General features: G+C 68.7%; 81 protein-coding genes (1 of these 81 running past the window's edge). 17 read left to right on the forward strand and 64 right to left on the reverse strand.

Annotated elements, in window-relative coordinates; all coding sequences use genetic code 11:
- From HUN07_RS20590 to HUN07_RS20650, 13 genes are all read right to left on the reverse strand, one after another.
- A protein-coding gene (locus HUN07_RS20590) for a non-ribosomal peptide synthetase (RefSeq protein WP_174912358.1) crosses the window boundary here: on the reverse strand, window positions 1–5,379 show its 5' portion. The gene continues 5,316 nt to the left of window position 1, outside the view; the window shows 5,379 of its 10,695 coding nt (coding positions 1–5,379); the start codon lies at window positions 5,377–5,379; its stop codon lies off the left edge, out of view.
- Between the two features lie 91 nt (window positions 5,380–5,470).
- Entirely contained in the window at window positions 5,471–26,170 is a 20,700-nt protein-coding gene (locus tag HUN07_RS20595) for a non-ribosomal peptide synthase/polyketide synthase (protein WP_254622618.1), read from the reverse strand.
- A gap of 379 nt (window positions 26,171–26,549) precedes the next feature.
- Window positions 26,550–26,966 (reverse strand): PPOX class F420-dependent oxidoreductase, encoded by a 417-nt coding sequence (locus HUN07_RS20600; protein ID WP_441346832.1) that lies wholly within the window; start codon window positions 26,964–26,966, stop codon window positions 26,550–26,552.
- Between the two features lie 61 nt (window positions 26,967–27,027).
- A complete protein-coding gene (locus HUN07_RS20605; protein WP_174912366.1) occupies window positions 27,028–27,783 on the reverse strand; it encodes a FadR/GntR family transcriptional regulator in 756 nt (251 codons plus the stop codon).
- A 69-nt stretch (window positions 27,784–27,852) separates the two neighbouring features.
- Window positions 27,853–28,614, reverse strand: a complete 762-nt coding sequence (locus HUN07_RS20610) for an ABC transporter ATP-binding protein (RefSeq protein ID WP_174912369.1) — start codon at window positions 28,612–28,614, stop codon at window positions 27,853–27,855.
- Window positions 28,611–31,334, reverse strand: a complete 2,724-nt coding sequence (locus HUN07_RS20615; protein ID WP_174912371.1) for a branched-chain amino acid ABC transporter permease/ATP-binding protein — start codon at window positions 31,332–31,334, stop codon at window positions 28,611–28,613. The genes HUN07_RS20610 and HUN07_RS20615 overlap by 4 nt, the downstream gene beginning before the upstream one ends.
- A 26-nt stretch (window positions 31,335–31,360) precedes the next feature.
- Window positions 31,361–32,584: an ABC transporter substrate-binding protein gene (locus HUN07_RS20620; protein ID WP_174912374.1), complete on the reverse strand. Its 1,224-nt coding sequence runs from the start codon at window positions 32,582–32,584 to the stop codon at window positions 31,361–31,363.
- A gap of 163 nt (window positions 32,585–32,747) precedes the next feature.
- A complete protein-coding gene (locus HUN07_RS20625) occupies window positions 32,748–34,703 on the reverse strand; it encodes an acetoacetate--CoA ligase (protein ID WP_174912377.1) in 1,956 nt (651 codons plus the stop codon).
- A gap of 4 nt (window positions 34,704–34,707) precedes the next feature.
- Window positions 34,708–35,562 (reverse strand): HpcH/HpaI aldolase/citrate lyase family protein, encoded by an 855-nt coding sequence (locus HUN07_RS20630; protein ID WP_174912380.1) that lies wholly within the window; start codon window positions 35,560–35,562, stop codon window positions 34,708–34,710.
- Window positions 35,559–36,026: a MaoC family dehydratase gene (locus tag HUN07_RS20635; protein WP_114718990.1), complete on the reverse strand. Its 468-nt coding sequence runs from the start codon at window positions 36,024–36,026 to the stop codon at window positions 35,559–35,561. Before HUN07_RS20635 ends, HUN07_RS20630 begins: the two co-directional genes overlap by 4 nt.
- Window positions 36,027–36,064: 38 nt before the next feature.
- Complete coding sequence (locus tag HUN07_RS20640; protein WP_114718831.1) at window positions 36,065–37,228, reverse strand: acyl-CoA dehydrogenase family protein; 1,164 nt, start codon at window positions 37,226–37,228, stop codon at window positions 36,065–36,067.
- Window positions 37,225–39,270 carry an acetyl/propionyl/methylcrotonyl-CoA carboxylase subunit alpha gene (locus HUN07_RS20645; RefSeq protein WP_174912383.1) on the reverse strand — a complete coding sequence of 682 codons (2,046 nt, stop codon included), beginning with the start codon at window positions 39,268–39,270 and terminating at the stop codon, window positions 37,225–37,227. Before HUN07_RS20645 ends, HUN07_RS20640 begins: the two co-directional genes overlap by 4 nt.
- A gap of 8 nt (window positions 39,271–39,278) precedes the next feature.
- Entirely contained in the window at window positions 39,279–40,850 is a 1,572-nt protein-coding gene (locus HUN07_RS20650; RefSeq protein WP_174912385.1) for a carboxyl transferase domain-containing protein, read from the reverse strand.
- A gap of 118 nt (window positions 40,851–40,968) precedes the next feature.
- Here HUN07_RS20650 and HUN07_RS20655 point away from each other — a divergent pair, with 118 nt between their 5' ends.
- Window positions 40,969–41,601 (forward strand): SACE_7040 family transcriptional regulator, encoded by a 633-nt coding sequence (locus HUN07_RS20655; RefSeq protein ID WP_174912388.1) that lies wholly within the window; start codon window positions 40,969–40,971, stop codon window positions 41,599–41,601.
- 15 nt (window positions 41,602–41,616) lie between these two features.
- Here the strand turns inward: HUN07_RS20655 and HUN07_RS20660 are convergent, their stop codons facing one another.
- From HUN07_RS20660 to exaC, 13 genes are all read right to left on the reverse strand, one after another.
- Entirely contained in the window at window positions 41,617–41,877 is a 261-nt protein-coding gene (locus HUN07_RS20660; RefSeq protein WP_114718827.1) for a GlsB/YeaQ/YmgE family stress response membrane protein, read from the reverse strand.
- 117 nt (window positions 41,878–41,994) lie between these two features.
- Complete coding sequence (locus HUN07_RS20665) at window positions 41,995–43,107, reverse strand: NDMA-dependent alcohol dehydrogenase (RefSeq protein ID WP_174912391.1); 1,113 nt, start codon at window positions 43,105–43,107, stop codon at window positions 41,995–41,997.
- 47 nt (window positions 43,108–43,154) lie between these two features.
- Complete coding sequence (locus tag HUN07_RS20670; RefSeq protein WP_174912394.1) at window positions 43,155–44,654, reverse strand: aldehyde dehydrogenase family protein; 1,500 nt, start codon at window positions 44,652–44,654, stop codon at window positions 43,155–43,157.
- Between the two features lie 106 nt (window positions 44,655–44,760).
- On the reverse strand, window positions 44,761–46,410 hold the full coding sequence (locus HUN07_RS20675) for a sigma-54-dependent Fis family transcriptional regulator (RefSeq protein WP_174914915.1): 1,650 nt from the start codon (window positions 46,408–46,410) through the stop codon (window positions 44,761–44,763).
- An 18-nt stretch (window positions 46,411–46,428) separates the two neighbouring features.
- Window positions 46,429–48,114: an AMP-binding protein gene (locus tag HUN07_RS20680; protein ID WP_174912396.1), complete on the reverse strand. Its 1,686-nt coding sequence runs from the start codon at window positions 48,112–48,114 to the stop codon at window positions 46,429–46,431.
- 169 nt (window positions 48,115–48,283) lie between these two features.
- Window positions 48,284–49,609, reverse strand: coding sequence for an MFS transporter (locus HUN07_RS20685; RefSeq protein WP_174912399.1), 1,326 nt, complete (start codon window positions 49,607–49,609; stop codon window positions 48,284–48,286).
- 116 nt (window positions 49,610–49,725) lie between these two features.
- The gene (locus tag HUN07_RS20690) at window positions 49,726–50,382 is read right to left on the reverse strand and encodes a YoaK family protein (RefSeq protein ID WP_114718822.1); all 657 of its coding nucleotides are present in this window, start codon (window positions 50,380–50,382) and stop codon (window positions 49,726–49,728) included.
- A 72-nt stretch (window positions 50,383–50,454) separates the two neighbouring features.
- Window positions 50,455–51,021 (reverse strand): hypothetical protein, encoded by a 567-nt coding sequence (locus tag HUN07_RS20695; RefSeq protein ID WP_174912402.1) that lies wholly within the window; start codon window positions 51,019–51,021, stop codon window positions 50,455–50,457.
- A gap of 38 nt (window positions 51,022–51,059) precedes the next feature.
- On the reverse strand, window positions 51,060–51,812 hold the full coding sequence (gene eutC / locus HUN07_RS20700) for an ethanolamine ammonia-lyase subunit EutC (RefSeq protein ID WP_174912405.1): 753 nt from the start codon (window positions 51,810–51,812) through the stop codon (window positions 51,060–51,062).
- Window positions 51,809–53,158, reverse strand: coding sequence for an ethanolamine ammonia-lyase subunit EutB (locus tag HUN07_RS20705; protein ID WP_441346833.1), 1,350 nt, complete (start codon window positions 53,156–53,158; stop codon window positions 51,809–51,811). The genes eutC and HUN07_RS20705 overlap by 4 nt, the downstream gene beginning before the upstream one ends.
- 59 nt (window positions 53,159–53,217) lie before the next feature.
- Window positions 53,218–53,730 carry a DUF779 domain-containing protein gene (locus tag HUN07_RS20710; protein WP_174912410.1) on the reverse strand — a complete coding sequence of 171 codons (513 nt, stop codon included), beginning with the start codon at window positions 53,728–53,730 and terminating at the stop codon, window positions 53,218–53,220.
- Entirely contained in the window at window positions 53,727–54,752 is a 1,026-nt protein-coding gene (adhP, locus tag HUN07_RS20715) for an alcohol dehydrogenase AdhP (RefSeq protein WP_114718817.1), read from the reverse strand. The genes HUN07_RS20710 and adhP overlap by 4 nt, the downstream gene beginning before the upstream one ends.
- 85 nt (window positions 54,753–54,837) lie before the next feature.
- Complete coding sequence (gene exaC / locus HUN07_RS20720) at window positions 54,838–56,361, reverse strand: acetaldehyde dehydrogenase ExaC (protein ID WP_174912413.1); 1,524 nt, start codon at window positions 56,359–56,361, stop codon at window positions 54,838–54,840.
- Between the two features lie 257 nt (window positions 56,362–56,618).
- Here exaC and HUN07_RS20725 point away from each other — a divergent pair, with 257 nt between their 5' ends.
- Entirely contained in the window at window positions 56,619–58,247 is a 1,629-nt protein-coding gene (locus tag HUN07_RS20725; RefSeq protein ID WP_174912415.1) for an AMP-binding protein, read from the forward strand.
- Here the strand turns inward: HUN07_RS20725 and HUN07_RS20730 are convergent.
- The 12 genes from HUN07_RS20730 to mftA form a co-directional block, all read right to left on the reverse strand.
- Window positions 58,244–59,563, reverse strand: coding sequence for a GAF domain-containing protein (locus tag HUN07_RS20730; protein ID WP_174912418.1), 1,320 nt, complete (start codon window positions 59,561–59,563; stop codon window positions 58,244–58,246). The genes HUN07_RS20725 and HUN07_RS20730 overlap by 4 nt on opposite strands.
- Window positions 59,564–59,603: 40 nt before the next feature.
- The gene (gene mftG / locus HUN07_RS20735; protein WP_254622619.1) at window positions 59,604–61,094 is read right to left on the reverse strand and encodes a mycofactocin dehydrogenase MftG; all 1,491 of its coding nucleotides are present in this window, start codon (window positions 61,092–61,094) and stop codon (window positions 59,604–59,606) included.
- A gap of 2 nt (window positions 61,095–61,096) precedes the next feature.
- A complete protein-coding gene (gene mftF / locus HUN07_RS20740) occupies window positions 61,097–62,494 on the reverse strand; it encodes a mycofactocin biosynthesis glycosyltransferase MftF (RefSeq protein ID WP_174912421.1) in 1,398 nt (465 codons plus the stop codon).
- A 73-nt stretch (window positions 62,495–62,567) separates the two neighbouring features.
- Window positions 62,568–63,248 carry a mycofactocin biosynthesis peptidyl-dipeptidase MftE gene (mftE, locus tag HUN07_RS20745; protein WP_114718813.1) on the reverse strand — a complete coding sequence of 227 codons (681 nt, stop codon included), beginning with the start codon at window positions 63,246–63,248 and terminating at the stop codon, window positions 62,568–62,570.
- A 290-nt stretch (window positions 63,249–63,538) separates the two neighbouring features.
- Window positions 63,539–64,030 carry a hypothetical protein gene (locus HUN07_RS20750; protein WP_174912424.1) on the reverse strand — a complete coding sequence of 164 codons (492 nt, stop codon included), beginning with the start codon at window positions 64,028–64,030 and terminating at the stop codon, window positions 63,539–63,541.
- Between the two features lie 569 nt (window positions 64,031–64,599).
- Window positions 64,600–66,546 carry a mycofactocin system FadH/OYE family oxidoreductase 2 gene (locus HUN07_RS20760; protein ID WP_174912427.1) on the reverse strand — a complete coding sequence of 649 codons (1,947 nt, stop codon included), beginning with the start codon at window positions 66,544–66,546 and terminating at the stop codon, window positions 64,600–64,602.
- A gap of 14 nt (window positions 66,547–66,560) precedes the next feature.
- Window positions 66,561–67,373 carry a mycofactocin-coupled SDR family oxidoreductase gene (locus tag HUN07_RS20765; protein ID WP_114718809.1) on the reverse strand — a complete coding sequence of 271 codons (813 nt, stop codon included), beginning with the start codon at window positions 67,371–67,373 and terminating at the stop codon, window positions 66,561–66,563.
- A 9-nt stretch (window positions 67,374–67,382) separates the two neighbouring features.
- Window positions 67,383–69,323 carry a mycofactocin system FadH/OYE family oxidoreductase 1 gene (locus HUN07_RS20770; protein ID WP_174912430.1) on the reverse strand — a complete coding sequence of 647 codons (1,941 nt, stop codon included), beginning with the start codon at window positions 69,321–69,323 and terminating at the stop codon, window positions 67,383–67,385.
- A gap of 24 nt (window positions 69,324–69,347) precedes the next feature.
- On the reverse strand, window positions 69,348–70,526 hold the full coding sequence (gene mftD, locus HUN07_RS20775; protein WP_174912432.1) for a pre-mycofactocin synthase MftD: 1,179 nt from the start codon (window positions 70,524–70,526) through the stop codon (window positions 69,348–69,350).
- Between the two features lie 35 nt (window positions 70,527–70,561).
- Window positions 70,562–71,782 carry a mycofactocin radical SAM maturase gene (gene mftC, locus HUN07_RS20780; protein ID WP_174912435.1) on the reverse strand — a complete coding sequence of 407 codons (1,221 nt, stop codon included), beginning with the start codon at window positions 71,780–71,782 and terminating at the stop codon, window positions 70,562–70,564.
- Window positions 71,783–71,843: 61 nt separating this feature from the next.
- Window positions 71,844–72,164 (reverse strand): mycofactocin biosynthesis chaperone MftB, encoded by a 321-nt coding sequence (mftB, locus tag HUN07_RS20785; protein ID WP_397484269.1) that lies wholly within the window; start codon window positions 72,162–72,164, stop codon window positions 71,844–71,846.
- Window positions 72,149–72,250 carry a mycofactocin precursor MftA gene (gene mftA, locus HUN07_RS20790; protein ID WP_103143061.1) on the reverse strand — a complete coding sequence of 34 codons (102 nt, stop codon included), beginning with the start codon at window positions 72,248–72,250 and terminating at the stop codon, window positions 72,149–72,151. The genes mftB and mftA overlap by 16 nt, the downstream gene beginning before the upstream one ends.
- 124 nt (window positions 72,251–72,374) lie before the next feature.
- Here mftA and mftR point away from each other — a divergent pair, with 124 nt between their 5' ends.
- The 5 genes from mftR (at window position 72,375) to HUN07_RS20815 (ending at window position 76,398) form a co-directional block, all read left to right on the forward strand.
- Complete coding sequence (gene mftR, locus HUN07_RS20795; RefSeq protein ID WP_174912438.1) at window positions 72,375–73,016, forward strand: mycofactocin system transcriptional regulator; 642 nt, start codon at window positions 72,375–72,377, stop codon at window positions 73,014–73,016.
- Window positions 73,006–73,809 carry a mycofactocin oligosaccharide methyltransferase MftM gene (gene mftM / locus HUN07_RS20800; RefSeq protein WP_174912441.1) on the forward strand — a complete coding sequence of 268 codons (804 nt, stop codon included), beginning with the start codon at window positions 73,006–73,008 and terminating at the stop codon, window positions 73,807–73,809. Before mftR ends, mftM begins: the two co-directional genes overlap by 11 nt.
- A 151-nt stretch (window positions 73,810–73,960) precedes the next feature.
- Complete coding sequence (locus HUN07_RS20805; RefSeq protein ID WP_174912443.1) at window positions 73,961–75,016, forward strand: ferredoxin--NADP reductase; 1,056 nt, start codon at window positions 73,961–73,963, stop codon at window positions 75,014–75,016.
- 265 nt (window positions 75,017–75,281) lie between these two features.
- Window positions 75,282–75,644, forward strand: a complete 363-nt coding sequence (locus HUN07_RS20810) for an SPW repeat protein (RefSeq protein ID WP_174912446.1) — start codon at window positions 75,282–75,284, stop codon at window positions 75,642–75,644.
- Between the two features lie 145 nt (window positions 75,645–75,789).
- On the forward strand, window positions 75,790–76,398 hold the full coding sequence (locus HUN07_RS20815; RefSeq protein WP_174912449.1) for a TetR/AcrR family transcriptional regulator: 609 nt from the start codon (window positions 75,790–75,792) through the stop codon (window positions 76,396–76,398).
- 10 nt (window positions 76,399–76,408) lie between these two features.
- Here the strand turns inward: HUN07_RS20815 and HUN07_RS20820 are convergent, their stop codons facing one another.
- The 3 genes from HUN07_RS20820 to HUN07_RS20830 form a co-directional block, all read right to left on the reverse strand.
- Window positions 76,409–77,176 (reverse strand): glutamate racemase, encoded by a 768-nt coding sequence (locus HUN07_RS20820; RefSeq protein WP_174912452.1) that lies wholly within the window; start codon window positions 77,174–77,176, stop codon window positions 76,409–76,411.
- An 18-nt stretch (window positions 77,177–77,194) separates the two neighbouring features.
- Window positions 77,195–78,397 carry an NAD(P)/FAD-dependent oxidoreductase gene (locus HUN07_RS20825; protein WP_174912455.1) on the reverse strand — a complete coding sequence of 401 codons (1,203 nt, stop codon included), beginning with the start codon at window positions 78,395–78,397 and terminating at the stop codon, window positions 77,195–77,197.
- Between the two features lie 101 nt (window positions 78,398–78,498).
- Entirely contained in the window at window positions 78,499–79,197 is a 699-nt protein-coding gene (locus HUN07_RS20830; RefSeq protein ID WP_174912458.1) for an SDR family NAD(P)-dependent oxidoreductase, read from the reverse strand.
- A 155-nt stretch (window positions 79,198–79,352) separates the two neighbouring features.
- Here HUN07_RS20830 and HUN07_RS20835 point away from each other — a divergent pair, with 155 nt between their 5' ends.
- From HUN07_RS20835 to HUN07_RS20860, 6 genes are read left to right on the forward strand one after another with little or no spacing between them, the layout of a single operon-like run.
- Window positions 79,353–79,829: an Asp23/Gls24 family envelope stress response protein gene (locus tag HUN07_RS20835; RefSeq protein ID WP_114718798.1), complete on the forward strand. Its 477-nt coding sequence runs from the start codon at window positions 79,353–79,355 to the stop codon at window positions 79,827–79,829.
- On the forward strand, window positions 79,826–80,143 hold the full coding sequence (locus HUN07_RS20840) for a hypothetical protein (protein WP_174912461.1): 318 nt from the start codon (window positions 79,826–79,828) through the stop codon (window positions 80,141–80,143). The genes HUN07_RS20835 and HUN07_RS20840 overlap by 4 nt, the downstream gene beginning before the upstream one ends.
- The gene (locus HUN07_RS20845; RefSeq protein ID WP_114718796.1) at window positions 80,140–80,319 is read left to right on the forward strand and encodes a DUF2273 domain-containing protein; all 180 of its coding nucleotides are present in this window, start codon (window positions 80,140–80,142) and stop codon (window positions 80,317–80,319) included. Before HUN07_RS20840 ends, HUN07_RS20845 begins: the two co-directional genes overlap by 4 nt.
- Entirely contained in the window at window positions 80,312–81,301 is a 990-nt protein-coding gene (locus HUN07_RS20850; RefSeq protein ID WP_174912464.1) for a DUF6286 domain-containing Asp23/Gls24 family envelope stress response protein, read from the forward strand. The genes HUN07_RS20845 and HUN07_RS20850 overlap by 8 nt, the downstream gene beginning before the upstream one ends.
- Window positions 81,298–81,924 (forward strand): hypothetical protein, encoded by a 627-nt coding sequence (locus tag HUN07_RS20855; protein WP_174912467.1) that lies wholly within the window; start codon window positions 81,298–81,300, stop codon window positions 81,922–81,924. The genes HUN07_RS20850 and HUN07_RS20855 overlap by 4 nt, the downstream gene beginning before the upstream one ends.
- A gap of 4 nt (window positions 81,925–81,928) precedes the next feature.
- Complete coding sequence (locus HUN07_RS20860; RefSeq protein ID WP_174912470.1) at window positions 81,929–82,573, forward strand: pentapeptide repeat-containing protein; 645 nt, start codon at window positions 81,929–81,931, stop codon at window positions 82,571–82,573.
- A 16-nt stretch (window positions 82,574–82,589) separates the two neighbouring features.
- Here HUN07_RS20860 and HUN07_RS20865 read toward each other — a convergent pair whose 3' ends face one another.
- On the reverse strand, window positions 82,590–82,988 hold the full coding sequence (locus HUN07_RS20865; RefSeq protein WP_174912472.1) for a YybH family protein: 399 nt from the start codon (window positions 82,986–82,988) through the stop codon (window positions 82,590–82,592).
- Between the two features lie 99 nt (window positions 82,989–83,087).
- On the opposite strand from HUN07_RS20865, the gene HUN07_RS20870 reads away from it, so the two are divergent.
- Together HUN07_RS20870 and HUN07_RS27535 are read left to right on the forward strand one after the other, a co-directional pair.
- On the forward strand, window positions 83,088–83,969 hold the full coding sequence (locus HUN07_RS20870; protein ID WP_174912475.1) for a LysR family transcriptional regulator: 882 nt from the start codon (window positions 83,088–83,090) through the stop codon (window positions 83,967–83,969).
- A gap of 78 nt (window positions 83,970–84,047) precedes the next feature.
- The gene (locus HUN07_RS27535) at window positions 84,048–84,608 is read left to right on the forward strand and encodes an ester cyclase (protein WP_368077056.1); all 561 of its coding nucleotides are present in this window, start codon (window positions 84,048–84,050) and stop codon (window positions 84,606–84,608) included.
- A 37-nt stretch (window positions 84,609–84,645) separates the two neighbouring features.
- Here HUN07_RS27535 and tuf read toward each other — a convergent pair whose 3' ends face one another.
- The 7 genes from tuf to HUN07_RS20910 form a co-directional block, all read right to left on the reverse strand.
- The gene (gene tuf, locus HUN07_RS20880; protein ID WP_114718791.1) at window positions 84,646–85,836 is read right to left on the reverse strand and encodes an elongation factor Tu; all 1,191 of its coding nucleotides are present in this window, start codon (window positions 85,834–85,836) and stop codon (window positions 84,646–84,648) included.
- A gap of 89 nt (window positions 85,837–85,925) precedes the next feature.
- Window positions 85,926–88,028 carry an elongation factor G gene (fusA, locus tag HUN07_RS20885; protein ID WP_114718790.1) on the reverse strand — a complete coding sequence of 701 codons (2,103 nt, stop codon included), beginning with the start codon at window positions 88,026–88,028 and terminating at the stop codon, window positions 85,926–85,928.
- 151 nt (window positions 88,029–88,179) lie between these two features.
- On the reverse strand, window positions 88,180–88,650 hold the full coding sequence (gene rpsG / locus HUN07_RS20890) for a 30S ribosomal protein S7 (RefSeq protein ID WP_114718789.1): 471 nt from the start codon (window positions 88,648–88,650) through the stop codon (window positions 88,180–88,182).
- Entirely contained in the window at window positions 88,650–89,024 is a 375-nt protein-coding gene (gene rpsL, locus HUN07_RS20895; RefSeq protein WP_107982750.1) for a 30S ribosomal protein S12, read from the reverse strand. The genes rpsG and rpsL overlap by 1 nt, the downstream gene beginning before the upstream one ends.
- A gap of 402 nt (window positions 89,025–89,426) precedes the next feature.
- Window positions 89,427–89,969: a DUF3558 domain-containing protein gene (locus tag HUN07_RS20900; protein WP_174914921.1), complete on the reverse strand. Its 543-nt coding sequence runs from the start codon at window positions 89,967–89,969 to the stop codon at window positions 89,427–89,429.
- 2 nt (window positions 89,970–89,971) lie between these two features.
- Entirely contained in the window at window positions 89,972–90,499 is a 528-nt protein-coding gene (locus HUN07_RS20905; RefSeq protein ID WP_114718787.1) for a DUF3558 domain-containing protein, read from the reverse strand.
- Window positions 90,500–90,517: 18 nt separating this feature from the next.
- Window positions 90,518–91,156 carry a TetR/AcrR family transcriptional regulator gene (locus HUN07_RS20910; RefSeq protein WP_114718786.1) on the reverse strand — a complete coding sequence of 213 codons (639 nt, stop codon included), beginning with the start codon at window positions 91,154–91,156 and terminating at the stop codon, window positions 90,518–90,520.
- Window positions 91,157–91,331: 175 nt separating this feature from the next.
- On the opposite strand from HUN07_RS20910, the gene HUN07_RS27305 reads away from it, so the two are divergent.
- Window positions 91,332–91,460: a hypothetical protein gene (locus HUN07_RS27305; RefSeq protein ID WP_258557615.1), complete on the forward strand. Its 129-nt coding sequence runs from the start codon at window positions 91,332–91,334 to the stop codon at window positions 91,458–91,460.
- Window positions 91,461–91,518: 58 nt separating this feature from the next.
- Here the strand turns inward: HUN07_RS27305 and HUN07_RS20915 are convergent, their stop codons facing one another.
- The 12 genes from HUN07_RS20915 to HUN07_RS20970 form a co-directional block, all read right to left on the reverse strand.
- Entirely contained in the window at window positions 91,519–92,322 is an 804-nt protein-coding gene (locus HUN07_RS20915; protein WP_174912481.1) for an enoyl-CoA hydratase family protein, read from the reverse strand.
- A gap of 10 nt (window positions 92,323–92,332) precedes the next feature.
- Window positions 92,333–93,496 (reverse strand): acyl-CoA dehydrogenase family protein, encoded by a 1,164-nt coding sequence (locus tag HUN07_RS20920; protein ID WP_174912484.1) that lies wholly within the window; start codon window positions 93,494–93,496, stop codon window positions 92,333–92,335.
- Window positions 93,493–95,487, reverse strand: a complete 1,995-nt coding sequence (locus HUN07_RS20925) for an acetyl/propionyl/methylcrotonyl-CoA carboxylase subunit alpha (protein WP_174912487.1) — start codon at window positions 95,485–95,487, stop codon at window positions 93,493–93,495. Before HUN07_RS20925 ends, HUN07_RS20920 begins: the two co-directional genes overlap by 4 nt.
- Window positions 95,488–95,507: 20 nt before the next feature.
- The gene (locus HUN07_RS20930; protein ID WP_174912489.1) at window positions 95,508–97,106 is read right to left on the reverse strand and encodes an acyl-CoA carboxylase subunit beta; all 1,599 of its coding nucleotides are present in this window, start codon (window positions 97,104–97,106) and stop codon (window positions 95,508–95,510) included.
- Entirely contained in the window at window positions 97,103–98,251 is a 1,149-nt protein-coding gene (locus tag HUN07_RS20935) for an acyl-CoA dehydrogenase family protein (RefSeq protein ID WP_174912492.1), read from the reverse strand. Before HUN07_RS20935 ends, HUN07_RS20930 begins: the two co-directional genes overlap by 4 nt.
- Window positions 98,248–99,987, reverse strand: a complete 1,740-nt coding sequence (locus HUN07_RS20940; RefSeq protein ID WP_174912495.1) for an acyclic terpene utilization AtuA family protein — start codon at window positions 99,985–99,987, stop codon at window positions 98,248–98,250. The genes HUN07_RS20935 and HUN07_RS20940 overlap by 4 nt, the downstream gene beginning before the upstream one ends.
- On the reverse strand, window positions 99,984–100,793 hold the full coding sequence (locus tag HUN07_RS20945; RefSeq protein ID WP_174912498.1) for a TIGR03084 family metal-binding protein: 810 nt from the start codon (window positions 100,791–100,793) through the stop codon (window positions 99,984–99,986). The genes HUN07_RS20940 and HUN07_RS20945 overlap by 4 nt, the downstream gene beginning before the upstream one ends.
- A gap of 110 nt (window positions 100,794–100,903) precedes the next feature.
- Window positions 100,904–101,260, reverse strand: a complete 357-nt coding sequence (locus HUN07_RS20950; protein WP_114718778.1) for a hypothetical protein — start codon at window positions 101,258–101,260, stop codon at window positions 100,904–100,906.
- A gap of 161 nt (window positions 101,261–101,421) precedes the next feature.
- A complete protein-coding gene (locus HUN07_RS20955) occupies window positions 101,422–102,933 on the reverse strand; it encodes a DHA2 family efflux MFS transporter permease subunit (protein WP_114718777.1) in 1,512 nt (503 codons plus the stop codon).
- On the reverse strand, window positions 102,930–103,400 hold the full coding sequence (locus tag HUN07_RS20960; RefSeq protein ID WP_254622620.1) for a MarR family winged helix-turn-helix transcriptional regulator: 471 nt from the start codon (window positions 103,398–103,400) through the stop codon (window positions 102,930–102,932). Before HUN07_RS20960 ends, HUN07_RS20955 begins: the two co-directional genes overlap by 4 nt.
- Window positions 103,401–103,552: 152 nt before the next feature.
- A complete protein-coding gene (locus tag HUN07_RS20965) occupies window positions 103,553–104,518 on the reverse strand; it encodes an NADPH:quinone oxidoreductase family protein (RefSeq protein WP_174912501.1) in 966 nt (321 codons plus the stop codon).
- 83 nt (window positions 104,519–104,601) lie between these two features.
- On the reverse strand, window positions 104,602–106,296 hold the full coding sequence (locus HUN07_RS20970; protein ID WP_174912503.1) for an FAD-dependent oxidoreductase: 1,695 nt from the start codon (window positions 106,294–106,296) through the stop codon (window positions 104,602–104,604).
- Between the two features lie 224 nt (window positions 106,297–106,520).
- On the opposite strand from HUN07_RS20970, the gene HUN07_RS20975 reads away from it, so the two are divergent.
- Entirely contained in the window at window positions 106,521–107,309 is a 789-nt protein-coding gene (locus tag HUN07_RS20975) for an acyl-[acyl-carrier-protein] thioesterase (protein ID WP_397484294.1), read from the forward strand.
- On the opposite strand, the gene HUN07_RS20980 is transcribed toward HUN07_RS20975, so the two are convergent.
- The 3 genes from HUN07_RS20980 to rpoB all read right to left on the reverse strand — a co-directional run bounded on the left by HUN07_RS20980 (window position 107,310) and on the right by rpoB (window position 115,218).
- Window positions 107,310–107,510, reverse strand: a complete 201-nt coding sequence (locus HUN07_RS20980; protein ID WP_174912506.1) for a hypothetical protein — start codon at window positions 107,508–107,510, stop codon at window positions 107,310–107,312.
- A gap of 120 nt (window positions 107,511–107,630) precedes the next feature.
- Window positions 107,631–111,590, reverse strand: coding sequence for a DNA-directed RNA polymerase subunit beta' (locus HUN07_RS20985; protein WP_174912509.1), 3,960 nt, complete (start codon window positions 111,588–111,590; stop codon window positions 107,631–107,633).
- A 121-nt stretch (window positions 111,591–111,711) separates the two neighbouring features.
- Window positions 111,712–115,218: a DNA-directed RNA polymerase subunit beta gene (rpoB, locus tag HUN07_RS20990; RefSeq protein ID WP_114718771.1), complete on the reverse strand. Its 3,507-nt coding sequence runs from the start codon at window positions 115,216–115,218 to the stop codon at window positions 111,712–111,714.
- Window positions 115,219–115,343: the final 125 nt, after the last annotated feature.

Consider the following 115,343-nt stretch of genomic DNA (forward strand, 5'->3'; position numbering starts at 1 on the left):
CGCTCCGGACAGTCGGATCGCGAGCGGGATGTTGTTCACCGCCGACTCCGGCTCGAAGCGGTTGAGGAACCACAACCGCTGCTGCGCCAGTGACAGTGGGATCCGGTCGGGACGCGGCCGCGCGACGAGCGCCGTCCGGGCGCCGGCGTCGGATTCCATCACGCGGGCCGCGAGTGCCTCCACGGTGGAGACCTCGAACAGCAGCCGGACCGGGACGGTCGTGTCCAGTGCGGCGCCCAAGCGGGAGGCCACCTGCGTCGCAAGCAGCGAGTTGCCGCCGAGCGCGAAGAAGTCGTCGCCCTGCCCCACCCGGTCGACGCCGAGGACGTCGGCGAACACCCCTGCCACGGTTTCCTCGACCGGCGTCGCCGGGGCCCGGAACACCGCCGTCGCGAACTCGGGCTCGGGCAGCGCCTTGCGGTCGAGCTTGCCGCTGCCGGTGAGCGGCAACCGGTCGAGCACCAGCACGGCAGCGGGCACCATGTAGGCCGTCAGTGACCGGGCCGCGTGCTCCTTCAACGCCGCGACGTCGATCGTGCGACCGTCGGCCGCGGTCACGTACGCAACGAGCTGGTCGCGGATCACGAGCACGGCGGCCTGCGCGACGGATTCGTGTGCGGCCAGTACCGATTCGATCTCGCCGAGCTCGATCCGGAAGCCGCGCAGCTTCACCTGGTCGTCGGCGCGGCCCACGTAGTCGATCACGCGGTCGGTACCGGTGCGCACAACGTCGCCGGTGCGGTACAGCCGGCTTCCCGGGCCGCCGAACGGGTTCGCGACGAACCGCTCCGCGGTCAGGCCGGGACGGCCGAGGTAGCCGCGGGCGACGCCGACGCCGTCGAGGTAGAGCTCTCCGGGAACCCCGGCGGGCACGGGCCGCAGCCGCGCGTCCAGCACGTAGGCGGTCGCGCCGCGGATGGCGCGGCCGATCGTGACCGGCTCCCCCGGCACCAGCGCGTCGGAGATGTTCGACGCCACGGTCGCCTCGGTGGGGCCGTACGCGTTGAACATCGCCCGGCCCGGCGCCCAGCGGGACACCAGGTCGGCCGGGCAGGCCTCGCCGCCGACCACGACTACACCCAGCGCGTCCAGGCCCGCCGGATCGACCGACGCGAGAGCGGCCGGCGTGACGAAGGCGTGCGTCACGCGCTGCTGCCGCAGCAGTTCGGCAAGTTCGTGCCCGCCGTAGATGGTCGTCGGCGCGATGACCATCGTCGCGCCGGCACCGAAGGCCATGAGCAGTTCCAGGACCGACGCGTCGAAGCTCGGTGACGCGAAGTGCAGCGTGCGCGAACCCGATCCGAGTCGGTAGCGCTCCACCTGCTCGTCGGCGAAGGCCGACAGCCCGGTGTGGGTGACGACGACGCCCTTCGGCACGCCGGTCGACCCCGACGTGTAGATGACGTACACGGCGTCGGCGAGGTGCAGGGGGCGCCGCCGGTCGGCATCGGAGACCGCCAGCGCGGACGCGCTCGCGATCTGCTGTTCCGTTGCTGCGTCGTCGAGCACGAGCAACGGCAGCCCGGACGGCAGCGCGTCGGCATGCTCGGCATGCGTGATACCCAGCACCGCACGAGAATCCGACACCATGTGCGTCACGCGATCGGCCGGGTAGTTCGGGTCCACCGGTACGAACGCGGCACCGGACTTGGCGACCGCCCACACGGCGGTCACCGAATCGATCGAGCGGGTCAGCGCGATCGCGACGACATCGCCGGGTCCCGCACCGCGGTCGATCAGCACGCGCGCCAACCTCGACGAGCTCTCGTCGAGTTCGCGGTAGCTGACGGTCCGCTCCCCCGCCACGAGGGCGATCGCGGACGGATCGGTGCTCGCCGCGGATTCGAGGATCCGTGGCAGCAGGAGCGGTTCGGTGACACGGCCGTCGGCCGCCGTCAGCGCGGACATCTCGGCGCCGTCGAGGATCTCGATGTCGCCGACCACCACGGACGGATCGGCCGTGACCGCCCCGAGTACCCGCAGGAACCGTTCCGCGAACGCACGCATCGTCGACGCATCGAACAGGTCCGTCGCGTAGGTGAGGTCGACATCGAATCCTGCTGCGCCCGAATCGGCCTCGGCGAGCGTCACCGCCAGGTCGAACTTCGCGACGGCGGCATCGAAGTCGACGCCCGACACGGTCAGGTCACCGAGGGCGAGTTCGGTCCGGTCCATGTTCTGGAACGAGAGCACCACCTGGAACAGCGGATGCCGCGCCTGCGAGCGGGCCGGGCTCAGAACCTCGACCAACCGCTCGAACGGGACATCGGCGTGGCCGAACGCCTCGAGATCCGACGCGCGAACCTGGGCGAGCAGTTCGGTGAACGGGCGATCTTCCCGGACGTCGGCGCGCAGCACGAGCGTGTTGACGAACATGCCGACGAGGTCGTCGAGCGCGGCCTCGCCACGACCGGCGACGGGGGTGCCGATCGCGATGTCGGTGGTGCCGCTGAGCCGGGCGAGCAGCACCGACAGCGCGGCGTGCACCACCATGAACGGGGTCGTGCCGGCCTCACGCGCGACGGCGTCGAGTCGCGCCGCGAGTGCCGCGTCGATCCCGAATCGATGCGATGCGCCGGCATTCGACGCGATCGCGGGGCGCGGGCGGTCCGCGGGCAGATCCAGCCGATCGGGCAGGTCGGCGAGAGCGGCGCGCCAGTGGTCCACCTGCCGCGCGATGAGCGACTCCGGGTCGTCCTCGCTGCCGAGAACCTCACGCTGCCACAGCGCGTAGTCGGCGTACTGCACGTCGAGCGGCGTCCAGCCCGGGGCGACACCGGCCGAGCGGGCCGCATACGCCATGACGATGTCACGGGTCAGCGGTCCCATCGAGAAGCCGTCGGCGCTGATGTGGTGGACCACCACCACGAGCACGTGCTCGGTGGCGGACACCGCGAGCAGCCGCATCCGGATCGGGACCGCGGCCGTGACATCGAATCCACGGGAGATCGTCTCGGTGACCGCACCGACGATGTCGGATTCGGTGATCGACTCGGCGTCCAGATCGACGGTGACCCGGTCCGCGGGCAGGATCACCTGGCTCGCGGCGCCGTCCCGTTCCGGGAAGACCGTGCGCAGCGACTCGTGCCGGGCGACGACATCGTTCACCGCGCCGCGCAGCGCAGCGACGTCGAGCGAGCCCGACAATCGGATCGCGACGACGATGTTGTTGACCGCGGAGTCGGTGTCGAAGCGGTTGAGGAACCACATCCGCTGCTGTGCGAGCGACAGCGGCACGGTCTCCGGGCGCGGCTGCGCGAGCAGCGGGGCGCGGGTGTCGCCGCCCGCGGCGACCTGTGCGTCCACCAGGGCCGCGAGCCGGGCGACGGTCGGCGCGTCGAAGAAGTCGCGCACGTCGATGCGGATGCCGCGTTCGGCGTTGATCCGCGCGACGACGCGGGTCGCGCTCAGCGAGTTGCCGCCGAGGGCGAAGTAGTCATCGTCGACGCCCATCCGCTCGGCGCCCAGGACCTCCGCGAACGTGGCCGCCAGCATCTCCTCGGTGGGGGTGCTCGGCGCGCGGTACTCGCTCGCCAGCGACGAGAAGTCCGGTGCGGGAAGGGCCTTGCGGTCGAGCTTGCCGCTCGCGTTCAGCGGGAACTCGGCCATCGCGACGAACAGGGACGGCACCATGTACTCGGGCAGCCGCGCGCTCACCGTGGCGGCCATCTCCTCGCGGTCCACGGGCGCGCCGCCGTCGGTGACGACATAGGCCACGAGGTGGTCGCCCAGCTCGGGGTCGGCGTGCACGACCACGACGGACTGCGACACCGCATCATGGTCCAGCAGGGCCGACTCGATCTCGCCGAGCTCGATGCGCAGACCGCGCAGCTTCACCTGGAAGTCGGTGCGGCCCACGTACTCCAGCTCACCGGAACCGCCGAGCTTGACGAGGTCACCGGTGCGGTACATGCGCTCGCCCGGGCCGCCGTACGGGTCGGCGACGAACCGGTCGGCCGTCAGGTCGGGACGCTGCAGGTAACCCCGCGCCAACTGGACGCCCGCCAGATACAGCTCGCCCTCGGTCCCGGCCGGAACGCGGCGCAGTCCGTCGTCGAGCACGTACAGGCCGGTGTCGGCCACCGCGGCGCCGATCGGCACCGTGGCGGTGTCGGCCGCGGTGACCTCGTGGAAAGTGACGTCCACGGCGGCCTCGGTGGGGCCGTACAGGTTGTGCAGCGCCGCTCCCGAGATGTCACGGAAGCGGGCTGCGGTCTGCGGCGGTAGCGCCTCACCCGACGCGAACACGTTCCGCAGTGTCGTGACTGTCGCCGCACTCGGTTCGACCACGAACACCGACAGCATCGACGGCACGAAGTGCGCGACGGTGACGCCGCGCTCGACCATCGTGCGGGCCAGGTACGCGGGGTCGCGGTGGCCGTCCGGCAGCGCGATCGTCAGACGCGCACCGGCCTGCAGCGGCCAGAAGAACTCCCACACCGACACGTCGAACGTGAACGGCGTCTTCTGCAGCACCACGTCGGCTGCCGTCATCGGGTACATGTGCTGACGCCAGCGCAGGTTCGCGACGATCGCACCGTGCCCGACTGCCACACCCTTCGGGCGGCCGGTGGACCCGGACGTGAAGATGACGTACGCGAGGTTCTCGCCCGTCAGCGGTGTGAGACGGTCCACGTCGGTGACCGGATCGGCCGACAGTGCGTGCAGATCGAGGGTGTCGATCGCGAGGACCGGGGTGTCGGTGTCGAGCGTGAGACCGTCCCGAGTCGTCGTGAGGATCGCGGCCGGACGAGCGATGTCGAGCACATAGCCGAGGCGGTCGGCCGGATGGTCCGGGTCCAGCGGGACGTACGCGCCGCCCGCCTTGACGATTGCGTACATCCCGATCAGCAGGTCGATCGATCGCCGGATGCCGAGACCCACCAGGGTGTCCGGACCGACACCGAGCGAGATCAGGTGGCGCGCGAGGCGGTTGGCGCGGGCATCGAACTCGGCATACGTCAGCGTCGCGCCGTCGAACTCGAGCGCGACGGCGTCCGGGGTGGCGGCGACCTGCTCGTCGAACAGTGAGGCGAGCGTGGTTGCGGGCTCGGCGGACGCCGCTGCGTCGTCCCCGAGCACCTCGGCGGCATCGCTGAACAGGGCACTCAGCAGCCCGGGCAGTCCCCCGGTCTCGGGCGCCTCGAGCAGACCCGGCGCCACGGTGGACAGCACGACCGGCACGAGCGCATCGATGCCGAGCACCCCGCCCATCGCGGCGTCGAGGGTCTCGATCTCCTGCTTCAGCTGTGCGTACGTGACGGTGATGTCACCAGCGGTCAGGGCGATCCGCTCGGGATCGACCTCGACCACCCCGGCGAGGAGTCGAGGCAGATCCTCGACCGTCAACGAGTCGACTCCGGGCTGCTGGGCCGCCATGTTCTTTGTCCTTCCCGACATCTGAAAACTTCGATCGCCCGATTCGGGGGGAGCCGAACTGCCGGCTCCCCCCGAGATCATCCGACTGCGATCACTCGTGTCCGCCCTCGATGATCGCCGATGCGTCGGCGATCATGCCCGCGATGGCCGACTGGTATCCGTCGGCGCCCAGGGCGGGCAGGATCCCCGGCAGCAGACCCGACAGCGCGACTGTCGTCAGGGCCTCGGGCTTCAACGCCCCGCCCATCGCGGTGGCCGTCGCGTCCAGCTTGGCGTGCAACTGGCCGAACGTGACGTCGGTGCCGGCGTGCGAGATGGCGACCGTGTCCGGTGACACCTCGGCGGCTCCGGCCACCAACTCCGGCAGGTCCTCGACCGTCTTCGCCTTCTTCGGCTCGAGCGCGTCCCGCTCGGCATCGGTCGTCACGTCGATCGCCCGCAACACGATCGCCGGATCACCGGTGACGGCATCGAGGATCCGCACGAACCGATCCGCGAACACCGCGACGGTGTCCCGGTCGAACAGCTCCGTGGCGTAGGTGAACAGCGCACGGACACCGGCGAGACCACCGTCGGTGTGGTACTGCTCGACCACAGTGAGCTGGAGGTCGAACTTGGCCTGATCGCCGCCGAGATCCAGCGCCGACACCTCGAGGCCCGGCAGGGCGAAGGTTCCCGTCTCCATGTTCTGGAACGTGAGCATCACCTGGAACAGCGGTGTGTACGCGCTCGAGCGGCGCACCCCGGCGGCGTCCACCACCTGTTCGAACGGGACGTCGGCGTTGCCGAACGCCGCAAGGTCCTTCTCGCGGGCCTGCGCCAGCAGGTCCGTGAACGGCGCACCCGGCTCGACCCGCGTGCGCAGCGCCAGGGTGTTGACGAACATGCCGATCAGGTCGTCGAGAGCGGCCTCGCCGCGACCGGCGACCGGCGTACCGACCGTGACGTCGTTCGAGCCGCCGAGCCGGGACAGCAGCACCGCCAGCGCCGCATGGAACACCATGAACGTCGTCGCACCCTGCTCGCGGGCCGTGTTCTCCACGCGCGCCACGAGATCCGCGTCGATGTCGAACTCGACGGTGGCACCGGCCATCGACGGACGGGCCGGACGTGGCCGGTCCGTCGGCAGCGCCGACAGCTCCGGAGCGCCGCGCAACTCGTCCGTCCAGTACGCGATCTGACGCGACACCACGCTGTCCGGGTCGGCCCCGGAACCGACAACCGCGCGCTGCCACAGACTGAAGTCCGCGTACTGCACGTCCAGCGGCTGCCACTGCGGCACACCACCGTCCACCCGCGCGACGTACGCGAACATCACGTCCCGGATCAGCGGACCCATCGAGAAGCCGTCGGCGCTGATGTGGTGGGCGACGAACGCGAGCACGTGCTCGGTCTCGCCCAGCGTGAACAGCGCCGCGCGGACGGGAACCTCGGCAGTGACGTCGAATCCGCGTCCGACGAACCCGACGAGGCGGTCGACGATCTCGGCCTCGGTGGCCGCCACCGGGGCGAGGTCCGGTGCCACGTCGGAGGCCGGCACCAGTACCTGCGTGGGACCTTCCGGGGTGTCCGGGTACATCGTGTGCAGCACCTCGTGCCGCGCGATCACGTCGGCCACCGCAGCCCGCAGGACAGCGATGTCCAGTGCACCGGACAGCCGCACCGCGACCGGGATGTTGTAGGCGGACGAACTCGGATCGACCTGGTTCAGAGTCCACATCCGCTGCTGCGCAAGCGACAACGGAATCCGCTCCGGGCGCGGCCCGGCGGTCAGTGCGGCCCGGGCGCCCCGACCCACGAGCGGCGTCACCCCCGCCACCACGCCGGCGACAGTGGAGTCCTCGAACACCAGGCGCACCGGCACCTGGGTGTCGAGCGCGACGCCGAGTCGGGACACCAGCTGCGTCGCGACCAGCGAGTTGCCACCCAGTTCGAAGAAGTCGTCGTCCAGGCCGGCCCGTTCCACACCGAGCACGTCCGCGAACACACCGGCCACGATCTCCTCGAGCGGCGTCGTCGGCGCCCGGAAGTCGCGGGCCTCGAACACCGGCGCCGGCAGTGCCTTGCGGTCGAGCTTGCCGTTCACATTGAGCGGCAACGCCTCCAGCACCACGAACGCCGACGGCACCATGTACGACGGCAGTGTCCGCGACAGTTCGTCGCGCACCTCGTCGACGTCCAGATCGGTCACAGCCACCAGATACGCCACGAGTCGCGTGCCCGTGTGATTGTCGGTGTGAGCGGTGACCGCAGCCTCACGCACCGCCGGCATCTCCCGCAGCGCGGCTTCGATCTCGCCGAGCTCGATCCGGAAGCCGCGAACCTTCACCTGGAAGTCGGCGCGTTCCACGTACTCGAGTTCGCCCTGCGCATTCCACCGGACGATGTCACCGGTGCGGTACATGCGCTCGCCGCTGCCCCACGGGTTCGCCACGAACCGGTCGGCCGTGAGGTCGGGGCGGCCGTGGTAGCCGCGGGCCAACTGGTCGCCGGCCAGGTACAGCTCGCCGGTGACCCCGGCGGGCACCGGGCCCAGACGCGAATCCAGCACGTACACCTGGGTGTTCCACTCGGGCACACCGATCGGCACCGTGCCGGTGTCGGCGGCGGTCACCTCGTGATGGGTCACCGACACCGCGGCCTCGGTGGGTCCGTACAGGTTGTGCAGGGTCGCGGTGTTGCGGCTCCGGAACGCCTGCGCGGTGGCCGCCGGCAGCGCCTCACCGATAGCGAAGATCCGGCGCAGCGAGTCCGGCAGCCCGCCGTCGGCGGTCGTCAGCAGCATCGACAGCATCGACGGGACGACGTGCAGCGTGGTGATCTGCTCGCCGCGCAGCACGTCCAGCAGGTAGCCCGGATCCCGGTGCCCGTCGGGCGCCGCGATCACCAGGCGGCCACCGCACGTCGCCATCGACCAGAACTCCCACACCGACAGGTCGAAGGTGGCCGCGGTCTTGAGGAGCGCTGCGTCCCTGCCGTCGAGGGCGTATTCGTGCCGCATCCACCGCAACTGGTTGACGATCGCGGTGTGCGCCACGGCCACGCCCTTGGGGCGGCCCGTCGATCCGGACGTGAAGATCACGTACGCGGTACTCTCGGGTCGCAGGGGGGCGAGCCGTTCGGTGTCGGCCACCGGCGCACCGGGGTACGCCGCGAGGTCGAGCGTGTCGATCTCGAGCACGGGCCACGAATCTGTGTCGGCGAAGCCGTCCCGCGATGTGCTCAGGACGCACACCGGCGCCGCGGCGTCCAGGACGTACCCGATGCGTTCGGCCGGCTGATCGGGGTCGACCGGCACGTACGCGCCACCGGTCTTGGCGATCGCGTACATGCCGACCAGCAGGTCCACGGACCGTCGAATCGCCAGACCCACCAACGATTCCGGACCGACACCGCGGCCGATCAGGTGTCGGGCCAGGCGGTTCACGCGGGCGTCGAACTCGGCATACGTGAGGCGCTCGTCACCGGACACCAGCGCGACCGCGTCGGGCGTCGCGGCGACCTGCGCGTCGAAGAGGTCCACCAGCGTGGCCGGCTCGGTCCGGTGTGCGGTGGCATTCCGCCCGGCCAGCAGGTGTGCCCGCTCGCCGACGTCGAGCAGGTCCACGTCGCCGACCGGCATCTCGGGCTTGACGACCAGCGCGGTGAGCAACCGGCCGAACCGATCCGCGAACGAGCGGACGGTCGGCTCGTCGAACAGGTCGGCCGCGTACGTCATGGACGCCCGCATGCCGACCGGGTCGCCGCCGCCGTCGTACCGATCCTCGATGATCAGGTGCAGGTCGAACTGCGCCACACCGGATTCGACCTCGGCTGCCTCGACCGTGAGTCCGGGCAGCTCGAGGTTGCCGCGCTCGTGGTTCTGGAACGAGAAGCCCACCTGGAACAGCGGATGACGCGCGGTGGACCGGGTCGGGTTGAGCACCTCGACCAGTCGCTCGAACGGCACGTCCGCATTCGCGAACGCCTGCAGGTCCGTCTCGCGAACCCGGCCGAGCGTGTCGGTGAAGGATCCTGTCCGGTCGACGTGCGTGCGGAACACCAGCGTGTTGACGAACATGCCGACGAGGTCGTCGAGCGCTGCCTCGCCGCGGCCGGCGATCGGGGTGCCGACGGCGATGTCATCGCTGCCGGACAGCCGCGACAGCAACACCGCGAAGGCGGAGTGCACCGCCATGAACAGCGTCGCGTTCTGCTCGCGGGCGAGGTCGCGCAGCCCGCGGTGGGTCTGTGCGTCGACCTCGAACTCGACCAGCCCGCCGCGGAACGTCTGGACCGCCGGCCGCGGGTGGTCGGTGGGCAGGTTCAGTTGATCGGGCAGGTCCGCGAGCGCCTCGCTCCAGTAGGCGAGCTGCTGCGCCGACACCGATTCCGGATCGTCCTCGTCGCCGAGGACGTCGCGCTGCCACAGCGCGTAGTCGGCGTACTGCACCGTCAGCGGCGCCCACCCGGGAGCCCGACCGGCGACGCGCGACGCGTACGCCGTCATGATGTCGCGGGTCAGCGGGGCGAGGGACACACCGTCCGCGCTGATGTGGTGGACCACCATGCCGAGCACGAACTCGCCGGCGCCCACGCGGTACAACTCCACCCGGATGGGGACGTCCGCCGTGACGTCGAAGCGCGTCCCGGCGAGTGCCCGCAGCCGATCGGCCACCTCGGCCGGATCGACGTCGATCGGAGTCATCTCGAGCACGACGCGGTCGGCCGACAGGATCACCTGCTGCGGGCCGTCGTCAGTGGACGGGAAGACCGTGCGCAGCGACTCGTGCCGCGCCGTGACGTCCGTGACGGCCCGCTCGAGGGCGACCACGTCGAGGTCGCCGGACAAACGCAGGGCCATCGGGATGTTGTAGGCGGTCGACTCGGTGTCGAAGCGGTTGAGGAACCACATCCGCTGCTGCGCGAGCGACAGTGGAATCCGGTCCGGCCGGGGACGGGCCACCAGTGCCCGGCGGTCGTCGCCCGACTGTTCCGACAGCCGCGCCGCGAGCGCCTCGACCGTGGACGCCTCGAACAGCTCCCGCACGGGAACGCGCGAGTCGAGCGCGGCGCCCAGACGCGACACCACCTGCGTCGCGAGCAGCGAGTTGCCGCCGAGGGCGAAGAAGTCGTCGTCCAGACCGGCACGCCCGAGGTCCAGGACCTCGGCGAAGACTCCGGCGACGATCTCCTGGATCGGAGTGGTCGGTGCGCGGAACTCGCGGGCCTCGAACACGGGTTCCGGCAACGCCTTCCGATCCAGCTTTCCGGAGGCGCCCAACGGCAACTCGTCGAGGACCACGAACGTCGACGGCACCATGTACGACGCCAGCGATGTCGCGAGCGCAACCTTGACGGTGCCGGAGTCGACGGTTGCACCCGGCACCGGAACGACGTAGGCCACCAGTTGGTCCGACTTCACCAGGACCACCGACTGTGCGATCGACTCCTGCGCGAGGAGTGCGGTCTCGATCTCGCCCAGCTCGATTCGCAGACCACGCAGCTTCACCTGGAAGTCGGTGCGGCCCAGGTACTCCAGCTCGCCTCCGGCGGTCCACTTCACGAGGTCGCCCGTGCGGTACATCCGTTCGCCGTGGTCGGAGAACGGGTTCGCCACGAACCGGTCCGCTGTCAGATCGCTGCGCCCGAAGTAGCCGCGCGCCAACTGTGCACCCGCCAGATACAGCTCACCCGCGACACCCGCCGGCACCGGGTTCAGTCGACCGTCGAGGACGAACGCGCGGCTGTTCCAGACCGGACCGCCCATCGGGACGCTCGCGCCGACGACACCGGCCACCGGACGCGCCGTCGCGTGCACCGCGAACTCGGTGGGCCCGTACAGGTTGTGCAGTTCGGCGCCGTTGACTCGAGCGAATGCGGCCGCCGCCGCGGTCGGGAACGCCTCGCCCGCGACCAGCACGGTGCGCAGCGAACCGCACTCCCCCGACGCCAGTTCCGCGGTGAACGCCGACAGCATCGACGGCACGAAGGACGTCGCCGTGACCGCCTGCTCCTCGATCACCTGCTTCAGGTAGCCCGGGTCCCGATGCCCGTCGGGGGCGGCGATCACCAGGCGAGCGCCGACCGCCAGGGTGCCGAACAGCTCCCACAGCGACACGTCGAACGTGAACGGGGTCTTCTGCAACACCACATCGTCGGCCGACAGTCCGTACTCCGAGACCAGCCACCGCACCTGGTTGACGATCGCGCCGTGCCCGACGGCGACGCCCTTCGGACGCCCCGTCGAACCGGACGTGAAGATCACGTACGCGGCGTTGTCGGCCCGCAACGGACGCACGCGCTCGCCGTCGCGCACGGGCGCATCCGAGAAGCCGGACACGTCCAGGGTGTCGAGGTCGACCGCCCGCGCCGACGTCGGCAGGTCCGCTGCATCGCGCGAGGTGGTCAGGACCAGAACAGGATTCGCGGTGTCGAGGATGTGCCCGTTGCGCTCGGCCGGCTGATCCGGATCCACCGGGACGTACCCGCCACCGGCGCTCAGCACGGCGTACATGCCCACCAGCAGATCCGGCGAACGCCGCATCCCGAGGCCGACGAGCGTGTCCGGGCCCACCCCCTGCGCGATCAGCGCCCGCGCCACCCGATTCACCCGAGCCGCGAACTCGCCGTAGCTCAGCGACTGCCCCTCGAACACCAGGGCCGTCGCATCGGGGGTCCGTGCGGCCTGCTCCTCGAACAGCTCGACCAGCGTGGATCCCTCGACACCGTGGCCGGTGTCGTTCCAGTTCTCCAGTACCAGTGCGCGTTCCGAGTCGTCCAGCAGATCCACGTCACCGACGCGCGTGGACGCATCGGTGGTCACCGATTCCAGGATCCGGAGGAAGCGCTCACCGAACGTGCGCATCGACGGCTCGTCGAACAGGTCGGTCGCGTACGTGAGTTCGACGGCGAGACCGTTCTCGGCGGGCTCGACCGTCACCTGCAGGTCGAACTTGGCGACCGCGACGTCGAAGTCGACGCCGGCAACGCTCAGCCCCGGGAGTTCGAGAGACGCGCGGTCCAGGTTCTGGAACGCCAGCATCACCTGGAACAGCGGGTGCCGGGCCTGCGACCGCTCCGGGTCGAGGATCTCCACCAACCGCTCGAACGGCACGTCGGCGTTCCCGAACGCGTCGAGGTCCGCCGCCCGAACTGCCGCGAGGAGTTCGGCGAACGACTGCCCGCCGTCGACCTCGGTGCGCAGCACGAGGCTGTTGACGAACATGCCGATCACGTCGTCGAGCGCCTGCTCGCCACGACCGGCGACCGGGGTGCCGATCGCGATGTCGGAGGTGCCGCTGAGCCGTGCCAGCAGCACCGACAGTGCCGCGTGCACGACCATGAACGGGGTGGCACCGTGTGCGTGGGCGACGGACTCGATCGCACCGTTCAGGTCTGCGCCGACCGAGAAGCGGTACGACGCACCATGATTGGTTGCCACCGCGGGTCGCGGACGATCCGCCGGCAGATCCAGCTGCGCCGGAAGCCCGGACAGCACGGACGTCCAGTAGTCGACCTGGCTGGAGATCACGGACTGCGGATCGTCCTCCGAGCCGAGCACCTCACGCTGCCACAGGGCGTAGTCCGCGTACTGCACCGCGAGCGGAGCCCATCCCGGGGCGACGCCGGCCGAACGGGCCGCATACGCGGTCATCACATCGCGCGCCAACGGGACCATCGAGAACCCGTCCGACGCGATGTGGTGCGCGACGAGCACCAGCACGTGTTCGGAGGGCGACAGTTCGAACAGCCGGGCGCGCACGGGAAGTTCGGTCGACAGATCGAAACCGGCGCCCGCCAGCGCGGCAATACCCGGGACCAGGCTCTCCGCGTCGACCCGCTCGACATCGAGGTCCACGACTGCCCGGTCCACGGGAACGATCGACTGGTAGCCCACTCCGCCGTTGTCCGGGAACACCGTGCGCAGCGACTCGTGTCGGGCAAGAACGTCACCGAACGCGGCCCGCAACGCCGACACGTCGAGTGTGCCGGTCAGTCGGATCGCCACGGGGACGTTGTTGACGGCCGACTCCGGTTCGAACCGATTGAGGAACCACATCCGCTGCTGTGCCAGCGACAGCGGAATCCGCTCGGGCCGTGGGCCGGCCGTCAGAGCCTTCCGGCCACCGACGCCGGCCAGATCGGCCAACCGTGCCGACAGTTCCTCGACCGTGGACACCTCGAACAGCACGCGGACCGGCACCTGGGTGTCCAGCGCCGCACCCAGCCGCGACACCACCTGCGTCGCGATCAGCGAGTTGCCGCCGAGCGCGAAGAAGTCGTCGTCGCGACCGACGCGGTCGGCGCCGAGCACGTCGGCGAACACACCCGCGACGATCTCCTCCACCGGCGTGGCCGGCGCCCGGAACTCCGCCGCCGCCACCACCGGCTCCGGCAGGGCCCGGCGATCGAGCTTGCCGGACGCGCCCAGCGGCAACGCATCCAACGTCACGAACACCGCGGGCACCATGTACGACGCCAGCGACGTCGACAACGCGGCCTTGATGTTCACGGCGTCGATGGCGGCCCCGGCCGACGGGACCACGTACGCGACGAGCTGATCCGATTTCACCAGCACCGCTGCCTGCGCGATCTCGGGCCGATCGAGCAGCACGCTCTCGATCTCGCCGAGCTCGATCCGCAGGCCACGCAGCTTGACCTGGAAGTCGCTGCGGCCCAGGTATTCGAGCTCGCCGTCGGCAGTCCAGCGCACCAGGTCGCCGGTGCGATACATCCGCGCACCGGTGTCGACGAACGGGTTCGCCACGAACCGCTCCGCCGACAGGTCGGCCCGACCGAAGTAGCCGCGCGCCACCTGTGCGCCCGACAGATACAACTCGCCCGCGACACCGACCGGCACCGGCCGGAAGCGTCCGTCGAGCACGAATGCCCGCGTGTTCCACACCGGTGCACCGATCGGCACCGACACCTCGTCCCCAGCCACGTCGTGGCTGGTCGCCTGCACCGCGACCTCGGTGGGCCCGTACAGGTTGTGCACCGACGCACCGCTGACCTGCGACAGCCGCGCCACCAACGCCGGCGTCAGGGCCTCGCCACCACAGAACACCCGCGACAACGCGTCCGCGTCGCCGAGATGATCGAGCACCGCGCCGAGCACCGACGGCACGAACTGCGCCACCGTCACCGACTCGTCGACCAGTACCCGTGCGAGGGCCTCCGGATCGCGGTGGTCGTCGCGACCCGCAACCACCACGGACGCACCGACCTGCAACGGCCAGAACAACTCCCACACCGATGCGTCGAAGGTGAACACCGTCTTCAGCAGCACCCGATCGGACCCGCCGAGACCGTAGGCACCCTGCATCCAGCAGAGCTGGTTGACGACCGAACCGTGCGAGACCGCCACACCCTTCGGCCGACCCGTCGAACCCGACGTGAAGATCACGTACGCCACGTTCTCCGAACGCAGCGGAGCGATCCGGTCCGCGTCGGTGACGGGCGCGCCCGAGAACCCGGACACATCCACGGTGTCGAGATCCAGCACGCGGCCGAGCGGGGGCAGATCGCGGGCGTCACCCGACGTGGTCAGCACCAGAACGGGATTCGCCGTCTCCAGCACATACCGATTCCGCTCGACCGGCTGATCCGGATCCACCGGCACGTACCCGCCGCCGGCAGCCGACACCGCGTACACGGCCACCAACTGCTCCACCGAACGACCCATCGCCACCGCAACCAGCGACTCGGGGCCCACGCCCTCCGACACCAGCAGCCGTGCCAGACGATTCACCCGGACCGCGAACTCGCCGTAGGACAGCGACTCGCCCGCGGACAGGACAGCCGGAGCATCCGGCGTCGCCGCCGCCTGCGCATCGAACAATCCGACGAGCGTCGAACCGTCGACCGCCCGGTCCGTGTCGTTCCAGTCCTCGACGATCAGGGTTCGCTCGGCGTCGTCGAGGATCTCGAGGTCACCGACGAGGATCGACTCGTCCGCACTCACGGACTCCAGGAGCCGCTCGAACCGCTCCCCGAACGCGCGCATCGACGAGGCGTCGAACAGATCCGTCGCGTACGTGATCTCGACCGCCATGCCGGCAGCGGAACCGTCGTGTTCGATCGACTCGGACAGCGTGACCTGCATGTCGAACTTCGAGAAGACCTCGTCGAACTCGACCGCCGATACCGACAGCCCCTGCAGTTCGAGGGTGGTCTGCCCCAGGTTCTGGAAGGCCAGCATCACCTGGAAGAGCGGGTTGCGCGACTGGGATCGAACCGGCGAGAGCACATCGACCAACCGCTCGAACGGAACGTCCGCGTGCGCGAAGGCCCCGAGGTCGCCCTCGCGGGTGCGCCCCAGCAGGTCCGCGAAGGACTCCGCGCCCTGGACATCCGATCGCAGCACGAGCGTGTTGACGAACATTCCGACGACGTCGTCGAGCGCCGCTTCGCCACGACCCGCGACCGGCGTGCCGACCGCGACGTCCGAGGTGGCGGCCAGCCGCGCCAACAGCACCGACAGCGCCGCGTGCACGACCATGAACAGCGTCGCGTTCTGCCGGTGCGCGAGTTCCGTCAGCGCCTGATGCAGCTCCGGAGTGATCTGGAACCGATGTGCCGCACCCCGATTCGACGCAACCGCGGGCCGCGGCCGGTCGGTGGGCAGCTCCAGCTGGTCGGGCAGATCCGCCAGCACGGACGTCCAGTAGCCGATCTGCTGGGCCGCGACCGATTCCGGATCGTCCTCCGATCCCAGGACGTCCTGCTGCCACAGGCTGTAGTCCGCGTACTGGACCGCCAGTCGCGGCCATCCGGGTGCGAATCCCCCGCTGCGGGCCGCGTACGCCGTCATGATGTCGCGCGTCAGCGGTCCCATCGAGAAGCCGTCCGCCGCGATGTGGTGGACCACCAGGACGAGGACGTGCTCGGTGGGCCGCACCTCGTACAACCGCGCCACGAGCGGCACCTCACGGGTGACGTCGAACGCGGTGGCCGCCAGCGCCGGCAGCTCGGCCGCCAGCTGTTCCGGCGAGACCGTGATGGGTTCGACCGCGATGTCGACGCGCTCGATCGGCAGAATCACCTGACGCCCGGTGCCGTCCACCTCGGGGTAGACCGTGCGCAGCACTTCGTGCCGGGAGACCACGTCGGTGATCGCGGCCTGCATGGCCCGACGGTCGAGCAGCCCGGACAGCCGGACCGCGACCGGAATGTTGTTCGCGGCCGATGCACCGTCGAATCGGTTGAGGAACCACATCCGCTGCTGCGCGGGCGAGAGCGGAATCCGTTCCGGCCGAGGGCCGGCCGTGAGGGCCTTGCGTCCGCCCGTGCCGGAGAGCTGCTCGATCCGCGCTGCCAGGGCAACCACGCTCGACGCCTCGAACAGCACCCGCACCGGCACCTTCGCGTCCAGGGCCTCGCCGAGACGCGCCACCGCCCGGGTGGCGATCAGCGAGTTTCCGCCCAGCTCGAAGAAGTCGTCGTCGCGTCCCACCCGTCCGACACCGAGCAGCTCGGCGAAGACGTCGGCGACGATCTCCTCGATCGGCGTCGTGGGGGCGCGGAACTCGCGGGCCTCGAACTCGGGCTCCGGCAGCGCCTGACGGTTGAGCTTGCCGCTCGCGCTCATCGGCAGTTCGTCGAGCACGACGACCGCGGCCGGAACCATGTACGACGGCAACGCGCGCCCGACGGCCTCCCTGACCTCGGCGGCATCGATCGATACGCCCGACGCCGCAACGAGATACGCGACCAGCTGGTCATCTCTGACGACCACCACGGCCTGAGCGACCGCGTCCAGCCCCCACAGGACGGCCTCGATCTCACCGAGTTCGATGCGGAAGCCGCGCAGCTTGACCTGGTCGTCGGCGCGGCCGACGTACTCGATCACCCGGTCCGCACCCGTCCGCACGACGTCACCGGTGCGGTACAGGCGAGATCCGAGCGCCCCGAACGGATTCGCGACGAATCGCTCGGCGGTCAGTCCCGCCCGCTCGTGGTAGCCACGGGCCAGACCGGGACCCTCGAGATACAGGTCGCCCACGACACCGGCCGGGACCGGACGCAGCCGCGTGTCCAGGACATAGGTGTTCGCGCCGCGGATCGCGCGTCCGATCGTGACCGGCGTACCCGGCACCAGCGCGTCCGAGATGTTGGACGCGACGGTGGCCTCGGTGGGGCCGTACGCGTTGAACATCCGGCGCCCACCGGTGGCCCAGCGCGCGACCAGGTCGGTCGAGCACGCCTCGCCACCGACCACGACGACGCGCAGTGCGGCCAGGCCCGCCGGATCGGCCGACGCCAGCGCGGCGGGCGTGACGAATGCGTGCGTGACCTTCTGTGCCGTCAGCAGTTCCGTCAGTTCGAGGCCACCGTAGACCGACGTCGGCGCGATCACCATCGTCGCGGCCGCACCGACGGCCATGAGCAGTTCGAGAATGGACGCGTCGAAACTGGGCGAGGCGAAGTGCAGCGTCCGGGAGTCCTGCGCCAGCCCGTACCGGGCCACCTGCTCCTCGGCGAAGGCGGCGAGGCCGGTGTGCGTGACGACGACGCCCTTCGGGACGCCCGTGGATCCCGACGTGTAGATCAGATACGCGGGGTGGCGCGTCTCGAGCCGGCGCACCCGATCCGAGTCCGACAGTGCGGCGGCCGATTGGCGGTCGACGGCCGCGGATACCGCCGCGTCGTCGAGCACCAACCACGGGATGCCTTCCGGCAGGCCCGCCGCGTGCTCGGCCACGGTGACGCCCAGGAGCGCACCGGAGTCCGAAACCATGTGCGCGACGCGATCACCGGGATAGGTCGGGTCGACCGGGACGAATGCCGCACCGGACTTCGCCACAGCCCACACCGCGGTCACCGACTCGATGGACCGGGTCAGCGCGACGGCGATGACATCCTCGGGTCCGGCGCCCCGCGAGACCAGCAGGCGGGCCAGGCGGGACGACCGCTCGTCGAGCTCGCGGTAGCTGATCTCCTCTGCGCCCGAGACGAGGGCGATCGCCGACGGATCCGCCGCCGCGGCCGCGGCCATCAGGTCCGCCAACGGGAGCTGCTCGGGTGCCGCGGGGCCGGCGGGGAGTGTCAGCTGCGCGATCTCGGTAGGGCTGAGCAGATCGATGTCACCGACGACCGCGTCGGGCTCCGCGACGATCTCCTGGAGCACCCGGACGAAACGAGTGGTGAACGTCCGCACCGTCGACTCGTCGAACAGGTCTGTCGCATAGGTGAATTCACCGGCCATGCCCTCGGCGACACCGTCGTTCCCGATGGATTCCCGGAAGGTGAACTGCAGGTCGAACTTCGCAACCTCGGCGTCGAGGTCCAGCTTGTCGATCGTCAGCCCGTGCAGGTCGAGGTGTGTCGCACCCAGATTCTCGAACGACAGCATCACCTGGACCAGCGGATGCCGGGCGGTCGACCGTGCCGGGTTGAGTACGTCCACGAGCCGCTCGAACGGGATGTCCGAGTGCGCGAAGGCGCCGAGTGCGACGTCGCGTGCGTGACCCAGGACGTCGACGAATCGGGCACCGGGATCGATCTCGGTCCGCAGCACCAGGGTGTTGACGAACATGCCGACGAGATCGTCGAGCGCCTGCTCGCCGCGGCCGGCGACCGGTGTCCCCATCGCGACGTCCGACGTTCCGGCGAGCCGCGACAGCAGCACCGACAGCGCGGCGTGCACGACCATGAACAGGGATGCGTTGTGGGCGTGTGCCAGGTCGACGAGCGCGCGGTGGATCTCCGGGGACACCTCGAACTGGACCCGTGCGCCGCGGAACGACTGCTGGGCAGGTCGCGGACGGTCGGCAGGCAGGTCGAGCTGATCGGCCAGCCCGTCGAGCTGCCCGATCCAGTACTTGGCCTGAGTCGAGATCACCGAACGCGGGTCGTCCTCGGAGCCGAGGATTTCCCGCTGCCACAGCGCGTAGTCCGCGTACTGCACGGGCAGCTGGGGCCAGGTGGGCTGATCCCACTGGGTCCGGGCCGCGTACGCCGCCATGATGTCGCGGGCCATGGGACCCATCGACCAGCCGTCCGCACTGATGTGGTGCGCCACGATCACGAGCACGTGCTCGGTCGGGTCGATGCGGAAGAGGCCGGCCCGAACCGGGGACTCGGTCGTCACGTCGAAGCCGCGGGCGGCCAGCGCCAGCGCCGCGCGCTGCAGCCCCTCCCGGGACACGTCCTCGGGGGTCAGGTTCGGCACGGTACGAACCGCGTCGACCACCACCTGGTGGGGTCCTTCCGGCGAGTCCGGGAAGATCGTGCGCAACGATTCGTGTCGGTCCAGGACGTCCACGACCGCAACCTGGAGGCCGCTGACGTCGAGGGCGCCGGTCAGGCGGAGTCCGAAAGCCAGGTTGTATGTGGGTGATTCGGGGTCGAGCCGGTTGAGGAACCACATACGCTGCTGCGCGAGCGAGAGCGGCACGCGGTCCGGGCGGGGGGCGGCGACGAGGGCCTTGCGGGCACCGGCACCAGCATGCTGCTCGACCCGGGCGGCCAGCGCGGCCACCGTGGAGACCTCGAACAGGACGCGGACGGGAACCCGCGTGTCCAGCAGCGCACCCAACCGCGACATCACCTGGGTCGCGATCAGCGAGTTACCGCCGAGCGCGAAGAAATCGTCGTCGAGTCCGACCCGGTCCACACCGAGGACGTCGGCGAACACGTCGGCGACGATCTCCTCGATCGGCGTCGTCGGTGCCCGGAACTCTCGCGCCTCGAACACCGGGGCGGGCAACGCGGCGCGGTCCAGTTTGCCGACCGGCGTCAGGGGCACCTCGTCGAGCACGATGATCGATGCGGGCGCCATGTACGACGGCAGCAGCGCCGCAACGTGATCCGACACCGAGTCGACATCGACACCGTCGGTTGCCGAGATGTACGAGACGAGCGCGACCTGGTCCGACGGCAGGCGGTGGCCGATCGTCGCAGCGAACGAGACGTCGGGGTGACTGGTGAGGGCAGCGTCGATCTCGCCGAGTTCGATCCGGAAACCGCGCACCTTCACCTGGAAGTCCGAGCGGCCGACGTACTCGATGGCGTACTGCGACGCATCCCCCGTCGGTTCGCTCGCGCGCGCCGTCCAGCGGACGACGTCGCCGGTGCGGTACATGCGTTCACCGGCGCCGCCGAAGGGGCTCGCGACGAACCGATCCGCGGACAGCCCCGGCCGCTCGTGGTAGCCGCGGGCGAGAGCACCACCCGTCAGATACAGCTCACCTGCCACACCCACCGGGACGGGTCGCAGTCGCGCGTCGAGGATCAGTGCGCCGACACCGGGGACGGGTCCACCGATGGTGATCGGCCGGCCCGGGAACAGCTCGGCACGGGTCGACACGATGGTGGTCTCGGTGGGGCCGTACGCGTTGAAGAACTGACGTCCGGGGGCCCAGCGGTCCACCAACTGGGTCGTGGAGGCGTCGCCGCCGACCGAGACCACCCGCAGGTCGTCGAGATCGCGCGGATTCACGGAACCGAGCACCGCGGGCGTGATGATCGCGTGCGTCACCCGCGCTTCGGAGAGCAGCGAGTGCAGTTCCGTGCCACCGATGATCGTCGGCGGCACGACCACGATCTCGGCGCCCGCGGACGCCGCGAGGGTCCACTCGAGCACCGACGGGTCGAAGCTCGGCGAACAGATGTGGAGCACCCGGTCGGCGGGGCCGACGCGGTACAACTCGCGAGTGCGGTCCACGAGACCCGACAGGCCCCGATGGGTGACCGCGACGCCCTTGGGGCGTCCGGTCGATCCGGACGTGTAGATCACGTACGCGACGTGGTCGAGGTGCAGCGGTGCCGTCCGCTCGGCGTCGCGCATCGGCGCGGCGCCGAGGTCCTGCGCCTGCGACTCGAGGACGTCGAGGGCGTGCCACGCCGTCTCCCGCGGGAGGTCCGCCAGGTCGGCGCCGGACGTGATGCCCAGCAGCGCTCCCGAGTCGGACAGCATGTGTGCGATCCGGTCGACCGGATAGGTCGGATCGACCGGGACGTAGGCCGCTCCGGTCTTGGCCACCGCCCAGACGCAGAGCACCATTTCCCACGATCGCGGGAATCCTAGAGCCACAACCGATTCCGGACCGACGCCGGCGGCGACAAGACGACGCGCGAGACGGCTCGACCGCTCGTCGATCTCCCGATAGGTCAGCACGGTCCCCTCGCAGCCGACTGCAGGCGCATCCGGGTGGGATGCCACGGCGCCGGTGAGGATCTCCGCCAGGAGGCACTCGCGTCCGACCGGACCGCCGTGCACCGCGGTCAACGTGTCGATCTCGCCGACGCCGAGGATCTCGACGTCGCCCACCGGAACCGAGGCGTCCTCCACGATCGCGTCGAGGATACGGACGAAGCGCTGGGCAAACGATGCGATCGTCGACGCGTCGAACAGGTCCGTCGCGTACTCGAAGACTCCCGCGACCGCCGCGGGGGCACCGGAGTCGTCGTAGTTCTGCGAGATCTGCAGCTGCAGATCGAACTTCGCAATGGGAACATCCAACTCGGCAGCACTGGCTCGCACGCCCGCGAAGCTGAGGTCTCGCACGCCGGTCACCTCGGCCGACAGCATCGCCTGGAACAGCGGGTGCCGCGCCGGCGAGCGGGTCGGCTCGAGCGCCTGCACCAGCCACTCGAACGGGACGTCCGCGTTGCCGTACGCCTCGAGGTCGGATTCCTTGACTGCCACCAGCAGATCCGCGAACGACAGCGCCGGATCGACCTGGGTCCGCAGCACGAGGGTGTTGACGAACATGCCGATCAGGCCGTCCAGCGCCTCGTCACCGCGACCGGCGACGGGGGTGCCGACCGCGATGTCCGACGTGCCGCTCAGCCGCGACAGCAGGACGGCGTACGCGGCGTGCACCACCATGAACAGGGTCGTGCCGTGCTCACGTGCGATGTCGAGCAAGCGCGAGTGGGTCTCGGCGGGGATGTCGAAGCGGAGTTTGGCGCCCGCATTGGAGGCCACCGCGGGACGGGGCCGGTCGGCCGGGAGATGAAGCTGGTCCGGCAGCCCGGCGAGCGCACGGGTCCAGTACGAGAGCTGCCGACCCGCAAGCGAGTTCGTGTCGGTCTCCGACCCGAGCATCTCGTGCTGCCACACCGCGTAGTCGGCGTACTGGATCGGCAGCGCGGCCCACTGCGGGGCCGAACCCTCGGCCCGCGCGGCATAGGCGATCATGAGGTCACCGGCGAGCGGGCCGAACGACGACCCGTCCGCCGCGATGTGGTGGAGCACCATCGCGACCACGAACTCGGTGTCCGACAGCTGCAGCAGCTCGATGCGGAACGGCGGCTCGGTGGTCACGTCGAAGCCACGGGAGGCCAGACGGAGCAACGTCGCTTCGAGCTCCCCCTCGGTGATCACGACGGGCTCGAGCGCCCGGACCACCTCACCGGCAGGCAGGATCACCTGACGGGCACCGCCGTCGACCTCCGGGTAGACCGTGCGCAGCGACTCGTGCCGCTCGACCACGTCCGCGAAGGCTGCCGAGAATGCCTGCGGGTCGACCGATCCGGACAGTCGCACCGCGAACGGCAGGTTGTACACCGCAGTGGTGGCGTCGAACCGGTTGAGGAACCACATCCGCTGCTGCGCGAGGGACAGCGGGATCTGCTCGGGCCGCGTCACCGCCCCCAGCACCGGTGTACCGGCGGATCGGGACACCGTCGCGCCGGCGCGAGCGGCGAGCGCCGCGACCGTCGACGCCTCGAACAGTTCCCGCACTCCGAGCTGGACGCCCAGCGCGGCACCCACCCGCGTCACGACCTGGGTCGCGACGAGCGAGTTGCCGCCGAGATCGAAGAAGTCGTCGTCGAGACCGACCTTCTCGATGCCGAGCACCTCGGAATACACCGCGGCAACGGTCTTCTCGGAATCCGTGCGCGGGGCCCGGAACTCCTTGCTACTCAGGAACATCGGTTCCGGAAGCGCCTTGCGATCGAGCTTGCCGCTGGTGTTGAGCGGGAACGCGTCGAGCACCGTCACCGACGCCGGCACCATGTAAGCGGGCAGCGAGCGGCCCGCGAACTCGGCCAGATCCGTCGGGACGATCGAGCACCCGGGAGCGGGGACGACGTAGGCGACCAGCTGGTCGCCGGTCGCCGTCGCCACCACGAGGACCACGGTCTGCGAGACGTCGTCGTGCGCCAGCAGGACCGTCTCGATCTCGCCGAGCTCGATGCGCTGGCCGCGGAACTTCACCTGGAAATCGGTGCGACCGATGTAATCCAGCGTGCCGTCCGCACGCCACCGCACCAGGTCACCGGTGCGGTACATGCGCTCGCCTGCGACGCCGATGCCGTCGACGCCGCCGAACGGATTGGCGACGAAGCGGTCCGACGTGATGTCGGGGCGGCCGACGTAGCCGCGAGCGAGCTGGTCACCGGCGAGGTAGAGCTCGCCCGGCTGACCGATCGGGGCCGGTCGCAGCCGGTGGTCGAGCACGTAGGCCCGGGTGTTCCATTCGGCCAGACCGATCGGGACACTCACCACGTCCTGCGGGCCGGACTCGTAGTAGGTGACCGACACGGCCGCCTCGGTGGGGCCGTACAGGTTGTGCAGCCCGGCGCCGCACAGTTCCCGGAACTCGGCCGCGGTCTCGGGCGGCAGCGCCTCGCCGATGACGAACACGTCGCGCAGCGAATCACACGTTCCGGCAGGGGCGTTGGCGACGAACACCGTCAGCATCGACGGCACGAAGTCCGTCACGGTGACCGAGTGCTCGGCGATCCTGTTCGCGACGTACACCGGATCGCGGTGACCGTCCGGAGTGGCGACGACCATCGACGCGCCGACCCGCAACGGCATGAAGAAGCCCCACAGCGACACGTCGAACGTGGTGGCGGTCTTCTGCAGGTAGACGTCGGTTTCGGCCATCGGATACTCGTGGAGCATCCATTCGAGCTGGTTGTCGATCGCGCCGTGCGACACCGCGACACCCTTGGGGCGTCCCGTCGAGCCGGACGTGTAGATCACGTACGCCGTGTTGTCCGGACGCAACGGAGCCAGCCGGTCCGCGTCCGTCACCGGCCGGGTGTCGAGCGTGTCGAGATCGAGCGAGTCGATCTCGACCGTGACAGTGCCCGGCGGCAGTTCCACGCGGTCCCGCGCGGTGGTCAGCACCGCCGCCGGTCGCGCCGATTCGAGGATGTAGGAGGTGCGGTCCACCGGGTGGTCGGGATCGATCGGAACCCAGGCACCACCGGCCTTCACGATCGCGTATAGACCGACGATGAGATCCAGCGAGCGCCGGATAGACAGGCCCACAAGCGATTCCGGACCCACCCCCATGTCGATCAGGATGCGGGCGAGTCCGTTGACGCGAGCGTCGAGTTCGGCGTAGGTCAGCGACCGACCCTCGTACACGAGGGCCGTCGCGCCGGGTGTTCGGGCGACCTGCTCGTCGAACGCTTCGGCGAGATCGCGTGTCCGGAAGCTGTGTTCGGTCCGGACCCAGTCGCCCAGAACGGTTCGACGTTCCAGCTCGGTGCCGAGCGGAATGCCCCACACCGGCCGGTCCGACGCCGAACCGACGTAGCGGTCGAGGAACTCGACGAACCGCTCGTGGTTGCGGCGCGATTCCTCGTCTCCGTACAGATTGGGGTTGGACTCGAAGTCCACGTGGGTCCTGGTGCCGGCGACGCTCTGGTACAGATTGACGCCGAGGTCCTCGATGAGGCCGGTCGACAGGATGTTGAGTTCGCCCACCATGTCGCCGAACCGCAGTTCCGTGTGGAACATCATGATGTTGACCCACGGACCAAAGAACGACGCCTGTCCGGCGGAACCGCTGACGTCGCGCCGGATGTCCTCGTGGCGGTAGCGCTGGTGCCGCAGGGCTCCGGAAACCTCGGTGGCGACGCGGGCCAGCAGCTCCGAGACGGTGGTGTCGGCGGACACCGTCAGACGCAGCGGAACCACGTTGGACGCCATCCCGCCGGAGCGGCGCAGGACCGCGTTGGTACGGCCCGTCACCGGCAGACTGAGGACGACGTCCTCGCGTCCGGTCATGTGCGCGAGGTACGCCGCGAAGGCCGCGATCACCACCGTCGCGATCGTGGTGTCCTCGCGGCCCAGGAACGCCTCCATGCGCGCCGCGGCGCCGTCCGACAGCGCAGCGCTGTCGATTCGGCTCAGCGGCGCGGGCGGAGCCGAGCGGCCGGCCAGGCTGGTCGACTCCCCGACACCCGACAGCCGTTCGAGCCAGTACTCGCGGTCCGAGGCGAAACGCGTCGACGCCCGGTACGTGCGGTCGGCGTCGTACACCTTCTCCAGCGGGGACGACAGGTTCGCCGACGGCTCCACGCCCTCGGCGAACGCCGTATAGAGCTCGGCGACCCGATTGACGAAGGTGGTGGCGCCGAACCCGTCCAGGACGACGTGGTGGGCGCGGTTGTACCAGAAGTAGACGTCGTCCTCGATCCGCAGGACCGCCGCGACGACGAGCCGATCTCGCAGGAGGTCGACGGGTGCGCTGTAGTCGGACCGCATCCACTCCAGCGCCGCGGCGCGCGGATCGGCCTCCGCCCGCAGATCGACGTACTCGGGGGAATCGTCGAGGGTCGGGTCGACCACCTGATACGGCTGCGCGTCGACCTCCAGGAGCCGGACGTAACCGGATCCGGTCTCCCCTGCCGCTCGGGCACTGGCCCGGTGCAGGAGGTCGATATCGAAGTCGCCGCGTAGCTCGACGTACTGGGCGATGTTCGCGGGCACGGACGGATCGACATGCTGCGCGAACCACATGCCGAGCTGTGCCTGAGACAGCGGAAAGGGCTCACCGTCGGAGCCGTTCCCGATCGAGCCGCCACCCTCTAGTCCACCGACGCCTAGCGAGTTCAAACCCAGAGCCTCTCTTCCACCATCACGCGCCCCCGTCCGCACGCCGCCGGAGCGACGAGCGAACGGACACCGAGTACACAACTGCCCAACCGAGCCCGACACAGGACCGGAACGATCTGCCGGCACGGCACGCACTCGGGTGTATATCTGCTGATCGGACCTGGTTCGTTACAGCAGGGAAGCACCGGCGGACGCCGGTCACCGAGTTGAGGGAGAGACGGCCAACCACCTGGATGGTGCTCGATCACACTCGCAGCGCCCCGGTCCATCCGAGGGGGTCACGTGCGGCGGTCGACCACCGAAATTCCTGGGTTGAGCACTCGGATGAACTTACAGGCTCACCCCTCCACAACGCATTTCCGGACGCCCGCGTGCACCGTCACCCGGTGACGTCGAGCGCGGCGATCACTCGGGTCGGGCGGACTCGCACCACGAGTTCGCCGGGCGCACCGTTGCGCCGCCCGAACTCCTCGGCGCGATCGGCGCCCATGTACCGCCGGCCCACGTCGGTCGCGACGCGCAGCAGCTCGTCGGGATCCGTCGACAGCACGGCGTCACCCTGGATCTGCACAAAGGCGTACGGCGGCTCCTCGAGGTCGACGCACAACACCACCCGGGGATCGCGGGCGAGGTACCGGCCCTTGGCCGTGTCCGCGCCCGTGTTGAACACCACCTCGTCGCCGTCCAACACGAACCAGACCGGGGCGACGAGAGGTCGGCCGTCTCCGGAGAGATAGCCCAGCTTGCCGGTCCGAGTTCCGCGTGTGAGAAATTCCCGGACCTTCGCGTCACGCAGAGTGCTCACAGACCGCACAGTACGCGAGTGGTCGCGGAGGTGCCGGGCTCGACGGAATCTGTCAGGACAGAACTTCGACGAGGGTCGTCGCCGAATCGCCCACCATGTACTTCTCGATTCCGTCCAGGTGTTTACGCCAGAAGTCCTGGGCCGCGATCGCATCGCCGCGGCGCAGATGATCCAGCAGTTTGGTGTAGGCGCGCTGCGCGGCACGTGCGGCCGGCTGCTCGTGCTCGTTCCCGTGCGCGGCGATGAACAGCGCGTTGTGGGCCTCGATGATGTGGACGAGCATGCCGGCGAGCACCGTGAGGGTCTCGTTGCCGGCCAGATCCACCAGGCTCTGGTGCAACTGCACGTCATGGTGCGCGAAGCCGGCGGCGTCGTCCACCAGTTGCGCCCCCTCCGCGATCAGCGCGGCGAGACGGTCGAGCGCCTCCGCGTGGCCGGGACCGGCGAGGACACCGACGGCCGAAACCTCGAGCGAGGCCCGGGCCCGGTAGACGTCCACCAGCGGTGTCCCCTGGTACTGCAGCAGCAGACCCGTGTAGCGCGCGGCGACCGACGCGTCCGGGGCCATGACCCGGGCCCCGCCCCGGGCGCCGCGCAGCACGGTGATGATGGACTCCGATTCGAGGATCCGGAACGCCTCGCGGAGCGTGGGCCGGGACACCCCGAACTGCTCCATGAGCACCGACTCGTTCGGCAAGGGATCGCCCGCGCCGAGCTCACCGGTGATGATCCGCCGACGCAAGTTCGCAGCGACCAACTCACCAGCCTTCGGTACCCGAACCACCGACGATTTCGCTCCGGCTGCCACGACGCCCCTTCACTCCGTTGAATCGAAGCCCGTCTGAACAGGCCCGACGAACGACCAAGGGTACAACTGTTAACCGATTTGGCCGGTACCGGCGCTGCCGGTGTCTCCCCCACCCGACAGGTAGGCCCGCTGCACCGCGTCCAGATCGGCGCCGATCTCGGCGGCCGTCCCCTCGAGCATCACCTGGCCGCGCCGCATCACATACACCCTGTCCGCGACGGTCAGCACCTGGCGGACGTGCTGTTCGACCAGCAGGACACCGACACCGCGTTCGTCGGCCGCGGACCGCACCACCGCGAGCAGGCGTTGCACGATCTGCGGCGCCAGGCCCAGTGACAGCTCGTCCGCCAGCAGCAGTTTGGGGTTCCGCGCCAACGCCCGGGCCAGTGTGAGCATCTGCTGCTCGCCACCGGACATCAGTCCGGCGGGCCGCCGGAGCAGCGCCCGTAGCTCCGGGAACACCGCACACGCGTCGTCGGCCGAGACGCCTGCCAACCGGAGGTTCTCGGCGGCGGTCAGGCCCATGATCACCGATCGCTCCTCGGTGACGTAGCTCAGCCCACGCCGTGCCAGGGCCGACAACGACGTGCGCCGCTCCGAGCCGAGCACGGACAGTGAGCCCGAGATCGGCGCCAGCTCCCCCGCCACCGTCAACATCGTCGTGGACTTGCCCGCCCCGTTGGCGCCGATGAGCGCCACGACCTCGCCGGAGCGCACGGTGATGTCGAGGTCGCGGCAGACCACGGCGCCGGCGTAGCCGGCACTCAGGCCTCGGCATTCCAGCACCGTGTCGGACGCCACGGCCTTCTCGCTCGTGGTGGTCACGGTCATCGTGCCGCCTCCGTCTCGTCGTCGGTACCCAGGTATGCATCGCGGACCGCCGCGCTGGCGGAGATCTCGTCCGGCGTGCCGGCGGCGATCACCCGGCCTGCCTCGAGCACCACGATCCGGTCGCAGGTGGACATCACCAGACCCATGTCGTGCTCGACGAGAAGCACCCCCGCCCCGCGCTGCACCGCCAGATGCCGGATGGCCACAGCGAGCTCACGGCTCTCGGCGTCGTCCAGACCGGCAGCGGGCTCGTCGAGGAGGATGACGGACGGCGCGGACGCGACGGCTCTGGCGATACCCACCAGCCGGCGCCGCCCGTACGACAGTTCACCCGGCAGTGCGCCCAGGTCGTCCTCGAGTTCGAAGTCGCGCACGACGGTCGACGCACTGGGTGAGAGTGGATGGCGACCCGGGCGGATCAGATCGGTGAACCACGTACTCCAGGTGGCCTCGTCGGCACCCGCGTGGATGTTCTCGCCGACCGTGACGTCCTCGAACAGTTCCAGCGACTGGAAGGAGCGACGGAGTCCGCCCTTGGACCGCCGTGCCGTCGACCAGCCGGTGATGTCGTGGTCCCCCAGCGTCAGCTGTCCCGCCGCGGGACTGACGAATCCGGTGATCGCGTCGATCACGGTGGTCTTGCCGGCCCCGTTCGGCCCGATCAGACCCACGACCTGTCCGGGCGCGACATCGAGGTCGACCCCGTCCACGGCGGTGACGCCGCCGAACCGCACCGTCAGCCCGCGAACCGACAGCGGTGTCGGTGCGACGGTGCTGGACGGCAGTTCGTCCGAGAGTTCGTGAACCCGCCGCGTGTCCCGCGGCCGCAATGCGCCAAGCCCGGGGAGCCTGCCGATCGCCCGGAGTTGACGGGAGACCACGTCCGCGATTCCGTTCTGGTTGGTGAGCAGGGTGACGATGAGGATCACTCCCGCGAGCAGGCTGGCGATGGCCAGACCGTCCACCAGGCGACTGACGAGTGCCCCGGGCGCCATCAGCGCGCCGATGACGCTGCCCACCACGAACCCGAGCCCGCCGATCACCGACTGGACCACCGCGTTGATCGAGGCGAACACGTTGAACTCGAGGTAGGTGACGGCGGTGTTGCGCAGGCCGAGAAGAATTCCCGCCACCGCGGCCAACCCCGCTGCGAGAGCGAAGGCATAGATCTTGACCGCGAACACGCTGATCCCGAGCGAGGCCGCGGCCCGCTCGTTGGTGCGCACCGCGATGAGCCGCCGGCCGGTACGCGAGCGACGCAGATTCGCCACCATCAGGCCGCACACGACCAGCGCGACGAGACACAGCAGTGCCCACCGTTCGGGGTAACGCGAAGCGGTCACCTCCAGCCCGAACAGGTTCAGCTCGGAGATCTTGACCGAACCCTCGAGCTTGTCGCCGGTGAGGGTCGGGTTGTTGAACACCATCTCCTGGACCGTGAACCCGAGCCCCAGGGTGACCACCGCCAGGTTCACGCCCCGGGTCCGCAGCGCGGGCAGCGCGAACAGCACGCCGAAGGCGATGACGGCGACCACGCTGACTATCGCCGCCGGGATCAGCGGCCAGCCGGCCTGGCCGACGAGTCGCGCGGCGAGCAGCGCACCCAACCCGCCGACGGTGTACTGGGCGAGCGAGAGCTGACCGGCGAAACCGGTCAGCACCACGATCGAGAGCAGGAAGACCGCGGCAGCCAGGGTCAGCGTCAGCGACCGCAGCCAATCGCCGCCGATCGCGATGACGACGCCCGCCGCGACCACTGCGAGAACGACACCCACCCAACGGATCTCCCCGGAGCCGAGTCGGGGCAGCCGCTCCGAGACGTGGCTGCGTAGCGGCAGCCCCTTCCCCCGCACCACCAGCACGATGAGGATGACCAGGAACGGCACTGCCCGGTTGATGCCGGTGAGTGTCTCCATCCCGAGTAGATCCCGCAGGTCGTCCTGGTACAGGACGACCACGCTCTCACCCACACCGAGCAACAGCCCGCCGAGCAGGGTGAGCGGGAACGAGCGGAAGTTGCCGAGCAGCGCAGCCGCCAGCGCCGAGACGGTGACGATCACGACGAACGCCGACGGGGTGAGTCCCGTCAACGGTGCCACCAGGATGCCGGCGGTGCCGGCCAGTGCACCGCCGACGGTCCACGTCAGCGCGGCCAGCCGCTGGGGCGACCAACCGAGTGCGGCGGCAGCGCGCTCGTTCTCGGCCGCCGCGGTGATGGCGAGACCGACCCGGGTGAACCGGGCCAGCCCCCAGAGCACGGCAGTCATTCCCACCGCGATCCCCAGCAGGATCAGCCGATCCTGCTGCACCACAATGCTTCCCCAGTGATAGGCGTCGTCGGGCAGGAAGGCTCGCACCCGGATCGACTTGGCCCCGTAGTACTGCTGCACCCCCGCCTGCAGGAGCACCATCAGGCCGAGAGTGGCGGCCAGCCGGACGATCGGCGCAGCGTTCATCAACCAGCGCAACACCAGCAGCTGGAACGCCAGTCCGATCAGTGCGGCAACCACGACCGCCACGACGAATGCCGGCAGCAGCGCCCAATCATGTTCGCGCTGCAAGGTTTCCAGACACACATAGGCGGCCACCATGGCTATCGCGCCCTGCGCGAAGTTCACCACCCCGGAGCCGCGGTAGACCAGCACGATGCCGTGCGCAAGGAGCGCGTAGGCGGAGCCCGCTCCCAGGCCCAGGATCGCGAACTGCAGTAACTCAGTCATTCGTCAAACTCCAGGGTGTGCTCGGGTCAGGAGGTGCGCAGGTCGTACTGCGTCGGATCAGTGACCACCACGTCGCCGTCGAACGTCATCCGGTACATCATCGTGTTCGAGACGCGCTGGAAGATCCCGAACGGCTCGACCGCACCCGGTGTCCAGGCCGGGACCAGGCCGGCCATGTCGAGATCCTTGGCGTTCTCGAATCCCATCTGGACCGTGCTCTTGTTGATGTCCGTCAACCCGTTCGCGACCTCACCGAACGCGCGCACCGCCAGCCACGGGTTCATCTCGTCGCCGGTGAGGTTCTCCAGCTCGAGCTCCTTCTTGCCGGACTTCTCCATGTCCGCCAGGAAGTCCTTCAGTCCCGGGAAGTCGTCGGTGCTCGACGAGGGCGCGGGAACCACGCCGGTGTACTTCGAGGAGGTCGCGAAGGTCCCCAGGTCCTGCAAGTCGGCCTGGGAGAACCCGACCGATCCCAGCGCGAAGCTCAGCTTCGACCCGAGCTGCTCGAACGACTGGGCGATCGGGTTGGCCTCGGTCGGGCCCAGCGCCATGATCACGCCCTGCGCTCCGTTGCGCTCGGCGGCGGCGATGAACTGGGTGTAGTCGGTCGCGCCCGCGCCCACCGCAACCTCGTTGACGATCTCGGCGCCCTTCGCCTGCACGGCCGGGCCGAGCAGCTGGATCAGCATCGCGGCGACCGGGACGTCGGGGCGCATGAGGGTGAGCTTGGTCTTGCCGTCGGCCACCAGGATGTCGATCATCCCGTACAGGTTGAGCAGCGAGCCGGAGAACGGGGTGAACACGTTCGTGGCGGAGAAGTCCGAGATGTTCAGCGGGTTCAACCCGATTCGCGGGATTCCCGCGTTCTGCAGGACCTGGGACGTGCCCTCGTTGTTGGCGGGCGTGAAGTCCGCGATCGTCGCGACGACACCCTCCGTGATCATCTTGTTCGCGCAGTCGACCTCCTTGTTGGGATCCCCCATGGAGTCGCACTGCACCAGTTCGAGCGGGCGTCCGTTCACGCCGCCGCGGGCGTTGAACGCGTCGACCGAGGCGATCGCGCCCTCGGCAGAGTTGATGGATGCGAGCCCCGGCGCCTCGATGGGAATGATCTGACCGACCTTGATCGGCGCCCCGGTGGCTGCGTTCTCGGCCGGGTCCGCACCGCTGTCGTTGCTGCTGCAGCCCGAGGCGAGCAGACCGGCGGCGGCAATAGCGGCGATTGCGGGAGTAAATTTCTTCAGGTTCACGGCGCGTCCTTTGCGTATGGGGCAGCTACATCTCGTTATTCCCGGGAGCCGTGTCCTGCACTCCCGCCCGACCTCGGCAGCAGCGTATGGGAACGGAATGCAGGTTTTTGCGAAGTTCGCGATTTTCGTTGCGTAGTGCTTCGAAATGCCTCGTCAGCGGTCGTCACCGCTTCTGGGCGAGGTACCAATCGATGAGTTCCGGGGCGTCGATGGCGCTCCGATCCATGATCCGGGCAGCATCGGCACCCTGGAACATCCGTTTGATCGGGACCTCGAGCTTCTTCCCGGTACGGGTGTGCGGAACCCCGGGTGCCGCGATGACCTCGTCCGGGACGTGCCGCGGCGATGCCTGCTCACGGATGACGGACTTGATGCGATCCTCGAGATCGGCGTCGAGCACCGCCCCGTCCGCGAGCACCACGAACAGCGGCATCCAGTACCCGCCGTCCGGTTGCTCGGCTCCGATGACGAGCGCCTCGACGATCTCGGGCAGCCGTTCGACAGCCTGGTAGATGTCGGCGCTACCCATCCTGATGCCGTTGCGGTTGAGAGTGGAGTCGGATCGTCCGTGCATCTCGACACTGCCGCGCTCGGTGACGGTGATCCAGTCGCCGTGCCGCCAGACCCCGGGAAAGTCGTCGAAATACGCCTCGCGATAACGCTTTCCGTCGGGATCGTTCCAGAATCTGACCGGCATCGAGGGCATCGGCGCAGTGACGACCAGCTCTCCCACGTCTCCGCGGACCGAATGCCCGTCCGGCCCGAAGGCATCGAGCGCGACACCCAGACACGGCGCGGACAGCTCGCCGGGCCACACCGGCACCGTGCGGGCCCCGCCGATGAAGGCGGACACGACATCGGTGCCACCGGTGATCGAGAAGACCGGAACCGACTCACCGACGTTGTCTGCCAACCATGTCGACGACGACGCCGGCAGCGTCGACCCGGTGATCCCGACTGCGCGGAGCGCGCTCAGGTCGTGGTCGCGGCGCGGGACGACGCCGGCCTTCGAGCAAGCCAGCACGTAGCCGGGGCTGGTGCCGAGCACGGTGACCCGGTGCCGGGCGGCCAGCGCCCACAACGAGTCCGTGTCGGGATAGCCGGGACTGCCGTCGTAGCAGACGATCGTGGCGCCGACCAGCAGGCCGGCGACCTGGAAGTTCCACATCATCCAACTCGGGCTGGTGTACCACAGGAACGTGTCGTCGGTCCCGATGTCCATCTGCAGCGCAAGGGATTTGACGTGTTCGAGGAGAACGCCGCCGTGGCCGTGCACGATGCCCTTGGGCAGACCCGTGGTGCCCGAGGAGAACACCACCCACAGCGGGTGATCGAACGGTACCGGCACCGGCTCGAGCGGCGCGTCGCCCGCGGTGGCGTCCGCCCACGCGATCGCGTCGGTCACCGGTTCGGTGCCGAGCTTCGGCACCAGAACGGTGCCGACGAGCGAGGGCATGCTGCCGCGCAGGTGTGCGATCTCCTCGTGCCGCGGGTGGGTCCGGCCACCGAAGCGGTAGCCGTCGGCGGCGATCAGCACCTTGGGCTCGAGCTGGCCGAGCCTGTCGAGCGCGGCGGGCGCCGAGTAGTCCTGACCGCATGCGGCCCACACCGCACCCAGGCCGGCGGTCGCGAGAAACGCCACGACCGCCTCGGGCACGTTCGGCAGGTAGCCCACCACCCGATCGCCCTCACCGACGCCGAGCGATCGCAGGGTGGCCGCGAGCGCGCCCGCCTGCCGGAGCAGCTCCGCCCAGCTCAGGACCACCGGATGGCCGTCCTCGGCCTCGTAGACGACGGCGGGCCGATCGGTGCGGGCGCTCCGGGTCACGTGGTCGACGTAGTTGAGCCGGGCGTCCGGGAACCACACCGCGCCGGGCATCGCATCGTTCGCCAGCGCCGGACCCGGATCGGTGATGGACCGCACCTCGAAGTAGTCCCACACCGCCTGCCAGAAGTCGCCGATGTGGTCCACCGACCACTGCCACAACGCGGCGTAGTCCGGCAGCGAGAGCCCGGTGCGCCGCTCCACCCACCGGGCGAAGTCGGTGATCCGCGCCTTCTCGATGTCGGCGTCGGTCGGCACCCACTGCGGTCGGGGTCGCACCTGCTCGCTCGTCATGCGTTCACTCTTCTCCGCCGGCGCGGGCGATACCGGACCTTCGCACGATCTCCTCCGCATGCCGCAGGACGGGCGCATCGACCATGCGACCCTCGAAGGTGAACACACCCCGCTCGCGGGATGCGGCCGCGAGAACCTGTTCGGCCCAACCCAACTGCTCCGACGTGGGCGCATACGCGTGGCGGATGATGTCGAGCTGTCGGGGGTGGATCGCGACCTTGCCGTCGAACCCGACGGCGACCGCGTCGTCGCACTCGTCCGCGAGCCCGTCCAGGTCGGGGATGTCGAGGAACACCGAGTCCAGCGCGAACCGCCCGTACGCCTTCGCCGCGAGCAGCGCCGTGGACCGCACGTGCCGCGCGATATCGCGGTAGCTGCCGTCGGGCTTGCGGCTCGACGCCCCGCCGAGACCTGCGACCAGGTCCTCGGCGCCCCACATCACGCCCACGGCGTTCGCGGCCTGCACGGTCTGCGGCACCGCCAATGCACCCAACGGCGACTCGATCAGCACGACCACCGACAGCGGTGCGAGATCGAGTACCTGGTCCACGGTTTCACACTTGGGCAGCATCACCGCGGTGTAGGGCGTGCGATCGAGGACCGCGCAGTCGCGTGCGTAGTCGTCGGTGCCGTGCGCATTGACGCGCACCACGGTCCGCGCGGGATCGAGCGGTACGTCCACCAGCGCGCGGCGCGCAGTCTCCTTGTCGGCAGGGGCCACCCCGTCCTCGAGATCGAGGATCACGACGTCGGCGGCATCGGCCGCCTTGGCGAACCTCTCGGGACGGTCGGCCGGGCAGAACAGCCACGCCGGACCGGGGACCGCACCGGCCCAGAGGTCGAGCGGATCGCCGTTCATGCCGGCTTCTTCCGCACGAGCGTCTTGCGGATCGCGGTGGCGACGACGTCACCGTGCTGATTGCGTCCGGTGTGCTCGAACGTCACGATGCCCTCCCCCGGTCTGCTGCGGGACTCGCGTAGATCGGTGACGACGGTCTCGGCGTAGAGCGTGTCGCCGTGGAACAGCGGCTTGGGGAACGCGATCTCGGAGAATCCGAGGTTCGCGACGATGGTCCCCTGCGTCAACTGCGTCACCGACAGCCCGACCAACGTGGACAGTGTGAACATCGAGTTGACCAGCCGCTCACCGAACTGGGTCTCGGCGGCGAACGCGGCATCGAGGTGCAGAGCCTGCGTGTTCATGGTCAGCGTGGTGAACAGGACGTTGTCGGCCTCGGTGATGGTGCGCCCGGGGCGGTGCGCGTAGACGACTCCGGTCTCGAACTCCTCGAACCACAGCCCGCGTTGGACGATCTTGCGCATCGTCACTGTGCCGCTCCCTCCCGTATCCTCCCCACCCGTCACACCCCCAGCTCGCGCGCGATCAGCATCAACTGCACCTCGGTGGTGCCCTCACCGATCTCGAGGATCTTGCTGTCTCGGTAGTGGCGGGCCACCGGGTACTCGTTCATGAAACCGTATCCACCGAAGATCTGGGTGGCATCGCGCGCATTGTCCATCGCGGCCTCGCTCGCGATCAGCTTCGCGATCGACGCCTGCTTCTTGAACGGCTTGCCCGACAGCATGAGTGCCGCGGCGTCGTAATACGCGGTCCGGGCGACGTGGGCGCGCGCCTCCATGCGGGCGATCTTGAAGGCGATGGCCTGGTTGGCGCCGATCGGCCGGCCGAACGCCTCGCGCTCCTTGGCGTACTTGACCGATTCGTCGACGCAGCCCTGCGCGGCTCCGACCGACAGAGCCGCGATCGCGATGCGGCCCTCGTCGAGGATGCGCAGGAAGTTCGCGTAGCCACGGCCGCGTTCGCCCAACAGATTCTCCTGCGGTACCCGCACGTCCTGGAAGGTCAGCGGGTGCGTGTCGGAGGCGTTCCAGCCGACCTTGTTGTACGCGGGCTCGGCGGTGAAGCCGGGCGTCGACGTCGGTACCAGGATCGTGGAGATCTCCTTGGCGCCGTTCTCCTTGGTCCCGGTGACCGCGGTGACCGTCACCAGCTTGGTGATGTCGGTGCCGGAGTTGGTGATGAACTGCTTGTTGCCGTTGATGATCCAGTCGCCACCGTCCATTTTCGCGGTGGTCCTGGTCCCGCCGGCATCACTGCCTGCCCCCGGCTCGGTGAGCCCGAACGCGGCGAGGGACTTGCCGCTCGTGAGCTGCGGCAGCCATTCCTGCTTCTGCGCCTCGTTGCCGAAGCGGTACACCGGCATCGCACCGAGCGACACACCGGCTTCGAGGGTGATCGCGACGGACTGGTCGACCTTGCCGAGTTCCTCGAGCGCGAGGCACAGGGCGAAGTAGTCGCCGCCCATGCCGCCGTACTCCTCGGGGAACGGCAGACCGAACAGGCCCATGTCGGCCATGCCGTCGACCACCTCGTACGGGAACGTGTGGTTGGCATCGTGTTCGGCGGACACCGGGGCCACCACGTTCTGTGCGAAGTCCCGGACGGTCTTCGCGAGCTGCTGGTACTCGTCGGGCAGCGATCCGGTGGACAGGTAGTCGGTCATGACGCGTCTTCCTCCGTTGCGAGTTCGGGTGTTTCAGTGCGTGCCGGGCTGATTCGCGCCAGCAGTTGATCGACCTTCACCTGGTCGCCGACGGCGACGAGAACCTCCGTGACGCCGTCGATCGGTGCGGTGAGGGTGTGTTCCATCTTCATGGCCTCGACGACGACGACCGCGGTCCCGGCGGAGACGGTGTCGCCGGTCGCGACGGCGACCGCGATCACGGTCCCCGGCATGGGGCTGGTCAGTTCGGCGTCACCGGTGTGGGCATCCGCGCCGCGGACACTCGCCTCGCGGATCTGCGAGACCACCCATGTCGCATCGGCGCCGGCGAGCCACAGCGTGCCGTCCTCGTCGGCGACCCGATAGGTATCGCAGCGCCCGTCGGAGACGACCGTGAGCACATCGCCGTCGAGTCGTGCTGCGAGCGTGTGGTCCTCACCGTGTTCGATGCGGATCCGGGCATCGTCGGGCGTGCCGGTGATCAGGACGTGGTCGATCCGGGCGCCCGAGCGAAGCCGGAACGAGAGCGGATGCGGTCCGCCGACCCTCCAGCCGGTGGGTGCGTCCCACGGGTCGGCGCCGGATCCGTCGGCCCACAGCCCGAGCCAGCGGTAGGCGGCCGCAGCGAAGAGGACCTCGTCGTCGGGATCCGGTACTCCGTAGCCGACGACGCGGCGATCCAGCAGCCCCGTGTCGAGGTGTCCGGCGCGGACGTCGTCGTCGGCGAGCAGGAACCGCAGGAAGTCGACGTTGGTGCCGACACCGAGCACTGCGGTGTCGGCGAGCGCACGGTCGAGTCGGCGCAACGCCTCGCCGCGATCGGCGCCGTGCGCGATCACCTTCGCCAGCATGGGGTCGTAGTCGCTGCCGACCGTGGTGCCCGCGAGCAGTCCCGAGTCCACGCGCACCCCGATGCCGTCGGGCTCGCGCAGACCGAGCACGGTTCCGCCGGTCGGCAGGAAGCCGCGTCCGGGGTCCTCCGCGTAGATCCGGGCCTCGATCGCGTGCCCGGTGAGGGTGATGTCGTCCTGGTGCAGGGCCAACTTCTCCCCCGCCGCGATCCGGACCTGCCACTCGACCAGGTCGAGGCCGGTGACCATCTCGGTGACCGGGTGCTCCACCTGCAGGCGGGTGTTCATCTCCATGAAGAAGAACTCGTCGGGCCGGTCCGCGGACACGATGAACTCGACGGTGCCGGCGCCGGTGTAGTCGACGCTGCGGGCGGTGTTGCACGCCGCGGTGCCGATCCGTGCCCGGGTCTGCGCGTCGAGCAGCGGCGACGGCGCCTCCTCGATCACCTTCTGGTGCCGGCGTTGCAGACTGCACTCGCGCTCGCCGAGATGCACGACGTTGCCGTGGCTGTCGGCCAGGATCTGGACCTCGATGTGCCGGGGGCGCAACACGAACCGTTCCAGGAACAGGGTGTCGTCGCCGAACGCCGACGCCGCCTCGCGGCGGGCACTGGCGAGCGCGGACGGAAGATCGTCCGCGGCTTCGACGAGCCGCATGCCCTTGCCGCCACCGCCGGCGGACGGCTTCACGAGCACCGGATAGCCGATGTCGTCGGCCGCCGCGATCAGGTCGGCGTCGGACAGACCCGGCCGCGCGATGCCCGGGACGACCGGGACATCGAACGCGGCCACCGCGTTCTTCGCGGTGATCTTGTCTCCCATCACCTCGATGGCCCGCGCCGACGGCCCCAGGAAAACGATACCCGCTGCGTCGCAGGCGGCCGCGAATGCCGAGTTCTCCGAAAGGAATCCGTATCCGGGGTGGATCGCCTGCGCACCGGTCCGCTTCGCGGCGTCGAGTACCCGGTCGATGTCGAGGTAGCTCTCGCGCGCCGCGGCGGGGCCGATCAGCACCGCGACATCCGCCTCACGGACGTGGCGAGCGTCGGCGTCGGCCTCGCTGTAGACCGCGACCGAGCGGATGCCCAGCTGCCGCAACGTACGCATGACCCGGACCGCGATCTCGCCGCGGTTGGCCACCAGGATCGTGTCGAATGTGCCGGCACCGCCGGCGTCGAACTGAGTAGTCATGTGTGTCCTCACATCCGGAAGACGCCGTAGGACACCGGCTCGAGCGGCGCGTTGGCGCACGCCGACAGGGCCAGCCCGACAACGGTTCTGGTGTCCGCAGGGTCGATGATGCCGTCGTCCCACAGTCGGGCCGTCGAGTAGTAGGGGTTGCCCTGCGCCTCGTACTGGGCCCTGATCGAGTCGGGGTCTCGTCCCGAATCTCGCCCGGACCCGACGGCGCCGAGCACCGAGGCGGCCTGCTCGCCGCCCATCACCGAGATGCGGGCGTTGGGCCACATCCACAGGAAGCGGGGCGAGTACGCGCGCCCGCACATCGAGTAGTTGCCGGCGCCGTACGAACCGCCGATCACCACCGTCAGTTTCGGCACCCGCGCGCACGCGACGGCGGTGACCATCTTGGCGCCGTGCTTGGCGATGCCGCCGGCCTCGTACTCGCGTCCGACCATGAATCCGGTGATGTTCTGCAGGAACAGCAGCGGAATGTTGCGCTTGTCGCACAGCTCGATGAAGTGCGCGCCCTTCATGGCGGACTCGGCGAACAGCACACCGTTGTTGGCGACGATGCCGACGGGGTGCCCGTGGATCCGGGCGAACCCGGTGACCAGGGTCTTGCCGTACTCGGCCTTGAACTCCTGGAAGTCGGTGCCGCCCGCAGGGGCGCCGTCGACCAGACGGGTGATGACCTCGCGCACGTCGTACGGGGTGCGCGGATCGGTGGGCACCACGTCGTACAGCTCGCTCTGGTCCGCTGCGGGCGCCACGGTCTCCGTGACGTCCCACGGACGCGGCGCACGGGGACCGAACGTCGCGACGATGTTGCGGACGATTCGCAGCGCGTCCCGGTCGTCCTCGGCGAGATGGTCGGTGACGCCCGAGACCTTGGAGTGCAGGTCGCCGCCGCCGAGCTCCTCCGCGGTGACCACCTCGCCGGTCGCGGCCTTCACGAGCGGCGGACCACCGAGGAAGATCGTGCCCTGGTTGCGGACGATCACCGCCTCGTCGCTCATGGCCGGGACGTACGCGCCGCCCGCGGTGCACGAGCCGAGCACTGCGGCGATCTGCGGAATCCCCTTGGCGCTCATGGTCGCCTGGTTGTAGAAGATCCGGCCGAAGTGTTCGCGATCCGGGAAGACCTCGTCCTGCATCGGCAGGAACGCGCCACCGGAGTCGACGAGGTAGATGCACGGCAGGTTGTTCTGCAGCGCGATCTCCTGCGCCCGCAGGTGCTTCTTGACCGTCATCGGGTAGTAGGTGCCGCCCTTGACCGTCGCGTCGTTGGCGACGATCACGCACTCACGCCCGGAGATGCGTCCGACACCTCCGATCACACCGGCGCCGGGGCACTCGTCGCCGTACATGCCGTTCGCGGCGAGCGGAGCCAGTTCGAGGAACGGGCTGCCCGGATCGAGCAGGGCGTCCACCCGGTCCCGCGGCAGCAGCTTGCCGCGAGCGACGTGGCGCTCACGGGACCTCTCGCTGCCACCGAGCGCCGCCGCGGCCAGCTTGTCGCGCAGCTCGGACACGAGGGCGAGGTGCTGTTCCCGATGGGAGGTGGTTGATGCGGTTCGAGCGGTTGTCACGTCACCGTCCTCGCAGTTCGATAGATACGATGAGATTCGGTTAATTCCGAATAACTGAAATCAGGTTATCCGTGATTAACTGAGTTGTCCAGATCACACGAACAGGAAAATGTGACCGATGACCGACGTCGACCGTGATGCGGGGCCGACGGCCCCCAGCAGGCGCAGCCAGGCCAAAGCCGACCGTCGCCGAGAGTTGTTGCGCGCCGCCGCTCGGCTCATCGCCGAGCGCGGCTTCCCCGGGGTTCGCCTCGAAGACCTCGGCTCCGCGGTGGGCATCAGCGGCCCCGCCGTGTATCGGCACTTCCCCAACAAGGACGCGTTGCTCGTCGAGTTGCTCACCGACATCAGCGAGCGACTGCTGGCCGGCGGCACCGCGGTCCTGGATCGGGTGTCGGACCCCGCCGAGGCGCTCGGGCAACTCGTCGACTTCCATCTCGACTTCGCGCTGGGCGAGCCGGACCTGATCCGAGTGCAGGATCGCGACCTGCACTCACTGCCCGACGACGCCCGCCACCGCGTGCGCCAGACCCAGCGCCGGTACGTGGAGATCTGGGTGGATGTGCTGCGGAGGATCGATCCGGGACTCGACACCACCCGCGCCCGAATCGCCGCGCACGCGACGTTCGGCCTGATCAACTCCACCCCGTACAGCGCGGTATCCCCGTCCGTCGATGCGACGAACGGGGACCCGACGCGCGGCGTGCTGCGGAGAATGGCACTCGCCGCGCTGCTGGCGGATTCCGCGTAGCAACGCGGAGCCCTGTTACTTCCTCCGGGCGGCGATCGCCGTGTAGCCGAGGGCCAGCACGGCCGCTGCGGCGATGCTGATCACCCAACGCCACCAATCGATTCCGGGTGTGTCGGTGCCTCCCAGGGCACCCCACAGCCAGTATCCGATGAGCGCTCCGGCGATGCCGATCACCACCGTGATGATCCATCCCATCGGCTGCTTGCCAGGAAGAACAAGCCGCGCCAGCACACCGATGACTGCGCCGAAGATGATCGTGCCGATGATCTCGCCCATGACTGGCTCCTTCCGTCCGCCCCCGCCACGCGCGGAACACGCCCCCGCCCTGGCTCGAAGGTACGACCTCCGTCGAGCCAGGGCAGGGCATTGCACAAATCGTTGCGTGAGCGCGCCCTACGGCGCGTGCATGATGACGCCGCGGATGTTCTTGCCGTCCCGAAGGTCCTGGTAGCCCTGGTTGACATCTTCGAGTGAGTAGCGAGTGGTGACCAGTTCGTCGAGCGCGAGCTGGCCGGCGTCGTACAGGCGGAGCAGCCGGACGATGTCGTACTGCGGGTTGGCGGAGCCGAACAGCGTGCCCTTGATCGTCTTCTCGTTGAGCGTCAGATCGGTGCCCGAGACGTGGACGGTGAGCTTCGTCGGATCCGCGAGACCGGTGATGACGACGGTGCCGCCCTTGCCGATCACGGCGGTCGCCGCGGAGACGACGTCCTCGTCGACGGTGCCGACCAGGATCAGGGCGGCGTCGGCGCCCTGCCCCCAGCTGAGCTCGTTGACCTTCTCGGCAGCCTCGGCCGCGGACGCGTATGCGTGGCTCGCCCCGAACTTCAGTGCCGTCTCGCGCTTGAAATCGACCGGGTCGACCACGACCACGTACTTGGCACCGGAGTGCACCGCGCCCTGGACCGCGTTGATACCCAGGCCACCGACGCCGTAGATCACGACGATGTCGCCGGCGCGGACGTCGCCCGCATAGACCGCGGTCCCCCATCCGGACGGGACACCGCACCCGACGAGGACGGCGGTCTCGAGCGGCAGCCACTCGTCGACCTTGACGACCGAGTGCTGCGAGATGGTGGCGCGTTCGGCGAACGTGCCGAGCATGCACATGGCGCCGAAGTCCTTTCCGCCCGAATGGAAGCGGAAGGAGCCGTCGGGCATCGAGCCCTCGAGGATCGTCGCGCCCATGTCGCACAGGTTCTGCCGCCCGGTGGCGCAGTAGCGGCACGTGCCGCAGTTGGGGATGAAGCTGCACACCACGTGATCGCCGGGCTTGACCTTGGTGACGCCGGGGCCGACCTCCTCGACGATGCCGGAGCCCTCGTGCCCGCCCACGATGGGATAGCGCGGTGGCAGGTCACCGTCGGTGAGGTGCAGGTCCGAATGGCACAGTCCGGCGGCGGTGTACTTGATCAGGACCTCGCCGGGACCGGGACCGTCCAGGTCGAGTTCCATGATCTCGAACGGCTTTCCGGCCTCGAGCAGAACGGCGGCCTTGGTCTTCATGGGTTCTCCTTGATCGATGTCGGTGTCGTTGTGAGAGGTTGCTGCCGTCAGAGCGCGATGTTGACGGCCTTGGTCTGGGTGAAGGCGTCGATGCCCGACGCGCCCAGTTCGCGTCCCCAGCCGGACTGCTTGTAGCCGCCGAACGGCATCGCGGTGTCGAAGCCGTTGTACTGGTTGACCCACACCGAACCCGCCTTCAGCCGGCGCGCGGTGCGGTGCGCCTTGGAGATGTCCCGGGTCCAGATTCCGGCGGCGAGTCCGTAGATGGAGTCGTTGGCGGCGGTGACGATGCCCTCGTCCGCATCGAACGGCATCGCCGCGACGACCGGTCCGAAGATCTCCTCGCGGACGACACTGAAATCGGGCTCGACGTCGACCAGGACGGTCGGCTCGACGAAGTAGCCCGTCTCGCCCCAGCGCTTGCCGCCGGTCAGCGCGCGGGCGCCGTCCGCGAGGCCGTCGCGCAGGTAGCCGGTGACGCGGTCGAACTGTTCCTGCGACACGAGCGGCCCCAGTTCGGTGGTGGGGTCGAGCCCGGGACCGATCTTGACCTTGCTCGCGGCGTCGGCGACGGCCTCGGTGAAACGCTCGAAGATGCTGTCCTCGACGTACAGGCGGGTGCCGGCGACGCAGCACTGACCGTGGTTGAACAGCCAGGCGTTGAGCGAACCCGCCACGGCCGCATCGAAGTCCGCATCGGCGAACACGATGTTGGGGCTCTTGCCGCCGAGCTCGAGGGAGACCTTCTTGAGGTTGCCCCTGGCGGCGTCGACGATCTTCTTGCCCACCTCCGTGGAACCGGTGAAGGCGATCTTGTCGACGTCGTCGTGCGCGGACAGCGCGGCGCCGGCATCACCGAAGCCGGGCACGATGTTGACGACGCCGGGCGGGAATCCGGCCTCCTCGAAGATCTCGGCCAGCATGAGCGCGGTGAGCGGGGTCTGCTCGGCGGGCTTGAGGATGACGGTATTGCCGGCGGCGAGTGCGGGCGCGAGCTTCCACGACGCCATCAGCAGCGGGAAGTTCCACGGAACGATCAGCCCGCACACCCCGACGGGCTCGCGCAACGTGTACGCGTGGAATTCGCCGCCGGGTACGAACGGCATCGACACGTTGACCGTGCTGCCCTCGATCTTGGTGGCCCAGCCTGCGTAGTAGCGGAATACGTCCGCTGCCCAGGCGACGTCGACGGCGGACGCGATCGCGACGGACTTGCCGTTGTCGAGCGCCTCGAGCTGACCGAACTCGGAGGCCCGTTCGGTGAGCAGATCCCCCACCCGCCAGATCAGCCGCTCCCGCTCGTTGGGCTTCATCGACGCCCACGGCCCCTCGTCGAACGCGCGACGCGCTGCCTGGACGGCGCGGTCGATGTCGGCCGCCTCGCCGTACGCGACATCGGCGAGGCGATCACCAGTCGCGGGATCGTGCGTCACGAACGTGCGGCCCGACGCCGCGTCGACGAACTCGCCGCCGATGTATAGCTGCTTGGTGCCGGAGAGAAACTCGCGAACTCGCGGTGAAACCGCCTGCTCGGCAACGACAGTCATGCTCGAACCTCCTGAATCTGGCGTGTGACGTGCAACACAGCCATCGTGCTTCGGGAGGGCGATCGTCAACTGTTCAAGCTTTGGACAGCGCGCGTGGGGCACACCGTCAGACGGTGATGTCCAGCGCGCGGATGCGGCTGTAGAGCGTGGTGCGGCTGATCCCGAGGCGGGCCGCAGCGTGCACCTTGTTACCGCCGCTCTCGTTCAGCGCTTCGACGATCGCGTCGCGTTCGGCCCGCTCCCGGCCGCCGAGTCGCGCCACCTTGCCCGACGCTCGGTAATCCTCGGGGAGGTCCAGGGCCCGGATCGGGGTGCCGTCCAGCTTGTCGGGAAGGCCCGCGAGCACGGCGCGAAGTTCGACGAGGTTGCCCGGCCACGTGTGCTCGGACAGCGCCGCCAGCGCGCTCGGCCCCACCCGGAGATCCGCGCGGCCGAGCTCGCCCGCGAGCGCCGCGACCAGGCGGTCGAGCTCCCGGATCCGCTGCCGCAGAGCTGGAATCGCGACCTGGGCACCGCACCGCGCGAGCAGATCCCGCACGGCCGGTTGCCCGCCGTCGACCGGGTCGCTCGTGAGCACGATCCGCGGGCCGCTCGGGTTCGCCACGAGGGACGCGACCAACGCCAGTACCGGTTCGGGCGCCAGGTGCACGTGCTCGATCAGAACGAACGCGGGGTCGCGCGCGACGACCGCGAGCAGGCTCGCCGACCACTCGTGTTCTCCCTGGCCGACGATCTGGGCCGCATCGACCACCTCGAGCACGTTGACGGCGCCGTCGACGAACTGCCGCGCCGCCCACGTCCGACCGCTGCCCGGCTCGCCGACGAGGGCGAGTGAACCGGTGCCGGAACGTAACTCGCGCAGCCGGCGCCGCAGTCGCGACGTCGCGTCCTGCGGGGTCGCGGTGCGCCGCACCGGCGTCCTTGTGTCGCCGATGTCGAGCAGGAACAGCGCTCCGCTGTCGGCGCCGGCGACCCGGTCGATCCGCAGTCCGGTACTCCCGCCCGCGGACAGCACGAAGTCCAGCGTCCGGGTCTCCCCCGCCGGGACATCCGCGGCGAGCGCACACAGCGCGGCATGGTCGCTCGGCCCGAGCATCTCGACGGCCGCCTTGTTGGTGAGCATGATGTCCTGCCCCATCGCCGCGACCGCGAGTCCGCGCTGCCGCGCCGCGCGCTGGAAGGCGTCCACCACGCGGCGGTCCGACTCGCGCGCCCCCTCGAGCAACCGGGCCTCGATGTCCCCGGCCGCACGGGCCAGGAACGGCGCGAACAGCGGGTTCGCGGTCTTCTCGGTCGCGGTGATGTCGAGGATGCCCTCGATCCGGCGGGTCACGGGGTGGACGATCGGGTGCCCGTAACAACTGAACTGGCGGAACGACTCGAGGAAGTGCTCGTGCCCGTGGACCACGAGGCCCTGGCGCACCTCGAGCGGCGTGCCGAGCGCGTTGGTGCCGTAGTTCTCCTCGCTGAGCACGACGCCGGGCAGCACCCCGACGCCCTCCATCGCGAACCGCATCGCATCGGAGTCGAACACGCGGGACACGACACGGCAGTCCCGGTCCACGAGCAGGATTCCGCATCCCGTCCCCGACAGTTGCACCCCGATCTCGTCGAGGACCGGGCGGGCCGCCCGCAGCAGTCGGCCCGCCGAGTCCGACGGGTCGAGCAGCGCCGGTTCGGGCACCCGGGCGGGGTCGATTCCGCTGAGCTTCGAACGCTTCCAGGATAATTCGATCTCCGGCCGTAAACCGTGCACCACTGCTACTTCCTCCGATCAGACGCGATCGATCAGTTCGAGCGACAGCTCCCGCATCTCCACCTTGCGGATCTTCCCGGTGACCGTCATCGGGAACTCGTCGACGAGGTGGACGTACCGCGGGATCTTGTAATGTGCCAGGCGTCCGGTACAGAACGCCCGGATCTTCTCCGCGTCGAGCGGTTCGGCACCGTCGCGCAGCCGGACCCACACCATCAGTTCCTCACCGTACTTCGGATCGGGCACCCCGATCACCTGCGCGTCGAGGATGTCGGGATGGGTGTAGAGGAACTCCTCGATCTCGCGCGGGTAGACGTTCTCGCCGCCGCGGATCACCATGTCCTTGATCCGGCCGGTGATCGCGACGTAGCCGTCCGCGTCCATCACCCCGATATCGCCGGTGTGCATCCAGCGTGCGGGATCGATTGGCCCCAGCTTGTATGGTCGCTCCGCAGGCTCCGCTCCTGCGGTCATCTCCGGGTTCTGCCAGTAGCCCAGCATCACCGAGTATCCGCGCGTGCACAGCTCGCCGGGTTCTCCGCGCGGCACCGTCAGCCCCGTCGCCGGGTCGACGATCTTGACCTCGAGATGCGGGCCGACCCGGCCGACGGTGGAGACCCGCTGGTCGATGCTGTCGTCGCGACGGGTCTGCAGCGACACCGGTGACGTCTCCGTCATGCCGTAGCAGATCGACACCTCCGCCATGCCCATCCGCTCGATGACCTGCTTCATCACCTCGACCGGGCACGGCGAACCCGCCATGATCCCGGTGCGCAGGCTCGACAGGTCGTAGGACTCGAAGTGCGGGTCGGCGAGTTCGGCGATGAACATCGTCGGCACGCCGTACAGCGACGTGCACCGCTCGGCCTGTACCGCCGCCAGTGTTGCAGCCGGGTCGAACGCCGGTCCGGGGATCACCATCGCGGCGCCGTGGCTGGTGCACGCGAGGTTTCCCATCACCATGCCGAAGCAGTGGTAGAAGGGCACCGGGATGCACACCCGGTCGCGCTCGGTGTAGCCGCACAGTTCACCGACGAAGTAGCCGTTGTTGAGGATGTTGTGGTGACTGAGCGTTGCACCCTTCGGGAATCCCGTTGTCCCGGAGGTGTACTGGATATTGATGGGCTCGTCGGCGGACAGTGCCGCCTGTGCCCGGGCGAGCGTCTCGGGACTGCCGGCGTGTGCGACCCGCCCGTCGGCGACCAGAGTGTCCCAGTCCGGGCCGCCCAGCAACAGCACATGCTCCAGGCGGGCACACTCTGGCCGGACCTGATCGATCATCGCCGCGTAGTCGGAGGTCTTGAACGACGGCGCGGCGACCAACATCCGGATCCCCGCCTGGTTCAGCACGTACTGCAGCTCGTGGGAGCGGTACGCGGGGTTGATGTTGACGAGGATCGCGCCGATCTTCGCGGTCGCGTACTGCACCAGGGTCCACTCGGCGCAGTTGGGAGCCCAGATGCCGACGCGGTCGCCCTTCACCACTCCGCGACCGAGCAGCCCCGACGCGACCGCGTCCACATCCGCCGCCAGTTCGCTGTAGGTCCATCGTCGTCCCGAACCGCGATCGATCAACGCGTCACGGTCGCCGTGCGCCGCGACCGTGCGGTCGAAGTTGTCGCCGATGGTGTCGCCCAGCATGGGCGCGTCCCACACTCCCGAGGCGTAGCTCGGCAGGGATCCTGACAGCGAAGTTGTGGTCATCGCGTTTCCTCTCCGGGCGCCGCCGCGGCGCCCACTGGGGAATCCCGGCGGTGCGGGCTTCCTCAACGTACTCGCTCGACTGTGATGTAGGACATAGTCGACTGTCGGGGGTGCCGACAACTGTTCAGAGTTCGAACACCCCCGACGTCGACCCCGGTCGGGGACCGGTTCAGAGCGCGCGGTCCTTCGTCTCGACCAGCGCCTTGGTGCACACGAAGCTGACGATGCCGAGCACCGCGAGCATGAGGCCGATCGCGAAGCTGCCGAAGGCAGAGGCGAGCGGCGCCGCGATCAGCGGCGGGACGGCGCCACCGAGCACGCCGGCCAGGTTGTAGCCGAGTCCGGCGCCGGTGTAGCGGTAGCGGGTGTGGAACATCTCCGGCAGGAGCGCACCACACGGTCCGTAGGCCATCCCGAAGATCGCGAGCGTGACGCACATCCCGATCACGAAGGCCACCGGGGACCCCGAGTCGAGGAGCGGGAACAGGACCAGCGCCCACCCGACCGCGAGGACGCAGGACAGCATGATGACCCGGCGGCGGCCGATCCGGTCCGAGTACAGCGCCGAGACGACGATCGCCGCACCGAACACGACGGCGGCGACGATGCCGACCACAAGCACGAAGGGGCGGCTGAAGCCGAGGGTCTTGGTTCCGTAGCTGGTGAGGAACGCGGTGCCCATGTAGAAGAACGCGAACAGGGTCGCGAGCGCGCCCGCCGAGAGCAGGATCTCCTTGGTCTGGTAACGCCACGCGTCGAGGAACGGAAGCGTCCGGGGACCGGCGTCGGCCGCGTCGATCTTCTGGTTGGCCCGGAACACCGGGGTCTCCTCGATGGCCAGGCGCATGTACAGCCCGATGCCGACGAGCACGATGGAGAACACGAACGGCACCCGCCAGCCCCACATGAGGAAGGCCTCGTTCGCATCACCGAGCACGGCGCCGGTGATGAGGAACGTGCTGCTCGACAGCACGAAAGCGATCGCCGGGCCCAACTGGGGGAACATCGCGTACAAGCCGCGCTTGTCCGGCGGCGCGTACTCGGCGGTGAGCAGAGTTGCGCCCGCCCACTCCCCGCCGACCGCGAAGCCCTGGCCGAATCGGAGCAGCACGAGGATGATCGGCGCGGCGACACCGATCGTCTCGGCGCCCGGCAGCAGGCCGATGAGGAGCGTCGAGATGCCCATCAGCAACAGGGTCGAGACGAGGGTCTTCTTGCGGCCGATCCGGTCACCGTAGTGCCCGAACAACATTGCGCCCACGGGCCGGGCGATGAACGCCACCGCGAAGGTCGCGAACGACGCGACCGTGCCGGCGGTGGAACCGAGCGCTGGGAAGAACACCGTCGGAAAGACCAGTGCGGCAGCGGTTCCGTAGATGAAGAAGTCGTAGAACTCGATCGTCGTTCCGATGCAACTCGCGATCGCCACCCTGCCCACGCCGGTGCGCGGAGGTGTGGCGTTCGCCGAGCCGACCGATGGCGACACAGTCGTCATGGATCCCTCTTCTCGAGCCGTGCGCGACGCCCCGATTGGCGTCAGCGACTGCGAGGAAAGGTAGTGATCCGGGTCACTGGCCAACTACCCCCGAAAAGGGGGTGGAGTGACGCCTGTCACTCAGCCGCCGTCGCCACGGGTGGTCTCCGGGCGATCACCACCGCGAGGATGCCACCCCAGAGCGCCGCGAACCACAGCGCCTCCAGCCCGACCAACCGGTGCGCGGTGGCCCCAAGGAAGGCGCCGACGACCATCGCCGCCCACAGCAGGAAATGCCGCACCCACCCCCACCGATCCCCGCCGGAGAACGCGGTGACCAGGCGCTGCCCCATCTTCACGAGACTGCCGGTCATGTAGGTGAGACTGATACTCACCTCGCCCTCCCGCTCGAACGTAGTGTTCTCCGCGCCCATCGCGGTGATCATCAGCGAGATCGCGACAGGCGTCCACCCGGCCAGGTGCGCGGTGGCGGCGAGGATCAGCAACATGGTCACGAGCGTCAGGACGGCCGACCTGTGGCGGATACCGAATCGGCGGCCGGTCACCGATCCGATCATCACACCGACGACGAACAGCGCGACGATCCCGGCGCCGGTCAGCGCGGTGGTCACCAGACCGTCGGCCGCGGAGACCGAGAGCTTGGTGGAATTGCCGCTCATGAAGGAAACGAAGAATCCGCCGAGCATGATGAAACCCATCGCGTCCACGAATCCGGCCAGACCGGAAAGGAATACCGCGACGACGAGCACGCCCCGTGGGTAGTGGACGACCACCCCTCCGACGATAAACCCACCCGGGCGGCACCCGGGTGGGTTCGGTCGTCAGTGCGTCGGTACGTCGGTCCGTCAGGCGGTGACCGTGTCTTCGTCCAGGCCGCACGCGCCACGCAGTTCCCGCGCGACCTCGCCCCACACCGTGGAGTAGGAGGCGATCCCGGGAGCGGCGATCCATTCGGCGTCTCCGGCCTGCGCCTTCTGCAACGCCTCGGCGAACAGATCCTGGTAGCGCGACAGACGCGGCACGAACGCGGACACGTCGTCGAACACGTCCTGCGCCTTCTTGTCGAGGGCAGCGAGCGAATCGAGGTCGGCGTCGCCGCCGGCAACGAGTTCGCGCAGCGGGCCGTCGAGCTCGAGGAAACGCTCGTGGATCTCGGCGATCGAGTCCTCGTCGATGGACACCCGCTCGGCGTCGAGCTGGTCGCCGAGCTCGGCCAGACCGGCATCGGTCAGCGTGAACGCGCCGTCACCGGTCTCCTCCGCCTTGCCCTGTGCGAGCAGCGCGTCACGCGCTGCCGCCGCGGACGCGGCGACGACGCCGAGCTGCGCGGCCAGGACGTCGGCCGTCACCTGCCCCTTCAACCGGATCGTCTGCAGCAGTGCCAGTTCGTCGACGTTGCCAGCGAAGGCCATCGTGTTCTCCTCGTGTGTGCGATAAGTCCAGGAGAAACCTACAACTCGAGGATGGTGGGCGGGGACGTCAGCGGGTCCGTACGCGAGGTGTCCTTGAGCGCGACGCCCGAACGTCCCAGTCGGTGCGCGCCGTCGACCAGCATCGACACCACCCGCGCCGCGTCCCGGTAGCCGAGGCCGTCGGGCGGGTGGATGTTGGACACACAGTTCCGGTCGGAGTCGGCGCGGCCGGGCCGGGGCCGGTGCGTGAGGTAGATCCCGAGGCTGTCGGCCACGGACAACCCGGGACGCTCGCCGATCACGACGATGAGGGTGCGCACGCCCAGCGCCTTCCCGATGTGGTCCCCGAGCGCGACGCGCGCGCCGGTCGCCACCACGGGCGGTGCGATGTGGTACCGGTCGGACAAGGCCTCGGCCAGTGCCCCCAGCAGTGGCACGCCGTGGTCGGTGAGGGCATGTGGGGACAACCCGTCGGCGAGGACGACGCCGATGTCCGCGTCAGTCCGGGCCACCGGCTCGAGCGTCTCCGGCACGCGGCCCAGGTCGGGGCGACGCAGGTACTCGCCGCGGTCGCGTACGCGACTGCGCACGACGGCCGGTGCGCCGAGCCCGACTCCGGCGACCCCCGCGGCGAAGGCGTCGACGTCGAGCGGTTCGTGCACCGCGTCCCGGGCGGCGGCGTGTGCGACCCGGAACTCGAGCACCCGGTCGGTGGGCAGCGAATCGCCGGCGCGGCCGAGGCCGATCCGCGCCTGGGTGCTGCGCCGCAGTTCGTCCCAGAAGTCCGTCATCGGCCGGTCACCAGTTCGCGTAGCGGCGACGAGTCCACGTCGGCGGGCAGGATCCGGCCGTCCGCGTCCGCCATGCCCAGGCGTTGCAGCCACGCCTCGAACTCGGGCGCCGGTCGCAGTCCGAGCACGCGCCGGACGTACAGCGCGTCGTGGAACGACAGGCTCTGATAGCCGAGCATCACGTCGTCGGCGCCGGGGACGGTGATGACGAAGGCCGTCCCGGCGGCGCCGAGCAGGGTGAGCAGGGTGTCCATGTCGTCCTGATCGGCCTCGGCATGGTTGGTGTAGCAGACATCGACACCCATCGGCAGACCCAGCAGCTTTCCGCAGAAGTGGTCCTCGAGTCCGGCCCGGACGATCTGCTTGCCGTCGTACAGGTACTCCGGCCCGATGAAGCCGACGACGGTGTTCACCAGCAACGGCTCGAGATCGCGCGCGACGGCGTACGCGCGGGCCTCGAGCGTCTGCTGGTCGACGGGACGCCCGCCGGTCCCGAGATGGGCGCCCGCGGACAGGGCCGGGCCCTGACCGGTCTCGAGATACATGACGTTGTTGCCGACGGTGCCGCGGCCCAGGGCCCGCCCCGCCTCGTTCGCCTCCCGCAGCAGCGAGATGTTCACGCCGAAACCGGAATTGGCGCCCTCGGTTCCCGCCACCGACTGGAAGACGAGATCAACCGGCGCACCGGAGTTCACGAGGTCGAGCGTGGTCGTGACGTGCGAGAGCACGCACGACTGCGCCGGGATGTCGAAGCGCCGACGGATGTCGTCGAGCAGGTGCAGCAGGTCGAACGTCGCGTGCGGCGAATCGGTGGCCGGGTTGATGCCGATCACCGCATCCCCACAGCCCAGCAACAATCCGTCGAGCATCCCGGCCGCGATTCCGCGCGGATCGTCGGTGGGATGGTTGGGCTGCAGTCGCGTCGCGAGAGTGCCCGGCCGCCCGATCGTGGTCCGGAAGCCGGACGTCACCGTGATCGCGCGTGCCACGGCGATCAGGTCCTGGTTCCGCATGATCTTGCTGACCGCGGCCACCATCTCCGGGGTCAGACCCCGCGAGACGGCGGCGAGGGTCGCGGCCGCGTCGGGTGTCGCGGTGGTCGCCAGCAACCAGTCCCGGAAGCCGCCGACCGTCAGGTGCGAGAGCGGGCCGAACGCGACCCGGTCGTGGGAGTCGACGATGAGGCGGGTCACCTCGTCGTCCTCGTACGGCACCACCAGGTCGTTCAGGAACGTCTCGAGCGGCAGGTCCGCGAGGAGCCACTGCGCGGCGGCACGCTCGGCATCGGATCCTGCTGCGCACCCGGCCAACTCGTCACCCGAACGTAGTGGGGTCGCCCTCGCCATGAGGTCGACCAGCCCGTCGAACGTGTGGGTGGTCCCGGAGATCTGCCGGCTGTATAGGGTCACCCGACCTCCTCCCCCGCCTTCGCGACGACGAGCGGCACCGGCGACGGACCGGGGCGGGCGCCCCGCTCCCAGTCGATTCCGAGGATCGGTGCCACCCCCGCGAGGGCGGTGAGTTCGTCGGCGCCGAACACCCGGCCGCGGCTGAGCAGTCGCACCCCCTCGGGTGCTTCGAGGCTGAATCCGGCGCCGCGGCCGGGCACGACGTCGAGCACCAACTGTGTGTGTTTCCACGCGTCGAACTGGGGGCCGGAGATCCACACCGGGACCGCGTCGTCGTCCTCGGGGTCGGACGCCGACGTCTCGCCGACACCGGCCCCCAGGTCGAGGACACCGAGCAGCACGTCGCGGTCGCCGACCACGAACTCCCCCAACGGGAAACACATCGGCGCCGATCCATCGCAGCAGCCGCCGGACTGGTGCAGCATCAGCGGTCCGTGGACGTCGGCGAGGTGTCGCAGCAAGGCGGCCGCGGCCGCTGTCACGACCGCCCGGGCAGGCGCGGGACTCACGCGAAGTCCAGGACGATGCGGCCGTCGACCATTCCGCGATCGAGTTCGTCGAAGATGTCGTTGATGTCTTCGAGCCGACGGGTGTGCACGGTGGGGTGGATCGACCCGCGAGCGTAGAAGTCGAGCGCCTCGGCCATGTCCTGGCGGGTACCGACGATCGACCCGCGCAGGGTGAGTCCTCCCAGGACGGTGCCGAAGATCGGGGTCGGGAAGTCCCCGGGAGGCAGTCCCATGAACGTGATGGTGCCACCGCGTCGGGCCATGCCGATCGCCTGCCTGAACGCGGCCGGATTGACCGCGGTCACCAGCACCGCGTCGGTTCCGCCGGTGGCCTGCCGAACCCGCTCGACCGGGTCCTCCTCGAACGCGTTGACGAGCACCTCGGCGCCGTAGCGGGCCGCGAGCGCGAGCTTGGAATCGGCGACGTCGACCGCGGCGACCCGCAGCCCCATCGCCGTCGCGTACTGCACCGCGACATGGCCGAGCCCGCCGATGCCGGAGATCGTCACCCACTGACCCGGTATGACGTCACTGACCTTGAGCCCCTTGTAGACGGTGACCCCGGCGCACAGGACCGGAGCGACCTCGATGGGATCGGCGCCCGCCGGAACCCGTGCCGCGAAGCGGGAGTCGACCAGCATGTACTCCGCGAACGAACCGTCCACGGTGTAGCCGCCGTTGATCTGCTTCTCGCACAGCGTCTCCCAGCCGGTGCGGCAGTACCGGCACTCGAGGCACGACGACCACAGCCACGCGTTGCCGACAAGATCACCGACCGCGAGTTCGGTCGCGCCCTCCCCCAGTTCCACCACCTCGCCGTAGCCCTCGTGTCCCGGGATGAACGGCGGCTCCGGTTTGACCGGCCAATCGCCCTTGGCCGCGTGCAGATCCGTGTGACAGACACCGCTCGAGCGGACCTTCACGAGCGCCTGGTCGCGGCCGGGCCGCGGTATCGGCACCTCCTCGATGGACAGGGGCTTTCCGAACTCGCGGACGACCGCGGCCTTCATCGTCTCGGTCATGAGAACCTCCGATGGTGTGGGGCGCGGCGCCCGCGCGGACAACACCTGCGGGCGACGCGCGCTGTGCTGTCGGATCGGAATCGGATCAGAAGAAGCCCTGCGCCCCGGGCGCGTAGCTGACGAGCAGGTTCTTGGTCTGCTGGTAGTGGTCGAGCATCATGTGGTGGTTCTCGCGGCCGATTCCGGACTGCTTGTAACCGCCGAACGCCGCGTGCGCCGGATACTGGTGGTAGGTGTTGGTCCACACCCGGCCGGCCTGGATGTCGCGTCCGGCCCGGTACGCGACGCCGCCGTCACGCGACCACACGCCGGCACCGAGACCGTAGAGGGTGTCGTTCGCGATCGCGATGGCGTCGTCGTAATCGGCGAACGACGTCACCGACACGACCGGGCCGAAGATCTCCTCCTGGAAGATCCGCATGCCGTTGTCGCCGGTGAAGATCGTCGGCTGCACGTAGTAGCCGTCCGCCAGGTCGCCGCCCAGTTCGGCCCGCTCACCGCCGGTGATCAGCCGGGCGCCCTCGTTCGTGCCGATCTCGATGTACGACAGGATCTTCTCGAGCTGATCGTTCGACGCCTGCGCGCCGATCATCGTCTCGGTGTCGAGAGGATCGCCCTGACGAACAGCCTTCGTGCGCACCGCGGCGAGCGCGAGGAAGTCGTCGAAGATGTCCTTCTGGATCAGTGCACGCGACGGGCACGTGCACACCTCGCCCTGGTTGAGCGCGAACATCGTGAAGCCCTCGAGCGCCTTGTCCTGGAAGTCGTCGTCGGCGGCGAGGACGTCGGAGAAGAAGACGTTGGGGCTCTTCCCGCCCAGTTCGAGTGTCACCGGGATCAGGTTCTGCGACGCGTACTGCATGATCAGCCGGCCGGTGGTGGTCTCGCCGGTGAACGCGATCTTCCTGATCCGCGGGCTCGACGCGAGCGGCTTCCCGGCCTCGGTGCCGAAACCGTTGACGATGTTGACGACACCCGCGGGGAGCAGGTCGCCGATGAGCGAGAACAGGTACAGGATCGAAGCCGGCGTCTGCTCGGCGGGCTTGAGGACGACGGCGTTCCCGGCAGCCAGGGCGGGGGCTAGCTTCCACGTCGCCATCAGGATCGGGAAGTTCCACGGAATGATCTGCCCGACCACGCCGAGCGGCTCGTGGAAGTGGTACGCGACGGTGTCGGAGTCGATCTCCGAGAGCGAGCCCTCCTGCGCGCGGATCGCGCCCGCGAAGTAGCGGAAGTGGTCGATCGCGAGCGGAATGTCGGCATTGAGGGTCTCGCGGATCGGCTTGCCGTTGTCCCACGACTCCGCGAGCGCGATCTTCTCGAGGTTCTGCTCCATCCGGTCGGCGATCTTGTTCAGGACCACTGCCCGCTCGGCCACCGACGTCTTACCCCAGGCGGGCGCGGCGGCGTAGGCGGCATCGAGCGCGAGGTCGATGTCCTCGGCCGTCGACCTCGCGACCTGACAGAACGACCTTCCGGTGACCGGGGTCGGATTCTCGAAGTACTGCCCCTTCGCCGGCGCCACCCACTCGCCACCGATCCAGTTGTCGTACCGCGATTCGAAGGACATCAGGGCGTCGGGCGAACCCGGGCGGGCATATACGCTCATCGAAGACTCCTGTCTGTGCTGTCACCTCCCCACGCCGGGGTGTGATATAGGACACTAGACACGTCGATGTTGCAACTGTGTCGGATCGAAGGTCACAACTGCGCGGCGGGCGACCCGAACAGGATCCGCGCCTGCCCCGCCGGCCCCCGGAATCGGGATGCCGGAAACCACGACGAATCCGGCAGTCCTCTGGCTAATGTGCGGATCGGGTGGAATACGTTTCACCGACCGAATCACGTGGTTCTGGAGGAATACTGATGCAGTTCAATCTGGCGGATGTCTTCGAAACGGTCGCGGCGGCAGTACCCGACCGCATCGCGCTCACGTACGAGGGCGAGCACCTGACGTACGCCGAGTTGGACGGCGAGGCGAACAGGACGGCCCAGCTACTCGCACACGCCGGAATCGAGCCGGGTGAGCACGTGTCGTTGTTCCTGAAGAACAGCATCGAGCACGTCACATCGATCCTGGGCTTGATCAAGATCCGCGCCGTGCCGATCAACGTCAACTACCGGTACACGCCGGCCGAGCTCGAGTACATCTTCACAAACTCGGACTCGGTCGCGGTGGTCGTCGAACTCCCCGAACATCAACGCGCGCTCGCCGAACTCCTCGGCGCCTGCCCGCAGGTGCGGACCGTGATCGTCGTCGGTGAGACCACCGACGAACTGCGCTCGGCGGCTGAGGCACGCTCGATCACCGTGGTGCCGTTCAGCGGTACGCGCGAGCTGCCGCCGACCGCGGAGTTCGGCCCGCGGAGCGGCGACGATCAGTACGTCCTCTACACGGGAGGCACCACCGGATACCCCAAGGGCGTCATGTGGCGACACGACGACTTCTTCCGCAAGCCACTGTCCGGCGGCAACCCCTACGGCGAAGAGAACCGGAAGGACCTTGCCGAGATCGCCTCTGCGGCAAAGGAGTTTCCCAGCCTCTCCTACCTGATCGCGGCACCCCTCATGCACGGCGCCGCACTGTACTCGCTGTTCACGTTCCTCACCCTCGGCGCACGGGTGGTACTCATGCGGGACTTCATCCCCCGCAAGGTGGTCGAGGCGGTCGAGAAGGAATCACTCCAGGTGATCCTCATCGTCGGCGACGGGATGGGCCTGCCCCTGGTCGACGAGATGGAACGCCGCAAGGGCGAGGTCGACTTGAGTTCGCTGTACTCGATCACGTCAGGCGGAGCGATCTGGTCCGTCAGCGTGCGGGAGCGGATGCTCGCGGTCAAACCCGAACTGCTCCTACGGGACAACTTCGGGGCCTCCGAATCCGGAAACGACGGCGCGTTCACCGTCGACGAGAACGGCAACCTGCGCATGCCGCCGTCCCCCAACATGATCCTCGTCGACGAGCGACTCGAACAGATCCCGGCCGGGTCCGACCAGGTGGGGTACATCGCCCGCATCGGCAACGTCCCACTCGGCTACTACAACGACGAAGAGAAGACCGCACGCACCTTCCCGACCCGCGCCGACGGCACCCGCATCTCGGTGCTGGGCGACATGGGCACGATCGAGGCGGACGGCACAATCGTCTTCCTCGGACGCGGGTCGCAGTGCATCAACACGGGCGGCGAGAAGGTCTTCGCGGAGGAGATCGAGGCCGCACTCCACGCACACCCCTCGGTCGCCGACGCCCTCGTCGTACCGGTGCCCGACGAGCGAATGGGCCAACGGGTCGCGGCCGTGATCGCGGTGTACCCCGACGCCGCGGAGCTGACGCTCGACGACGTCCAGGAGCACTGCCGCAAGACGCTCGCCGGATACAAGGTCCCGCGCGCCATGGTGTCCGTCGACGAGGTCAAGCGGACCCCTGCGGGGAAGGCCGACTACCGGTGGGCCACCGCGATCGCGTCGTCGGAATCGATAGGGGCACAGGGCTAGTAGCCCGCACCGAACCGTCGGTCGAGCATACGCAGGAGGGCCTCCACCTGCGTATGCTGCGGCGAGCCGTGATCGAGTGTGGACAGGTAGGCCACCCACGCGTCGCGGTCGTGACGACCGTGGATCGAACTGGTCCACGAGGCGAGCAGACGCGCATCACCACCACGCAGGACCGTCGCCTGCACGCGCATGCGCAGTTCCTCGCGGACGTCCTCGATGCCGGGCGCATCCGAGCCCGTCAACACCGGGCCGTCGTACAGGCGCAGCGCCGACTCGAGATCGCCACGATCGAGCATCGACCGCACGTCGCCGACGTCGGACTCGAGCGGCGCGAGCAGGCGGTACGGTCGTGAACCCAGCCGGTTGGCACCGAAAACCTTACGTAGACGCGACATCTCGACCCGCACGGTGACCGAATCGAGTTCGGTCTCGTCGAGCAGCACCGCGAGATGATCCGCAGCGAGACCCTCGGGGTGTTCCGCGAGCAACAGCAGGATCTCCGCGTGCCGGCGCGACAGATCGTGCCGCTCACCGTCGAGGACCAAGGCCGGGCGCCCCGACCCGAGCACCTCGAGGCGGGGCACCGACGTCGACGGCGGTCGCGGGGCCGCCAAGGCCTGCAACCGCATTTCCGCCTCGGCCGCCGCAACCGTGGCACGGACGAGGGCGAGCGCCTCCGGCACCGCCACCCGGGGTCCGCCGGTGATGTCGAGCGCCCCGATCACCCGCCCCGTCACCGGGTCGTGGATCGGGGCCGCCGAGCAACTCCACTCGTGGCACGCGCGGTTGAAGTGTTCGGCCGCGTAGATCTGGACGACGTGGTCGAGCGCGAGTGCGGTGCCTGGCGCGTTGGTACCCACGCGTTCCTCGCTCCAGTCGGCACCCTCGACGAAGTTGATGCTCAGCGCGCGGTCCTTCGCCCACGAGTCGCCGTCGACCCACAGCAACCGGCCACGGGCGTCGCTGAGCGCGACGAGCAGACCGGTGTCCGCGGTGTCCTCGACCAGCAACTGTCGCACCACCGGACGGATCGCGGACAGCGGATGCGCGGCCCGGTGCTGCGCGAGTGCGGCACCGTCGAGTGCCACCGCGTCGTCGACGACGTCCGGACTCACTCCGCTTCCACGGCTACGCAGCCACGACTCGCGGACGACCGACCGGACGGCATCGGTTTCGGTTTCGGTTTCGGTTTCGGCGTCGACCGATTCAACAAACAGTTGATGCGCCGAGGACGTCCGTTCCGCGAGCACCGCGAAATCGTCGCCGGGGCGCAACGCAATCCACGGATTGCGTGGGCCGAACTCCTGACCTGTCATCGACTCCCTCCATCAACACCAGACGCTACTGTAACGCCACTCACATGAAGGTATGGGCGCGTTCGGCAACCATGACGGCGGTGGCGTGCGGCCCGCGGCTCGGCACCGACGGCAGGATCGACGTATCGACGACGTACAAACCGTCGATTCCGTGGACGCGACACCGCTCGTCCACCACCGACGACTCCTCGTCGACGCCCATCCGGCAGCTCCCCGACAGGTGCAGCGACGTGCCGAGATGGTCGGCCAGCCAGTCGTCGGACGTCTCGATCCGCTCGGGTTCGAGCAGCCTGCTCATCGGCCCGGAGTGCATGAGGTCGGCGGCGTGGGCCACCCCCGATTGCAGCGCCTCCCGGTCCCGCTCCGATTCGAGATACCGGTACGACACGGTCGGCGCATCGCCGGGGTCGGCCGACACGAGGCGGATCTCGCCACGGCTGCGCGGCTTCATCAGCACCACTCCCAGACAGGGCTTACCGATTCCCGATCCGGGAATCAGATCACCGAATGCCGCCGTGTAGGGCCGCATTTCGATGTCCTCGGTGTTGAGCGTCACCTGCAGGACCGGAGTCCGCGTGGTTCGGGAGACCGGGCGCCGGTACCGGTACGGCAGCACCACCTCGGGATGGTCACTGAACTCCGAACCGACCGCCGGTAGATTCGCGACCACCGGAATTCCCAGCGTCGTCAGATGTTCCGCGTCGCCGATCCCGGACAGCATCAACAGGTGCGGCGTCGCGACGGCGCCGGCGGTGAGCACCACCGTCGACGCCCGAATCGTCCCCACGCGCCCGTCGGTGGTGACCTCGAGTCCCACTACCCGTGTACCGGAGAACAACACCCGGGTGACGGTGGTGTCGGATCGGACGGTGAGGTTCGGCCGGTCCAGATTCGGCAGCAGGTAGGCCGACGCCGGGCCCACCCTGACGCCGTCGCGGATGTTCAGCGGCACCGGGCCGATGCCGTGCGACCCGGGCGCGTTCTTGTCGGGGTCGTCAGGATGTCCCGCGGCGTGCGCGACGTCGGCGAACGCCGCGCTCACCGGATGCCAGCGATCGGCGGGCTCGCGACGCACCGGAATGGGGCCCGTCGTGCCGTGCCACGGACCGTCGAAGTCGGCGTCGGACTCGATCGTCCTGAAGTACGGCAGCACGTGTTCGTACGACCACGACGCCGGCCAGTTCGCGAAGTCGTCCACCTGCGCCCGCACGAAGTACCCCCCGTTGACGGCGCCCGAACCGCCGAGCACGCGTCCACGCGCGATCCAGCCCGTGCGGCCTCTCGTCAACTCCACCGGGTACGGCCAGATCCAACGACTGTCGGGCCCCACCGGAAGCACACCCGCGTCGACGAGTTCGGGCGGGAACTCGGCGGGAATCCGATGGCCCGGACCGGATTCGACGAGCAGAATCCGACGGTCGGGGTCCTCGCTGAGCCGTCCGGCAACCACGCTTCCGCACGAACCGCCGCCGATCACGACGACATCCGCCGACGCTGGAATCTCCCGGATCTCCGGGCTGCCCCGGTCCACCGTCAGCTGCCGATACGCGGCGTCAGCGCCCGCAGGTCACGGGCACGGGCGGCACCCTGCCACAGCCCAGCGCCGTACGCGACGTCGTCGAGACGTTTGAACGCGGTGTGCCGCACCGGCCCCAGCCCGCCGGGCTCGCGGTGCGTCGACCAGTCCACGACGCCCTCGGTGACGGCGACGACGAATGCCAGTCGCCGGATCCGCCGGGACAGCAGGACCGCGAGCAGCGTCACCGGCCAGTAGTGCCGGCACATCGCGGACGCGAGCTGCCACACGCCACCGACGAACCCACGGGCGGCGAGGATCGCGGCGATGCGTGTGGGCTGATCCAGCTCGCGGAACGTGCGGCGCAGACGCAGCATCGTCACCAGCAGGGTGGCGATGCTGCCGAGCAGCCCGATCCGGGTGCATGTCGCCGCCGCGAGGACCGCGAACAGCGTCCACTTCGACATCGAGACCGGCGGCACCATGCCCTCGTGCCGGGCCGCGAGCGGCGCCGCCCCGGTCCCGTAGAACAGCTTGCGGGTGAACCACTTCCCGAACGAGACCCGGTGGTCGTGGGCGACGTGCGCCACGGGCTCGTAGCGCAGGCGCCAACCGCCCTCCTGGAGCCGCCAGCACAGGTCGACGTCCTCGGCGACGTGCATCGACTCGTCGAAGCCGCCCACCTCGACGAGGACGTCCCGTCGCACCAGCATCGCGGCGCTCGGCACGTACGACACCGGGCTGCCGGAGCGGACCGCCGCCTCCTTCCGCCCGAGGTCCAGCGACGACCTCGCGTGCTCGTAGCGGGCCAGCATCGACCCCTCGGGTTCGAGAGCGACGATCCGCGGCGCGACGAGCGCGACCGCAGGATCGCTGAAGTGACCGAGCATCCGTTCGAGCCACCCCGTCTTCGGCAGCACGTCCGAATCCAGAAATGCCACGAAAGGTGTTTCGGCGGAGCGCAATCCGGTATTGCGGGCCGCGGCCGGACCGCGAGAGGTCTCGTGCCGCAGCAGCGTCACGTGCGCCGTGCACCCCGAGAGGTCCGGCAGCTCGAGCGGGGTGCGCGAGCCGTCGTCCACGACGACGACGTTGAGCCCCTTCAGCGCCGGAACGAGCCGGGCGATGCCGTCGACGTTGTCCCGCAGCGGCACCACGACGGTGACGTCGCTCGGCGACGGAGTGGCCATGGGACGCGGGTTCGCGACGCCGGAGTCGAGGAGACGCCGCGCGACCACCGCGGTCTGCGAGTCGACGACCTCGAGGTAGCCGTCCCCGATCATCGCGGCAGCGGCCGGCGCGAGCTTGAGCATTCGCATCGGTGAGCCGCCGATCAGGACCCTGCCTCCCGAGTAGGCGCGCACCTTGGGATCGATACGGATCCCGAACCCGTCGGGCAGGCGAGCATGCTGCATCAGACGATGGTAAGGCTCGATGCGGTAACGGGCAGAACTTGCTGCAAAAAACCCGGACGAATCGCCACACCCGTCACACGAGCCGCCCGTCGGGTCGCAGGGACCAGCCCTCGATTGCCTCGTCAGCCCGGCGAACGAGATCGGCGAACAGCCGCTCGCCCTCCTCGGCGGACGCTCCGGCGGGGTCCCCGAGGATGCCGTTGGGGGTCGCGGCGAGCATGCCACCGGACCGCAGCTGCGGCATCAACTCGACGATCGGTGCAGTGTTTCCCGACTCGGCCCGGTCCATCGCGACGTCGCGCGGTGAAAGGTGCAGCAGCAGGGATGTTTCGGTTCGACCCGCGTGCGCGTCGGCGCCGGGTATCGCGCACGGCAGCCAGGCCACGTCGCGGCCCTCGTAGCGCAGCAGCTCGACGGCCTTCACCAGCGCAGGACCGTTACCGCCGTGCCCATTGACGAACACGACGCGCCGCGCCCACCGACACACCGACCGGCCGTACTCCACGAGGAGGGTCTCGAGCGCGCCCGAGCCGATGGAGACGGTGCCGGGAAACCCCTCGTGCTCCCCGCTCGCGCCGTACTCGATCGCGGGCGCCGCGACGACGTCGGTGAGGGAACGAGTCACCGCCGACGCGATCCGGGTGTCGGTGTCCAGCGGCAGATGCGGGCCGTGCTGCTCGAACGAGCCGACCGGCACCGCGACGGTGAGCGCGTCCCGGGCGACGTCCGGCCACGGGGTGGAGGCGAGGTCCATCGGTCGATCGTAGGCGGCTCGTTTGCACGCGAACCCGATCCACCCACCGTTCTGTCTTGCGCCAAGAAGTTGGCAGGGTTCAGGCGGCGTGTGGACACGAGAGCTTCGGCTGCGCCTGCGACGGTGGTGGCGCGAACACCTCGGCGCAGAAGCGCAACTACCACTCCGCCGCCGCCTCGCCGCCATCCTGCACTGGCTCACCACCGACCATTCGCAACACCCTCCGGGAGCGATCGTCGAGTGCTCGGGACAGATTGCAGGTCAGCACTTTTCCGCGGGCACTGCGGTTCCTACTCAAACCACGGGACCACGGCGTGCGTCACCGTGTCGTCGACACCGGCCGGAGAGACAACGAGCTCGAAGACCGGGTCGTCGCCGGACGCGAACTCGCGGAGCAGGATCCGATATCGTCCTGCGGGGACCGAGAGTCGGGAGTCGGGATCGTCGGGCTCCGGTCGTTCATCGTCGAACTGCGCGGCCATCGTGAGTTGCGTGTAGTCAGTCAGCCAGACGCCGTCGGCCGCGTCGATCACTCCTGCCGCTTCCCGCTCGGCCCGCTGCGACGACCCCTCCGCGACGATCCGCAGCTCTCCGCCTGCGGCATCGGGACCCGCGTAGGCGACGAACAGTGCACCGCGGCTCATCTGTTCGGCGAACCGCGTCAGGAGCTCGTCCAACCCCCAGTCTGTACCGACGAATCCGTCGTAGGGGCCTGCGGCGACAAGGCATATGAACCCGTCCTCGTCCACGGAGGTGATACGCGGGATACCGGGCACACTCATGCGTTACATGGTAACCAGCGGGGCACCAATACAGGTTTGGCAACACACCTATGATTTCGTAAATGACTTGGACACCTGCAGCATTGACGATATACGCGCCCGCCCAACGCGTTGGTGGAGATCGGCTGGCGACCATTGACGCTGCTCGAGCCGCCGAGTCAGTTCGACAACCAGCCATGTGATCCCGAGGACGATGGCAACCGGCCACCAGGCGGCTACGGCTCATCGGATACCTCCTTCGAGCGGATCGAGCCCCTCGCACACAGCCCGTCCAGGCTGACACCACGCCCACAGATCGCCACGCCTACCGCGAACTCCTCGACGACGCCGACGTCGCCTGGATGCCGTGGGTGGGGCCGCTCACCATCGATACCGCCCGCCGCATCGCCTGCGACTGCACTCTTACACCCGTCCTCATGGACGATGGCGCCCCACTCGACCTCGGCCGCACCACCCGCACACCACGAAGGTCGCCACCCAGGTTCACACCACCGAGTTCGATCGACCCCCACAAGAAGCCGATCCCGGCGCACAACAGAGCGGGCCCTCAGGCTGCCTGAACACGGGATCTACAGCGACACCGCCACCTGATACCCCTCGAGCACCGCGGCGTGCGAGCGCCGCGGTGTGACGGCGTCCCCGATGCGATGCACCTCGAACGGGACGGAATTGCTGCGCGACAATGCTTTCCACAGACCTTCGTCGGGTTCCTGGTGGATCGCACACACCACCCAGTCGAATCCGTCCGTGCGCGAGTCTCCGGTCAGGTGGTACTCCATCGCCACCCGCAGCCGGCCCGATTCCCCGACGACACCGACGACCCCGACGTCGGTCCACTGTTCGATGCCGGCGCGGTGCGCGCGCCGCTGCCACCCCTCCATGTCCAGGGTGACACCGAGGTCCTGCGCGACGCTCATGCCGGGCGACGCGATCGTCACCGCGCACCCGCGCGCTGCCAAGGTCTCCGCCACCGACGGCCCCTGCTGGAAACCGAGTTCGTCCACCACGAGAACACGGCCGTGCGGATCGGCCCGCCCCTCGAGGACATCGCGGGCATGGACGACGCGTGTGCACTCTCCCGCCCACCACGGCCGGACCGGACGCGCGCCCGTCGCCACGACGACGACATCCGGCGCCAGTTCGCCGAGCATGTCCACGCCGACGTCGACCCCCGTCTCGATCCGCACGCCGCGGCGCTCGCACTCCCCCGCCAGGTTCCACACCAGATCGCCGAGTTCACCGCGGCCGGCCGCCGAGGCCGCCACCCGGATCTGCCCACCCAGCACGCCCGACCGCTCGTACAGCGTCACGCGGTGCCCACGCTCCGCCGCGGTCGCTGCGGCAGACAACCCGGCTGGGCCACCGCCCACCACCACGACCCGGCGTCCGGGCATGCGCGGTTGCGGCAGCGGCACCGATTCCCTACCGGCACGCGGATTCTCGACGCATCCGAGCCACCGCCCCAGCCCCATGCGTCCGACGCATTCCTGATTGCACGACAGGCAGGTACGGATCTCGTCGGCGGCACCCTGCCGCGCCTTCGCCACGAAGTCCGGGTCGGCGATCTGGCCGCGCACCACACCGATCAGATCGCAGCGCCCCTCGACCAGGGCCCGCTCGGCCTCCGCCGGTTCCTTCAGCCGCCCCACCCCGACCACCGGCAGCGAGACACCGCGCCGGATCGCGTCGGAGATGTGCAGCGCATAGCCGCGTGGTGTCGCCATGGACGGCTCCACCAGATGCAGAGTCTCGGTCGCCACGCCCATCGTGGTGTTGATGTAGTCGACGGCGCCCGTCGCCTCCACCAGTCGCGCCACGGTCACCGCCTCGTCCAGCACGATGCCACCGGAAACCTGCTCGTCGCCCGAGAGCCGCACGCCGAGAATGAGATCCGGACCGATCGCCGCACGCACCGCCGCGATCACCTCGAGCAGGAACCGCGCACGGTTCTCCACCACACCGCCGTAGTCATCGGTCCGCAGATTCGTCTGCCGAGCGAGGAATCCGCGGATCAGCGACGACTGCGACCCCTGCAGTTCGACACCGTCGAATCCACCATCGCGGCAGTGCCCGGCAACGGTGGCGTAGCCGGCGACCAGCTCGGCGATCTCGTCTGCTGCGAGGGCCTTGGGCACCTCCCGGAACAACGGGTCCGGCACCGGGCTCGGCGCCCACAGCGGGCGGCGGGAATACATGCCCGACCCCTGACCGCCGTTGTGATTGAGCTGCGCGAGGATCACCGTGCCGTGTCCGTGCACGGCATCGGTGATCCTGCGGTATCCCTCGACCACCTCGGGGCGGTACCCGTGAATCACCTTCTCGTACGGCCAGTCCGAGGGGTGGACGCACTGCTCCTCGGTGACGATCATCCCCGCTCCGCCGGCAGCCCGGGCCGCGTAGTACGCGGCGTGCTGCTCGGTGGGCAGGCCGGCGCACGCGTAGTTCGTCAGGTGCGCGGTGAACACGACCCGATTGGCCAGCGTGCGCGAGCCCAGGCGGAGCGGGGAGAACAACATCGGATACTGCCCGGTCAGACCTTGGTGTTGCCCTGGTCCAGAGCCACCTGGCTGGCCGTGACGGTCTTGGAGCCGTCACCCGCGAGCCACAGCACCGCATCCGAGATGTCGTCCGGGTCGGCGATCGGCTTCTCGGTGAGAATCGGCGCGAAGTTCGGCCCGTAGTGCGGGTACTGCTGCAGGATCACGAGGCTGCCCTGATCGGTACCCATGTGCGTGTTGACGCCGTACGGGTGGATCGAGTTGACGCGAATCCTGTACTCGCCCAGCTCCTTCGCAGCAGCCTGAGTCAGGCCGACGAGACCGAACTTCGACGCCGCATAGTGCGCCTGACCGGGAAGTGCCTTCATGCCGGCGACGGAGCTGACGACGATGATGGAGCCACCGTTGCCCGCCTCGATCATCGCCGGCACCGCCGCCTTGAGGGTCTTGAAGGAGCCGGTGAGGTTGATGTCGATCAGCGTCTCCCACTGCTCGTCCGACATCTCCCAGAAGCGGTTCCAGTTGCAGATGCCGGCGTTGGCGACGACGATGTCGAGCCGGCCGAACTGCTCCACACCCGCGTCGACGACGGCCTTCAGCGCCGCGCTGTCACGGACGTCGGCCTCGCGGGCGAAGATCTTGGCGCCCTCGGCCTCGACGAGGCGAACGGTCTCCGCGAGGTCCTCGGACGTCGCCGCGTCGTACGTGTTGTCGTCCGTGACGGACTTGCACACGTCCACCGCAATGATGGATGCGCCCTCACGCGCCAGTCGCACGGCGTGCGTGCGACCCTGGCCGCGCGCCGCACCCGTGATGAAAGCAACCTTGCCGTCGAACTGCCCCACAGTGTTCTCCTAACGGTCGACTAACGTGAACCGGCGCCGAGACGCCCCTGACAACTCCGCGAGGTGACCCTCGCGGACAGCTTCGAGCACGGACCGGGGCGCGACGCAGTCGCCGATCCGCTCATCCTGCGGACCACCCGCGCCCACCGACTCGTTCGGCAGTCGATGCGAGCAGTCCACGAATACTGCGCACGGTACGCGGGTCCGCACGCCCGTGAACCGGTTCTCCAGCAGCACTTCTCCCGCGGCGGCCGACACCGGGATCGCCGCGAGATGCCGCGCGACACCCGCCCGCTGCACGCGCGCGTTCGCGCCGACCAGATCCCCGGTGGGCCCCAGCCGGGATCCGATCAGCTGATCGGGCGTCGCGATCGCCACCTCGCGGTCCTGCTCGGCCAGCCACAGCGCCACCGACACCGCGACGGGGCCACCGACGGGGTCGAACAGCACGACGGGCCCGGGTTCGAGCACCGCGCCCGCCAGCACATCCGCCGCGGTCACCGCCTGCACCCCGGCACCGACGGGGCACGGCGCGGGTCGCGGGCTGCTGCCGGTCGCGTGCACGACCAGCGTCCCGGCGGTACGGGCCTCGGCCAGTTCCGCGGCGCCCAGCTCGATGTCCGTCCGGATGTCCACCCCGAGCCGGCGGCATTCCGCCTCGAGCCAGTCGACCAACATCGCCAGTCGCACGCGCCCGGCCCCGACGGCCGCCGTGCGCAGCATGCCGCCGGTTCGAGCAGCTTTCTCCGTCAACGTCACCCGGACGCCGCGCTGTGCGAGCGCGCGTGCCGCCTCGAGGCCCGCCGGACCACCACCCACCACGAGCGCCGACTCCACGGCGACGACGGGCTCGGGATCGACCGTCTCGTGTCCGGCCGACGGGTTACCGATACACGTGACGATCGGATTGCGCGGATCGCGGACGAGGCACGTCTGATTGCACAGCACGCACGGGCGCGGCACGAGGCCGTCCCGAACCCGCGCCACAAGGTCCGGGTCCGCGATCTGCGCACGGGTCATCTCGACCAGATCGGCGACGCCGTCGTCGAGGGCGCCCTGCGCCTGATCGGCACCGACGACGCTGCCCTGCAGCACCACCGGGACGCGTCCGCCTGCGGCCTCGCGCATCGCCCGGCACAGCTCGACGTTGAATCCGGGCTCGCTCTGCATGTCCGGCCGGTAGGCGGCGGTGGTGAACGGACCGCCGCGCACGACCACCAGCAGGTCCACTGAATCGGACAGCGCACCAACCTGTTCGGCAGCCTCGTCGGGGGCGACACCGGCCCAGGGAGCGAGTTCGTCGCAGCAGAGTCGCAACGACAGGATCCGGCCGTCGCCGAGTTCGGCGCGCACCGCGGAGATCACTTCGCGGGTGAGGCGCAGCCGGTCGGCGCCGTACGGGTCGGCGCGACGGTTGGTGAGTCCCGAATGGAACTGTCGCAGCAGGGAGAAGGGGCCGGCGTCGAGTTCGACCCCGTCCGCCCCTGCGGCTGCTGCGACTCGCGCTGCCGCCCCGAAACCCTCGACGAGCGAGTCGATCTGGGCCTGTCCCATCTCCATCGGTAGCTCACGCGAGATCGGGTCCGGGAACCGGGACGGCGCCCACAACGCGGCCTGCGACCACGCGCTGGACCCCTGCAGGCCGGTGTGCCCGAGACCCGCCAGCACCAGCGTTCCGTGCGGCCGGCACGCGGCGACCACGTCGGCCCAGCCTGATCCGCATCGGGCCGCCAGCGGGGCGCGCTCGTACGGCCAGTCAGACTCGTGCACGGATGCGGTCTCGGTGACGATCACTCCGGCGCCGCCGCGGGCCCGCCGCTCGTAGTACGCGACGTGGCGCGGCGACAGCGCACGGCCGTCACCCAGATTGGTCTCGTGCGGGCCGAACAGCACCCTGGACGGGATATCGTGCCCGGCCAGGGTGAACTGCTCGGTGAGGTTGCCGCGCATCGGGTCGTGTCCGACGCGAGGGTTCTAGCCGACGCCCAGGTCGCGACGGAATCCCTCGGGCACCACCAGGTCGGCGGGGCTCAGATCCTGAATCGACTTGTGACCCAAGCCCAGCACGGCGGAATCGATGCCGCCGCGCAGGATGTCGAGAACGTTCTCGACACCGGCCTGACCGTTGGCCGAGAGGCCCCACAGGTACGCGCGACCGATCATGACTGCGCGGGCACCGAGCGCGAGCGCCTTGACGACGTCACTGCCGCGGCGGATGCCGCCGTCGAGCACGACCTCCATCTGGTCACCGACCGCCTCAGCGATGGCCGGCAGCGCGCGGATCGGGGCCGGGGTGCCGTCGAGGTTGTTGCCGCCGTGGTTCGACACCGAGATCGCCGAGCAACCGGCATCGAGGGCGCGCTTGGCGTCGTCGACGCGCATGACGCCCTTGAGCATGAACGGTCCGCCCCACTGCTCACGCAGCCACGCGACGTCGTCCCACGTCGGCAGCGGCGTGCCCATCCACTGGCCGTACGCGCCGAAGAAGGTGGGCGGCTGCTGGCCCGGCGCCGCCAGGTTGGGCGTCGTCAGATCCGGGACCTTGCCCGTCTTGGCGAACTCCCACAGCCACTTCGGGCGGGTGATGCCCTCGGGCGCGAACTGGAACATCGCCTTGAGATCCATCTTCTCGGGGATCGACGGGCTGCCCCAGTCGCGCCCGTTGGAGAAGGACCAGTCGAGCGTGATGATCAGCCCGGTCGCACCCGCGGCGCGGGCGCGCTCCATACGCTGGAGCAGAGTGTCGCGGTCGCCCACCCAGTACATCTGGAAGAAGGTCTGCGGGTTGGCCGCGGCCACCTCCTCGATGGACTTGCTCGCGAACGAGCTGAGCCCGATCGCGGTGCCCCGGGCCGCCGCGGCGCGCGCGACCGCGACCTCGCCGTCCGGGTGCACTGCCTGCACACCGGTGGGCGAGATCATGACAGGCATCGAAATGGGCTGGCCCATAACGGTGGTCGACAGATCTCGCTCACCGCTCAGCCCGGCGACGTGCGGCGCGAACCCCAGTTCGGTGAATGCCGAGATGTTGTCATCGACGGTCAGACCCTTCTCGGATCCGGCGACGAGCGCCGCATACACCGACTTCGGCAGGCGCTTCTTCGCCCGCCGCTGCGCCTCTGCGACCGTCTCGAACCAGGCACTCTTGGCCATGTCAAACCTCTCGTACTGCGGTAGATATTGTTCGTCTATTCCATTCCGGCAAGCGGGTTTTCATCACAGATCTTGGCCGGCGGACGCATGAGCAGGGTGAGCGGAACCGGTGCCTTCGGCGTGCGACGCTCGGCGCGTTTTCCGGTCCGCGAATGGTCCTGGCTGGACTTGGGCACGCTGCGGTCGGCCGCGAGTGCCGACTCTCCGTAGCCCTGGACGCACTCGGGGTCCGGGCCGTCCATCGGCAGGCCCGTGAAGAACTTGGCCGCCATGCAGCCGCCGCGGCAGGAGTCGTAGTGGTCGCACTTGGCGCATGCGCCCCCGGTCTGCGGCGACCGCAGATCCTGGAACAGCTCCGAGTGCTGCCACACCTGCTGGAAACCGCCGTCGGAGACGATGTTTCCGGCGAGGAACTGGTCGTGGATCGCGAACGGGCACGCGTAGACGTCGCCGATCGGATCGATCAGGCACACGACACGGCCGGCGCCGCACAGGTTCAGCCCCGGCAGTGCGTCACCGTACGCGGACAGGTGGAAGAACGAGTCACCCGTGAGCACGCCCTCGCCGTTCGCGACCAGCCAGTTGTACAGCTCGCGCTGCTGCTCCTGGGTGGGATGCAACTCGTCCCACACGTCGGCGCCACGGCCGGACGGACGAAGTCGCGTAATGCGCAGCGTCGCACCGTACTTGTCGGCGAGCGCCTTGAAGTCGTCGAGCTGGCTCACGTTCTGGCGCGTGACGACGACCGAGATCTTCGCGTCCTTGAACCCGGCCTCGGCCAGGTTCTCCAGCGCACGGACGGCCATCGCGAACGAACCCGGGCCGCGCACCGCGTCGTTCACCTCGGCGGTCGCACCGTCGAGGGAGATCTGGACGTCGACGTAGTCGCTCGACGCGAGGCGCTGTGCCACCTTCTTGTCGATCTTGACGCCGTTGGTGGAGAACTTCACGCCCACCTGGTGCTCGGTCGCGTAGTCGACGAGCTCCCAGAAGTCGGAACGCACGGTGGGCTCACCGCCACCGATGTTGACGTAGAACACCTGCATGCGCTGCAGTTCGTCGATGATCGACTTGCACTGCTCCGTGGACAGCTCACGCGGATCCCGGCGCCCCGAGGACGACAGGCAGTGCACACAGGACAGGTTGCAGGCGTAGGTGAGTTCCCACGTGAGGCAGATCGGCGCGTCGAGACCGAGTTCGAACTGGTCGACTAGTCGACCCACGGCAGGGGCGGGCGGCTCGAGAACTGAGGTCATGGGGCTGCGTCCTCACATCGGGGATGTCTGGTTGGGTGCATGTGTGGAGATGAGGCAGAGATCAGGACGGCACGATCATGTGCGAGTCGGCCAGGGTCTCGAGGGCGCGCAGGTACGGCCGGGCCGCATCCTCCTCGATGCCCTGAGCCGACAGAGCGGCCCGGACGTCCGGGTGCTCCGGCAGGGATTCGACGATCGCGACGATGGTCCGGTTCTTCAGGAACGAGAGCTTGCGCGTTCCGAAGTGGTAGAGCAGCGCCCCGAAAGGTTCGGGGCGCAGCGCCACCTGCGGGTGAAGCTTCCACGCCGCGTCGAGATCGATCGTGCCGGCCGACGAGCTATTGCCGGCGGCTGGTGTGGACACGATCAGTACACGCCGCACATACCGTCGATGGAAACCTCTTCGACGAGGGACTCCTCGACGAGCGAGCTCTCGTTGGCAGAAATGACACTGTCGCGATCGGACATCGATTCCTCCTCCAATTCGGACCCCAGGAGCGGAGTCTGCGGTCATAGTGACGTCTTCACTGTGACTCGACTCACCACTGTAATGGCATCGGGTGCACAATGACTAGTGAAGGAGGCCACACAGGTGCGAACTCGCAGGAGCCCGTCGTCGCGGATCGGTAGGAGACCGACCACGACACGTGACCGCATCGCGGCGGTCGGCATCGACCTGTTCGCTGCCCGCGGGTTCGACGACACCAGCGTCGACGACATCGCCGAAGCGGCGGGAATCGCGCGACGCACGTTCTTCCGGTACTTCCCGTCCAAGAACGCGGTGCCGTGGGGCGACTTCGACGCGCACATGTCGGAGATGCGCACCCTGCTCGCGGAAATGCCGGACGACATGTCCATCCTCGACAGCCTCGTCTCGGCCGTGCTGGCGTTCAACACATTTCCGCCCGAGGTCGCGGCCGGTCACCGTCGGCGCATGGAACTGATCTTCGTCGTGCCGGCGCTGCAGGCGTACTCGGTGGTGATGTACGACGGCTGGCGCAAGGTGATCGCCGAATACGTCGCCGGGAGACTGGGGCTCGCGCCCACCGATCAGCTCCCCAAGACGGTCGGCTACCTGCTGCTCGGCGTCGCACTCGGGGCGTACGAGACGTGGCTGACCGACGAGTCGCTCGACCTGATCGACCTCATCGCCCAGGGCAGCCGGGTGCTCTACACCGGCCTCGCCGACCTGCACGAACCACTCCTGAACGGGGCCGCCCACCATGACGCTTGATTCGCTCGCCCCCTGCGCCCCGGGCCTGTGGTCGCACGACCATGTCACCGTCGAACGCATCCCGAGCGGGCCGATCACACTGACCCGGAGCGGGGATTCCCTGCACGTCCGGCACGCACTGGGCCCCGAGGCCCTCAGCGAACGACTGGTCGCCGAGGTCACCGCATCGATCGGGGACGCCGACTTCGGCCAGACGGAGTTCGAGCTCACGATGGTGGGCCTGGTCCGCTCCACCGTGCCGGACGCCCTCGAGTCGTGGACCGTCTACTACCGCAACTCGCTCGAGGAACTCCTCGACGGCACCGCGGACTTCGCGCCGATCCACGACAAGGCGGCCGAACTGGTCCGCGGGAGCGTCCTCGACCTGGGCTCCTGCTTCGGGTTCCTGCCGCTGCGCCTGGCCCGCGCGGGCGTCCCGGTCACCGCGACCGACATCCTGCCGGGCACCATGACGCTGCTCGACGCGGTCGCGCCCCGCCTCGGCATCCCGATCTCGACCCTCGTGTGCGACGCCGCGAACGTCCCGGCGCCCGACGACAGCGCCGACACCGTCACCGCGGTCCACCTGCTCGAGCACGTCGATCCCGCGACGGGCGCCGCCGTGCTCGCCGAGGCCCTGCGCATCGCCCGTGAGCGCGTCGTGGTCGCGGTCCCGTACGAGGACGAGGCCACCGCCTGCCACGGCCACGTCCGCACGTTCGACGCCGACGCCCTCCGCGAACTCGGCAGATCCACGGGTCGCCCCTTCGAGGTCTTCGACCACCACGGTGGGTGGCTGGTCCTCGAGGCCTGATTTCTCGAGAACCCCGATATCGCGCTCGAGAACGCTCCCGATCAGCGGGAGCCGGAAGCGGAGAATTACCATCGCCCCGGTAGCGTCGCTACGCTGCTACGCTGAAACTAGAACACGTTCTAAACTGATCCACGAGAGGACCAGAGTTCGCATGACCACTATCGACGTGCCGCACAGCTCTCGATCCGCGGTGCTCACCGTGTCCGGGGTGATCGAGGAGACCCCCGATTCGCGGTCGCTGGTCTTCGACGTCCCCGCGGACATGAGGAGCAAGTTCCAGTACAAGCCCGGCCAGTTCCTGACGCTGCGCATCCCGAGCGACCTGACCGGCTCGGTCGCCCGCTGCTACTCCCTCGCGAGCTCGCCGTTCACCGACGACGCGCCCAAGGTCACCGTCAAGCGGACCGCCGAGGGCTACGGCTCCAACTGGCTCTGCGACAACGTCTCCGTCGGTGACCAGATCGAGGTGCTGCCGCCGTCGGGCGTCTTCACCCCGAAGTCGCTCGACCACGACTTCCTGCTGTTCGGCGCGGGCAGCGGCATCACCCCGGTGATGTCGATCCTCAAGTCGGCGCTGACCGAGGGCAAGGGCAAGGTCGTCCTCGTCTACGCCAACAACGACGAGAGCTCGGTGATCTTCGCGGCCGAGCTGCGCGAGCTGGCCGCCAAGTACGCCGACCGCCTCACGATCATCCACTGGATCGTGAGCCTGCAGGGCCTGCCGTCGGCCGCGCAGTTCGCGACGCTCGCGGCCCCGTTCACGTCGCACGAGGCCTTCATGTGCGGCCCCGGCCCGTTCATGGACACCATCCACGCCGCCCTGGCCGACGCCGGAATGCCGCGCGCGCAGGTCCACGCCGAGGTGTTCAACTCCCTCGCCGGCGACCCGTTCAAGGACGTCGAGCTCGAGGAGGTCTCCGAGGAAGAGGCCGCCGACGCCGCGACCGTCGAGATCGAGCTGGACGGCGAGACCCACAGCTTCGCGTGGCCGCGCAAGCAGACCCTCGTCGACGTCATGCTGTCGAAGGGCCTGGACGTGCCGTACTCCTGCCAGGAGGGCGAGTGCGGTTCGTGCGCCTGCACCGTCCGTGAGGGCGAGGTGTCCATGGATCACGCCGGCGTCCTCGACCAGGAGGACATCGACAACGGCTACATCCTGGGCTGCCAGGCCAAGCCGGTGAGCGATCACCTCAAGATCGAGTTCTGATACTCGGCTCGAGTCCTTCCGAGAGGCCCGATTCCACCGTCCGGTGGGGTCGGGCCTCTCGCTTTCCGGCGGTGTCCGGCGCCGTCCTGCTCGAGGCCGAATGTCACATCGGTTCAGTCCAACTGGACCCATGTGACATTCGGTCACCGTTTCGTGCCCTGAACTGCACAATCCTGCAACAAGAGTGCAATCCGGACATATTGATCGGCCGGTCAGTCAGCGTGACACTGAGGTGAGGACACAATCCTTTCCGAGGAGGCTGGACATGAAGGCATCAACTCGTTGGCAGGACTACGCGGCTGTCATCATCGGCGCCTACGCCGCCCTCTCACCGTTGTGGATCGCCACCGACAGCGGCGCCCGGTGGTCGCTGATCGTGCTCGGTGTGCTCGTCGCCCTGGCCGGCCTGGCGAGCATGGCGCGGCCCGGGATGGCCGCGGTCGACTACGCGATGGGCGTGTTCGGCGTCCTGATGTTCATCTCCCCGTGGGTCATGAACTTCAGCTCGATGACCGGGGCATCGTGGACGGCCTGGGTGGTCGGAGCACTGACCGTGGTGGTCGCCGTCGCCGGGTTGCCGGCGATGAGTGCCCGGATGCACGGACACGGCGGTGTCGCCGCGCACTGAGATACGCGGACAAGCACCGACAAGCACCGTCAAGCACCGACAGGCACCGACAAACGAAACGAACGCACATCCGACAACCTCACGAAACGTCGGTGGGGTGGGGGCCGAAGCCCTCACCCCACCGACGTGCTACCGGAGACCCCCGATGCCGCAGCGACGGCGCAGCGCCAAGATCGACGGTGACGCACGCGAGAAGATCCTCGACGCCGCGGAATCGCTGATCGCGGAGCGTGGATTCGACGCCACCTCGACCGCCGCAGTGGCCGCGGCCGCCGGGGTGCCCAAGGGCCTGATCTTCTACTACTTCGCAACCAAGGCCGACATCCTCACCGCGCTGCTGGCCGAACGGTTGCCCGCCGAGCCACTCGAAGACGTCGACCCCCTCGTCGCGCCCGGCGACCCGGCGACCAGCCTGGTCAACCTCGACAACGCTCTCAACCTGCGTGACGATCACTCGTCGCTGATGCGGGTGATCATCTTGCGGGAGGCCGAGACGCACCCGGACATCCGTGACCACCTGCGACGATTCCGCTCGTATCTGCACGACGCGACGGTCCGCGTGTTGCAGGCCAGTGCCGCCGGCCCGGTGCAGCCGGGAACCCTGCGGGCCTGCGCGAACGCGTGGGTCGCGGCGATGTTCTCGGCCGCCCGCAATGACCGGACGCGCGACCTCGACGACGTCCTGCGGCGCCCCGGCGACGAGTTGGGCAGCGTTGCCCGGGTGGTGGCAGCCGGGATGGTCCAGCTCGGCTGACGCGACCGGATCAGCGCGAGGGCGCGGCGAGCAGGAGCCGTCCGGCATCGAACGCGGCGGCACTGACCGGCAGCTCGCCCATGGTCCCACTCAGTAGGACTTCGACGGTTCCCTGCCCGGTCGTGTCGCGTCCGAGCGCATCGATGCGGCGCAGTGTCTGTGCCGCGACAGCCTCGGCGCTGTCGAACAGCACGACCCCGTCGGGCAGGTGTGCGGCGATCTCGTCCGCGACGAGCGGATAGTGGGTACACCCGAGCACGACACCGCTGACGTCGTCTGGCGTGCGGGCCGCCGCGGACGCGATGGCCGCCCGCGCGGCCTCGACGTCACCGAGATCGATCGCGTCGGCCAGACCGTGGCACGCGACGCCCACCACCGAGCTGCCGTTCGCGAACTCCTCGACCAGATTCGCCTGGTAGGCGCTCGCCGTGGTCGCGGCGGTGGCCCAGATGGCGACCGAATCGCACACCGCGGCCGCCGGCTTGATCGCCGGCACCGTGCCGATGACGGGGATGCCGTCGCCGAGGTCGGCGCGCACATGGTCGAGCGCGGTGACGCTCGCGGTGTTGCACGGCAGCACCACCACCTCGGCACCCCGGTCGACCGCCCGGCGCGCGGTGCCGACCACCCGGTCGATCACCCACTGCTCGTCCCGCGGTCCCCACGGCGCGTTCTCCGGGTCGAGCGACAGCATCAGATCCAGATCCGGCCGCAACCGACGCAGCCACGCAGACGTCGGAAGCAGTCCGAGACCCGAGTCGATGAGCGCAACGATCACCCGACAAATCTAGCCGGGTCAGGCAGGAGCGGACTCGAGCAGTTCCCCGATCGGTACGCCCGACGCGATCTTCGCGCGCATCTTCATCACCGCGCCGGCCGATCCGGCACCGACGACCGCGGTCAGCGCGCCGCCGCGCGAGTAGTACACGACGAACTTGCGCCCGTCGTCCTTGATCACGTGGACGTCGTCGTCGGCCGAGACGGTGCCCAGGGCCTGGATCTTGAGCCCGTACTGGTCGCTCCAGAAGTACGGAACCTGCGCCGGCGCGTCCGGGTCGCCGGTACCGGTGAGCGCACCCGCGAGGATTTTCGCCTGGTCACCGGCGTTGCTCCAGTGTTCGACGCGCTTGTGACCGCCCGTCTCGTGACGCCACGCGGCGACGTCACCGATGGCCCACACGTGCGGATCGTCGGTCCGGCCCACCTCGTCGCACAGCACGCCGTTGCCGAGCGCGACCCCCGAGCCCTCGAGCCAACCGGTGACCGGCACCGAGCCGATACCGATCGCGACGACGTCGACGTCGAGTTCCGTGCCGTCGGACAGCACCGCGCCGCTGACCCGGCCGTCGCCGGTGAGGGACGCGAGCCCCACGCCGGCGCGGACGTCGACGCCCTCGTCGCGGTGCATGCGCCCGACCAGCGCGCCCACCTGCTCCCCCAGCACCGACGCGAGCGGCGCGGGCTGCGGCTCGACCAGCACGACGTCCAACCCGAGGCCGCGCATGCTCGCGGCCAGCTCGCACCCGATGAAGCCGGCGCCGACGACCAGGGCCCGGGCCCCCTCGCACAGGTCTGCACGCAGCGCGCGGCTCTCGTCGACCGAACGCAGGACGTGGACGCCGTCCAGTTCCGGCAGGCCCGGAATGCGGCGCGGGGTCAGGCCGGTCGCGATCACCAGGTCGCCGTATGCGATCTCGGTCCCGTCCGACAGCGAGACCGTGCGGTTCTCCCGGTCGAGGCCCGTCGCGGCGGCGCCGAGACGCAGGTCGATCCGTTGCTCGTCGAAGAACTCCCGCGGCCGCAGCGTCGTGTCGTCGTTCTCGCCACGCACCACTTCCTTCGACAGCGGCGGCCGGTCATACGGCAGGTGCGGCTCGTCGCCGACGATCACCAGCTCACCGTCGTAGCCCGACTGACGCAGTTCCTCGGCGGCGCGGACGGCGGCCAGACCGGCCCCGACGATCACGACCGGACCCACGGTGTTCTCGTTACTGGACATGCCTGCCAACCCTCCATCACCCGGTGCGGGACCTACCCACCAAACTAGAACATGTTCTTACCAAATCCGAGCCGCGGACGGGTACCCGCCGTTCACGGGCCTCAGCGCTCCGCGACACCCGGCACCGGCACCTGCGCACCTGTGATCGCCGCCGATGCGTCGCTGCACAGGAACGCGACGACCTCCGCTATCCGCTCGGGCGAGACCCAGCCGCTGCGGTCGGCGCCGGGCTGATCCGCCCGGTTCGCCGGGGTGTCGATCATCGACGGCAGGACCGCGTTGGCGCGGATCCCGTCGCGGGCGTACTCGACCGCCAGAGCGCTGGTCAGCGCCCACACCGCGGCCTTCGACGTCACATAGGCCGAGGCGCCGGAGAACGGCGCGAAGGCCGCCTTGCTCGACACCGTCACGATCGAGCCACCCCCGGCCTCGATCAGGTGCGGCACCGCGGCCTGCGTCGTGAGATAGAGCGGACGCAGATTCAGGCGCAACATCGACTGGAAGTCCTCGACCGGCGTCTCGTGCAATCGCTTGCCCATCGCGAAACCGCCGACCAGGTTCGCAACGGCCGTCAGTGGTGCGTCCGCGTCGGAGGTCGCGACACCGACCACCTCGGCGACGCTGTCCGCATCGAGCAGGTCCGCACGAACCGGCACGACGGCCGGATGACTGCCGAGCCGCTCCGCCGCGCCCGCCGAGTGCCACGGCACGACGACGCGCCAGCCGGCGTCCGCGAGCGTGCGCGTCACCGCGACACCCAGCCCACCCGTCCCACCCGTCACCAATACCGTTGCGCTCATTCGTCCCTCACCTCTCGACATGCGACGGCCGTCGCTGCTCGAATGCCCTGTCGCTCGAACCGTAGCCCGTCGCGGCACCCGAGAGAACGCAGAAGTCACTACAGTTGAACCGGAACCGGAGCCGACGCGGGAACGGCACCGTAAGAGGAGCGACGATGACCACTGATCCGGGTGCAGGTTCGAACGCGGGCGGCGGGCGAATCCCGTTCGGGGCAAGCGGGACGCCCGACCTGATCAGCTCGCAAGGCAGGACGATCATCGCGGACGCGGTGGTCGCGAAGATCGCGGGCATCGCCACCCGCGAGATCAACGGCGTCTACGACGTGGGTGGCGGCACCGCACGCGTCGTCGGGGCGCTGCGCGACCGCATCCCCGGCGCACGCGTCGACCACCGGCAGGGCGTCGCGGTCGAGGTCGGCGAGAAGCAGGCCGCGATCGACATCGGCATCGTCGCCGAGTACGGCGTGGCACTGCACGAACTCGCCGCCGGGATCCGCCGGAACGTCATCGCCGCGGTCGAGAACATGACCGGCCTCGAGGTCACCGAAGTCAACATCACCGTCTTCGACGTCGTGCTCTTCGACGAGACCGACACCGGCGCCGAGTCCGACGCCAAACCGAGGGTGCAGTGACCGAGCCTGTCGCACAAACACTCTCACCGGCGGAGCTGGCCGCACGGGCGACACTGGCGGTGCCCGAGGTGGCGGGACTGCACGGCGGCGAGTTCGGCGAGATCGCCACATATCTGCCTGGCCGCCGGGTGACCGGCGTCAGGCTCGGCGACGACCACTGCTCGGTGCACGTCACCGTGCGGTACCCGGCCGACCTGTTCGCCACCGCCGAACGGGTGCGCGCCGCCGTCCACGCGGTCGTGGGCATTCCGGTGGACGTGACGATCGAGGACCTGACCGACACCCCCGACGACGAGACAGGACCCGAACTATGAGCAGTACAAGCATGGGACTGATCGCGGGACTCCTCCTGGCCCTGGCCGGAATCCTCGGCGGCTTCAGCGGTTTCGTCTTCGCGGTGCTCCTCGGCGCGGTCGGGATGGCGATCGGCGCCCACCGCGACGGCCACCTCGACCTCGGCGCCCTGCTCCGATCCCGCGGCCGTGGCTGAACCGGACACCGAACCGAGCGACGCCCCGCCGGCTCAGACAGCGATCGACGAACCGGGGTCACGCGGCAGCTTGGTCATCAAGGACCGGGCGATCGCGAAGATCGCGACCACCGCCGCGCTCCAGGTGCCCGGTGTCGTGTCGCAGGGCGGCGGGCTCACCCGCTTCACCGGGCGCGAACTGCCCCGCGCCGACGTCTCCACCGGGACCCGGTCGGTGTCGGTCAACCTGTATCTCGGCGTGCACTGGCCGTGCGACGTCGCGGAGCTGACCCGGCGCGTCCACCACGAGGTGGGCGAACAGGTCGAGAACCTCACCGGAATGCCGCTGCACCAACTCGGTGTCCTCGTCGCCGGCACCGGCCCCGACACCCCGGGCGATTCGGACATCGCCTGCCCGACGCCCTCCCCCGCCGACACCGTCACCGCGCCGCGGCCACCGGCCGCCGCACCCGCCGCCGTCCCCGCGGCGATCCTGATCGCGCTGGGCCTGCTCGGGTTGGCCGCCGTCGCCGCCCGCGAACTGCTCATATCCCGCGGCACCATCTCGGGTGCACCCTGGCTGCGGAACACGTTCGAATGGCTCGGACGCCTGCACTGGGAGCAGTGGCTGGTCCCGGTCGCGCTCGCCGGCCTCGTCGTCGGCATCCTGTTCGTGCTGCTCGCGCTCGCCCCGCGCACCCGCACCCACGTTCCGCTGCGCGCCGACGACGGCGTCGCCACGGTGTGGATGCGGCCCGTCGACGTCGCCCGCATGTGCAGTGCGCGCGCCGGCACCGTGCCCGGCGTGGTGTCCGCGCACACCACCGTGGACCGCCGCCGCGCCACCGTTCACGCGATCACCGACGCCGCCGTCACCGGATCCGATGCCGACAACCTGCGAGAAGCGGTCGTCGGCGCCGTCGGAGACGGACTCTCACTCCTCGGACGCCCGCTGAAGCTGCGCGTCAAGACGCGCACGGACCGCAAGCAGGCACGGTCGTGAAGCGCAGCGCGGCCGCACTGAACCGCCTCCTGGTCCTCGTCGTCGGCCTCGCACTCGCCGCGGCCGGAGCGACGGCACTCGCATGGGACCGCGGCGTGACCGCGATCCGAGACGCGGTGGCCAATTTCGACCGTGACCGGCTGATCGAGGTCCCCGACCAGAGCTGGTGGCATGCGGCGCTCGCCGTGACCATCGGCGTCTCCCTCGTCCTGGCGGTCGTCGTCCTCGCCGTCGACCTCACCCGTCGGCGCGCCTCGCCCAGCCAGTTCCTCGAGTCGCGGACGGACACACCCGTTTCCATCGACCTCGGCCCGATCGCGAACGGTGTCGCCACCGAACTCGCGCAGCTGCCCGGGGTGCGGCGGGCGCGGGGTCGTGCGCTGTCGGATCGTGGGCTCGCGACGATCCAGGTGACCGTCGAAGCCGATCCGCACTCCGACGTCGCCGCGCTCACCCGCGCGTCCGAGCGGATCGCCGCCACCACGACATCCGCACTCGGCGGCACCGCTGTCGCCGACGTCGCGATTCGCATCCTGCTGCACCTCGACCGCGCCGACCACCCCCCGGTGGCTGCACCCGCCACACCCGGCCCGCAGTCCACCGCCGGCAGTGGAGCAGACTGACACCATGCGTGACACGGGCCCCGACCTCTCGAACACCGACTCCGACTTCGAGGGCACGGATTTCGACGGCGAGGACTTCTCCGACGCGACCTTCGCCGGCGAGACCTGGCAGCACCGCAACTACACCGGCTGCACGTTCCGGGACACCGACATGTCGAACCTCGTCACCGAATCGGTGACGTTCACAGACTGCGACTTCACCGGCGCCGATCTCACCGGCTCACAGCACAGCGGATCGGCGTTCCGGAACTGCCACTTCGAGTACACCCGCATGTGGGACAGCATCTTTCGGCATTCGAGCTTCATGGGTTCGGTCATCCGGGAGTCCCGAATCCGCCCGCTCACGCTCGAGGAGGTGGACTTCACCCTCGCCTCGCTCGGTGAGATCGACCTGCGCGGCGTCGACCTGTCGGGCTGCCGGTTGCGAGAGGCCAACCTGGTCAAGGCAGACCTGCGCAAGGCGATCCTGCGCGGCGCCGACCTGACCGGCGCACGCACCGGGGACCTGCGCCTCGACGACGCCGACCTGGAAGGTGCCCGCGTCGACGCCGCCCTATGGACCTCCGCGAGGCTCACCGGCGCGCGCATCGAGATGCACCAGGCAGTAGGCTACGCGGCCGCGAACGGCCTGCGGGTGGCCGGCCACTAGCCGCTCACTCGCCCGATCATTCGGTGGGCCGGACGAACTCCGGCTGATCGAGCACCCGCAACCAACTGCCGTCCGCCTGCCGGCGGACCACCTGCGCCCGCGCGCCCGCCCCGTCCCGGGGCGGCGTCGACGTCAACGCGAGATCGCCGCTCACGAGCGTCGGCAACGGCGGTTCCGGCTCGAAACGAGGCGCGGGCGCCAGCACCTCCGCCCACAGCTCGCGGATCGCGTCCCGGCCCACCGTCACCGATCCGGGCGGGTACGCCATCACCGCGTCCTCCGCGTACAGCGCGGCGACCCCGTCGGCATCGCCCGCGTTGGACCGTTCGACGAACAGTCTGGTGAGGTCCTCGGGTGTCCGTGCCTTCTCTGCCTTCTCCGCCTTCACTGCCTTCTCTGTGTGCGCCTTCGTCATGCCTGTTCCTCTCGTGCACCGGATTCGGTACATCGAGCATCCGACGGCGGGATCGAGAAGTCCAACAGATAGTTGTTCTCAGAACTAGAATTATCAGTCATGGAACTGCGTCAGCTCGAATACTTCGTCGCGGTCGCCGAGGAAGCCAACTTCACGCGCGCCGCTGCCCGCGTCCACGTCAGCCAGTCGGGAATCAGCGCGCAGATCCGGCAACTCGAGAACGACCTCGGCGCACCCCTGTTCGACCGCTCGACGCGCACTGCCACCCTCACCGTCGCCGGCGAGGCGGCGCTCACACACGCCCGCGCCGCGCTGGCCGCAGCCAGCGCCGTCCGTGAGGCGGTCGACGACGTCAATCACCTGGTCCGGGGTCGACTCGAGGTCGGAATGGTCACGGCGTGCACCGTGACGCCACTGTTCGACGCACTGTCCGCGTTTCATCGCGCGCATCCGGGCGTCGAGGTGAGCCTGACCGAGAACAACTCCGATCGGCTCGTCGACGGCGTGCGCGGCGGCACGATCGAGCTGGCCCTCGTCGGGGTTGCCGGCAGCGCGCCCGCCGATCTGGCCTCGTTCACGCTGGTGAGTGAGCGCCTGGTCGCCGCAGTGCCCACCGGTCATCCGCTGACCCGGCTGCCGTCGGTGACGCTGGCCGACGCGTGCGCACATCCCCTGATCACGCTGCCGATGGGCACCGGTATCCGCACCGTCCTCGAGCAGGGGTGCGCGGAACTGCGGCGCCGGCCCGACATCGCGCTGCAGGCCAGCGCCCCCGACACCGTGGCCGACCTCGCGGCCCGCGGACTGGGCGTCGCGATCCTCAGCGAATCGATGGCCGCGTCGTATCCGGACCTGGAATCGCGGGTGGTCTCCGACGTCGCTGTCGATGCCGTCCTGGCCCTGGTGTGGAAGCCGGATCCGTCCCCGGCACTGCGCGAACTCCTGGTTCACGCCCGGCGCGCGTTCGGCGCCACCGTCTGACACCGGCCGACCGCGGCCTGTTCGCCTCAGGGTGGGAGTGGCTTGCCGTCACCGGTCGGGGTCGAGGTGCAGCAGCGCGTGCCGACTCGCTCGTCGTGCGGATCTCGATCGGCTCGAGGCCTCTGTGAGGAGCAGATCCATGACGGACACCCCCGCTTCTGCGGACCCCGAGGACGTGGTCAACTTCCGGTTCGAGGAGGTTGTCGACAATCGTCGACACGATCCGGCGCCTGTTGTGTTCCATCCGCAGATGAAAATCCGCCGGATGGGTGTTCAGGCAGCGGTCCGCCACCTGCTGGCCGCCGGCCCCGGAGGGGTCCGAAGCCGGATTCCCGCGCCACCTTCGTGGCCACGCACACGGGCGAGTTCCTCGGCATCCCCGCGACCGGCCGCAGGATCGAATTCGACGAGGTTCTGATCATGCGGGTCTCCGCCGGCAGGATCACCGAAGTCTGGGCCCTCGCGGACGAACTCTCCCTCCTGGAGCAACTCGGCGCGGTCGTGCAGGGCGCACGACGACGACTCCTCGCGACGTTGTCCCCGGTAGGGAACCCGCCGTGGCCGACGACGTCAGGGGGTGCCTGTCCAGGCCCGGAAACGCGCAATGGCGCCCACTCCCGAAGGAGTGGGCGCCATTGACTGGATCAGACGGGATCAACCGTCAGTGATCAGAGAATCACTTGATGATCTTGGTGACGCGACCGGCGCCGACGGTGCGGCCACCCTCACGGATCGCGAAACGCAGGCCCTCGTCCATAGCGACCGGCTGGATCAGCACGACGGACATCTCGGTGTTGTCACCGGGCATGACCATCTCGGTGCCCTCGGGCAGGGTCACAACGCCCGTCACGTCAGTCGTACGGAAGTAGAACTGCGGACGGTAGTTGTTGAAGAACGGCGTGTGGCGGCCGCCCTCGTCCTTGGACAGGATGTACGCCTGGCCCTCGAACTCGGTGTGCGGGGTGGTGGTGCCGGGCTTGACCACAACCTGGCCACGCTCGACGTCCTCGCGCTTGATGCCACGAACCAGCAGACCGACGTTGTCGCCGGCCTGGCCCTGGTCGAGCAGCTTGCGGAACATCTCGATGCCCGTGACCGTGGTCTTGGTGACATCGGGACGGATGCCGACGATCTCGACTTCCTCGTTCACGTTGACAACGCCACGCTCGATACGACCGGTGACGACGGTGCCACGACCGGTGATCGTGAAGACGTCCTCGACCGGCATCAGGAACGGCTTGTCCGTCTCACGAACCGGGTCCGGGATGGAGTCGTCGACGGCCTGCATGAGGTCGACGATCGACTGAACCCACTTCTCGTCACCCTCGAGCGCCTTGAGCGCCGAGATCGGGATGACCGGAGCGTTCTCGTCGAACTCCTGGCCTGCCAGCAGCTCGCGGACCTCCATCTCGACGAGCTCGAGGATTTCCTCGTCGTCGACCATGTCGGCCTTGTTCAGGGCGACGAGGATGTAGGGCACGCCGACCTGGCGGGCGAGCAGCACGTGCTCACGCGTCTGCGGCATCGGGCCGTCGGTGGCGGCCACGACCAGGATCGCGCCGTCCATCTGGGCGGCACCGGTGATCATGTTCTTGATGTAGTCCGCGTGACCCGGAGCGTCGACGTGCGCGTAGTGGCGCTTCTCCGTCTGGTACTCGACGTGGGAGATGTTGATCGTGATACCACGAGCCTTCTCCTCCGGCGCCTTGTCGATCTGATCGAAAGCGAAGCTCTCGTTCAGATCCGGGAACTTGTCGGCGAGCACCTTGGTGATGGCCGCGGTGGTCGTGGTCTTGCCGTGGTCGACGTGACCGATGGTGCCGATGTTCACGTGCGGCTTGGTCCGCTCGAACTTCGCCTTCGCCACTGGATGTCCTCCTGGACTGATTGTGCTTGCGGTATGCAGCAGTGCGGTTGGTTATTACGTTGGTCGTGCTTCGGCCGACGAAACCGAGGTTACTCGCCGGTCGCCTTGGCGATGATTTCCTTCGAGACGTTCGAGGGAACCTCTGCGTAGGAATCGAACACCATGGAGAAGTTCGCTCGGCCCTGGGTCTTCGACCGCAGATCACCGATGTAACCGAACATCTCCGAGAGCGGAACCAGCGCCTTCACGACACGGGCACCACTGCGTTCCTCCATGGCCTGGATCTGGCCACGGCGGGAGTTGAGGTCGCCGATCACTTCACCCATGTAATCCTCGGGCGTGGTGACCTCGACAGCCATGATGGGCTCGAGAATGACCGGGCCGGCCTTGCGGGCGGCTTCCTTCAGCGCCTGCGAACCGGCGACCTTGAAGGCCATTTCCGAGGAGTCGACGTCGTGGTAAGCGCCGTCGAGCAGGGTCAGCTTGAGGTTCACGAGCGGGTAGCCGGCGAGAACACCGTACTGCATCGCATCCTGTGCACCGGCGTCGACCGACGGGATGTACTCGCGCGGAACGCGGCCACCGGAGACCTTGTTCTCGAACTCGTAGCTCGCGCCGTCCTCGCCGATGAACGGCTCGAGGGCGATGATGACCTTTGCGAACTGGCCCGAGCCACCGGTCTGCTTCTTGTGGGTGAACTCGTGCTTCTCGACCGGCCGGGTGATGGTCTCGCGGTACGCGACCTGCGGCTTGCCGACGTTGGCCTCGACCTTGAACTCACGACGCATACGGTCGACGAGGATGTCGAGGTGGAGCTCGCCCATGCCGCCGATGACGGTCTGGCCGGTCTCCTCGTCGAGCTCGACCGAGAAGGTCGGGTCCTCTTCGGCCAGCTTCTGGATCGCGGTGCCCAGCTTCTCCTGGTCGGACTTGGTCTTGGGCTCGATGGAGACCTGGATGACCGGATCCGGGAAGGTCATGGACTCGAGGACGATCGGGTTCGCCTGGTCGCACAGGGTGTCACCAGTCGTGGTGTCCTTCAGGCCGATCATCGCGTAGATGTGGCCGGCCACGGCCTCGTCGACCGGGTTCTCCTTGTTGGCATGCATCTGGAAGAGCTTGCCGATGCGCTCCTTCTTGCCCTTGGTCGCGTTGAGGACCTGGGCACCCGGCTCGATACGACCCGAGTAGACGCGCACGAAGGTGAGCTTGCCGAAGAACGGGTGCGCAGCGATCTTGAAGGCCAGAGCCGAGAACGGCTCGTCCTTGCTCGGCTTGCGCTTGAGGATGGTCTCCTCGTCGTTCAGCTTGTGACCCTCGACCTCGCCGATGTCCAGCGGGTTCGGCAGGTAGTCGATGACCGCGTCGAGCATGGGCTGAACGCCCTTGTTCTTGAACGCGGAACCACACAGAACCGGGTACAGCTCGGAGGCGACCGTCATCTTGCGGATGGCGCCCTTGATCTCCTCGACCGTGAGCTCCTCGCCGCCGAAGTACTTCTCCATGAGAGCTTCGTCGGACTCGGCAACGGTCTCGAGCAGCTTCTCGCGGTACTCGGCAGCCTTGTCGGCCAGATCCGCGGGGATCTCCTCGATGGTGGGCTCGGTACCGGTCGGCACGACGCCGCGCCAGGTGATGGCCTTCATCTCGACGAGGTCGACGACGCCGTCGAAGTCGTCCTCAGCGCCGATCGGCAGCTGCAGGACCAGCGGCTTCGCGCCGAGGCGATCGATGATGGTCTGCACGGTGAAGTAGAAGTCCGCGCCCATCTTGTCCATCTTGTTGACGAAGCAGATGCGCGGAACGTCGTACTTGGCAGCCTGGCGCCAGACCTGCTCGGACTGGGGCTCGACGCCCTCCTTGCCGTCGAACACGGCAACGGCGCCATCAAGAACACGGAGGGAGCGCTCGACCTCGACCGTGAAGTCGACGTGGCCGGGGGTGTCGATGATGTTGATCTGGTTGTTGTTCCAGAAACAGGTGACAGCAGCGGAGGTGATGGTGATACCACGCTCCTTCTCCTGCTCCATCCAGTCGGTGGTCGACGCACCGTCGTGGGTCTCACCGATCTTGTAGTTCACACCGGTGTAGAAGAGGATGCGCTCGGTGGTGGTGGTCTTACCGGCATCGATGTGCGCCATGATGCCGATGTTGCGGACCTTGTTCAGGTCGGTCAGCACTTCCTGTGCCACAGGATTCTTCCCCGCTCGTTGCTCGTGTCGGTCCTTGTCGGGACCACGTTCTTGTGTTGTCAGCCGGCCCGGGTGACGGAACCGACACAGTAGTGACCAACGCCAGGCCGAGGGATTCGGTGCCGTGAGGCTCCCCCGGCCTGGCGTGGTGTCACCAGCGGTAGTGCGCGAACGCCTTGTTGGCTTCAGCCATCTTGTGGGTGTCCTCGCGACGCTTCACGGCTGCACCGAGGCCATTGCTGGCATCCATGAGCTCGTTGGCGAGACGCTCGACCATGGTCTTCTCACGACGTGCACGCGAGAAGGTCACCAGCCAGCGCAGGGCCAGCGTGGTGGAGCGGCCGGGGCGAACCTCGACCGGCACCTGGTAGGTGGCGCCACCGACGCGACGGCTGCGGACCTCGAGGGCGGGCTTGACGTTGTCGAGCGCGCGCTTGAGGGTGACGACCGGATCGGTGCCGGTCTTCTCGCGAGCCTGCTCGAGTGCTTCGTAGACGATGCGCTCGGCGGTGGACTTCTTGCCGTCCAACAGGATCTTGTTGACGAGCTGCGTGACCAGCGGCGAACCGTAGACCGGGTCGGCGATCAGCGGGCGCTTGGGAGCGGGGCCCTTACGTGGCATTAGCTCTTCTCCTTCTTGGCGCCGTAGCGGCTGCGTGCCTGCTTGCGGTTCTTGACGCCCTGGGTGTCGAGCGAGCCGCGGATGATCTTGTAGCGCACACCCGGGAGGTCCTTCACACGACCGCCGCGAACGAGCACCATCGAGTGCTCCTGCAGGTTGTGGCCCTCACCCGGGATGTAAGCGGTGACCTCGACGGAGCTGGTCAGGCGCACACGGGCGACCTTTCGCAGCGCGGAGTTCGGCTTCTTCGGGGTGGTGGTGTACACGCGAGTGCACACACCACGACGCTGCGGGCTGCCCTTGAGGGCCGCGGTCTTGACCTTGGCGGTCTTGTCGCGGCGGCCCTTGCGGACCAGCTGGTTGATGGTTGGCATTTACCGGCTTTCTTCTTCGGTTTCGGACTGCTCGTACAGGAACCCGTTCAAGCAACCTTGGCTGTTCTGAAATTAGGGATCCATCGGTTGGGGCAAGAGAGCTGCTGCCCCTCACCCGTCCCTCATGTGCACACGAGGTCGGGCGTGTCGCGCACCCCTACACAGGCAACCGGATGCTCGTACCTGCAGAAACAGCAGAAACTCGCGCACGGCAATGCCTCGCATAGGCACACAGATCGGCCCGAGCACGAGGGAGAGTTGCCTGCGTAGCGACCCCCACGGTCGGACACGACCCCCAACGATACCCGGCGGCTCCGTTCGAGGTCAAAGCGGGCCGAACATGGTATGCCCGGCGTGGTATGTGAGTCCGGAAATCTCCGGGCGAGTCGGACCGGTCCGACCTCACGCGCTCAGGTTCAACGTCAGCTTTGCCAGCGCGACCGCGGCGTCACACGGATCGGGGTGTCCGGCCGACTGGAACTGCACCCACCAGCCCACGACGCCCCCGGCCGGGCCACCGGCCGAGATCCCACAACTGCCCGGATCCTGCGGGGGTCGCGACAGCACCGCACGCCGCCCCTCGACGGTGATGTCCTGCACCGCATACCCCAGCTGCTCGGACGTCCGGCGCTCGATGTCGAGCCCGCCGGTCTCGAACCAGTTGAACGTCACCCGGACCGGACCGCTCGGGCCGCCGACGGTCCAGCGGCAGATCGCGCCGAAGAAGCCCCGCTCGATCGAGTCACCGCCGACCGCCTCGGCGATCTTCTCGGGCGGCACGACGTCGCACTCGGTGAGCAGCGCCGCGAACCGCGACGACGCACCGGGCTCGGTCGCACCGACCGGGGTCGGCGTGCCGGCGACGGTCGAGGCACAGCCCGCGAGCAGGAGCACACCGGCCAGGACAGCGGTGGGGACGGCGGCGAGTGTCGAGGTCCGGGTCAACGTCACTTCCCCCTCGACGCGGTGAGCTCCGCGAGATGTCGTGCCGCGGTGCACGGATCGGCCGACGGCACCGAGTCGACGTATGCGACCGACCAGTGCACGAAGTCGTCGTCGAACTCGACCCCCAGCTCGCACAGCCGACTCGACACGGACGCCTCGAAACCGGGACGCCCCTCGATCTCGATGTCGGTGGCCGGACGCCCGATCAGCTCACTGCCGGCCCGCTCGCGACCGATCGGGCTTCCTCGATACCAGGAGAACGACACGTGCGGTCCAGGCTGCCCGGCCGCCGGCGAGACCTGCCACTCGCAGCCCACCGAGTTGCGGACCACCGACCCGAAACTCGGGACGCCGAAGGCCGCGGCCACCTCCTCGTCGGTGACCGATCCGCACTCCCCGAAGAAGGGACCGGACGTGCGTGCGGTCGACGCCGACGAACCGCTGGATTCGTCAGAACCGCCCGCCGCCGCGCCGCATCCGGTGACCAGCACCGCGACACCCGCCAGCACCCCCACCAGCTTGTTCGACATGGAGCGGAACTGTACCGGCTACGACACCGGCGAGGCGGGTGCCGTCGCGTCCACGCGCTGCGCGTCGAGTGGCCGCAGCGCGGCGTCGAGCTGGACCGCCCAGCACCGCACGATCTCGGCGCGACGGCGCGAGTCGTCGGTGAGGACGTCCGCGAGCCCGAGACCGCGGGCGAGGTCGAGGGTGGCCTGGACGAGCCGCCGGACCGTGGGGTTCGAATCGTCGACGCCGAGGCTCTCGACGGCCGTGCGGTGGGCGATGCGACCGAACCGCTCCTCGAGCGGCAGCACCCGTGCCCGTAGTTCGGGGTCGGCGGCCGCCGCCGTCCACACCTGCAGCGCCGCCTTGAACAGCGAACCCGAGTAGTAGTCGACGAGCCGGGCCACGACCGCCTCCGTCCGGCCCGCCCCTTCGGGCAGCTCGGTGACCTCACGCCGCGCCTGTTCCATCCGGCTGTCGAACATGAACTCGAGCGCCGCGGTGATGAGATCCTCGCGGGTCGGGAAGTGGTGCTGCGCGGCACCGCGGGAGACGCCGGCGCGCTGCGCAACGACCGCGACCGTTGTCGCGGACCACCCGAAATCGGTCAGACAGTCGACCGTGGCTTCAAGGAGCCTGTGCCGGGTCAGCCTGCTCCGGTCCTGCTGGGGTGCGCGCATGTCGTCGCTGTCCTCTCCTACCCGCCCTACCGATATGTGCATCCGAAGTTAACACCGTGAAAGTTAGGGTTACCTACGTCACATTCTCATTGCGAACCAGACTCGGGCACGTTATCAATCTTCCCTGAGGAAGGATTGCCTTCCCTACTAACACCACATCCACAGGAGCATCACCATGGGTTCTGCCGAGATCCTCGACTTCTTCGACTTCGTGACCGACTTCGCCGGCGCTGCCAGCGACCTCTTCGGCGCCCTCAGCTTCTTCGCGGGCTCGCTCGAGACCGTCTCGGGCATCTTCGGCTGATCCGACGCCCCGACGAGCGCGGGGTCCCGTCCATCACGGAAGGAACCCCGCGCTCGTTTCAGCCGTCGACGGCCCACCTCGGCGGCCGCTTCTGCATGAACGCGGTGATCCCCTCGACCGCATCCGCCGACCCGAACAGGGCCGCCGACTGTGCGGCGAGCACCTCCCCGTAGCGGTCGAAGTCCTCGAGCATCCGCATCGTCGTGAGCTTCTTGGATTCGGCCAGCCCCTGCGGCGAGCATTTCCGCAGTGTGGCGACCAGTTCCCGAACGGTGTCGTCCGAGTCCTGCACGGCCTCGCTGATCAGTCCGATCGCCTCCGCCTCGTGCGGGCCGAACTTCTCGCCTGTGAGGAAGTAGCGTCCCGCCGCGCGCGCCGTGAGCCGCGGAATCACGGTGAGCGAGATGATCGACGCCGCCAGCCCGAGACGCGCCTCTGTCAGGGCGAACGTGCTGTCCGGCCCGGCGACGACGATGTCGCACGCCCCCACCAGTCCCATCCCGCCGGCACGGACGTGTCCGTCCACTCGGGCGATCACGGGCTTGGGCAGTTCGACGATCGCCCTCAACAGCTTGACCATCTGCCGGGTCCGCTCGGCGGCGAGTTCCGCCGGGCTCGCATCGACCGCCCCGGAGGCCCCGGACGCCCCGGACGCTTCCGACAGATCCGCACCCGCACAGAACGTGCCCCCGGTGTGGGTGAGCACGACCGTGCGGGCGGCATCGTCGGCCGCGGCGTCGGCCAATCCCTGCAGCAGTTCGGCGACCAGCCTGCTCGAGATCGCGTTGCGGTTGTGCGGTGAGTCGAGGGTGAGCGTGGCGCAGCCGTCCGCGACGTCGTATCGAACGAAACGATCCGTCATACGCACCGCCTCAGTACGACTTCGGCAGGCCCAGCGAGTGCTGGGAGACGAAGTTGAGGATCATCTCGCGACTCACCGGCGCCACCCGCGCGATCCGCGCCGCGCCGAGCATCGCCGACAGCCCGTATTCCTTGGTGAGACCCGCGCCGCCGTGCGTCTGGATCGCCTGATCGAGGGCCCTGATGCTGGCCTCGGCCGCCGCGTACTTGGCCATGTTCGCGGCCTCCGCCGCACCGAAGTCGTCGCCGCTGTCGTAGAGGACGGCGGCCTTCTGCATCATCAGCTTGGCCAGTTCGAGTTCGATCTTGCACTGCGCCAGCGGATGCGCCAGCCCCTGGTGGGCGCCGATCGGCGTCTTCCAGACGGTCCGTTCCTTCGCGAACTTCACACCGGCTTCGAGGGCCCACCGACCCATACCGATCGCCATGGCCGCACCGAGGATGCGCTCGGGGTTGAGGCCCGCGAACAGCTGCATCAGCGCGGCGTCCTCCGATCCGACGAGCGCGTCGGCGGGCAGCCGGACGTCGTCGAGGAACAGCGTGAACTGGTGATCCGGCTCGATGATGTCCATGTCCATGCGCTGCGCGACGAAGTTCTCGGCGTCGGTGGGCACGATGAACAGCGCGGGCTTGAGCTTGCCCGACTTGTGGTCCTCGGTGCGGGCCACGATCAGCACGGCGTCGGCCTGGTCGACGCCGGAGATGTAGACCTTGTTGCCGCGCAGGACCCAGTCCTCGCCGTCGCGCCGGGCGGTGGTGGTGATCTGGTGCGAGTTGGAACCGGCATCGGGTTCGGTGATGCCGAACGCCATGATCTTGGAGCCGTCCGCGAGCGCGGTCAGCCATTCCTGCTTCTGCGCATCGGTGCCGTACTTGCCGATGATGGTGCCGCAGATCGCGGGCGAGACCACGACCAGCAGCAGTCCGGCGCCCTGCGCCGCGAGTTCCTCCTGCACCAGGGCGAGTTCGTAGATGCCCGCTCCCCCGCCGCCGTACTCCTCGGGGAGGTTGACGCCGAGGAACCCGAGCTTGCCGGCCTCGTTCCACAGCTCCGTGAGCGGCTCGCCCTTGCGTGCCTTGGGAAGTACGTAGTCGACGTAGTTGAAGCGCTGCGCGAGCTTGGAGACCGCCGCCCGCAGCTCCTTCTGCTCGTCCGTCTCGATGAAGCTGCTCATGCGGTTTCTCCTTCTGCGACTTCTGCTTCCACGATTGCCAGGACCGATCCGACGTCGACCTGCTGGCCGACGACGACGGGTAGTTCGGTGAGCACACCGGCGGCGGGCGCCTTGACGGTGTGCTCCATCTTCATGGCCTCGAGCCACAGGATCGGCTGTCCGGCCGCCACGTGATCACCCGCTGCCGCCCCCAGCCTGATCACCGCGCCCGGCATGGGTGCCAGCAGCGACCCCTCCGCGAGGACGGTCGACGGGTCGACGAATCTCTGTATCGCCGTGAGCGATACCGGTCCGAGCGCCGAGTCGACATATACCCGGTCGCCGTAGCGGGCGACGTCGAAACCGCGCCGCAGACCGGAGACGTCGAGCACGACGTGGTCCGGCCCGGAGGAAATCAGGGCGACGTCCTCGAAGTCCTCCGCGATCAGTCCCGACCGGGTCTGCAGGTAGCGGACGTCGTACTCGCCGTGTGCTCCCGTGTACTGCTTGCTCTGCGGCTGCGACGGCAGGTTCCGCCAGCCGCTGGGCAGACCGGCGTTCACCGGCGCCGCGACACGATTGCGAGCGGCGTCGGCGAGCGCGGCCGCGAGTGCGGACAGCTTCTCGGCCTGCTCGTCGGCGAGGGGACGCGCCAGCCGGTCGAGCCCGTGGGTGTCGAAGAACGCGGTGTCGGTGTCGCCCGCGAGGAACGCGGGGTGCCGCAGGACGTTCACCAGCAGGTCGCGGTTGGTCTGCAGTCCGTGCAGCCGGGTGCGGGCCAGTGCGGACGCCAGCACCTGCGCGGCCTGGGTGCGGGTGGGCGCGAACGAGATGACCTTCGCGAGCATCGGGTCGTAGAAGACGCTCACCACGGAGCCGTCCTCGACACCCGAGTCCAGGCGCACCCCGGCCCGGTCGAGGACCTCGAACTCCGCAGTGCTGCCGCGCAGTTCGATGCGCTCGACGGTGCCGCTCTGCGGTCGCCAGTTGTGGGCGGGATCCTCGGCATACAGCCGGACCTCGATCGAATGTCCGCGCAGGGCAGGCGGTTCGGCGGGCAGTGCGGCGCCCGCGGCCACCTCCAGCTGCAGCTCGACGAGGTCGAGCCCCGTGGTGCACTCGGTGACCGGGTGTTCCACCTGCAGGCGGGTGTTCATCTCCAGGAAGAAGAACTCGCCCTGTTCGTCGGCGAGGAACTCGACGGTGCCGGCACCCTCGTACCCGATCGCGTTCGCGGCGAGCCGGGCCGCCTCGAACAGCCTGGCGCGCATGGCGGGAAGGCGTTCGACGAGCGGCGACGGGGCCTCCTCCACCACCTTCTGGTGGCGGCGCTGGATGGAGCACTCTCGCTCCCCCACCGCCCACACCGTGCCGTGCCGGTCGGCCATCACCTGCACCTCGATGTGCCGTCCGGTCTCGAGGTAGCGCTCGCAGAACACCGTCGGATCGCCGAACGCCGACTGCGCCTCCCGCGCGGCCGCCTCGATCTCGCGGGGCAGCGCCGCCAGCTCGCGCACCACCCGCATGCCGCGGCCGCCGCCACCGGCGGACGCCTTGACGAGCACCGGCAGATCGGCCTCGGTGACCGCCGCCGGGTCCAGCTCGGCGAGGACGGGGACGCCGGCGTCGGCCATGATCCGCTTGGACTCGACCTTGGAGCCCATCAGCTCGATGGACTTGACCGGCGGGCCGATCCACGTGAGGCCGGCGGCCTCCACGGCCTGCGCGAAATCGGCGTTCTCCGACAGGAACCCGTAGCCGGGATGGATCGCGTCGGCGCCGGCGGCGCGGGCCGCAGCGATGAGCGCGTCGGCGCGCAGGTAGGTCTCGGCGGGCGTCGAACCCGGGAGCCGGACCGCGGCGTCGGCCTCGGCGACGTGCGGGCTGGCGGCGTCCGGATCGGAGAACACCGCCACCGTGCCGACACCGGTGCGGCGGCACGTCGCGAAGACGCGTCGGGCGATCTCGCCGCGGTTGGCGACCAGGACGGACGTGACGGGGGACGTACTCACAGTGCTACTCACTCGGTTCCTCACATCCGGAAGACACCGAAGTTCGCGGTGCCCTCGATCGGGGCGGTGGCAATGGCCGACAGGCACATTCCCACCACCGTGCGGGTGTCGCGGGGGTCGATGACGCCGTCGTCGTAGAGCCGTCCGGACAGGAACATCGGCAGCGACTCGGCTTCGATCTGGTTCTCGATCATCGCGCGCATCCCGGCGTCGGCCTCCGCGTCGAACGCCTGCCCGCGGGCCTCGGCGGCGGCCCTGCCGACGATGGAGATGACGCCCGCCAGCTGGGCGCCGCCCATCACCGCCGACTTGGAACTGGGCCATGCGAACAGGAACCGCGGGTCGAACGCGCGGCCGCACATGCCGTAGTGACCGGCGCCGTACGACGCCCCCAGCAGGATCGAGATGTGCGGAACCGTGGAGTTCGAGACGGCGTTGATCATCATCGAGCCGTGCTTGATCATGCCACCCTCCTCGTACTCCTTGCCGACCATGTAGCCGGTGGTGTTGTGCAGGAACAGAAGTGGAGTGTTCGACCGGTTCGCGAGCTGAATGAACTGGGTGGCCTTCTGGGACTCCTCGCTGAAGAGCACGCCACGCGCGTTGGCGAGGATGCCGATCGGGTAGCCGTGGAGTTCGGCCCAGCCGGTGACGAGGGACGAGCCGTACATCGGCTTGAACTCGTCGAAGTCGGAACCGTCGACGATGCGGGCGATCACCTCGCGCGGATCGAACGGAATCTTCAGATCGGCCGGGACGATACCCAGCAGCTCCTCGGGATCCTCGAGCGGCTCGATCACCTCGGCGCGCGGCGCCGGACCCTGCTTGCGCCAGTTCAGCCGATTGACGATGCTGCGACCGATGCGAATCGCGTCGTGCTCGTCCACCGCGAAGTAGTCCGCGAGACCCGATGTGCGGGCGTGCATCTCGGCACCCCCGAGCGCCTCGTCGTCGGACTCCTCGCCGGTGGCCATCTTCACCAGCGGCGGCCCGGCCAGGAACACCTTGGAGCGTTCCTTGATCATCACGACGTGGTCGGACATGCCGGGGATGTAGGCGCCGCCGGCGGTGGAGTTACCGAACACCAGCGCGATCGTGGGAATGCCGGCCGCCGACAGCTTGGTGAGGTCACGGAACATCCGTCCGCCCGGGATGAAGACCTCCTTCTGCGTCGGCAGGTCGGCGCCGCCGGACTCGACGAGCGAGATCACCGGGAGCCGGTTCTGCACCGCGATGTCGTTGGCGCGGAAGCCCTTCTTGAGGGTCCACGGGTTGGACGTGCCACCGCGGACCGTCGGATCGTTCGCGACGATGAGGCACTCGACGCCGCTGACGACACCGATGCCGACGATCGTCGACGCACCCACCGGGAACTCGGTGCCCCACGCCGCGAGCGGCGACAGCTCGAGGAACGGCGAATCCGGGTCCAGCAGCAGTTCGATCCGCTCGCGGGCGAGCAGTTTGCCCCGCTTGTGGTGCCGCTCCACGTACTTCTCGCCACCCCCGGCGAGCGCCTTCGCGTGCTCGGCCTCGATCTCGGCGAGCTTGGTCGTCATCGACTCGGCCGCAGCCGTGTACTCCGGCGCGTCGGTGTCCAGTGTCGACTTCAGGATCGTCATGCCTGGTACCCCAATCGCTTCGCCGCCAGGGAGGTCAGGATCTCCGTGGTCCCGCCCCCGATGCCCAGAATCCGCATGTCCCGGTACTGCCTCTCCACTTCGCTCTCCTGCATGTAGCCCATGCCGCCGAACAGCTGCACGGCCTGGTTGGCCACCCATTCGCCGGCCTCGACGGCGGTGTTCTTCGCGAAACACACCTCGGCGACGAAATCCTCGTCCGACGTGAGCGACCGCTCGACGAGCGTGCGCGTGTAGACGCGGGCGACGTCGATGCGGCGGGTCATCTCGGTGACCGTGTTCTGCACGGCCTGCCGCGAGATCAGCGGACGGCCGAACGTCTCGCGGTCGCGGCACCACTGCAGCGTGAGGTCGAGGCAGCGCTGCGCACTCGCGTACGCCTGCGCGGCCAGCGCGATCCGCTCGGTGAGGAACGCCTGCGCGATCTGCACGAACCCCGAGTTCTCCTCGCCCACCAGGTTTTCCACCGGAACGCGGGCATCCACGAACGACAGTTCGGCGGTGTCCGACGCGCGCCAGCCCATCTTGTCGAGCTTGCGGGCCACCTCGAATCCCGGTGTGCCCTTCTCGATCACGAGCAGCGACACCCCACCGGCACCCGGACCACCCGTGCGCACCGCGGTGACGACGAAGTCGGCACGCACCGCGGAGGTGATGAACGTCTTGGACCCGTTGACGATGTAGTGGTCGCCGTCGCGGACGGCCGTGGTGCGCAGGTGTCCGACGTCGGAGCCGCCGCCGGGCTCGGTGATCGCCAGCGAGCCGATCTTCTCGCCCGCGAGCGTCGGCCGCACCCAGAGATCGATCTGCGCGGGATCACCCGCCGCGACAAGGTGCGGCAAGGCGATCCCGCACGTGAACAGCGAGGCGAACAGCCCGCCCGATGCCCCGGCCTGGTGCATCTCCTCGCAGATCACGACCGCGTCCACCAGGTCGCCGCCGTCGCCGCCGACCTCCTCGGGGAAGCCGGCGCCGAGCAGGCCGAGGGCCGCGGCCTTCCGATGCAACTCGCGCGGGATCTCGCCGTCGCGCTCCCAGTGGTTCAGGTGCGGCAGGATCTCCTGCTCGACGAAGCCTCGGACCGTCTTGCGTAGCTGGTGCCGTTCGGGTGTGTCCCACACACTCATGCGTGCCCTTCCTGAAGTTCATCGGCGTAAGAGGGAACCAGGGCGATGGGGATCTCGATGTGCCGGGACCGCAGCCACTCGCCGAGCCCCTTGGCCTGCGGGTCGAAGCGGGCCTGCGACGCGACGCCGCGGCCGAGGATGCCCTCGATCACGAAGTTGACCGCCCGCAGGTGCGGCAGCACGTGCCGGGTCACGTTCAGGGCCTTCGTCTCCGGCAGCATCCGTTTGACCTCGTCGACGGTGAGGGCGTGCACCAGCCAGCGCCACTGGTCGTCGGTGCGGACCCACACGCCGACATTGGCGTTGCCGCCCTTGTCGCCGCTGCGGGCGGCTGCGATCGCGCCGAGGGGTGCACTCACCGTCTGGGTCTGCGGAAGCGGCTCCGGCAGAGCCGGTTCCGGGAGTTCCTCGAGCCCTCGGGTGACGCCGCTCGGGGGGATGTCGATGCGCGTACCGTCCGGCAGCACCGCGACGTGCGGCACCTCGCCCGCGTCGACGTAGCCCGGGGTGAACACCGCGTAGGGCTGCCCGTTCGACGGCGGCGCCGTGAGCGTGAAGCCGGGGTAGCTCGCGAGCGCCAGTTCGACCGCGACCGACGAGAAGGCCCGGCCGACGACGTTCGGGTCGGTGTCGCGAACCGTGCAGCGCAGCAGTGCGCTCGCGGCCTCCTCGGTGTCGGCGTCGGGGTGGTCCGTCCGCGCGAGCGTCCACTCGAGTTCCTGCGGCCGCACCGTCAGCCACGCATCCAGTTGCTGCCGAACAAGATTCGCCTTGGCATCGATGTCGAGTCCGGTGAGCACGAAGGTGGCCTCGTTCCGGAAACCGGCGAGCGCGTTGAGCGACACCTTGTACTGCGGGGGCGGCGCCTCGCCGGTGACACCGGAGATACGGACACGGTCCGGGCCGTCGTCGGAGAGCACGGCGGAATCCATGCGCGCCGTGACGTCCGGGTTCGCATAACGGCCGCCGGTGATCTCGTACAGCAACTGCGCCGTCACGGTCCCCCGGCTCACGGCTCCGCCGGTACCGGCGTGTTTGGTGATGACCGACGAACCGTCGTCGTGGATCTCCGTGATCGGGAAGCCGGGACGTCCCAGGTCGGCGATCTCGGTGAACCACGAGTAGTTGCCACCGGTTGCCTGCGTGCCGCACTCGATCACGTGACCGGCCACCACCGCACCCGCGAGGCGGTCGAAATCGTCCCGGGCCCAGCCGAAGTGCGCGGCGGCCGGCCCCACGATCACCGACGCGTCGGTGACGCGCCCGGTCACCACGACGTCCGCTCCCCCGTTCAGGCACTCGACGATCCCCCATGCCCCCAGGTACGCGTTGGCGGTCAGCGGCGTGGTCTCGCGGTCGAGCCCGAGTTCGGCGGCCCGCGCGATGAGGTCGTCGCCCTCGACGTGCGCGATGCGGGCGTTCAGCCCCAGCCGGTCGTTCACCTCGCGCAGCGCGTCGACGAGTCCGGCCGGGTTGAGTCCGCCGGCGTTGGCGACGATCTTCACGCCGCGGTCCAGTGCGAGCCCGAGGCAGTCCTCGGCCTGGCGGAGGAAGGTCTTCGCGTAGCCGCGCGTCGGGTCCTTCATCCGATCGCGGCCCAGGATGAGCATCGTCAACTCGGCGAGATAGTCACCGGTGAGATAGTCCAGGTCGCCGCCCTCGAGCATCTCCCGCATCGCCGAGATGCGGTCGCCGTAGAAGCCGGAGCAGTTCCCGATCCGGACCGGGGCCGTCACTGGGCCGTCTCCGCCGCCGCGGAGTCACTGGACTCACGTCCTGTGCCCGACGGCCCCGCGAACGCCTGCGCGATGCCGAGCCACTGTTCTGCGTCGTCACCGGTGGTCCGCAGCGCCGTGTCGCCGCGGTGCACGCGCTGCGTGACCAGCAGGCAGAAGTCCTCGGCGGAGCCGCTCACTCGCTGCGCGGCATCCGCGGGGCCCCACGCCCAGACGGCGCCGTCCGGTGCGGCCAGTTCCACGCGGAACTCCTCGGCCGGCGGGGTGAGCTGGTTGACGCCGTACGCGAAGTCGCGGGTGCGCACCCCCAGCCGTGCGATGTGCTGCAACCGGTCCGTCGCGACGGACACCGCGCCGAGTGCCTCGGCGACGTCGCGGCCGTGCGCCCATGTCTCCATCAGCCGAGCGGTCGCCATCGACGCCGCGCTCATCGGCGGCCCGTACCACGGCAGTTTGGTGCCGACCGGAACCTCCTGCAGCACCGCCGCGAGCTTGTCCCGGGTTTCGCGCCAGTCGGCCAGCAGCTCCTGCGGTGGGCGCCGCGCCTCGATCTCGGCGCCCTCGTCCACGAAGCCGTACGGGTTCTTCCACGCCTCCGCCAGTTGGGCGGTGAAGGCGTCCTCGTCGGTGGCCGCCGACAGCGCGGCGCGGTCGGTCCACGCGAGGTGGCCTATCTGGTGCGCGACGGTCCAGCCCTCGGCCGGAGTGGGCGTCGCCCACTCCGACTCGGGCAGATCCGCAACGAGCGCGTCGAGGGCGGCACCCTCCGCCCGCAGGTCGTCGACGATCTTGTTCAGGTCAGCCACATACCCTCCTCGAATCCTGAGACCAGCATCACACCGAAGAGATTAAAAATCAAGCACGCATGCTTGTTTATCGGGGATGCCGATCCGAATCAGAAGAGAACCCTCACCACTCAGGCACTCAAATGTGCCGCGCTGTCCCACGACCGTCGACGTCCGCCGTTGAGCGACCACCCGAGATCCGGGGTACGGGTGACCGGATGAAGCCGCTCGATCGCGAAGTTCGTGATCGGAAGACGCTCCACCAGTTGCTGCTCGGCGAGCATGCTCCCGGTCATCCCCTGCTCGAAAAGCGAATACGCCGTGTGATTGACCGAATGGACGGCGACCTGCAGCGCCGTCAGTGCCGTGGAGTGGGGCCCGAATTCGGCGAGCGTGTGACCGCCCCCGACCGTGGTTCCCACGACCGCGTAGTAGTGCCAGTTCGAAGTGTTGTCCGGGTTGTGCGCGACGCCAGGCTCTACAGCCATGATGCGCCCCTTCCCTACTCGAGGCTCCTGTCGTGACGATAGGACTGCACCCCGACAAGTCCGGGGCGACGCGCCGAGATGCCCCCGAGAAACGCGAAGAGCCCCCGAGCGATTCGCATCGCTCGGGGGCTCAACCCATGGCACGCCGGGTGCCGGAAGGCTCAGTGCATCATTACCGGCTGGACGTCCTCCGTCGTCGCCACGACCCGCTTGCGCGGCAGGAAGAACGCCGGGATCAGGGTGACGAGGACGAGCACGAACGCCACCATGAAGGTGCCACCGAACGACTCCGCGGACGCGTCGAGCATCTGCGCGATGCCTGCCGGATCGGTCGGCGGCGCAGCCTCCTTGTCCAGCCCGTGGGACGTCATCTGGCTGGTGAGAACCACCGACATCGTCGCGGTACCGATCGAGCCGGCAACCTGCTGCACGATGTTCATCAGCGTCGAGCCGCGGGCGATCATCTCGTGCTTGAGCGTCACCATCGCGGCGGTCATCAGCGGCATCATGGTGCAGCCCATGCCCATGCCCATCACGAACAGCGAACCGAGCAGGAGCGGGTACGGCGACGTCGCGGTCAACTGGGTGAACGTGAACATGCCCAGCGCGATCAGCGGAATACCCGTCAGAACGATCTTGCCCGGTCCGAGCTTGTCGACCAGTCGGCCGGCGATCGGCATCGTGACCATCGCACCGATGCCCTGCGGCGCGAGCAGCAGACCCGCCGCCATCGCAGACTCACCGCGCACCTGGATGAAGTAACTCGGGAACAGCAGCCCGGCACCCATGAACGCGATGATGAACACGGTCGTGGTGAGGACGGCCACCGTGAGCTGACGGTTCTTGAACAGGTGCAGATCGATCAGCGGATCCGTCTTGCGCAGCGCATGGAAGACGAAGCCGATGATGAGCGCGAGACCGATACCGACGGGGATCAGCACGTCGGGCGACAGGCCCTTGCCGTGTTCGGGAATCGACGAGACCCCGTACAGGAACAGCGCCAGACCCGGCGAGAGCAGGACCATGCCGACAAGGTCGAAGGGCTGCGACGGGCTCGGCTCGTCCTTGGGCAGCAGCTTGAAAGCGGCCACCAGCGCGATGATGCCGACGGGCAGGTTGATCAGGAAGATCCAGTGCCAGCTGGCGGCGTCGATCAGCCAGCCACCGAGGATCGGTCCGCCGATGGGACCGAGCAGCATCGGGATACCCAGCACCGCCATGACCCGGCCGACGCGCTCCGGGCCGGCAGCACGCGTCATGATCGTCATACCGAGCGGCATCAGCATGCCGCCGCCGAGGCCCTGCAGGACTCGGAACCCGATCAGCGACGTGATGTCCCACGCGAACGCACAGGCCACCGATCCGATGACGAACAGCACCAGGGCGCCGATGTACAGCCGCTTGGTGCCGAACCGATCGGCCGCCCAGCCGGTGACCGGGATGACGGTGGCGAGCGCAAGCGTGTACGCGGTCATGGTCCAGGCGACGACCGCGTAGCTGGTGTCGAACTCCTGGGCGAACGTCGGCAGCGCAACGCTGACCACGGTGACGTCGAGGATGGACATGATGGCGCCGAGCACCACCACGGAGGCGATCTTGAGGACCGCGCCGTCGATCTTGTCCGACTCGGGCGCCCCGGTTGGGGGCGCCGCCGGCGAGTTGGGCGTCGTCATGTGCAGAATTCCTGACTTCGGGCCCGCAGGGCGTCGCCTGCGAGTATGGGTTTAAGGGCCTCGAGCAACCGGCTGCGGTCCGGCTGATCCAGCCGTCCCGCGAACGCGCGCAGCTCGTCACGCTTGTCCTCGAGATGACGGGAGGCCAGGGTTCGCCCGGCCTCCGTCAGCGAGACCCGTTTGATCCGGCGATCCTCGGGGTCCTCGCGGCGCAGCACCAACTCCTGGCACACGAGCTGATCGATGTTGCGACCGGCAGCGGCCACCGACATCCGAAGACATTCGGCGACCTCGTTGATCGCGATCGGCTCCCCGTGCTGCGCCAGCACGAAGAGCGCGCGGACCTGTGAGAACGACAGGTCCATCGCGACAAGGGTGTCCATCGACTCGGACTCCCCCATGCCGAGAAGGCGCATGATGAACTCCTCGAGCACGTCGTAGACCTCATCTGGAGTCACATCTGCCACGAGCGTCGATAGTAGCGACCCCGCAACTATTGCAACAATGCAAGGATGCCCGGCCGCCGCCCGAAGTTGCGACCCATCCACGACACCACGAGCCCCCTACCTGCGGCAACAGATTTTCCGGGCAGGAGGGGGCTAGGTGATCAGGAACACAGTCATTCCTGGATCAGGACGGCCTTTCCGAGCACCCGACCGGCCTCGAGATCGGCGAGCGCCTCGGCCGCCGATGCCAGCGGATAGCGCGCTTTCACGATGGGCCGCAGACCCGCGCGTACGTGCTTCACCAGCGCCGCATGCGTCTCGGCGAGCGCCGACGGCTCGGTCCGCAGGAACTCACCCCACGCGGCGCCCACGATGCTGATGTTCCGGAACAGCACTCGGTTGACCTTCACCGACGGAATTCCCCCACCGGCGAAGCCGATCACCACCAGCCGGCCCTCCGGCGCCAGCGCACGGACGGCATCGTCGAACGCGTCGCCACCGACCGGATCCACCAGGACGTCGGCGCCCCGCCCGCCGGTGAGGTCCCGCACCCGTGCCGCCCAGCCGTCGGTCAGCCGCACCACCTCGTCGGCACCGATCTCACGCAGGAACTCGTCCGCACCGTCGCGTCGCACCACCGCGATCACGCGCGCACCGTGCGCCTTCGCCAACTGGATCGCCGACGTCCCGACACCGCCGGCGGCGCCCAGGATCACGACGGCCTCACCCGGCTGCAGACGCGCACGTCGCCCGAGGGCGAATTCCATCGTCTGATAGTTGATGATCAGCGACGCCGCCTCCTCGAAGGTCAGCTCCTCCGGGACCGGCAGCACCAGATTCGGGTGGACGGCGACCTGCTCGGCGTAACCTCCCAGGCTCGGGATCGCCAGCACGCGCTGACCGGGCTCGAACCCGCTGTCCTCGGGCGCACTGATCACGACGCCCGCGACCTCGGTGCCCGGCACGAACGGCGGCTCCGCACGGAGCTGGTACTTGCCGTAGCTGATCAGCAGATCGGGGAAGCACACACCGCTGGCCTTGACGTCGATGAGGACCAGTCCGGTCGAATCCGGTTCGGGCACATCTCGAACCGCCATCGCCGACGGACCTGCCAGATCCGTGACCACCACTGCGCGCACTTCCCACCTCCGAGATCTCCGAGCATCGTCAACCGGGCGTGTACGCCCTCCCGACGAAGCTACCCGCGTCGGGGCGACGACGGTCAGTTACCGAACAGACCCCGCCGCTTGCGCCCGACCGCCACCATCTCCGCGGTGTCGGTCATCTTCACCCGGGGCCTCCCCGAGGCCAGGCCCCGGCGGCGTTCCGCCTCGTCGATGGCCTCCCACCCACGGCGCGAGATCCGCTCCGGCCGGCGGCGCGCCAGCAACTTGGACAGATCCTTCCGGCCCAATGCCGGTGCGGGCAGGCGCTTCGCCTCGAAGTCCTCGACGATCCGCGCGACCGTCTCCTTGGCGCACGTCTTGTTGGTGCCGATCACGCCGCTCGGACCACGCTTGATCCACCCGGTCACGTACACGCCGTCGAGCGTCTCGCCGGCTCCGACGACCACGCGGCCGCGATCGTTGGGGATCACCCCGCGGCGCTCGTCGAACGGCACTCCCGCGAGCGGTCGTCCGCGGTAGCCGATCGAACGCAGCACCAGCGCCGCCTCGATCCGTTCCGTCCGATCCGTCGGGCGGGCCGCGAGCGCACCGAATGCGTCCTCGACGAGCTCGTTGGCCACGACCGTCACGCCGTCCGCACGCTCGGCGCCGTGAATCTCGTTGGGAGAGAGCAGGTATCGGAAAACGATCCGCTTGTTGCCCGGATTCGCGGTCCGCTGCGCGAACTCCTGCGCCAGACGCACCTTCATCGCGACCGCGGGTTCCACCGCGCCCGCATCGATCAGCGCCTGCGACTTATCGTCCAGTTCGACCTCGGTCGGATCGATTACGACGTCGACACCCGGCAGGTCACCGAGCGCCAGGAACTCCGGGGTGGTGTACGCGGCCTGCGCCGGTCCACGGCGACCGAGGAGCACGACCTCGCGAATGTTGCTCTTACGCAGCGCCGCCAGCGCGTGGTCGGCGATGTCCGTCCTGGCGAGATCGTCGGGATCCATCGTGAGGATGCGTGCGACGTCGAGTGCGACGTTGCCGTTCCCGACGATCACCGCCCGCTCCCCCGACAGATCGAACGCCCGGTCCGCGTAGTCCGGGTGCCCGTTGTACCAGGCCACGAATTCGGTGGCGGCGTGGCTGCCGGACAGGTCCTCGCCGGGAATCCCGAGTGCGCGATCGCTCGAGGCGCCGACCGCGTAGATCACCGCGTGGTGATGGGCCAGCAGATCGGCGTGGGTGACATGGTTGCCGACCTCCACGTTGAGGTGGAACTGGAATGCGTCGCGACCGAGCGACCAGTCGAACATCTCGGTGACGACCTTGGTCCCCGGATGGTCCGGTGCAACACCGGCGCGGACCAGGCCCCACGGCGTCGGCAGCTTCTCGAACATCTCCACCTCGACGTCGGAGCGCTTCAACAGCTCCTCGGCGGCGTAGCACGCGGCCGGACCGGCTCCGACGATCGCGACCCGCAGCGTGCCCAGGTCGCGTACCGGCGGGGTGGCCGGCGTGAGCGGGATCCATCCCGACGGCAGCGGGTGCCGCGTGTAGTAGTCGGCGTTGATCTCCCGGTAGCGGGACAGCGACTCGGTCAGCTGGTCCTCGGGGAAGATCGCGTTGACCGGGCACGCATCGACGCAGGCACCGCAGTCGATGCAGGCCCGCGGCTCGATGTAGAGCATCTCGGTGGTCGCGAACTCCGCTTCCTCGGGCGTCGGGTGGATGCAGTTCACGGGGCACGCCGAGACGCAACTCGCGTCGTTGCAGCACGCCTGGGTGATGACGTAGGCCATGTTCGATTCCCGTTCTTCGTGCCACACCAGACGTGATGCACGCCCGCTGCCATCGCCGATGTGACGGTCTTCATGTGACGTAGAGTTACAGCTACAGGACTGTACTAGGACCGATGATGCCGAACAAGCATCACCACGCGAATCGTGTGACGCCCCGCCGACGACCTGCCAGAATCGCTGGCGACACCCGCCGAACCGAGGGAACCAACGTGCCTTCCGAGCAGATCGTCCCCACCGCGCAGCCCGTCACCACAGCGCAGCCCGTCACAGCAGCGCACAGCCTCGCGCCCGCCCCTCCGCACGGACAGGGGTTCGCGACATCGCGGCCCATCCGGACCGGGGACGTCGACACCGCCTACCGACTCAGACTGGACGGGATCGCCCGCTACCTGCAGGACATCGGCACCGACAACCTCGCCGCCCACGGATTCGACCGGACCGACCCCCTGTGGATCGTGCGCCGAACCGTGATCGACGTGCGCCGGCCGGCGGTCTGGCCCGACCGGATCCACCTGCGGCGTTGGTGCGCCGCACACTCCACCAGATGGTCGGCGATGCGCGTGCAGATGACCAACGACAAGGACGCACTGATCGAGACCGAGGGATTCTGGATCAACATCGGGACCGACACCGGCATGCCGGCCCGCATCAGCGAGCAGCTACTCGCCGACCTCAGCCGCACCACCGACGAACACCGGCTCAAGTGGAAGCCGTGGCTGTCCGCCACCCCGCCCGACACCGACGAGGACGACCGCACGTTCCACCTGCGGGCAACCGACATCGACCCGTTCAACCACGTCAACAACACCACCTACTGGCACGTGGTCGAGGAGTACCTCACCGACCGCCCCGATCTGCTCGAGCCCCCGTACCGTGCCGTCGTCGAGCACCTGAGCCCGATCCTCGCCCGCGACCACGTCCGTATCCGCACCCGCGACGACGGCACCACCCTGTCACTGTGGTTCCTCGTCGCGGACGAGGTGCGGGCCGTGGCCCGCGTGGAGAAGCTGTAGCTAGAACACCTTCTTCGCGACCACCGCGAGGCCGGCCAGAACCAGCGTCACGAGCAGCGCGGTGCCGAATCCGGTGAGCCACCACAGCACGCCGAACACGACGATCGCGGGCGCCGCGACGATCAGCGCGATGGTAGGGCTCTCCCTGACGACCTCGAGAGCCGACTCGGCCTTCACTCGGTCGATCTTCTTGCCAGCCATGTCGTCCTCCGAAGGGTCTGATCGGTCCGATTGTGCGGCGCGATCTCTCCTCCCCAGAATGCACGAAGGTCCCGCCCCCTGCATCGGGGACGGGACCTTCGAGTCAGACGTTCCTACCCGCTAGCGGTAGTCGGTGCCGAAACCGTAGTCGTCCAGCGGAACAGCAGCGCCAGTCCCGGTGCCGAAGCCTTCGGGGCTGTAGTACTGATCGTCGTACGACGGAACCGCGTAGGCGGCAGCCCGTGCCTCTTCGGTGGGCTGAACCTGGATGTTCCGGTACCGGTTGATGCCGGTGCCGGCCGGGATCAGCTTGCCGATGATCACGTTCTCCTTCAGACCGATCAGCTTGTCCGAGCGGCAGTTGATGGCCGCATCGGTCAGCACGCGAGTGGTCTCCTGGAACGACGCGGCGGACAGCCACGAGTCGGTCGCCAGCGATGCCTTGGTGATACCCATCAGCACCGGACGGCCGGCCGCGGGCTCGCCACCCTCGGCGACGACGCGACGGTTGGACGCCTCGAACTCCGCGCGCTCGACGAGCGAGCCCGGCAGGAACTCCGTCGCACCCGAGTCGATGATCGTGACGCGACGCAGCATCTGGCGCACGATGACCTCGATGTGCTTGTCGTGGATCGACACACCCTGGCTCCGGTACACCTCCTGGACCTCGTTGACGAGGTGGATCTGCACCTGACGGGGGCCCATGACACGCAGCACCTCGTGCGGGTCGGCAGCACCTTCCATGAGCTGCTGTCCGACGTCCACGTGGTCGCCGTCCGCCAGCAGACGCTCGCTGCCGTCGTCGTGCTTGAACACGCGCAGACGCTGACGCTTCGAGAGCTTGTCGTAGACAACCTCTTCGCCACCGTCGTCCGGAACGATGGTGATCTTGTAGAAGCGATCGCCGTCCTCGAGCTGCACCCGACCGGTGACGTCCGCGATGGGCGCCTTGCCCTTCGGGACACGAGCCTCGAACAGCTCCTGGACACGCGGCAGACCACCGGTGATGTCGGCGGCGCCCGCCGCACCACCCTGGTGGAACGTACGCATGGTCAGCTGGGTACCGGGCTCACCGATCGACTGCGCGGCGACGATACCGACGGCCTCGCCGATGTCGACGAGCTTGCCGGTCGCCATCGAGCGGCCGTAGCAGGTGGCGCAGACGCCGGTCGCCGTGGTGCAGGTGAGCACCGAGCGAACCTTGACCTGCGTGATGCCTGCCGCGAGCAGCGCGTCGATCGCCGGATCGCCCAGGTCGTGGCCACGCTCGACGACGACGTTGCCGTTCTCGTCGACCGCGTCCGCGGCGAGGGTGCGGGCGTACGTCGAGGTCTCGACGTGCGCATCGCGGATGATCGCGCCGTCGGCCTGCTTCTCGGCGATGTGCGTGATGATGCCGCGCTCGGTGCCACAGTCGACCTCGCGGACGATGACGTCCTGCGAGACGTCCACCAGACGACGGGTCAGGTAACCCGAGTCGGCGGTACGGAGCGCGGTATCGGCCAGACCCTTACGAGCACCGTGCGTGTTGATGAAGTACTCGAGAACCGTCAGGCCCTCCTTGAAGGAAGACTTGATCGGACGCGGGATGAACTCACCCTTCGGGTTCGTCACCAGGCCCTTCATACCGGCGAGCGAGCGAACCTGAGTCATGTTGCCGGCCGCGCCGGACTTCACGATCATCGGGATCGGGTTGTCGTCGGGGAAGTGCGCCTCCATGGCCTTACCGACCTCGTCGGTGGCCTCGGACCAGATCTTCACGAGAGCGCTGTTGCGCTCGGCGTGGTTGAGAGCACCGCGCTGGTACTTCTTCTCGATCTGATCGGCCTGCGCCTCGAACTGCTCCATGATCTGGGGCTTCTCCGGCGGCACGAGGACGTCGGAGATCGAGACCGTCACGCCGGAACGGGTGGCCCAGTAGAAGCCGGTGTCCTTGAGCTTGTCGACGGTCTGCGCGACCACGATCATCGGGTAGCGCTCGGCGAGATCGTTGATGATCGTCGCCTGACGCTTCTTCGGCATCTGCTCGTTGACGAACGGGTAGTCCGCCGGCAGCAGATCGTTGAACATGACGCGGCCGAGAGTCGTCTCGGTGGTCCAGGCGTCGCCGTAGCTCCAGCCCTCGGGGAACAGCTCCGCCTCGGCCTCGCGCGACGGACGCTGATGCGTCAGACGCACCTTGATCTTCGCCTGCACGGACAGCACGCCACGATCGACGGCCATCTGAGCCTCGGACGGCGACGAGTACACGCCCTGCTCCGCCTGATCGGTGGTGGCCGGCTGGTACTCGCCGGTCGCACCCTCGACCTCGCGGGTCAGGTGGAACAGACCGGTCACCATGTCCAGACGCGGCATGGCGAGCGGGCGACCCGACGCGGGCGACAGGATGTTGTTCGAGGACAGCATCAGGATGCGGGCCTCGGCCTGTGCCTCCGCCGACAGCGGCAGGTGGACTGCCATCTGGTCACCGTCGAAGTCGGCGTTGAACGCCTCACACACCAGCGGGTGCAGCTGGATGGCCTTGCCCTCGACGAGCTGCGGCTCGAACGCCTGGATACCCAGACGGTGCAGCGTAGGTGCACGGTTGAGCAGCACGGGGTGCTCGTTGATGACCTCTTCGAGGACATCCCACACCTGCGGGCGCTGACGCTCGACCATGCGCTTCGCGGACTTGATGTTCTGCGCGTGGTTCAGGTCGACCAGACGCTTCATGACGAACGGCTTGAACAGCTCGAGCGCCATCAGCTTCGGCAGACCACACTGGTGCAGCTTGAGCTGCGGACCGACGACGATGACTGAACGGCCGGAGTAGTCGACGCGCTTACCGAGCAGGTTCTGACGGAAGCGGCCCTGCTTGCCCTTGAGCAGATCGGACAGCGACTTCAGCGGACGGTTGCCTGGACCCGTGACGGGCCGGCCACGACGACCGTTGTCGAACAGCGCGTCCACGGACTCCTGCAGCATCCGCTTCTCGTTGTTGACGATGATCTCGGGGGCACCGAGGTCGATCAGTCGCTTGAGGCGGTTGTTGCGGTTGATGACGCGGCGGTACAGGTCGTTCAGGTCGGACGTCGCGAAACGGCCACCGTCGAGCTGAACCATCGGACGCAGCTCCGGCGGGATAACCGGGACAGCGTCGAGCACCATGCCCATGGGCGAGTTGCCGGACATCTGGAACGCCGCGACGACCTTGAGTCGCTTGAGCGCACGCAGCTTCTTCTGGCCCTTGCCGCTGCGGATGGTCTCGCGCAGAGACTCCGCCTCGGCCTGGATGTCGAAGTTGCGCATCAGGATCTGGATGGACTCTGCGCCCATCGCGCCCGTGAAGTACTCGCCGTAGCGGTCGACCAGCTCGCGATACAGGCCCTCGTCCACGATGAGCTGCTTGACGCTCAGCTTGGTGAACGTGGTCCAGATCTCGTCGAGGCGGTCCAGCTCGCGCTGCGCGCGGTCACGGAGCTGACGCATCTCGCGCTCGCCGCCGTCCTTGACCTTGCGGCGCACGTCGGACTTGGCACCCTCGGCCTCGAGCTCGGCGATGTCGGCCTCGAGCTTCTGCGCGCGGGCCTCCAGGTCGGCGTCCCGCTGGTCGGCGACGGTCTTCTTCTCGACCTCCATCTCGGCCTCGAGCGTGGAGAGCTCGTTGTGACGCAGCTCCTCGTCGACACCGACGATGACGTAGGCAGCGAAGTAGATGATCTTCTCGAGATCCTTCGGAGCCAGGTCCAGCAGGTAACCGAGACGGCTCGGAACACCCTTGAAGTACCAGATGTGGGTCACCGGAGCGGCAAGCTCGATGTGGCCCATGCGCTCACGGCGCACCTTCGCGCGGGTCACCTCGACGCCGCAGCGCTCGCAGATGATGCCCTTGAAGCGGACACGCTTGTACTTACCGCAGTAGCACTCCCAGTCCCGGGTGGGGCCGAAGATCTTCTCGCAGAAGAGGCCGTCCTTCTCGGGCTTGAGCGTGCGGTAGTTGATGGTCTCCGGCTTCTTGACCTCGCCGTAGGACCAGTTGCGGATGTCCTCCGCGGTCGCCAGACCGATGCGGAGTTCATCGAAGAAGTTGACGTCGAGCACGTAACTTCCTTTCCCCAGAGGGATTGTGGATCAGCGGGTGGGATCCGCTTCTCCTGACTGCCAATTCAAATGTGCTCTAGCGCCCCCGGGCCGTGCTCACACACGGCCCGGGGACCGAAAACTAGTTCGCGAGATCGTCCACGGTCGCGGCCTCGTTCCGGGACAGGTTGATGCCCAGGTTCGCGGCGGCACGCTCGAGGTCCTCGTCGTCGCCGTCGGCCATCGCGATGGCTGCGCCGTCCGAGGACAGCACCTCCACGTTGAGGCACAGCGACTGGAGCTCCTTGAGGAGCACCTTGAAGGACTCGGGGATGCCCGGCTCGGGGATGTTCTCGCCCTTGACGATGGCCTCGTACACCTTCACGCGGCCGACAACGTCGTCCGACTTGATGGTGAGCAGCTCCTGCAGGGTGTAGGCGGCGCCGTACGCCTGCATCGCCCAGCACTCCATTTCACCGAAGCGCTGGCCACCGAACTGGGCCTTACCGCCGAGCGGCTGCTGGGTGATCATCGAGTACGGACCGGTCGAACGCGCGTGGATCTTGTCGTCGACCAGGTGGTGCAGCTTGATGATGTACATGTAGCCGACCGACACCGGGTACGGGAACGGCTCGCCGGAGCGACCGTCGAACAGCGTCGCCTTGCCGTCCGACCCGACCATCTGCTCACCGTCACGGTTGGGCAGCGTGGCACCGAGCAGACCGGTGAGCTCGTCCTCCTTGGCACCGTCGAACACCGGGGTGGCGATGTTCGAGTCGGCCGGTGCGGACAGCATCTCCTCCGGCAGGTTCTCGGCCCAGTCCGGGCGAGAGCCGTCGGCGGCGATCTGCACGTTCCAGCCGGTCTTGCCGATCCAGCCGAGGTGCGTCTCGAGCACCTGACCGATGTTCATACGACGCGGAACACCGTGGGTGTTCAGGATGATGTCGACCGGGGTGCCGTCGGGCAGGAACGGCATGTCCTCCTGCGGGAGGATCTTGCCGATGACGCCCTTGTTGCCGTGGCGGCCGGCGAGCTTGTCGCCGTCCTGGATCTTGCGCTTCTGAGCCACGTACACGCGGACCAGCTCGTTGACGCCCGGAGGCAGATCGTCGTCGTCCTCGCGCGAGAACACGCGGATGCCGATGACCTTGCCGGACTCACCGTGGGGAACCTTGAGGGACGTGTCGCGAACCTCGCGGGCCTTCTCACCGAAGATCGCGCGCAGCAGGCGCTCCTCCGGGGTCAGCTCGGTCTCGCCCTTCGGGGTGACCTTGCCGACCAGGATGTCGCCGTCACGGACCTCGGCACCGATGCGGACGATGCCGCGCTCGTCGAGATCGGCGAGGACCTCGTCGGAGACGTTCGGGATGTCCCGGGTGATCTCCTCGGCACCGAGCTTGGTGTCGCGGGCATCGATCTCGTGCTCCTCGATGTGGATCGAGGTGAGCACGTCCTCCTCCACGAGGCGCTGCGACAGGATGATCGCGTCCTCGTAGTTGTGGCCCTCCCACGGCATGATCGCCACGAGCAGGTTCTTGCCGAGCGCCATCTCACCGTTCTCGGTGCAGGGGCCGTCGGCCAGGACCTGACCGGTCTCGACCCGTTGGCCCTCGTCCACGATCGGACGCTGGTTGGCGCACGTGCCCTGGTTGGAGCGCGCGAACTTGCGCAGACGGTAGGTCTTGCGGCTGCCGTCGTCGGCCATCACGGTGACGTAGTCGGAGGAGACCTCCTCGACCACACCGGCCTTCTCGGTGACGATGACGTCGCCGGCGTCGACCGCGGCACGCAGCTCCATGCCGGTACCGACCAGCGGGGACTCGCTGCGGACCAGCGGCACGGCCTGACGCTGCATGTTCGCGCCCATGAGGGCACGGTTGGCGTCGTCGTGCTCGAGGAACGGAATCATCGCGGTCGCGACGGAAACCATCTGACGCGGCGAGACGTCCATGTAGTCGACGTCCGACGAGGACACGTACTCGACCTCGCCACCCTTACGGCGGACGAGGACGCGGTCCTCGGTGAAGTGTCCGGCCGAGTTGACGGGCGAGTTGGCCTGCGCCACGACGTGGCGGTCCTCCTCGTCCGCGGTCAGGTAGTCGACCTGGTCGGTGACCTGGCCGTCGACGACCTTGCGGTACGGGGTCTCGATGAAGCCGAACGGGTTGACCCGCGCGTACACCGACAGCGAACCGATCAGACCGATGTTCGGACCCTCAGGGGTCTCGATCGGGCACATGCGGCCGTAGTGCGACGGGTGGACGTCTCGCACCTCGAGGCCGGCGCGCTCACGGGACAGACCACCGGGGCCCAGCGCCGACAGACGACGCTTGTGGGTCAGGCCCGACAGCGGGTTGTTCTGGTCCATGAACTGCGACAGCTGGGAGGTTCCGAAGAACTCCTTGATCGCGGCGACGACCGGGCGGATGTTGATCAGGGTCTGCGGCGTGATCGCCTCGACGTCCTGAGTCGTCATGCGCTCGCGGACGACGCGCTCCATGCGGGACAGGCCCACGCGGATCTGGTTCTGGATGAGCTCGCCCACGGTACGCAGACGACGGTTGCCGAAGTGGTCGATGTCGTCGACCTCGACGGGAACCTCGACGCCGCCGGGGGCGGTCATCGTGGTGTCACCGGCGTGCAGGCGCACCAGGTACTCGATCGTGGCGACGATGTCTTCCTCGGTGAGGGTCGACGCCTCGACGGGGAGGCCGGTGTTCAGGCCCAGCTTCTTGTTGATCTTGTAACGGCCCACGCGAGCGAGGTCGTAGCGCTTGTCCTTGAAGAACAGGTTCTCCAGGAGGGTCTGCGCGCTCTCCTTCGTCGGCGGCTCGCCCGGACGCAGCTTGCGGTAGATGTCGAGCAGCGCCTCGTCGGTGCCGGCGGTGTTGTCCTTCTCGAGCGTCGCCATGAGGATCTCGGAGAAACCGAAACGCTCGGTGATCTGCTCGGTGGTCCAACCCAGTGCCTTCAGCAGCACGGTGACCGGCTGACGGCGCTTGCGGTCGATACGGACACCGACGGTGTCGCGCTTGTCGACGTCGAACTCGAGCCAGGCACCACGGCCCGGGATGACCTTGACGCTGTGCAGGGTCTTCTCGGTGCTCTTGTCGATGGTGTCGTCGAAGTAGACGCCCGGCGAGCGGACCAGCTGCGACACGACGACACGCTCGGTGCCGTTGATGATGAACGTGCCCTTGTCGGTCATCATCGGGAAATCACCCATGAAGACCGTCTGGCTCTTGATCTCACCGGTGTTGTTGTTGATGAACTCCGCGGTGACGAACAGCGGCGCCGCGTAGGTCATGTCCTTGTCTTTGCACTCGTCGACCGAGGCCTTGACCTCGTCGAAGCGCGGGTCCGAGAAGGACAGGGACATGGACCCCGAGAAGTCCTCGATGGGCGATAGCTCGGCCAGAATTTCTTCGAGGCCACCCGTGACTGCACCGTCGCCGCGAGCGGCTGCGCGCTCACGCCAGCCCTGCGAGCCGATCAACCATTCGAACGAATCGGTCTGTAGATCGAGGAGCCCTGGGACTTCGAGGGGCTCGCGAATTTTCGCGAACGAGACCCTCTTCGGGGCTCCGGGGATTCCGGCAACTGCCTTGGTCTGGCTAGAGACTGCCAAGATGCGTCCTTCCAGCACCTCACGCGGGCCGCTCTTGCTGGTGCGACCGCCGCTGTATCTGCTTCTTCATGTGGGGCGAATTCGCTGGTTACAACCCGAACGAAACCTCGCCACAGGAGCAGGAAGTGGAACACTTCGCCACA

Origin of the sequence: Rhodococcus sp. W8901, assembly GCF_013348805.1 — a bacterium.
Lineage (GTDB): Bacteria > Actinomycetota > Actinomycetes > Mycobacteriales > Mycobacteriaceae > Prescottella.

Coding starts and splice junctions, on each gene's coding strand:
- HUN07_RS20860 (WP_174912470.1), top strand. CDS start 81,929: ATGCGTGACACGGGCCCCGACCTCTCGAACACCGACTCCGACTTCGAG.
- rpsG (WP_114718789.1), bottom strand. CDS start 88,650: ATGCCACGTAAGGGCCCCGCTCCCAAGCGCCCGCTGATCGCCGACCCG.
- HUN07_RS20865 (WP_174912472.1), bottom strand. CDS start 82,988: ATGACGAAGGCGCACACAGAGAAGGCAGTGAAGGCGGAGAAGGCAGAG.
- HUN07_RS20750 (WP_174912424.1), bottom strand. CDS start 64,030: ATGAGTGTGCCCGGTATCCCGCGTATCACCTCCGTGGACGAGGACGGG.
- mftA (WP_103143061.1), bottom strand. CDS start 72,250: ATGTCCGATCGCGACAGTGTCATTTCTGCCAACGAGAGCTCGCTCGTC.
- HUN07_RS20955 (WP_114718777.1), bottom strand. CDS start 102,933: ATGACGACGCCCAACTCGCCGGCGGCGCCCCCAACCGGGGCGCCCGAG.
- HUN07_RS20915 (WP_174912481.1), bottom strand. CDS start 92,322: ATGACGGATCGTTTCGTTCGATACGACGTCGCGGACGGCTGCGCCACG.
- HUN07_RS27305 (WP_258557615.1), top strand. CDS start 91,332: ATGGGTTCTGCCGAGATCCTCGACTTCTTCGACTTCGTGACCGACTTC.
- HUN07_RS20680 (WP_174912396.1), bottom strand. CDS start 48,114: ATGACCACAACTTCGCTGTCAGGATCCCTGCCGAGCTACGCCTCGGGA.
- HUN07_RS20805 (WP_174912443.1), top strand. CDS start 73,961: ATGACCACTATCGACGTGCCGCACAGCTCTCGATCCGCGGTGCTCACC.
- HUN07_RS20670 (WP_174912394.1), bottom strand. CDS start 44,654: ATGACTGTCGTTGCCGAGCAGGCGGTTTCACCGCGAGTTCGCGAGTTT.
- HUN07_RS20770 (WP_174912430.1), bottom strand. CDS start 69,323: ATGCGCGGCAACCTCACCGAGCAGTTCACCCTGGCCGGGCACGATATC.
- HUN07_RS20910 (WP_114718786.1), bottom strand. CDS start 91,156: ATGCGCGCACCCCAGCAGGACCGGAGCAGGCTGACCCGGCACAGGCTC.
- HUN07_RS20825 (WP_174912455.1), bottom strand. CDS start 78,397: ATGTCCAGTAACGAGAACACCGTGGGTCCGGTCGTGATCGTCGGGGCC.
- HUN07_RS20635 (WP_114718990.1), bottom strand. CDS start 36,026: ATGCGCAAGATCGTCCAACGCGGGCTGTGGTTCGAGGAGTTCGAGACC.
- HUN07_RS20905 (WP_114718787.1), bottom strand. CDS start 90,499: ATGTCGAACAAGCTGGTGGGGGTGCTGGCGGGTGTCGCGGTGCTGGTC.
- HUN07_RS20970 (WP_174912503.1), bottom strand. CDS start 106,296: ATGGCCTACGTCATCACCCAGGCGTGCTGCAACGACGCGAGTTGCGTC.
- HUN07_RS20810 (WP_174912446.1), top strand. CDS start 75,282: ATGAAGGCATCAACTCGTTGGCAGGACTACGCGGCTGTCATCATCGGC.
- HUN07_RS20695 (WP_174912402.1), bottom strand. CDS start 51,021: ATGGCCTTCGCTGGCAACGTCGACGAACTGGCACTGCTGCAGACGATC.
- HUN07_RS20930 (WP_174912489.1), bottom strand. CDS start 97,106: ATGACGATCCTGAAGTCGACACTGGACACCGACGCGCCGGAGTACACG.
- mftD (WP_174912432.1), bottom strand. CDS start 70,526: ATGGCCAAGAGTGCCTGGTTCGAGACGGTCGCAGAGGCGCAGCGGCGG.
- HUN07_RS20630 (WP_174912380.1), bottom strand. CDS start 35,562: ATGAACGGCGATCCGCTCGACCTCTGGGCCGGTGCGGTCCCCGGTCCG.
- HUN07_RS20920 (WP_174912484.1), bottom strand. CDS start 93,496: ATGAGCAGCTTCATCGAGACGGACGAGCAGAAGGAGCTGCGGGCGGCG.
- HUN07_RS20645 (WP_174912383.1), bottom strand. CDS start 39,270: ATGACTACTCAGTTCGACGCCGGCGGTGCCGGCACATTCGACACGATC.
- exaC (WP_174912413.1), bottom strand. CDS start 56,361: ATGAGCGTATATGCCCGCCCGGGTTCGCCCGACGCCCTGATGTCCTTC.
- HUN07_RS20655 (WP_174912388.1), top strand. CDS start 40,969: ATGACCGACGTCGACCGTGATGCGGGGCCGACGGCCCCCAGCAGGCGC.
- mftE (WP_114718813.1), bottom strand. CDS start 63,248: ATGGACCTCGCCTCCACCCCGTGGCCGGACGTCGCCCGGGACGCGCTC.
- mftC (WP_174912435.1), bottom strand. CDS start 71,782: ATGACCTCAGTTCTCGAGCCGCCCGCCCCTGCCGTGGGTCGACTAGTC.
- eutC (WP_174912405.1), bottom strand. CDS start 51,812: ATGACGGACTTCTGGGACGAACTGCGGCGCAGCACCCAGGCGCGGATC.
- HUN07_RS20610 (WP_174912369.1), bottom strand. CDS start 28,614: ATGACCGTGACCACCACGAGCGAGAAGGCCGTGGCGTCCGACACGGTG.
- HUN07_RS20830 (WP_174912458.1), bottom strand. CDS start 79,197: ATGAGCGCAACGGTATTGGTGACGGGTGGGACGGGTGGGCTGGGTGTC.
- HUN07_RS20725 (WP_174912415.1), top strand. CDS start 56,619: ATGCAGTTCAATCTGGCGGATGTCTTCGAAACGGTCGCGGCGGCAGTA.
- HUN07_RS20815 (WP_174912449.1), top strand. CDS start 75,790: ATGCCGCAGCGACGGCGCAGCGCCAAGATCGACGGTGACGCACGCGAG.
- HUN07_RS20685 (WP_174912399.1), bottom strand. CDS start 49,609: ATGACGACTGTGTCGCCATCGGTCGGCTCGGCGAACGCCACACCTCCG.
- HUN07_RS20870 (WP_174912475.1), top strand. CDS start 83,088: ATGGAACTGCGTCAGCTCGAATACTTCGTCGCGGTCGCCGAGGAAGCC.
- HUN07_RS20950 (WP_114718778.1), bottom strand. CDS start 101,260: ATGGCTGTAGAGCCTGGCGTCGCGCACAACCCGGACAACACTTCGAAC.
- mftM (WP_174912441.1), top strand. CDS start 73,006: ATGACGCTTGATTCGCTCGCCCCCTGCGCCCCGGGCCTGTGGTCGCAC.
- HUN07_RS20640 (WP_114718831.1), bottom strand. CDS start 37,228: ATGACCGACTACCTGTCCACCGGATCGCTGCCCGACGAGTACCAGCAG.
- HUN07_RS20615 (WP_174912371.1), bottom strand. CDS start 31,334: ATGACTGAGTTACTGCAGTTCGCGATCCTGGGCCTGGGAGCGGGCTCC.
- adhP (WP_114718817.1), bottom strand. CDS start 54,752: ATGACCGAGACGATGAAGGCCGCGGTCGTCCGCGAGTTCGGAAAGCCC.
- HUN07_RS20980 (WP_174912506.1), bottom strand. CDS start 107,510: ATGGCTGGCAAGAAGATCGACCGAGTGAAGGCCGAGTCGGCTCTCGAG.
- rpsL (WP_107982750.1), bottom strand. CDS start 89,024: ATGCCAACCATCAACCAGCTGGTCCGCAAGGGCCGCCGCGACAAGACC.
- HUN07_RS20625 (WP_174912377.1), bottom strand. CDS start 34,703: ATGACGAGCGAGCAGGTGCGACCCCGACCGCAGTGGGTGCCGACCGAC.
- HUN07_RS20835 (WP_114718798.1), top strand. CDS start 79,353: ATGACCACTGATCCGGGTGCAGGTTCGAACGCGGGCGGCGGGCGAATC.
- HUN07_RS20730 (WP_174912418.1), bottom strand. CDS start 59,563: ATGACAGGTCAGGAGTTCGGCCCACGCAATCCGTGGATTGCGTTGCGC.
- HUN07_RS20660 (WP_114718827.1), bottom strand. CDS start 41,877: ATGGGCGAGATCATCGGCACGATCATCTTCGGCGCAGTCATCGGTGTG.
- HUN07_RS20935 (WP_174912492.1), bottom strand. CDS start 98,251: ATGAGTGTGTGGGACACACCCGAACGGCACCAGCTACGCAAGACGGTC.
- HUN07_RS20705 (WP_441346833.1), bottom strand. CDS start 53,158: ATGGCGAGGGCGACCCCACTACGTTCGGGTGACGAGTTGGCCGGGTGC.
- HUN07_RS20665 (WP_174912391.1), bottom strand. CDS start 43,107: ATGAAGACCAAGGCCGCCGTTCTGCTCGAGGCCGGAAAGCCGTTCGAG.
- mftF (WP_174912421.1), bottom strand. CDS start 62,494: ATGCAGCATGCTCGCCTGCCCGACGGGTTCGGGATCCGTATCGATCCC.
- HUN07_RS20845 (WP_114718796.1), top strand. CDS start 80,140: ATGAGCAGTACAAGCATGGGACTGATCGCGGGACTCCTCCTGGCCCTG.
- HUN07_RS20760 (WP_174912427.1), bottom strand. CDS start 66,546: ATGTTGTTCTCCCCGCTCCGCCTGGGCTCGCGCACGCTGGCCAATCGG.